The sequence below is a fragment of the Rubrivirga marina genome (assembly GCF_002283365.1).
GTDB classification, from domain to species: Bacteria; Bacteroidota; Rhodothermia; order Rhodothermales; family Rubricoccaceae; genus Rubrivirga; species Rubrivirga marina.
The window spans coordinates 2,006,615-2,120,621 of record NZ_MQWD01000001.1; the positions used below are offsets into that span (position 1 = coordinate 2,006,615).

The window sequence follows — 114,007 nt, forward strand, 5'->3', positions numbered from 1 at the left end:
GTCGAGGGCATCGAGCAGCACACGACGCAGTCGATCGCGCCCGACGCCTCGGCTCGGCTGACGGTCGTCCGCCTGACGAACACGTCCGACGAGACTCGCCGGCTGGCCGTTGCGGCCAGCGCGCGCGTCGTGCTCGGCGCCCTCGCCAGCGAGTCCGACCGGATGGTGGTGACGGAGCGTGACGGCGACACGGTGTTTGCCCGCAACGCCGTGCGCGGCGAGTTCTCGGAGCGCGTCGCCGTCGCCTGTGCCGTCGCGCCGGAGGGCGCCGAGGTCTCACTCACGGCCGACCGGGCGGCGTTCCTGGGCCGGTACGGCTCGCCCGCCGCGCCGCGTGCGCTCGTCGAGGGCGGCCCGCTGGACGGCGCCCTCGGCGCCGGGCTCGACCCGCTCGTGGCGCACCGCGTGGCTCTCGATCTGGCGCCTGGCGAGACGAAAGCGATCGCGTTCGTCCTTGGTGAGGCCGACACGCGCGCCGCGGCGGAGGCGCTGGCGGCCCGGTTCGCCCGCCTCGGCGCCGTCACCGAGGCGGTCGAAGCCACGACGCAGTTCTGGGCCGAGACGACGGGCGCGCTCCAGATCGAGACGCCCGAGCCCGCGCTCGACCTCATGGCCAATGGCTGGCTCCTGTACCAGAACCTCTCGTGCCGTCTCTGGGGGCGGACGGCGTTTTATCAAAGCGGCGGGGCCTATGGCTACCGCGACCAGCTCCAGGACACGTCCGCGCTCGTCTACGCCCGGCCCGACCTCACGCGCGCGCAGATCCTCCGCAACGCGGCCCACCAGTTCGAGGAGGGGGACGTGCTCCACTGGTGGCACCCGCCGCTCTCGAAGGGCATCCGCACCCGCTTCGCCGACGACCTCCTCTGGCTCCCGCTCCTCGCGTCGTCCTACGCCGCGACGACCGGCGACGACGGCGTGTTCGACGAGGACGTCCGCTTCCTGACGGCGCCGCTCCTCAAGGACGGGCAGGACGAGGTGTTTCTCCAGCCGACCGAGGCGGGCACGGGGAGTGTCTACGAGCACGCCGCGCGGGCCATCGACCGGTCCCTCGCGGTCGGCGCGCACGGGCTGCCGCTGATGGGCGTCGGCGACTGGAACGACGGGATGAACCGCGTGGGGCGCGAGGGGAGAGGGGAGAGCGTCTGGATGGGGTTCTTCCTCGCCGCCACCCTCGACGCGTTCCTCCCGCACGTCGAGGCCCGGGGCGACCAGGAACGCGCCGACCGGTACCGCCGGCACCGCGCGCACCTCCAGGCGGCGCTCAACGACGCCGGCTGGGACGGCGGGTGGTATCGCCGCGCGTTCTACGACAACGGCGCCGTGATGGGCTCGAAAGAGAGCGACGAGTGCCAGATCGACGCGCTCGCGCAGGCCTGGGCCGTCCTCTCCGGCGTGGCCCCGGAGGGTCGGGCGGAGCAGGCGCTCGACGCGATGGAGGAGCGGCTGGTCGACGAGGACGCCGGCATCCTCCGCCTGCTCGACCCGCCGTTCGACACGACCCCGAACGATCCGGGGTACATCAAGGGCTACGTGCCGGGCGTCCGCGAGAACGGCGGGCAGTACACGCACGCCGCGCTGTGGGCCGTCCGGGCGCTCGCCGAGGCCGGCCGCTGCGAGCGCGCCGCGCCGCTCCTCGCGATGCTCTCGCCCGTCCGCCACGGCGACTCGCCGGAGGCCGTCGCGACCTACCAGGCCGAGCCGTACGTCATCGCGGCCGACGTCTACGGCGTGGCGCCCCACGTCGGGCGCGGCGGGTGGACGTGGTACACCGGGTCGGCCGGGTGGATGCTCCGCGTCGCCGTCGAGTCGATCCTCGGGTTCGGGATCGAGCGCGGCGAGGCGATCACCCTGCGCCCGTGTGTCCCCGAGAGCTGGCCCGGCTTCTCGCTCCGCTACCGCCTGCCCGACGGGTCCGGAACGGTCTACACGATCCGGGCCGAGCGCGGCCCCGAGGCGGGGCTGGTCGTCGACGGCGAGCCGGCCCCGTCCGCCTCGGGCCTCTGGCGGGTGCCCCTCGTGCGCGACGGCGCCGAGCACGAGGTCGTCCTGACGCTGGCGTGACGCGGCTCCTTCTCCTCGCGGCGCTGGGACTCGCGTCGTGCGCGGCCCCGCCCGCGTCGGCCCCGCTCGCGACGGTCGACGTGGTCACGCTCAACCTGTGGCACGACCAGGACGACTGGCCCGCCCGCCTCGGCGTCATCGCGGACACCCTCGGCGCGCTCCGGCCGGACGTCATCGTGCTCCAAGAGGTGTTGCAGGACTCGGCCAAGGGGCTGGCGAACCAGGCCGAGACGCTCGGCGCCCGCCTCGGCTATGCCGTCGTGTTCGCGTCGGTGAACGGACCCGACGAGCCGAAGCGCTACGGCAACGCCATCCTCAGCCGGCACCCGGTCCGCGACACGAGCTGGGTCCGGCTCCGCCCGCTCACCGACTACCGCGTCGCCGCCCGCGCCCGCCTCGACGTCGACGGGCGCCCGCTCGACGTGCTCGTGACGCACCTCCACCACACGGTCGAAGGCGATTCGATCCGCGCCGTCCAGGTCGCCGACCTCCTCGCCTTCCTCGACCGGACCGCCGAGGCGCCCTGGGTCGCCGCTGGCGACTTCAACGCGCCGTCCGACGCGCCGTCGCTCGCCCCGCTGGCGGACAGGGCCGCGAGCGCGTTCGACGCGATCCACCCGGGCGCGGAGGTGTCGACGCTGGTCGAGGCGCTCGGGCACACGCCCCGGTGGATCGACCACGTGTTCGCGGGCCCGGGCCTCCGGCCAGTCGACGCGCGGATCGTCCTCGGGGACCCCGTCGGCGGCGTCCAGCCGTCGGACCACCGCGGCGTGTGGGCGCGGCTGCGCTGGGCGCCGGCCGAGTAGCCCCGCCTCGGCTACCTTCGACGCATGGAGGCGGTCTACCTCATCGGCGCGGCCCAGGGCGTGTTTCTCGCGGCGGTTCTGGCGAGCCGGGGCTCGCTGCCCAACCGGCTCCTCGCCGGGCTCGTCCTCGCGTTCTCGGTCGACCTCGCGGTGGCGGTCTACCACGCCTCCGAGGCCGCCCTCCGCCACCCGGCGCTCATCGGGCTCGACCTCCCGATCGCGTTTCTCTATGGGCCGCTCCTCTACCTCTACGTCCGGGCGTTCGCCGACGGCACGGCGCGGCTCCGCCCGTCCGACGCGTGGCACCTCGCCCCGTTCGTCGTCGCCGCCCTGTTCTTCGTGCCGCTCTTCCTGCGGACCGGCCCGGAGAAGCTGGCGATCCTGGCGGATCCGAGCCGGGCGCTCCAGACGCAGGCCCTGGTCGTCATCAACCCGTTGAAGATGCTCCACGGCGCGGTGTACCTCGCGCTCTCCGTGGCGGTCTTGCGCCGGGCGGTGCGGCAGTCCGGGGAGGCGCCGGCCGAGCACGTCCGGCTGCGGTGGCTCCAGATCCTCATGGCCGGTGTCGTGGCGATGCTCGGCCTCTCGGTGGTGCTCTACGTGCTCGGCGGGCGCGACTCGGTCGTGGGCATGGACCCGGACGCGCCGTTCGACGACCTCACGCTGCTGGCCGTGACCGTGTTCGTCTACGCCATCGGCTACTTCGGGCTGCGGCAGCCGGAGATCACGACGGCCGCGGCGCTCGCCCCCGACGAGGAGCCGTCCGCCGAGCCCTACGCCCGCTCCGGCATGACGGCCGGCGAGGCCGCGGGGTACCGGGACCGCCTCGTCGCGCTGATGGAGACCGAGCACCTGTACCGGCGCGGCGACCTCACGCTCCCGGACCTCGCCGGCGCGCTGGGCGTCACGCCGCACAACCTGACCGAGGTGCTGAGCACCCAGCTCGGGCAGACGTTCTACGAGGTCGTCAACGGGTACCGCGTCCGCGAGGTGCAGGCGCGGCTGGCGGACCCGGCCTACGCCGACTGGACGGTCCTGGCGATCGGGATGGAAGCCGGGTTCAACGCGAAGTCGTCGTTCAACGCGGCGTTCAAGCGGCACGTGGGGATGACACCCTCCGAGTACCGCCGCCGGCACGCCGAGGCCGTCTGAGCCGGCTGTGCGGGTCCAGCCCCGCGGGTCTGGACGCGTAGATGGGTCCCGGCGGACGGGCGTGGTCGAACGGGTGGGCCTCGGCAGGCGAGCCTCGGGACCCACCTCGTCCCCCTGCCTGTGCTCCGCCCCTTCGCCGTTCTCGGCCTCCTCCTCCTGGCCTCTGCAGCCCTCGCTCAGACGCAGACCGTCCGCGGCCTCGTCGTCGACCGCGACACCCGCGTCCCCCTGATCGGCGCGACCGTCGTGGTGGCCGACTCCGACCCGCTCCTCGGCGCCTCGACCGACGCCGACGGCCGGTTCGTACTGCGCGCCGTCCCGCTCGGGCGGCAGACGCTCCACGTCCGCTCGCTCGGCTACGAGCCGAGGGCGATTCCGAACGTCCTCGTTCGGGCAGGCCAGGAGACCGTCCTCGAGGTCGCGCTCGCCGAGGCGGTCGTCGAGGCCGGCGAGGTGGTCGTGACCGCCGCGGCCCGCGACGGCCGGCCGACCGACGAGATGTCGGCCGTCAGCGCCCGGTCGTTCTCGGTCGAGGAGGCCCGCCGCTACGCCGGCGCCGCCGACGACCCGGCCCGCCTCGCGACCGCGTTCGCCGGGGTCGCCACGTCCGGCAGCGGCGTCCAGGACAACGCCATCGCGATCCGCGGGAACGCGCCGAAGGGCGTCGGCTGGCGGCTCGAGGGCGTCCCGATCCCGACGCCGAGCCACTTCGCCGGGCTGAGCGTCGCCGGCGGCGGCGGGCTCACGCTCTTCAGCGGCCGGCTCCTCGCCGACTCCGACGTGTTCACGGGCGCCTTCCCCGCGGCCTACGGCGACGCCCTCGCGGGCGTGTTCGACATGCGGTTCCGGACGGGCAACCCGGCCACGCGCGAGCACACGGCCCAGGTCGGCGTGATTGGCGTCGAGGTCGCCTCCGAGGGGCCGATCCGAACGGGCGGCGCGGCCACCTACCTCGCCAACTACCGCTACTCGACGCTCGGCCTGCTCCTCCCGCTCCTCCCGACGGAGGGCGGCATCACGTACCAGGACCTCGCCTTCAAGCTGGCGGTCCCGACGCGCCGCGCCGGCCGGTTCGAGGTGTGGGGACTGGGCGGGCTCGACGCCCAGGACGACGTCGAGACACGTGACTCGACGGCCTGGGAGTACGAGCTCTGGGACCGCTCGCGCGTCGGCCTCGACCTCGGGGTCGGCGCGGTCGGGGCCTCGCACCACCTCGTCCTCGGCCCCCGGACGACCCTCCGGACGAGCGTGGCCGCCACGGGCCGCCGCACCGCCTACCGCCAGCAGCGGCTCGACGACGACCTCGCGCTCCAGCCCGAGCTCCGGATCGAGGCGGTCGACGCGCGGGCCATCGTCGGCTCCGTCCTCACGCACAAGACGAGCGCGCGCCACCTCAACCGAACGGGCCTCACGGCACAGGCCCTGTTCTACGACCTCGACGTCCGGACGGCGATCCGTCACCGGCCGCCGCTCGTGCCGGTCACGGTGGGGGAAGGTCGGAGCCTGCTCGTCGAGGCGTTCACGCAGTCGCGCGTGACGCCCGCGCCCGGGCTCGACGTCACGCTCGGGGTCCACGCCCAGCACCTCGCGCTGACGGGGGCGACAGCCATCGAACCGCGGGCGGGCCTCTCGTGGGAGGTCGCGCGGGGGCAGGCGCTGAGCCTCGGCTACGGTCTCCACAGCCAGGCCGAAGACCTCCGGTTCACCCTCGCGGAGACGCCCGACGGCAGCCAGCCCAACCGCGACCTCGGGTTCGCCCGTGCGCACCACGTCGTGGCCGGTTACCGGCGGGCGCTCGGCGGGGCAGCGCGCGTCCAGGTCGAGGCCTACGCCCAGCGCCTGTTCGACGTGCCGGTCGTGCCCGGCACCAGCACCTCGCTCCTCAACCTCCGCCAGGACTGGACGTTCGCCGAGCCGCTGACGAACGACGGCGCGGGCTCGAACGTGGGCGTCGAGGTGACGCTGGAGCGCCCCCTCCGCGCCGGCACCTACGGCCTCCTGACGGCCTCGCTGTTCCGCTCGCGCTACCGAGGCGGCGACGGCGTCTGGCGGCCGACCCGCTACGACCAGGGCTACGCCGTCAACGCGCTCGTCGGGAGGGAAGTCCAGATCGGGGACGACCTGCTGGGTCTGAACCTCCGGCTGGCGGCGCTCGGCGGCGAGCGCCGGAGCCCGGTCGACGAGGCCGCGTCGGCCGTGCGCGAGGAGGTCGTGTACGACGAGGCGCGGGCGTTCTCGGAGCGGATGCCGGCGATCTGGCTCGTCGACCTCACGGCGACGTACCGGTTCAACGGGCGGCGGGTGTCGCAGGTCGTCGCGCTCCAGCTCAAGAACGCGCTCGCCGCCCGGGACACGGCGCACGACTACAACCTCCGGCTGGACCGCGTCGAGGAGATCCGCGAGGGGTACCCGCTCCCGCTTCTGAGCTACACGCTGGAGTTCTAGGCGTCGGCCCCCTCCGCCTCGGTGCCGAGGCGGGCAGGGTCAGGCCGTGCGGAGCTGCTCGCGCCAGCGCCACTCGAGGGCGCCCATCCCGCCCACGAACAGCCCCTCGCCGACGAGGTGTGCCAGCCCGAACGGCGACGCCACGCCGGCCAGGGCGACGGCGAATCCCCAACACGCGACGCCCCACGCGAGGTTGGCGAGCGCCAGCAGGACGACGAGCCCCGCCGGCCGCCGGTGGCGCCGGGCGAGCGAGAACGAGAATGCGCCGTAGAGGAGGTTGACGACGGCGAGGCCGACGATGAACGACTGGGGCAGCGCGTACAGCGCGCTCAGCCAGCCCGAGAGCGCCAGCATCGCCGCGCCCGCGAGGCCGGCCGCGGTGCAGTCGATCCAGAGCAGGCGGGCGGGCCAGCGCACGGCCTAGCCCGCGATGTCGGCCTCGTCCCAGGTGCCGTCGGGCGCCCGGTAGACCATGATGGTGTGGCCCCAGAACAGGTCGCCGTCGTCGAACGAGAACGAGGCGCCGCCGTCGGGCTCGATCACGACCGACTGGAGCCGCATCTTGGCGCGGAAGCTCTCGGCCGTCTCGTCTGCGTCGTCGTCGCCGAGCCAGTTGCCATTCTTGTCGTCGAGGAGGTCGGCGACGGCGCGGGCCTCGGCCTCCTCGCGGAGCCGGTCGAGGGCCGCGACGACCCGGTCGGCGGCGTCGAGGTTCGGGCCGTCGTCGTCGCAGGAGACGTAGAGCGTGGCCGGGGGCTCGGCGACCCCGAGGCGACCGGCGTACCAGTGGCGGTAGTCGTCGTACTCGAGCCGCCCGAGGCGGGGGTGGTCGATGGGGGCGTACGTCATCCGTCGTCGGACTCGGCGGCCTCCTGGAGCGAGGCGGCGGTCTGCGTGGCCGTGGCCGTGACGGCCTCGGTAGTGGGGATGCGCGGGGCGTCGTCGAGCGCGCCGCCGTTCGAGTCGATGACCTCGCGGTAGAAGGCGGCGCTGTGCTTGGGCGTCCGCTCCAGCGTCTCGAAGTCGACGTGGACGAGGCCGAACCGCTTCGTCGTGCCCTGGCTCCACTCGACGTTGTCGAACAGCGACCACGCGAAGTAGCCGCGGACGTCGGCTCCGGCCTCGATCGCGTCGCGGACGGCGAGGAGGTGGTCGTGGAGGTACGCGATCCGCATCGGGTCGGGCACCTCGCCGCCGATCGTCTGCGGCGGGTCGGGGAACGCCGCGCCGTTCTCCGTGACGTACATCGCCGGGTCGCCGTACTCGTCCTTCACCCAGACGAGGAGGTCGCGGAAGGCGGGGGCGTAGACCTCCCAGCCCATGTCGGTGTACAGGTGCCGCAGCTGGCGGACGCGCCGCGCGCGCTCGGGCGGGTCGCTGGGGTCGTCCACGCACACGGCGCGCGTGTAGTAGTTGATGCCGAAAAAGTCCGTGTCGGTCTGGATCTCGTCCAGGTCGTCGAGCGGGAGGTCGGGCCACGACGCGCCGAAGACCTCGGGCAGCGCCTCGGGGTAGCGCCCGTGAACGACCGGGTCCAGAAAGATCCGGTTCATGTAGGCGTCGGCGCGGGCCGTCGCCGCGACGTCCTCGGGCCGGTCCGTCGCGGCCACCTTCGGCTCGAGGTTGACCGCGAGGCCGACCGACTCGGCGCCCTCGGCGCGGAGCGCGGCCGTCGCGCGGGCGTGCGACAGCAGGAGGTGGTGCGCGGCCCACGCGCCCTCTTCGTGGACCCGGTGCCCCGGTGCGAGCCCGCCGCGGACGTACCCGCCGTCCATCACCACCCACGGCTCGTTGAGTGTGATCCAGTGCCGGACGCGGTCGCCGAGGCGGTCGTAGACGACGCGGGCGTAGTCGGCCAGCCAGTCGGCCACGTCGCGATTGAGCCAGCCGCCGCGGCGGTCGAGCGCCGCCGGGAGGTCCCAGTGGTAGAGCGTGAGCATGGGCTCGATGCCCGCCTCGGCGAGCGCGTCGACAAGGCGGTCGTAGAAGTCGAGGCCGGGGCCGTTGACGGCGCCGGTGCCCTCCGGCAACACGCGGCCCCAGTTCACGCTGAAGCGGTAGGCCTGGAGCCCGAGCGCCTCCATGAGCGCCACGTCCTCCGGCATCCGGCGGTAGTGGTCGCAGGCGACGTCGCCGGTCTCGCCGCCGACGGTGAGGCCGGGCGTCCGCGCGAAGCGTTGCCAGATGCTGGGGCCGGCGCCGTCGGCGAGGGGCGAGCCCTCGATCTGGAAGGCGGACGTGGCGGCGCCCCAGAGGAAGCGGTCGGGGAAGGGCATGGGGAGGGGCAGGGGAGGGGCGTGCAGGGTACGGAGGCCCGGGCGGCGGAGGCGTGGGCCACGGGCGGAATCCGTGGGCACGGCTCCGGCGGGACGGCCGTTCTCGGGGGCGCCGGTCCCTATCTTGCCCGCCCACCGATCGGGCCGACGTCCCCCCGTGCCCTCTCCCGACACCCCCGCCGATCCCGCTCCGAACGCGGACGCGCCCGACGCGACGCCGGAGCCCGCGCCCGACGCGGACGCCCCCCGTACGCCCGAGGCCGGCCCCGAGGCGGACGGACCCGACGCGTCGGCGGACGACGTCGACGCGCGCGAGACGGTCGCTGAGGCGAACGAGCACGAGGCGGAAGCGGGCGCGTTCGAGGAGGAGCCGTCGCTCCGGGCCCACCTCGCCGAGACGTGGCACTCGACGCCGCCGCTCGTCCGCTGGGGCGCCGTCGCGCTGGCCGTGCTCGTGGTGGGCTGGCTCATCGTGCCGCGCGTGATCGAGGCGACGGAGGGGCCGACGGAGGAAGAGCGCCAGGAGCAGGCCGCGCGCGACCGCGCCATGTGGGCCGCCATGCTTCGCCAGTCCCCCACGGAGGTCGGCGCGGACCCGGTCGCGGGCTCGCTCGGCCCCGGCGACGCCGAGCGGACCGACGACCGCTACGCCGACTACTACGTCCACCAGGCCGACAGCGTCGGCTTCTCGGTCCTCGTGACCTCCGACGCGTTCGCGCCCGACGTGGCGGTCCGCCTCCCCGACGGCACGACCGTGGCCGCCTCGAGCCTCCTCCAGACCGACTCGCGCGCCGAGATCGACGGGCTCCAGGGGCCCGGCCGGTTCGAGATCGTCGTGACGTCGCGGCGTGCCCGCGCGACCGGCGCCTACGAGCTGGCCGTCCTCCCCCAGCACGCCGCCGACTCGGTCTACGTCGACGGCGAGGCCCGGCTCGACACGCTCGGCGGCGGCCCGCGGCGGGCCGGCCGGTTCGAGCGGATCTACGGCGTCTCGACCGACACCGACCTCCCGATCCTCGTCCGCGTCGTGTCGTCCGCGTTCCGGCCGCGGATCGAGCTCCTCGGGCCCAACGGCCGCGTCCGCGACGACTCGTGGTCCCTGGAGCAGATCGCGCGGGGCGACAGCCTCTACGGCGTCGTCGCGCGGTACCTGCCGGGGTGGGAGGCGCCGTACCGGCTGCTCGTGAGCTCGGAGGGCGCGGGCGCGAGCGGTCCGTTCGCCCTTGAAGCCATCAGCGTGCCCATCCGGGACCTCGCCGTCGGCGAGGCCGGCCAGCGGAGCGTGCTCGGCGACGAGAGCTGGCTCCGCGACGGCCGGTACCTCGACACGTACCGCGTCCGCGTTCCGAAGGGTCAGCGGACCACGATCCGCCTGGAGTCGGAGGCGTTCGCACCCGCCTTCCGCGTGTGGCGCGTCCAACGACAGTCCCGCACGGACGTCACGGAGGCCATGAACGAGGCCGGGGCCGAGGCCGTCGAGTACGAGGCGGAGCTCGACGAAGGCGAGTACTACATCGAGGTCACGTCCGGCGGCGAGGATCCCGACGAGGTCCCCGAGGCGCCCGTGGGCGGCGAGTACGGGCTGACGGCCCTCGTAGAGCGTCTGGAACCCCTGGAAGAGGAGCCGTCGACGGGCGAGCCCCCGTCGGGGTCGCGCGTGTTCGCGACGGAGGTCCGGCGGACGGGCGAGAGCGGCGGCGACACCTTCGAGGTCGGCGTGACGAACGTGGCGATCTCGTACCCCGGCACGCGGACGCGCGTCCAGCTCAGCGTGACCGTCCGGTCCATCGACTACACGGGCAACTGGGCGCCGTGGGAGAGCTTCGCCCGCCAGTCCTACCTCGTCGACGACCGCGGCCGGCGCTACACCGTCGCGGTGGGCGAGAGCCAGAGCCCGTCCGGGCCGCGGGCCGAGCCGGGCACGGCCCGCCGCGGGACCGTCGTGTTCTACTACCCCGAGGCCGTCGGCGGGCTCGAGCGCGTCGTGCTCGTGGCGAGCATCGGCGAGCGGACGCTCACGCTGCCGATTCCGATGGAGTAGGGCGTCGGGCCCGGGGATCGGGGAGCGGGCGGAGCGGGTTGGGACGAGTGCGCCCGCCTCGGCGCCGAGGCGGACGGGGCCATCGGCGGGCGTCTCCCTCCACCGTTTCCACTCCTCCACCATGACCGTTCTCGTCACCGGCGCCTCCCGCGGCATCGGCGCGGCCACGGCCGAGGCGTTCGCCGCCGCCGGCCACCGCGTCGCCCTCGTCGCCCGCTCCGCCGAGGCGCTCGACGCCGTCGCCGAACGATGCCGCCAGTGGGAAGGCGACGCCGAGCCGTTCGTCTGCGACGTGACCGACGCCGACGCGGTCGGGGAGATGGCCGAGGCCGTCGTCGCGTGGGCCGGCGTGCCGGACGTGGTCGTCAACAACGCCGGGCTGTTCGAGCCGGGCGGGCTGCTGGAGACGTCGCCGGAGGCGTTTCGCCGCCAGCTCGAGGTCAACGTCGTCAGCGCGTTCCTCGTGACGCGGGCGCTGGTGGGCGGGATGCTCGACCGTGGGTCGGGCCGGATCCTGATGATGGGGTCCGTCGCGTCGGTGCGGGGCTACCCGGGCGGCACGGCCTACGGCGCCGCCAAGCACGCGCTCCTGGGCTTGGCGCGGTCGCTCCGCGAGGAGATCAAGGGCACCGGCGTCTCGGTCACGACGCTCCTCCCCGGTGCGACGCGGACCGCCTCGTGGGACGGCACGGACCTGCCCGACGACCGGTTCATCCCGCCCGAGGACGTCGCCCGCGTGGCCGTCGAGGTGGCGAGCCTGTCGGGTCGGACCGTCATCGAGGAAGTCCTCCTCCGGCCCGACGCCGGGGACATCTAGCGCGCCTCCGGCGTTGGCCGCGCCCACCCCCCGACGACCCATGCCCGACGTCCGACACGAACCCCGCCAGAACCGCTTCGCCGCCTCCGTCGACGGCGGCACCGCCGAGCTCGAGTATCAGCGGGCCGAGGATGTGTTGATCTTCGTCCACACGTTCGTTCCGGAGGCGTCGCGGGGCCAGAACGTCGGAGAGGCGCTCGTCGAGGCGGCCCTCGACCACGTCCGCGAGAACGACCTCCGGATGGTGCCGCAGTGCCCGTTCGTGAAGCACTACGTCGAGGAGCACCCCGACACGCGGGACCTCGTCGCCCGGTGACAACCCGGCTCGCCGCGTCTTCTGTCGCCTGAGGCCCGGGAGCGCTGGAACCGGAGGGGCGGTCGGGGCGAATCTCGGACCCCGCCCGCGCTCCGATGCCCTCGCCCGACACCGCCCTCGTTCTGATCGACGTCATCAACCCGTTTACGTTTGACGGCGCCGAGGACCTCCTCGCCCACGCCGGCCCGGCCGTCGACGCCATCGCGGACCTCGCCCGGCGGGCCCGCGAGGCGGGCGTGCCGGTGGTCTACGTCAACGACCACTTCGGCAACTGGAAGGAGTCCTTCGACGACCTCGTCGAGCGGTGCGCCACCGACGACGTCCCGGGTCGCGAGATCGCCCAGCGGCTCCGGCCCGTCGACGGCGACTACCACGTGCTCAAGCCGAAGCACTCGGGGTTCTTCCAGACCCCGCTCGAGTCGCTCCTCGCCGAGCTCGGCGCGCGGCGGCTCGTGCTGGCCGGGTTCGCGACCGACATCTGCGTACTGGCGACGGCGATGGAGGCGTCGATGCGCGACTTCGACCTCGTCGTGCCGCAGGACGCCGGCGCGGCCGAAACGGCCGCGGCCCACGAGGCCGCGCTCGTCCACGCCCGACGCGTGCTCCACGCCGAGACCCCGCCGGCCTCGGCCGTCGACTTCGGCGTGCCGGCGGAGGTGGCCTGATCGCCTTTCCTATCCCGTCGGAGCCTCGAACTGGCGGAGGTGCCAGGCGACGACGAGCCCGAACGCGGCGCCCGCGAGGGCCAGCGCGACGGCCGTCGGGGCGAACCGCGTGAGGTTGGCGAGGTGGATGGTCGTCGCGACGCCGGCCGCGGCCACGCCGGCCCCGGCCCAGAGCCCGGCCTGGAGCGCGTACTCGCGGGCGCCGTACCCACCGCGGGCGGCTCGACGCGTGGGCAGGATCGCCCTGAGCCGGTCGTAGTCCCAGACGAGCAGCCAGAGGCACGCGAGTGCCATCAGGATCGTGAGCGCGCCGGTCCCCTCGAAGCCGATCGCGTTCGTGATGATCGCGATGTTGAGGATGATCGGGAAGTAGATCACGGCGCCGAGCGTGGCCGTCCTCGGCCAGAGCAGCAGGAGCGCCGCAGCGACCTGCGCCAGCCCAACGGCCCAGTAGAACTCGCCGGCCTGGAAGAACGCGTCGAAGAAGTAGCCGACGGGGTGGCTCGGCGGGAGCGCGGTGAAGGGCTCGCCGCTCAGCTTCTTCAGCCCGGGCGGAATGAACCCGACGGCGAGGAGGACGCGGGTGAAGGCGGTGAACCGCTGGAGGAGCCGGGAGCGGACGAGGCGGGCGTGGAGCCGGTCGAGAGGGGACATGGCGAGAGAGGAAGACCGCGCGGCTACGGCCTCCCTCGTCGCCGGTTACGGGCGGACCGCCCTACGAGCAGCCGACGGGGCCACGCCGCCGGTCGCGCCGGTCCTCGCGCCGGTCGCGGACGTCTTCGCGCCGATCCCGGCGGTCCTCGCGGCGGTCCCAGACGTCCTCGACGCGGTCGAGCGGGCCGGTGTAGCGGCGGGCGTCCCGGACATCTTCCCGGCGGTCCCGGACGTCCTCGCGTCGGTCGCGCCGGTCCTCGGCGCGGTCGCGCACGTCCTCGCGGCAGTCGGCGACGACGGCGCGGGCGGCGGGGCGGACGGCCTGGGCGCTGGCGGGGAGGGCGGCGAGGAAGGGGAGGAGGAGGAGGAGTCGCATGGGAGAGGCGGGCTGGTGATGACGCCAAGAACCGGCCCCGTCCGCCTCGGGCGCATCACGGACCGCCGCCGACGCTGTGGGCGTTCGGTCACGGTTCTGTGTCGGCCGCCCCTCGCATGTCTGATCTCCCCGACCTCGGCGTCCCCCTCCGCTCCCGGTTCGCCGAGGGCACGGGCGTCCGGCTCCACGTCGTCGAGGCGGGCCCGGCGGACGGGCCGCTGGTGCTCCTGCTCCACGGCTTCCCGGAGTTCTGGTTCGGCTGGCGGCACCAGCTCCCGGCGCTGGCGGCGGCCGGCTACCGCGTCTGGGCGCCCGACCAGCGCGGCTACAACCGCTCCGACGCGCCGCCCGAGACGGCCGCGTACACGCTCGACCGGCTGGCCGACGACGGGCTCGCGCTCCTCGACGCGGCCGGCGCCGATCGGGCTCGGGTGGTCGGTCACGACTGGGGCGCCGTCGTGGCGTGGTGGCTGGCGTTGCGAGATCCGGAGCGCGTCGATCGGTTGGCGATCCTCAACGTGCCGCATCCGGTCGCCTTCCGGCAGTTCCTCAGGCGGCCGTCGGTCCAGTGGCTGAGGAGCTGGTACATGGCCTTTTTTCAGATCCCCGCGCTTCCCGAGATCGCGCTCCGTCGGCTCGGAGCGCGGGCGCTCCGGGTGACGAGCGCCCCGGGCACCTTCTCGGACGCCGACCTCGCCCGCTACCGCGAGGCGTGGTCTCGGCCCGGCGCCGCGCGCGGGATGCTCGCGTGGTACCGCGCCGCCGCTCGCTACGGCCTCGGCGACCGGGGCCTCGACCCGACGGTCCGCCCGCCGACGCTCATTTTGTGGGGCGACGCCGACGCCGCGCTCGACGCCCGCCTCGCCGAGCGGTCCGCCGCCCTCTGCGCCGACGTTCGCCTGCGGATGGTGCCCGGCGTGTCGCATTGGGTCCAGCACGAGGCGCCGGCGGTCGTCAATGCCGAGCTGCTGGCGTTCCTCGGCGCGCCTCGAGAGAAGGCGACGGCCGCCCGGCCCTAGGTCCGCCCGCCTCGGCGTCGAGGCGGGCAACGCTGGAGTCAGTCGAGCACGCGGACCGAGAGGTGCGACGGGTGCTCCGGCGACACGAACACGCGGTGCGTGGCGACCTGAAAGTCGTCCTCCGTCGCCTCAGCGATGGGCATGAACCGCTGCGGGTTCCTGTCGACCATCGGGAACCACGTGCTCTGGACCTGGACCATCATCCGGTGGCCGCGCTGGAAGGTGTGGGCCACGTCCTCCATGTCGAACGTGACTTCGGTCACCTCGCCCGGCTCGAAGGGCTCCGGGTCCGAGAAGCTGTTCCGAAACTTGCCGCGCATGACCTCGCCGCGGACGAGTTGTTGGAAGCCGCCCATCGGGACCTCGCAGTCGCCGTCGGGGAGCCGGCACTCGGCGTCGCCCGGGTAGACGTCGATGAGCTTGACGACGAAGTCGGCGTCGGTGCCGGTCGTCGAGACGAAGAGCGTGGCGAAGAGGTCGCCGGCGAGCGTCACGTCCTCCTCCAGCACGGGCGACTCGAACACGAGCACGTCGGGCCGGGTCGAGGCGAAGCGCTGGTCCTGCACCACGTACCGGTCGTCGCGGGTGACGACGATCTTCGGCGTGTGCGGCACGGGCTTGAACGGGTCCGAGACGTACTCCGCGAAGAGCCCCTGCTGCGTCGGTGCGTCGAAGCCGAGCCCGCCACCGGGCTGGAGGTAGAGGCTCGCCGCGCGGGCCTCGCGCGGCGGCCACGCGTCGAAAAAGCGCCACCGGTTCGCGCCGGTTACGAAGATGGACGCCTCCGGAAGATCCGGCTCGCCGTCCCCCTTCAGGTACGCCTCGAAGAACGGGGCCTCGACGTTCTCGCGGTACCACACGGACGTCCGCTGGCCGAACCACAGGTCGCCGTAGCGGTCGCCGTCGCTGCGGGCCCAGCCGCCGTGCCACCATGGGCCCATGGCGAGGTACGTCGGCGTGTCGTTGGCTGCGCCGGCCTGTCGGCGGTTCTGCTCGACGGCGTCGAACGTCTTGAGCGGGCCGTAGAGGTCCTGCGCGTCGAACCAGCCGCCCGTGACGAGCACCGCGGGTCGTACGTCGCGGAGGTGGGGGAGTGGCGTCCGCGCTTGCCAGTAGGCGTCGTACGTGTCGTGCGTGAGGATCTCCTGCCAGAGGTCGTTCTGTCCGTCGAAGAACCGGTCGTTGACGGTGGAGAGCGGGCCGAGGTCGAGGTACCAGTCGTAGCCGTCGGGCGTGCCGTAGTCACGGAAGCTGGGGGCCCGCTCGGTGGTCGGCTCCGGGCGAGGGGCGCCGTACGACGAGACGAAGCTGAACGTGGCCTGGAGCTGGAACGCCCCGTTGTGGCGGCGGTCGTCGCCGAGGTACCAGTCGGTCACGGGCGCCTGCGGCGAGACGGCCACGACGGCCGGGTGCGCGTCGATCAGTGCGTGCGTCGCGTAGAACCCGGGCGCCGAGATCCCCCAGACGCCGACGCGGCCGTTGGTCGGGACATGTTCGAGGAGCCACTCGACCGTGTCGTAGGTGTCCGTGCTCTCGTCGATCTGCCCGGCCGTCTTGGCCGGGATGTGCGGGCGGACGGCCACGAAGTCGCCCTCCGACATCATCTTGCCGCGGACGTCCTGGTACACGAACACGTACCCGTCGCGCATCAGACTCTCCGACGGACCGAGCGAGCTCCGGACCTCGTCGTCGCCGTACGGCCCGACGCCATAGGGCGTCCGCTGGAACAGGATCGGGTACGTGCCGGGTGCCTTCGGGACGTAGATCGAGGTGAACAGGCGGACGCCGTCGCGCATCGGCACCATCCGCTCCATCTTCGTGTAGTGCTGGCGGACCCAGTCGGCCTGGGCGTCGGCGGCGGGCATGAGGGCGAGGGCGAGGACGAAGAGGGCGAGGCGTCGGACCGGGAGCATCTGGCGCGGGGTGGGGCGCCGGAAAGGTAGCGGAGGGTCGAGAGCGGGCCGGGGACGAGGTGGTACCCTTCGGCCTCCCACCCCGCCCGCCCGTGCGCCTCCTCGCCGCCGCCGTGATCCTCGCCTCCACCGCCTCGGCCCAGCCCCTCGACCTCCGCGAGGACCCCGGTCTCAGCGACGCCCTCGTCGGCCTCACCGAGGCCGCCGGCCTCGGTGGGTCGTTCGACGTGGGCGAGGACGGGACGCAGGTCACGTCGCTCGTCGTCGTCGACCTCGCGGGGCCGGAGCCGGTCTGGGGCGGCGTCGCGCCCGACGCGTTCCTCTACCCGGCCAGCGTCTACAAGATGTACGTCGCCGCCGAGGTGCTGCGGCAAGTGCTGGAGGGCCGCTACGACCTCGACGACCCGCGCGTGGTGACGCCCCACAACGCTGTCGACACGGCGCGCGAGGTGCTCTCGGACCCGCGCCCGCTCCTCGCCGCCGGCGACACCGTGACGGTCGGGTACCTCCTCGACCTGATGGTCACGCGGAGCGACAACAGCGCGGCCAACGAGCTGATCGACCTCGCCACGCGCCCGGCCGTCGACTCGCTGATGCACCGCTACGGGTGGGAGGGCAGCGAGGTCACCCGGAAGTTCCTGCCCCGGAGCGTCGAGGACGAGGGCTACGCCGACGTCCCGAGCACGATGACGTCGGGCCGGCACGCGGCCGAGTTTCTCGCGCTGGCCGCGACGGACCGGCTCGTCCACCCCTGGGTGAGCCGCCGCCTCGTGGCGTTGCTGACGAACCAGCTCGACAAGACGAAGCTGGCGGCGGGCCTGCCACGGGAGGCCGTCTACGCCCACAAGACCGGCTGGTGGAGCTTTTGGACGCACGACGTCGGCGTCGTCCGCGACGGCGAGGTCCACTACGCGATCGCCCTCCTCACGCCGGTCCTCGAGGCCGAGGCGCGGCCGCGGATGGCCGAGGTCGGCGCGGCCGTCCACGCGCTGATGCGGGCGCGGGGCGCGCGCTGACCCCGTCCGCCTCGGCGTCGAGGCGGAGGGGCCCGGGGCCGGCACCGCGCGCCGGTAGCTTCCCGTCATGCCCGACGACCTCTTCGCCGCCGCCGCCGAACGCCGCCGCCAGCGGTCCGCCCCGCTCGCCGACCGGATGCGGCCGCGCACGCTCGACGAGTACGTCGGGCAGCCCCACGTCCTCGCGCCGGGCAAGCTCCTCCGCCGCGCCGTCGAGGCCGACCGCGTGACGAGCCTCATCCTGTTCGGCCCGCCCGGGACCGGCAAGACGACGCTCGCCCGGATCATCGCCAACACGACGCGGAAGCACTTCGCCAGCCTCAACGCCGTGCTGGCCGGCGTCAGGGACATCCGCGAGCAGATCGCGGCGGCGCAGGAGCGGCTCCGGCTCCACGGCCAGGGCACCATCCTGTTCGTGGACGAGGTCCACCGGTTCAACAAGAGCCAGCAGGACGCGCTGCTGCCGCACGTCGAGAACGGGACGGTCACGTTCGTCGGCGCGACGACCGAGAACCCGTACTTCGAGGTCAACAAGGCGCTCGTCTCGCGGAGCCGGGTCTTTGAGCTCCACACACTCACCGAGGCCGACCTCCGCGCTGTCGTCGTCCAGGCGCTCGCCGACGCCGAGCGCGGCTACGGCGACCTCTCCGTCACGGTGGACGAGGACGCGCTCAGCCACCTCGTGAGCACGGCCAACGGCGACGCCCGCTCGCTCCTCAACGCGCTCGAGCTGGCCGTCGAGACGACCGAGGCGGACGAGGCCGGCCAGATCCGCGTGACGCTGGAGGTCGCGGAGGACTCGATCCAGCAGCGGGCCGTCCTCTACGACAAGGACGGCGACGCCCACTACGACACGGTCTCGGCCTTCATCAAGTCGATGCGCGGCTCCGACCCCGACGCGGCGCTCTACTGGATGGCCCGGATGATCTACGCCGGCGAGGACCCCCGCTTCGTCCTCCGGCGGATGCTGATCTTCGCCTGCGAGGACGTGGGGCTGGCGGATCCGAACGCCGTCCGTGAGGCGGTCGCCTGCATGCAGGCGTTCGAGTTTGTCGGGATGCCGGAGGGGCGCTTCATGCTCGGCCAGCTCTGCGTCTACCTCGCCACGGCGCCCAAGAGCAACTCGAACTTCGCCTTCTTCAGCGCACTCGAGCACGTGGCGAAGGAGCAGACGCTCAACGTGCCGAACCCGCTCAAGGACGCGTCCCGCGACAAGAAGGGCCTCGGCCACGGGGAGGGCTACAAGTACCCCCACGCCTACCGCGACCACTACGTCCCGGAGCAGTACCTCCCGGGCGGGATGCAGGGGACGTACTTCTACGAGCCGTCCGACCAGGGGTACGAGGCCCGGTTGCAGGGGCGGCTGGAGCAGCTCCGCCAGCGGGACGCGGAGGAGAGCCTCGAAAAGCGGGTCCAGCGCTACGCGGAGGACGCCGAGTAGCCCCGCCTCGGCGCCGAGGCGGGCGGCCTCAGGCCATCGCGAAGGCGTCGGACCCGACGGGCGCCTTCGCGTGGGGCAGGGCGAACCAGAACCGCGTGCCCTCGCCGGGCCGGCTCTCCACGCCGCACGTGCCGCCGAGCCGCTCGGCGATCCGCCGCACGATCGACAGGCCGAGGCCGTGCCCCTCGACCTCCGTCGTGCCGACGCGGGAGAAGGCGGCGAACAGGCCGGCCTGCGCCTCTGGCGAGAGCCCCGGGCCGTCGTCGTGGACCCAGAACCGGGCGTGGCCGGACGCCGGGACGTCGGCGCCGAGCGTGACCGTCGGCCCGCCGTACTTGGCGGCGTTCGAGAGGTAGTTGACCCAGACCTCCTCGACCCACGGCGCGTGGCCCACCGCGACGGGCCACCGCTCGGGGCGCGCGGCCGGCTCGACGACCTCGGTCCCGGCTTGGCGGAGGCGGGCGAGCGCCTCGTCCACGATGGCGCCCATCGCCATCGGCTGCAGGTTGACGGCCGCCCGGCGGACGCCGGCGAGCAGGAGCAGCTCGTGAACGACCGTCCCCATCTTCTGCGCCGCGCGGACGACGCTGTCGGCGAGCTCGTGGTGCTCGCCGGTCGTGAGCTCCGGCCCCTCGTCGCGGAGGACTTCGGCCCATCCGATCACGCCCTGGACGGAGTTCTTGAGGTCGTGGGCGACCGTGTGGGCGAACGCGTCCAGCTCGTCGTTGCGGGCCTGGAGCTCGACGTTCGCGTCGTAGAGGTCGGCGTTGGCGCGGTGGAGGGCCGCGCGCTCCTCCCGCTGGCGCGTCACGTCGTGGAGCAGGACGAGGCGGCCGGTGGTGCGCCCGGAGCGGTCGGTCAGCGGGGAGACGCGGAGGTCGTAGTGCCGGGCGCCGAGGTGGACCGGCTCCGTGAGGGAGGCGTCGATGGCTCGGGCGAGGTCGGGCGCCGTCTCCTCGAGCGGACGGCCGAGCTCGGCGGCGCCGTCGCCGAGCGCGCGAAGCAGAGCCGGGTTGAGGTCGGCCACGCGGCCCTGGGCATCGAGCACGAGCATCCCCTCGCGGAGGTCGTCGACGAGGGCGGCGCGGGCGATGGGCTGGAGGTCGAGGAACTGGTACCGGATGAGCCCGAGGGCGAACGCGCCGGACGAGACCGACATCACGATGGGCGTGAAGTCCTTGGTCACCGGGCCGATCCCGAGCAGGTACAACACGTTGACCCCCAGCGGGACGAGGGCCCCGATGACGATCCACCGTGAGAGGTCGCGCGAACGTGCGTCGGCCCTAGCGTAGACCCACAGGAGGACGCCGAGCGAGACGGTCACCGCGGTCCACATGAGCCCGGTCTGCACCCACGCCAGCGGGCCGAGCGTGTACGTGACGCCCAGGAGCGGGCCGTCGGGCACGACCTCCCACGCCGACCAGACGAGCCGGTGCGCGTCGTTCGTCAGGGCGAGGCCGCCGTACGCGAGGCACCACGCGCCGAGCGCCCCGACCGCCACGCGCGCGGCCCGGGTCAGCCGGTCGGTGTAGCCGAGGACGAACGCGAGCCACGCCACGCCGAGGAGCGGCGACCACACGAACGTGGCCTGGGCCAGCCGGACCGTCGTGTCTGGAGAGGCCGCGAGGACGCTGAGGGCGTCGCAGGTCAGCCAGCCCGCCTCGGCGACGGAGAAGGCGACCAGCGCCCACCCGCCCGGCGCGTCCCGCCTCCGCCACGCGATGAGGCCGACCACCAGCATGAGGAGGGCGGCCAGCGGGGCGAGGGCGACGAAGAGGAGAGACTCCACTGAGCGTTAGGGGACGCGCTGTGGGTCATCGGTCGCAGCGGGTCCGCGCTTAATCGCCCGTGCCCCCGCGCCGGGTACGATGGACGGCGCGTGAGGAGGCATTCGGGTTTTCTCCTAGTGAGGACACCCGACGCCGGTCGGGTCCGCGCCCGCCGGCGGCGCTGGTCGCGGTCGGTGCGAGCGCGAAGGCCGTCGGCGCGGTCCGCTCGCCCGCGCTCGCGCGGCGGACCAGGCGCCGCACAGCGCGGACCCGCCGCGGCGGCACGAGCCGCGAGGCCCTGAGGGCGAGAGTCGCGAGCAGGGGGCGAGGCCAGGAGGACGGCCGAGACCGAGATCACGTCTTCCGCCGCGCTGGCGACCACGTTCGCGAGCGGGTCCGCCTCGGTGCCGAGGCGGGCTAGCTGGAGTAGCGCGCGTGGACGCGCTCGATGCTCTGGGTGTCGCCGATGAAGGTGATCCGGTCGCCGGCCTCCAGCACGGTCCCGCCGCTGGGGACGGTGCTGTGGCCGTCCCGGTGGATGAGCGCGACCAGCACGCCCGTCGGCAGGCGGAGGTCCTTGAGCGCCCGCCCGATGAGGGGGGCGGTGGCGTCGGTCGGGCGGAGGTGGAGGGCGAGGAAGCGGTCGTTGCGGAGGAGGACCTCCTTGAGGTCCTGCTCGTTCTCGGCCGCGAGCCACTGGTCCATGAAGTCCGCCTCGTCGATCCGGCTGGCGATGTTGGCGAGCGTGCGGAGGTGGCGGCCGGGCGGCTCCTCGGGGCTGAGGAGGAAGAACACCGCGTGGACGCGGGCGTCGGCGTCCGGCCGCTCGTCGCCGGTCGTGTCGACGGGGATGCTCAGGCCGGGGCGGCACCGGACCATGACGAGGCGCGGGTCGGCGAGCCCTGGGAGCCGCTGGTGGGGGAGGGCGGCGCCCTGGGACACCGGCGTGGAGCCGTAGCGGGCGCCCTCCAAGAATCCCTCCGACAGGTCGTCGACGGACAGGGGCACGTCGGCGGCGAGGAGCCCCGAGGCCTCGCGGACGACGTCCTCGTAGTCGCGCCGCTCGTCCAGGTCCAGCACCTCCGCGTGCGTGACGAGGTGCTCGAACGGCGTCTCGTCGCGGAGCCCCTTCTCTTTCAGGATCGTCCGGAGCTCGCTGTCGAGCGGCTCGTAGCGCCGCTGCCCGAGCCGGGCGAACAGGTGGTAGATGGCCCCCTCGCGCTCGACCTCCACGTTGCGGCGGACGTAGTAGACGTACCACACGACGCAGAGGACGGACACGCCCCCGGTGAACCCGATCGCGACCGCGCCCATCTGGACGATCAGCAGGACGGACGTGAGGATGCCCACGATCTGCATCCACGGGTAGAGCGGCGTCCGGAACCCCGGGACGTAGGACGGGATGTGGCTCTCGCGCATGACGATGACCGCGAGGTTGATCAGCCCGAACACGAGGAGGTTGAACGCGCTCGCCAGCTTCGCCACGCCCTCGACGTCGAGCAGCAGGATGCAGAGGACCATCGCGCCGCCCGTCACCAGGATGGCCGGCGCGGGCGTGTGGAACCGGCCGATCGCCCCGAGGCGGCGGGTGATGAGGCGGTCGCGCGCCATCGCCAGCGGGTAGCGGGAGGCGGAGAGGATGCCGGCGTTGCCCGTCGAGGCGAAGGCGGCCAGCGCCGCGATCGTGATGAGGAGGACGCCTGTCGACTCCGGCAGCCCGCCCGGCGTGGGGATCCAGTCCAGGATGTCGCGGGCGGCGGTGGCGACCGGCGTCAGGTCCTCCATCAGAGCGACCGGGTCGAGCACGGCCACCAGGATGTAGACGCCCACCGTGTAGACGAGGACGGCCGTCCCCAGCGAGAGCATCATGCCCAGAGGGATGTTGCGGTCCGGGTTCTCTACCTCCTCGGCCACGCTGGCCACCTTCGTGAGCCCGGCGTAGGCGGCGAAGACGAGGCCGATGGTGGCGAACAGACTGCCCACCCCGAAGGGCATGAACGGCGTGAACTTCGCCTCAGCCACGGCCCCCACGTCGCTGGAGACGATCTCCACGACCCCCTGCAGCACGAACACCGTGAGCACGAGCACGAGCGTCGTGACGAGGAACCGCTGGAGGCCGCTCGTCTCCTTCGCCCCGAAGATGTTGAGCACGGTGAAGGCCACCGTCATGCCGACGGCGACCGGCTTGATGGGCAGGTCCATGAACAGGACGAGGTAGGCCCCCACGCCGATCAGCGCGAACGCGCTCTTGAACACGAGCGACAACCACGTGCCCAGCCCGCCGACCGTGCCGACGAGCGGGCCGAGCGCCCGGTCGATGAAGTAGTACGTGCCGCCTGCGCGCGGCATGGCCGTGGCCAGCTCCGCCTGGCTGAACATGGCCGGGAGCACCAAGAGCCCGGAAACGAAGTAGGCCAACACCACCGACGGCCCGGCATAGGCCATGGCGAGGCCCGGGAGCAGGAAGAACTCGGCGCTGAACATGGCCCCCGTGCAGATCGCGTACACATCGAACAGCTTGAGCTCTTTCTTGAGGCGGGGGGCGTCGTCGGTCACGGGCAGTAGGCAGCGGCGGGCGTCTGGGTTCTCCAGACGATACCTCCGGGTTCCGACTCGCGCCGCCTCGGCCCATCGGCTTCGCTCAGGGGAGCCGCCGAGGCGGGCGGGGCTGGGGCGCCCACGTGGAGTCTCGATGTCGGAGAACGGCGACCCCGTTGTCCCCTGACGGAACCGCGAGATCGGGGTAACGTGCCCCTCTTTTCCCTTCTCGGCCGCCCGGCCCCACCACGCCCGCCGCCATGCGACGCTTCGCTACGCTCCTCCTCGTTCTCGCCCTCACACCCCTCGGCTTGGCGCAGGTGCTCCCCGAGGCGGAGCCGGCCCGGCCCGCGATCCGCAGCGAGCGGGCCCAGGCCCGGACGGCGGCCGACACGCTCCGCCTCACAAATGTCCCCGACGGCGCGCAGATCACGATCTACGACTTCACGAACGGCAACGGGCGGATCACGGGCCTCAACAACTTCTACGACCAGATCGGTACGGCGTACACGCTCCCGGACGGGGAGGAGTACGAGCTGGTCGGGCTGGAGGCCCTCTTCTTCGACGTCTCGAACCCTGGCGACTCCATCGACCTCCAGGTCTACAGCGGGACGGTCGACTCCGGCCCACAGGGCGATCCGCTCTACGTCCAGACGTTTGACACTGCCGATCTGGTGGGTCCGGAGACGGGCCCGGACGGGACGACGGTCTTCACGACCTTCCTCGAGTTCGACGAGCCGCTCCCGCTGACAGAGGACACGTTCTTCGCTGTATTCGACCTCTCCCAGACGCAGGACACCGTGTCCGTCGTCTCGACTGTCCAATTGAGCGCGCCGGCGCCGGAGACTGTTGTGTTCTTTAACGGGGCCTGGGAACGGCTGACGGACCTGTTCCAAGACCCGTTCAACATCTACCTCCTGGCGGACGCCGTCGTGGTGCGCCCGGGGCCGGTCGGGCCGATCCCGATCGCGGATGCGCGGGCGCAAGGCAGTGGCGCGACCGTGACCTTCGAGGGCACCGTCACGCGGTCCGAGGGCGCCTTCACCTACCTCCAGGACGAGACGGGCGGCCTCACGATCCGACAGACCTCCGGCGACTTCTTCGACGCCGTGGCCGACAACACGGTCCGGCCGGGCGCGACGCTCCGGGTGACCGGCACGCTCTCCGAGTTCAACGGGCTCCTCCAGATCAACAACGCCGACCTCGAGTCGTTCGAGCCCATCGCCTACCCGCCGGTGCCCGAGCCGCAGGAGGTCACGCTCCAGGAACTGGCGACGAACGGGGAGGCCTACGAGGGCGAACTCGTCCTCGTCACCGACGTGACCTTCGCCGACCCGCCGACCCAGTTCGAGGCGGCCACGACGTACCAGGTCTCCGACCCGACTGACGACTCGAACGCCGTGACCGTCCGCGTCCCGAACGCCGAGGACACGGAGATCGAGGGGACCGACTTCCTCGGCGACCCATCGCGCGTGACCGGCGTCGTCGGGCAGTTCTCGTCGACCGACCCGGACGCGGGCTACCAGATCCTCCTCGTCAGCATCCGCGAGGTACTTCGGAACGACGTCGCGGTCGGGGAGGACCCGGAAGGTCGGCTGGCGTTGGGTGCGCTCGTCCCGAACCCGTCGGCCTCGGCGGCCGAGGCGACCGTGTCGCTGGCCGAGGCCGGCCGGGCCACGCTCGTGGTCTACGACGTGCTCGGCCGCGAGGTCGCCCGCGTGCTCGACCGGGCGCTCCCCGCCGGCGACCACGCCGTCCGCGTCGACGTGTCGGGCCTCCCGGCCGGGGCGTACGTCGCGCGCCTGAGCGCGGCCGGGACGACCGTCGCGCGGCCGTTCACCGTCGTCCGCTAACCCATCGCCCCCGCCGGTCGTCTTCCGAGGCGGGCGGGGGCACGTCAAAAAACGGCCTCCGGCGCGGTGCCGGAGGCCGCTCGGCCGTCCCACGTGTCGCCGGCGGTGGCCGCCGCCGGCGGTGATTCAGCGCGTGATCGTCAGGCGGGCCGTCGTGACGGTCTCGCCGAGGGCGACGCGCGCGAGGTAGACGCCCGGCGCGAGCGCGCCGCCGTCGAGTCGGAAGCTGTGGGCGCCCGCTGACAGCGGGCCGTCATGGAGCCGCGCGACCTCGCGGCCCACGGCGTCCCACACGGTCACGGTCGCTACGTCGGCGCGCGGGCTCGACAGGAGGACGCGCGCGGCGCCGCTCGACGGGTTCGGGGCGACGGCGAGCACCAGCGCCTCGGGGCCGCCCTCGACGGACGTCCCGTCGGTGACCGTGACGGTCACGGAGCCCGTCGCCTCGGCTGTCCCGTCGGAGACCGTGAACGTGAACGAGTCCTCTCCGACGTAGCCGTCGTCGGCCGTGTAGAGGACGACGGGGGCGAGGCGCCGGCCCGAGCCGTCGTCGCCCACCTCGGCGTCGCCGTGGGCCGGGTCGGAGACGGCCGTGATCGTGAGGTCGTCGCCGTCGGCGTCGGTCACGTTGGCGAGCACGTCGATCGTCGTCGTCATGCCCGCGACGGCGTCGGCCTCGACGGTCCCGCTGACCTGGGGCGCGCTGTTGGACGTCCCATCGCCCCGCGTGAAGTACGAGGCGTAGTACACACGTCCTCCGGTCGGGACCTGGAAGTTGTTGGCCGCCGCGCCGTTGCCTGAGGCCGTCGCCCAGGCGTAGGTCGTGGTCGTTGTTCCGAACCCGGCGACTGTGACCGTCACCTGGTACTCAATCATGAGCGTCGGGAACGACCCGGCCGGCGTGATGAGCGTCCCGTAGCCGACGACCTCGCTCCGGTAGTCGGTGACGATGGTGAAGCCCTGGAACGTCTGCGTGGTCTGGTCCTCGGTGACGGTCCCGAAGGTGAGCGGGAACGTGAGCTGCTGGAGCCCGTCGGGCTCATAGGTGATGACGATCTCGGGGTCGCCGCTCTGAGCCGGGACGTAGATCCCCTGTGTCACGAACTGGTCGCCGGTGACGTCGGCGTAGACGTAGCCGGCGGTGTCCTCGCCCTCGACGGCCGTCGTGTCGTTGAGCGCGGCCCAGGTGGCGGCCGGGAAGTTCGAGGCGCCCGGGAGCCCCGTGACGTCGCCACCCGAGTAGAACGTCTGACTGACGACGTCCTCGTTCGGGTACGCGATGGTCGTGAAGTCCCACGTCTGGTTCGCGCCGCGGAGCGCGATGAGCGCGTCGATCTCCGCGCGGTCGTCGGCAGGGACGTCGTCGTTGGTGTCGGTCCCGAACGACCGCGTCGTGACCGTCTCGCCGGACGCGGTGATCCCGTAGAGGTCGTCGAAGGTGAAGGTGAGCTGGGCGTGGGCGGGCGCGGCCAGCAGGACGGCCGCGAGCGCGGCCAGGGCGAAGCAACGGGTCATGAGCGGAGGCGGAGGGGGGACGGGAGTCTAGCCGACCCGCCTCCCCTCCGCCTCCCCGAATGAGGGGAGGGGCCCCTCAGCGGACCGCGATCCCCTCGTCCGACACCATCACCGAGGCGCGCGCCTCCACGGTGGCCGGCTCCGGCACCTGCTCATAGTGAGCCACGACCCGCGGCTGGAATTCGTCTTCTGCCTCGTCTGAATACGACACGTAGAGGATTTCGAGAGCGATTGGGCCGAGCTCGGAGGAGAGAGCGTCGTAGGTCGCCGCTTGAGGCGAGATGGGACCTCTAACTTGGTGGTTGAGCTCGAATCGCTTCCAGAGACGACTGTACTCACGTGCCGTCGTGGTCGCGCCTGATGTCAGTTGAACGGGCCCGTTGCCGACGTAGCGGGCTTCGACAGCGTCCGTGTCGAAGAACACGTCGCTGGGGGTTAGCCCAGTCCCATAGGCGAGCTCCGGCTCGAACACCGTCCCACCCCATCGGTAGAGACCGTCCTCTCGGTTCGTAAACCATATTCCCTCTCCGAACACGCAGTGAGTGAACGAGATGGGCGTCGATTTGATCTGAAACCAAGTCTCCCCGTCGATGAGCGTATCCCGCGACACAGTTAGGGTGGCGATGTGCTCTGGGAGACCTCCCGGGCCGACGAACGTCGTATCGGAGGGCATTCCAGCGTCATCGTACCGGACGGTGTACGTCCGGGCGAGCGTCCACTCCGTCCCGACCGCCAGCGTGAGGACAGGCGCCTCGGAGGGCGGGTCGACAGGTTCGGACGTGTCGCAGCCGGCGACGGCGAGGACGAGGGCGAGCGTGCAGAGGCGGAGGGACCGCATAGAGAGGCGGGTGGGTGAGAAGGGGTAGCCTCTGTCGGTCGCGTCGCGGGTCGGGTGGCGGATGAGGGCAGAGATACGAGGACAAACGGTGGGTGGACAAGTCACGGAATCGTGACCCGGGGTCTGCCCGGTGCCGAAAGCGCGGAGCCGCCGCCGTTCGCGCGGGGTACCATGCGGCATGCAGATCGAATCGGCCCGCCTTGACGAGTTCGCCGCCGCCGTCCGCCCACGGATCGCCGGCGCCCTCCGCCTCGACGCGCTCTCCAAGGCCCTCTACGCCACCGACGCGTCGCTCTACCGCGAGCCCCCGCTGGGCGTCCTCATCCCGAAGCACGCGGACGACATCCAGGCGGCCCTCGAAGAGGCCGGACGCTACGGTGTCCCGATCGTCGCGCGCGGGTCCGGGTCGAGCCTCGCCGGCTCGGCCGTATCCGGCGGCCTCGTGGTCGACACCACGAATCACCTCCGCGACATCGTCCACGTCGACGCCGAGGCGCGGACGGCGACGGTCCAGCCGGGCGTCGTCCTCGACGACCTGAACCGCGCGCTCCGGCCGCACGGGCTCACGTTCGGGCCCGACCCGGCGTCCTCGAACCGGGCCACGCTCGGCGGGATGCTCGGCACGAACGCGACCGGGACGCACTCCATCCAGTACGGCGCCGTCGTCGACTGGACCGAGTCGGCGCGCGTCCTCCTTCACGACGGGACGCCGGCCACGTTCGGGGCGCTCGACGCCGCCGCGTGGATTGGCAAGACGACGGCCGGCGGGACTGAGGGCGAGGTGTACCGCCGCGTCGAGGCGCTGTTGAAGGTCCACGAGCACGCCATCCGGACCGACACGCCGCGCTGGTGGCGCCGCGCCGGCGGCTACCGTCTGGAGCGGATGCTGGAGGCCCCGGAGGTCGACCGCGGGCCGGGGCGCCCGTGGGACGGCACCCGCAACCTCGCCCACCTCCTGGCCGGCTCCGAGGGCACGCTCGGCGTGGCGACCGAGATCACGCTCGGGCTCGTCGAGCGGCCGGCGCACGCGGCGCTCGGCGTGGTCCACTTCGACACGCGGATGGGCGCCCTCGAGGCCGTCGAGGGCATCCTCGAAACGGGGCCGACGGCCGTCGAGATGTTCGACCGGATCGCCCTCGAGCGGGCGTACGACGTGACCGAGTACGCGCCGAAGCTCCACTTCGTCCAGCGCGGGCCGCACGGCGAGATCCCGGCGGCGCTCCTGATCGTCGAGTACAGCGGGGCGTCGCTGGCCGAGTGCGAGGACGGCCTCGCCCGCCTCGGGCGGCACCTGGGGGCGGGCGCCGTCATCACCGAGCTGGTGGAGGAGGCCCGGATGGCCGACGTGTACGCCGTCCGGAAAGTGGGCCTCGGGCTGGCGATGAGCGCGCGGCTTCCGGTCCAGGCCGCGGCGATCATCGAGGACGCGGCCGTCCCGGTCGAGCACCTCCCGGCTTACATCCGCGAGCTCGAAGAAGCGATGGCCCAGGACGACGTCGAGGCGGTCGTCTACGCGCACGCGAGCGCCGGCTGCCTCCACGTCCGCCCGTTCTTCGACCTGCGCCAGCGAGCCGAGGTCGAGAAGATGGACCGCGTGGCGCGGGCGTCGGCGCGGCTCGCCAAGAAGTACGGCGGCGTCATCGCGTCGGAGCACGGCGACGGCCGGGCGCGCGGGGCGCTCGCCGAGGCCTTCTACACGCCGGCGCTCTACGCGGCGTACCAGGCGACGAAGCGGGCGTTCGACCCCACCGGCCGCCTGAACCCCGGCAAGATCGTGGAGGTGCCGCCGCTCACGGAGGCGCTCCGGATGGGGCCCGACTACCACCCGCGTTCGGTCGCGACGGCGCTCTCGTTCCCCGACACGGCCGGCCGCGACGTCGGGTTCGCCGAGGCCGTCGAGGCGTGCAACGGGCAGGGCGTCTGCCGCAAGACCGACGTCGGCACGATGTGCCCGCCGTTCATGGCGACGCGCGAGGAGAAGGACTCGACGCGTGGCCGGGCGAACGCGCTCCGCGAGGCGCTCTCGGGCGGCCTCCCGTCGCTCACGAGCCCCGAGGTGGGGGAGGCCCTCGACCTCTGCGTCTCGTGCAAGGCCTGCAAGGCCGAGTGCCCGGCGTCGGTCGACATGGCGGCGCTCAAGACGGCGTGGCTGGAGCAGAAGTACAAGGAGGAGACGCCGTCGGTGCGGGCGCGCCTCTTCGCCCACATCCCGGTCGTGTCGAGGCGGATCGCCGGCCCCCTCGCGCTCGTGGCCAACCGCGTCAACCGGAGCGGGCTGGTGCGCGGCCGGCTCGCGGCGCTCGGCATCGCGACCGAGCGTGGCCTCCCCCCGTTCGCCACAAACCCGTTCAAGGATTCGGAGGCCGCCCGCCTCGGCGCCGAGGCGGCCCCTCCCGGCGGGCCGCGCGTGGCGCTCTACGTCGACACGTTCGGGCGCTTTCAGGAGCCGTCGATCCCGCGCGCGGCGCTGCGGGTGCTGGCGGCGGCTGGAGCGCGCGTCGAGGTCCCGCCGTACCGCTGCTGCGGGCGGACGTACCTCTCGAAGGGGTTCGTCCCGCACGCCGAGCGGCTCGCGCGCCAACTCGTCGAGGCGTACGCGCCGCTGGCCCGCGACGGTGTCGCGATCGTCGGGCTGGAGCCGTCGTGCATCCTGACGCTCCGCGACGAGGTCCCGCGGCTCGTGCAGACCGAGGACGCCCGCGCCGTCGCCGCGGCGGCCGTGACGTTCGAGGAGTGGTGCGAGGCCCACGCCGACCGCCTGGACGCGATCGACTGGCAGGACGCCCCGGCCGACGCGCTGGTCCACGGCCACTGCCACCAGAAGGCGCTGTCGACGATGTCGGCCAGCCACGCGTGCCTCGGGGCCTCCGGTTTCAGCGTGAAGGAGTCCGGCGCGGGCTGCTGCGGCGTGGCCGGCTCGTTCGGCTACGAGGCCGAGCACTACGGCGTGTCGCTGGCGATCGCCGAGGACCGGCTGGCGCCGGCCGTCCGCGCGGCGCCCGGGGCCGTCGTGGTCGCGGCCGGGACGAGCTGCCGCGAGCAGATCGAGCACACGACGGGCCGGCGGGCGCTCCACCCGGCCGAGGCCCTGGCCGCCCGGCTCCGCTAGCTCCCTCCGCCTCGGCGCCGAGGCGGGCCGGGTTGCCGGCCGTCCGGGCGGGCACGACCTTGGGCGCCGCCCCTACTTCCCCCGTCGCTCTGCGCCTCTCGATCCTCCTTCTCCTGGCCCTCGCCGCTCCTGCGTGGGCGCAGCGCGTCGCCTTCTTCCCCTCCGACGAGAGCCCGCAGGCAGCGTACGCCGAGGGCCGGCTGGTTGAGGCGCTCGCCGAGCAAGGGTACGAGGTCCTCGCCGACCGGACCGATTACGATCACCTCGTCAGTCTCGTGATCCACTCGGAGCGGCTGGGCGCGGAGGCGTTCCAGATCGTGCCCGAGGGGCGGATGATCTCCGTCGTCGGCGGCGACGCGCGGGGGATGATCTACGGGGCCCTCGCGCTGGCGGAGGCGATCGGCAACGGGACGCCGCTGGCGGAGGTCGAGGCCGTCGAGGAGAGCCCGGCGCTGGAGTTCCGCGGGATCAAGTTCAACCTGCCGTGGGAGACGTACCGGCCGTCGTCGGCGCTCACGCAGCACACGGAGACGGCGCGTGACCCGGCCTACTGGGAGGCGTTCCTCGACATGATGGTCGAGAACCGGTTCAACGTCGTGAGCCTGTGGAACCTCCACCCGTACACGTTCATGGTGCGGCCGACGAACTTTCCGGAGGCCAGCCCGTGGTCCGAGGCGGAGCAGGCCGAGTGGGAGGCGTTGTACCGCGAGATCTTCCGCCTCGCGAAGGAGCGGGCGCTCGACACCTACATCGTCCACTGGAGCATCTTCGTGAGCGAGGCCTTCGCCGAGGCCCATGACGTGGCGGAGACCAACTTTTACCCGCACTACTACGTGCCGGGCGACACGACGGAGATCGTCCGCCGCTACCTCCGCGAGAGCGTCCGGCAGGTGCTGGAGGCGTACCCCGACCTCGACGGCGTCGGCATCTCGCACGGCGAGGGGATGGCCGGGATGACGCCGCTCGAGCGCCAGCGGTGGATGGATGACGTCCTCATCGCGGGGATGCTCGAGGCCGACCGGCCGGTCAAGCTTATCCACCGCGTCCCGTTTTCGTCGGGCACGTCGTCCGACCCCGGCGTGAGCGGGGACGTCGAGGAGGTCACGCGCGCGGCGATGGAGCGACTGGAGGACCGGTTCGACGGGCCGATCTGGGTCGAGATGAAGTTCAACTGGTCCCACGCCCACTCGACCCCCGAGCTGGTGAAGGTCCACGGAGGCGAGCTCGGCGACACCTACTTCGACCCGCTCCCGACCAACTACCGGATCGTCTGGCAGATGCGGAACGAGGACTTTTTCGCCCTCCGCTGGGGCGTGCCGTCGTTCATCCGCGAGCACGTCGCGCGCAACGGCGAGGCGGCGTACGTCGGCGGCTACTTCGTGGGCTCGGAGACCTACATCCCCGCGCTCGACTACTTCACGGCGCTCGACGAGCCGGTCGACTGGCGGTGGGCGTTCGAGCGGCAGTGGCTGTTCTACAAGCTGTGGGGGCGGCTCCTCTACGACCCCGCGACGCCCGACGCCGTGTTCCAGGCCGAGTTCGACCGGCGCTACGGCGAGGCGGGTGCCAACCTCCTCAATGCGCTCTCGCTCGCCTCGTCGACGCAGCTCCGCCTCGCGTCGCTGTACGACGCCATGTGGGACTTCACGCTCTACAGCGAGGGGTTCCTCGCCCTTCAGGGCGACTCGACGCGCTACATCTCCGTCGACCGCCTGATCGAGCAGCCGACGATGGACCCCGACTACGTGTCGGTCGGGGAGTTCGTCGCCACGATGCAGAGCGGCGGCTCGTTCGGCGCCGACCGTGTGACGCCGCCGATCCTGGCGGACATGCTGGAGCGGGACGGCCGGGAGGCCCTCCGCCTCGTGGACGGCGTCGATACGAGCGGCGACGCGTCGCTCCGGTACGAGGTGGCGGACGTCCAGACGTGGGCGCACCTCGGGCTCCACCTCGCCGAGAAGCTCCGCGGCGCCGTCGCGCTCCAGACCTACCGCCTCGACGGCGCCGAGGCCGACCACGCGGCGGCGATCGACCACCTCGAACGGGCGCTGTCGCACTGGGACGAGGTCGTCGCCATCACGCGGCCCCTGTACCGCGACATGCCGCTGACGCACTACAACCACGGCGGCTTCGAGGCCAACCCCGACAACCTGTTCCACTGGGCGCTCGTCCGCGACGAGGTCGCACGGGACGTCGAGATCGCGCGGCGGAGCCGGCCAGACTGAGCGGCTCCCCCCGCCTCGGCGCCGCGGCCGGCTACCTCAGAACGAGCACGGCCGTCTGCGAGCCGGCTACGCCGCGGATCGTATCGGCATGGTCGCGGAGCAACCCCTCAATCTCCACCGCCGAGCAGTTGCCGCGCTGGATCCAGACGACGTGGGGTGGCGGCCCGTGGAGAACCGCGAGATCGTTAAAGTCAGAGTCCTTCGTGACGATGACCAAGTCTCGGCCCTCTTCATACGTCCATACGTCCGCATCCGGGGAGTCCGCCAGCCCGGCGCTTGCGGTGCTCTCTGCTCCTGGGAAGACGTCGCTCAGGCGAGCAACGAGGAGGCGAGAGAGGTTGTGGTCGAAGGGGAGCAACCGATGCTAAGTATGTGCAATGGGTTAGAAGGTGATTCATCCCCGGACAACAGTCAACTGGAAGGTGTTCCAGGACTGTCGCATTGAGCAGCGTAGAGAGGGGTTGCGACGCGTTTAGTGGTGTTGCCTTGTTCGTTTCTTCTCAGGCAGCCACTGAGCGCCTCTCTCGATCTGCTGCGAACTGGAGCGCAGCCAACAGGTCCTCTCGCTCCAAGTCTGGGAAGTCCTCCAGCACTTCCTCCTGTGACATCCCCGAGCCGAGGTACTCCAGTACGTCGTAGACCGTGACGCGGAGACCGCGGAGGCACGGCTTCCCGCCGCGCTTCCCGGGCTCGATGGTGATGCGGTCGCGGTAGTCGGTCAGGCCGGAACGTACGCCATCCGGCCCGGTCGGCTCCCCACTGCCCCTGTCGGCCTCGGCGCCGAGGCCGACCTAGTGGTACCCCTCGTCCTCTGGGTGCTTGGGGCGGACGAGCGCGAGGATCGCCCCGTGGGGGACGATGAGGTAGCTCTGCCCGTCGTACTCGACCTCCACGGCCTCCTTCCGCAGGAACAGCGCGAGGTCGCCCACGCGGGCCTGGAGCGGGAGGTACCGGACCGGCGAGTCCTCGCCCGTCCATGCCTCCGAGGCCGAGTAGTCCGGGTTCGGGACGGCGTGGCCGGGCCCGACGCGGACGACGCGGCCCGTCTGGACCGTCTCCTTCGACGTCACGCCGGCCGGGAGGTACAGCCCGCCCGACGACCGGTCAGCGTCGTCGCTCGGCCGGACGAGCACGCGGTCGCCGACGACGTGTACGGCGTCGAGGGAAGGCATCAGGTCCATCGGGCGGCGGCGGGCATCCTTTCGTGGGGGGCAACGTATGATAGCCCTCCACCCGACCCACCCTGGCCCTCTCCCCATGCGAAGCACCGGCGCCATCGTCCTCCTCGTCCTCGTCCTGCTCGTCGGCTTCGCCGGCTGCGCGGGGTGCGGCACCTTCAACAGCCTCCGGACCCAAGATGAGCAGGTGACCGGCGCCTGGTCCGAGGTCGAGAACCAGTACCAGCGGCGGGCCGACCTCGTCCAGCAGGTCGTCTCGACGGTCCAGGGCCAGGCCGACTTCGAGAGCGAGACGCTCCAGAACGTGATCGAGGCGCGGAGCCGCGCCACGAGCATCCAGATCTCGGCCGACGACCTCGACGATCCGGAGGCCCTCGCCCAGTACCAGGCCGCACAGTCTGCCCTCGGCTCGTCGCTGGGCCGCCTGCTCGCCGTCTCCGAGTCGTACCCGACGCTCCAGGCCAACGAGGGCTTCCTCCGGCTTCAGGACCAGATTGAGGGCAACGAGAACCGGATCGCCACGGCCCGCCGCGACTACAACCAGGCCGCGACCGACCTCAACGCCCGGATCCGGACGTTCCCGGCCAACATCGTCGCCGGGTTCGCCGGCGTCGACCGTCGCGAACAGTTCGAGGCCGCGGCCGGCACCGAGCAGGCCCCGGAGATCACGTTCGACTGATCGGCTCGCCGTCCCGCTGACTCCCCCGGCCTCGGTCCCGAGGCGCCCGTGCCCGTCCTCTCCCGCTTCGTCGTCGTCCTCGCCCTCCTGGCGACCGCTGCCAGCGCGGCGGCCCAGGGGGGGCAGCCCTACGAATCGCGCTACGACATTCCCGCGCGGCCGAGCCCGCCGCGGCTCGTCAACGACTTCACAGGGACGCTCGGGCCCGGCGAGGCGTCGGCGCTCGAGCGGAAGCTCGTCGCCTTCTCCGACTCGACGGGCTCGCAGGTCGCCGTCGTGCTCGTGCCCACGACCGACGGCGTGGCGCCGGTCGACTACGCCACGGAGATCCTCCGCGAGTGGGGCGTCGGACGGGCCGACGTCAACGACGGCGTCGTGTTGCTGGTGGCGAAGAACGACCGCGAGGTGTTCATCGCGACGGGCTACGGCGCCGAGGGCGCGCTGACGGACGCCACGGCCGGGACGATCATCCGGTCCATCGTCCTCCCACGGTTCCGCGAGGGCGCGTTCTACGCCGGCATCGACGGGGCGACGGACGCCATCATGGCGGCGCTCACGGGCCAGTTCGAGCCGCCCTCGGCCAGAGGCCCCGGCGGAGGCGGCGACGGCGCGATCGGGTCGGTGCTGTGTTGTCTCTTCGTCCTGTTCGTGATCCTCGTCGTCCTGTCGTCGCGGCACAAGAGCCCGCCGAGCTCAGGCGGCGGCCGGCGGCGTCGGCGGAGCGGGCCGGGCGTCATCGTGATCCCCGGCGGCTGGGGCGGCGGTGGCGGCTTCGGCGGCGGCGGTTTCGGCGGTGGAGGTGGCTTCGGCGGGGGCGGCTTTGGCGGCTTCGGCGGTGGCTTCGGTGGCGGCGGCGGCGCGGGCGGGAGCTGGTAGAGGGATCGCTTCGCTCCCGGGAATGGGGAGCGAGGGAATGGGAACGGGCGGAGGGGGCCGGGCCGGCTGGCGGGGCCTCGACGTCAGCGGCAGCCTTCGCCGCTTCGCTCGCCGGCTATCTTCCGTCCATGGACCGCATCGCGACCCTCCAGGCGTTTCTCAAGGATGACCCCGACGACCCGTTCACGCGGTTCGCGCTCGCCCAGGAGCACGCCAAACGCGGGGAGACCGACGAGGCCCTGGCCTACTACGAGGGGCTCGTCCGCGACCGTCCCGACTACGTGGGGACGTATTACCACCTCGGCGCGTTGTACCGGGCCCTGGGGCGCGACGACGACGCGCTCGCGACCTACCACGACGGCGTCCGCGCGGCCACCGAGGCCGGCGACGCCCACGCCCGCGCCGAGCTCCAGAGCGCCCTCCTCGAGGCCGACGGCCTCGGCTTCGACGACTAGCGACGACCCCCCGGACCCCGCATGATCCGCCGCCTCGCCCTCCTCGCCGCGCTCCTCCCGCTCGTGGCGCTCGCCCAGCAGGCCACGACCTACGTCGTCCAGCCCGGCGACACGCTCTACCGGATCTCCCGTGCCCACGGGCTCTCGGTCGACGAGCTCCGCGCGCTCAACGACATCGACGGGACCTACATCTCGGTCGGCCAGACGCTCCGGCTGACGGACCGCGTCCCGGTGCCGCGCCAGACGCCGCCGCCGGCGCCGCCGGCCGACGTCGTGCGCGAGCGGATCCCGGACCGCCCGACGCCCGCGGTCCCGGTCACGCCGGCCCGCCCGCCGGTAGCGACGCCCGACGCCCCCGCGCCGCGGGGGCCGGCCACGTCCGGGTCGGCCGTCCACGTCGTCGAGGCGGGCGAGACGCTCTTCCGCATCGCCCTCCGCTACGACACGACGGTCGACGAGCTCCGCCGGCTCAACGGGATCGACGGCGACAAGATCGAGGTCGGGCAGCGACTCGTCGTCGGGCGCGGCGGGGCGGCCCGGCCCGCCTCGGGCGGCGCGCCGGTGGCCCTCGGGCCGGCGCGCGAGTGGTCCATCACCGACACCACGCTCCCGGCCGACCTCGTCCACTTCGTCGAGCCCGGCGAGACGCTCTACTCCATCGCCTACGACCTCGGCCTCGAGGTCGACGCGCTGGCCCGGATCAACGCGCTCTCGACGGCCCCGCTCGAGCCCGGCATGGCCCTCCGCCTGCCCACGCCGGTCAACCCGGCCGTCGCGGCGCGCACCGAGATGCTGCCGGCCGACGAGGAGGGCCTCGCCCTCGTCTACCCCGACGTCATGAGCGGCCGGCCGACCGAAAGCGGCGAGGCCTACGACCCGCTCGGCTTCACGGTCAGCCACCGCGACCTCCCGTTCGGCACGGTCCTCCTGGTGACGAACCCGTCGAGTGGGCGGAGCACGTTCGTCCGCGTTACCGACCGCGGGCCGGTGAGCCGGTCGTACCTCGTGGAGCTCTCGGCGGCAGCGGCGACGGCCCTCCAGCTCGACCCGAACGCGGCCCGGCAGGTCGAGCTGCGGCGCCTGCCGTAGCCCTCGTCACGGGCCGCAACGTAGGCGCGGTCCGGCGCCGTGTGCCGCCCGGCTGAGGGTCGGATGATGCTGCGCGGCGCTCGCGCCCTCGGGAGAGCCTCACACGTTCGGCGGCGGTTCCTCAAGGACTGGGGGGAGGAGAGGGGGACCTTGGCGTCCCACCACTCCTTTCCCCATGCGCACGCTCTTCTTCGCGGCCCTCGCCGCTCTTCTCCTCCCCACCGCCGCCGCCCAGGACGCGCCGCCTGCCGAGGCCACCGGCGAGGCCGCCCCGACCATCGCCGATGTCCTCCAGGCCGACGGCCGCTTCACCATCCTTCTCAGCGCCGTCGAGACGGCCGGGCTGACGGAGACGCTCGCCGAGCCCGGCCCGTACACCGTCTTCGCCCCGACCGATGAGGCGTTCGCCGCGCTCCCCGAGGGCACCCTGGCGGCCCTCACGCCGGAAGACCTCCAGAACGTCCTGCTCCGCCACGTCGTCCTCGGTGAGGTCACGGGTGAGCAGGCCGCCGCGGCCGGGACCGCCCCCTCGGCCTGGAGCGACGAGGCCCTGACGTTCAGCCTGTCGGACGACGGCGAGCTCATGGTCGACGACGCGATGGTCATCGAGGCAGATGTCGCGGCGTCGAACGGTGTCGTCCACGTCCTCGACGCCGTGCTCCTCCCGGTCGCCGATGAGGCCGCCCCGATGGAGGACGACATGGATGGCGACGACGGCATGGATGAGGGCCTGTAAGCCCTCCGGCGCATCCCGGCCGGCGGGGGGCGCGTAGGGGACGGAGCATCTGCCTGTCCCATGCCGACTCCCGCCGACCGCGTCGCCCAACTCACGGCCGAGGTGGACCGCCTCGCCTCGCCGTCGCCCGCTCCCCTCCGTCCGACCGGCTACTTCGACGCCACGCGGACGGCGACGTACGGCTTCCTCGCCGCGCTCCCGCTCTTCGTGCTCTACGAGGTCGGCGTGCTGCTGGCGAACTCCGGCCCGGGCCAGATCCGGGTCGGGGCCGACGTCTGGCTGAAGACGCTCCTGGCCGCGCTCGGCGGCGTCGGCTGGGCGGCCGTCGGCGTCGTGGTGCTGCTGATCGGGGCCGTCGTCGTGTGGCGCGACCGGGAGCGGCGGCCACCGCTCGTCCCGAAGTACTTCGGGCTGCTGATCGCGGAGTCGTTCGGGTACGCCGTCGTGCTGGCGTTCGTGGTCGGCGGGGCCGTGGGGCTGCTCTTCGGCGCGTGGCTCTGGCCGGACCTCGCGCTCGCCCAGATGGCCCGCCTCGGGCTCGGGCTCCAACTGGCCCTCAGCATCGGCGCCGGGCTCTACGAGGAGCTCGTGTTCCGCGTGATCCTGGTCGGCGGGATGTTCTGGGGGCTCCAGAAGGTGGTTCCGGACCGGACGCGGGCGTACGTCATCGCGGCGGTCGTGGGCGCGCTCATCTTCAGCGCCGTCCACCACATCGGCGCCTATGGCGACCCGTTCACGCTGCGGGTGTTCACGTTCCGGTTCCTGTTCGGGCTGGCGCTCAACGGCGTGTTCCTGCTCCGCGGGTTCGCGCTCGCGGCGTGGACGCACGCGCTCTACGACGTGCTCGTGGTGACGGGCGGGCTGTAGCGCCGTCCGCCAGGGGCCCGAGGCGGGACGGACCGTCTCAGGCGTCGACGCGCTCGACGGGCTCGAGGTCGGCCTCTTCCTCTTCGGTGTAGAGGCGCGAGTCGACGATGAACCGGACGCCGAGCGGGATCTCGATCGAGAAGCTCGACCTGCGCCGGGGCTTCACGTCGACCGTGAGCTGCGTGTGCTTCCAGCACCCGAACTGCTTCCGCTCGATGTAGAACGGGACGCCGTAGATCTCGCCGATCTTGACGTCGGAGCGGCCCAGCTTGAGGTCGCCGTCGGCGTAGCACATCGGGCTGGAGCCGTCGCAGCAACCGCCGGATTGGTGGGACATGAGCGGGCCGTGGCTCTCGCGGAGCTGGTCGATGACCTCCTTGGCTTCGTCGGAGACGAGGACACGTTTCGTGGGCATGGGGTCGGTGGGGCGGAAGAGTGGTCGGTCGTAGGTAGGGCGGCCCGCCTCGGGCCGGTAGCGGGCGCATCTGGCCGTCACGAGATCCTTCCCTCCGCCGCTGCGCGGCTCCGCTCCGGATGGCACCGGGGCGGGGCCGAGCGGACGATGACGCTCCCGTGGGACCCCTCGGCCCTCCCGGCCGGGCTCCCCGTCGCGCTCGTCGACCTCGCGACGGGCGCCGAGGTCGACGTCCGGACCCGGACCTCGTACACGTCCGACGTCGCCTCGCGGCGGGGGTGTACCTCGTCCGGGTCGAGGCCGGCGGGCGGGTCGCGACGCGCCAGGCCGCCGTCGTCCGCTAACGGCTCGGTCGCTCCCGCTGGCGGCTCGCGTCGCCAGCGGGAGGGGCCTTAGCCCGAGGCCCCGCCCTCAAACAGAGACGCCCCCGACGGAGTGAACCGTCGGGGGCGTCGTCGTGTGGGTGCTGCCCGACAAGGAATCGAACCTTGAACCTCCAGATCCAGAAACTGGCGCTCTGCCAATTGAGCTATCGGGCAATCGTCCGCCGCAGCGGAGACAGGGGCCCAAAATAGGGAGCCCGGCCTGGGCAGATCAAGCGGTCCGCGTGGCCCGGCCGGTGTGGGCGCCGCTCTTCGCCCCGTCTTCGCCCGCCTCGGAGACCGCGCGGGCCGGAGCGAGCGCGAGCGCGTCGGCGGCCTCGGGCGGCGTCCCGCGCCACGTGGCGACCTGCTCTACGATCCGCTGGCGGACGTGGTCGCGGAGGGCATCCACGTCGTTGGGCGCGAGGCCCTCGGTGGGGACGGGCCGGAGGACGGCGAGGCGGACGTCGGCGCGGGAGAACTGCCAGCCGTGCTTCGGAAGCGCATTCATCGTCCCGTCGATGGCGACGGGGAGGACGGGCACGCCGGCCTCGATCGCGAGGCGGAAGGCGCCGTCGTGGAAGCCCTTGACCCGGCCGTCGCGCGACCGCGTCCCCTCGGGGAAGAACATGACCGACGTGCCGCGCCGGAGCACGCGCGTGGCTCGGGCGAGGACGGTCGAGCGGCTCTGCGGGTCCTTCCGGTCGACCGCGATGTCGCCGGCGAGCTTCATCAACCAGCCCATCACCGGGAGGTCGAACAGCTCCTTCTTGGCGACCCACTTCATCTCCCACGGGAGCAGCGAGATCACCGGGATGTCGGCCTGCGACTGGTGGTTGCTGACCACGACATACGGCGGATGGAGCGCGGCCGTGTCGACCGGCCCGACGTCGACGTGCCAGGCGGGGTTGAGCTTCGTGACCCAACTGCCCATGACGCGGAACGTCCGCCCGGTGTAGACGCGGGCCGGCGTCCGGTCGAACAGCCGGACGACGAGGAGCGTCGGCAGGAGGACGAGGACGAGGAGGGTGATCGTGACCCAGGTGAGGGCCGAGGTGACGGCTTTCATCGGCACGCGCGGTGACCCCAAGGGAACGCGGGAGCGCGACCGGCGATTCTGCGGGGGTGGACGTGGTCAAGGTCTTCACCGAAGAGCCCATCGGGCTGGAGGCGCTCGTGCCGGACGCCGACGCGGACGCGCGTCGCCGGTCGGTGGAGGCGGCACCGTCGCTCGAGGCGTTCCTCGCCGGCCTCGACGCGCCGTACGCGCGGGCCTACCTCGCCGGCACGCACCTCGGCCCGCCCCGCCGCGTCGGCCTGACGGCGCTCGACGACGCCGAGGCCTGGGTCCGGCCGCTCCTGTCGTGGGCCGCCGATCGCGCCTGGTCGGCCATCGAGGCGGATGGGTCGGGCCGCGGCCTCCTTGTCGCGGAGGCTGCCGCCGCGCTTCGCCGCGCCGACGTCCTCGCACTCGCCGTCGGTCCCGCCCCCCTCGACGCGCTCGCCGAGGCGGCCGCGGTCGGGGCCAGCCGCCGCGACCGGCTGCCGGCGCTCCGGGCGGTCCTCGACGCGGGCGCCGCCGCCTTCTTCCCGGAGCCGGCCTTCGACGGGACCGACTGGAGCCTCTTCGCGCCGGCCCCGCTCCGCGACCCGCTCGTCGCCGCCTTCCGCCAGCACCCGGCGGCGTCCGCTCGCCGGCTGGTCGCCCCGTACCGCCGCGCGCGCGGCGAGCACACGTTCTACTTCGAGCAGTGGGCGCTGGACGCCCTGCCGGACTGGGTGGAGGAGGTGTGACGCTCGCTGCGCTCGACGGGAACTAGGCACCGGGGAAAGGGGAACTGGCAGAGCGCCCTCGGCTGCGCCGCGCGCCCCTGGCGCGTACCGTCTGAGGTTCCCTGATTCCCCGTTCCCATGACCCCAACCGAAGCCATGGACCGAGCGCTCGCGCTGGCGACGCGCGGCGCGGGCGCCGTCAGCCCGAACCCGCTCGTCGGCGCCGTGCTGCTGGGGCCGGACGGCGAGACGTGGGGCGAGGGGTGGCACGGGCGCTACGGCGGGCCGCATGCCGAGGTCTGGGCCGTCCGCGACGCCGAGCGGCACGGCCTTGGGGGCCGGCTCCGGGAGGCGACGCTCGTCGTCACGTTGGAGCCGTGCAGCCACCACGGCAAGACGCCGCCCTGCGCCGACCTCGTCCTCGACAAGCACATCCCGCGCGTCGTCGTGGCCCAGGAGGACCCGTTCCCGGAGGTCGCCGGGCGCGGGATCCAGCGGCTCCGCGAGAACGGCGTCGAGGTGACCGTCGGCGTGCGCGGGCACGAGGCGCGGCGGCTCAACGAGGCCTTCCGGACGCACGTCCACACGGGCCGCCCGCTCGTCGCTCTCAAGACGGCGGCGACGCTCGACGGGCGCGTCGCCACGCGGACGGGCGACAGCCACTGGGTCACGGGCCCCGATGCCCGTGCCCTCGTCCACCGCTGGCGGGCGGAGATGGACGCCGTCCTCGTCGGCTCCGGCACCGCCCGTGCCGACGACCCCGCGCTCACCGTCCGCGACGCGCCGCTGAAGAGGGGACAGACGCAGCCGCTCCGCGTCGTCCTCGACCGGGCCGGCGCGCTGCCGCCGGGCCTCGGGCTGTTCACCGACGGCGCCGCGCCGACCCTCGCGGTCGTCGCCGACGGCGCGGCGCCCGCCTACGCCGACGCGCTCGCCGAGGCGGGCGGGGCCGTGCTGCGCGTGCCCACGCACGACCGCCACCTCGACCTCGGCGCGCTCCTCGACCGCCTCGGGGCGGGGGAGGGGATGCCGGAGGGCGTCCGGCCCACCCAGTCCCTGCTCGTCGAGGCCGGGCCCGGCCTGGCGACGGCCCTCCTCGCGCAGGACCTCGTCGACCGCGTCCTGTGGTTCGTCGCGCCGAAGATCGTGGGGGAGGGGACGCCCGCCGTCGCCGACCTCCGGCTCCGTAAGATGGCCGACGCGCTCGCGTTCGTAGAGGCGACGTGGGAGACGGTCGGACATGACGTTCTCTTCCGAGGGGCGCTCCGCGCGGCCGTTTGATCCGACCGGTCGTCCTGCTCCCGTGGGCTCGGAGAGGCCGGGGGTGAAGACAGTGCGGAGCCGCTCGAGGGAGGCATCATTGGATGAAGTCACAGGTTTCAGAAAATAATGAAACCACCCGATTCTCCCATGCGACCCGCCCCCATCCGTTCTGACGTCCTCGTGATCGGCGCCGGTGCCGCCGGCCTCCGCGTAGCCATCGAGCTCGCCGAGGCGGGCCGCGACGTCCTCGTCCTCGGCAAGCGAAAGCACGGCGACGCCCACACGGTCTGGGCCGCCGGCGGCATCAACGCCGCGCTCGGCAGCCTCGACCCGGACGACCGCTGGGACATCCACGCCGCTGACACCCTCAACGAGGGCCACCACGTCAATGACGCTCGGGCCGTCGAACTGCTCGCGCGCCACGCCCCCGAGCGCGTCCGTGAACTCGACCGCTGGGGCGCCGACTTTTCGAGGACCGACGACGGCCAGATCAACCAGCGGTACTTCGGGGCCCAGTCGTTCCGTCGGACCTGTTTTAAGGGGGACGTGACCGGACGGGCCATTTTGGAGGCCCTCGTCGCCCAAGCCAAGCGGCTCGGCATCCCCTACCGGCAGAACACGTTCGTCACCGAGATCCTGACGACGGACGAGGGGCGGGCCGTCGGCGCGGTCGGCTACGACATGGACACCGGCGACCCGCTCGTCTTCCACGCGCGGGCGGTCGTGCTCGCGGCCGGTGGCCACACGTCGGTGTACGTCCGGTCGAGCTCCCGGCCAGACGAGAACACGGGCGACGCTCAGGCGCTGGCCTACGCGGCCGGCGCCGCGCTCCGCGACATGGAGTTCGTTCAGTTCCACCCCACGGGCAAGCTGTGGCCGGAGGACGAGCGGGGGCACCTCGTGACCGAAGCCGTCCAGGGTGAGGGGGGGCGGCTGATCAACGCCGAGGGCGAGCGGTTTATGAGCCGGTACTCGCCGAAGCAGATGGAGCTCGACGCGCGCGACGTCGTGGCCCGCGCCAACTACGCCGAGATCCAGGCCGGTCGGGACACGCCCAACGGGGGCGTCTGGCTCGACATCTCGCACCGCGATCCCGACTACGTCCGGGAACGGCTGCCGCGGATGGTCGCCGAGTTCGCGGCGGTCGGGGTGGACATCACTCGCGAGCCGATGGAGGTGGCCCCGACGGCCCACTACGCGATGGGGGGCGTCGAAGTCCCCGACTTCGAAACCTGCGAAACGGCGGTGCCCGGTCTGTTCGCGGCCGGCGAGAGCGTCGCGGGCGTCCACGGAGCCAACCGTCTCGGCGGCAACTCCCTCGCCGAGACCGTCGTGTTCGGGCAGATCGTGGGGGCCCACCTCGCGGCGGCGCTCCCCGAGGCGGACGACCTCCCGGCCGAGCGCGTCGACGCGGCCCTCTCCCGGCTCCGCGCGCTCTCCGCCCGGTCCGGGACCCACACGCCGGAGCAGATTATCGACCGGCTCCGGGTGGTCATGTGGGACCACGCGGGCATCATCCGCGATGAGGACGGGCTCATCGAGGGCCTCGCCAAGCTCCAGGCCCTCCGCCGCGATGCCGAAGACCTCGACGTCCGGGCGGAGTGGACGAGCGAGCGGTTCGAGCGGGCCGTCACCCTCGGCTTCATGCTCACGACCTGCGAGGCCATCCTCAGGAGCGCCCTCGAGCGGACCGAGTCGCGCGGGGCCCACTACCGTTCCGACTTCCCCGACGAGGTCGAGGGGTGGCGCAGGAACCTTCGCGTGCGGAAGGGGGCCGACGGGCGGATGGTGCTCGACACGGTCCCTGCCTCCGAGCCGACGCCGAACGTGCGTCAGGCGTTGGCCGAGGACCACGAGCTCGACTACCACCACCTCGAGTAGGCGAACGGCCCAGGCACGGACGGGGCGTGAGACGACGGCCGAGGTTGGGCACTCGTCTCGCGCCTTCGGTGTAGGGACTCCTCGCACGCTCCAGATTCCATGTTCACCGGCATCATCGAAGAGGTCGGCACGCTCGCCGACGTCACCCCGCTCCGAGGCGGGCGCCGCCTCCGCATCGCCTGTTCGTTCGCCGACGCGCTCCGCGTTGACGAGAGCGTGGCGGTCGACGGCGTGTGCCTGACCGTCGTGGCGCAGGACGGCGATGCGTTCGAGGCCGTCGCCGTCGAGGAGACGCTGTCCAAGACCGCCCTCGGCGACCGCGAGGCCGGCGATGGCGTCAACCTGGAACGCGCGATGGTGTTGGGCGCGCGGCTCGACGGCCACCTCGTCCAGGGCCACGTCGACGCGACCGGGACCGTCGACTCGGTCGAGGCGCTGGCCGACTCGCACCTCGTCCGGATCCGCTACCCGGACGCCGATGCGGCGTATCTCATCCCGCGCGGGAGCATCTGCGTCGACGGCATCTCGCTGACCGTCGCCCGCCTCGACGAGCCGGAGGGCACGTTCGCCCTCGCGATCATCCCGCACACGTGGGACAAGACGACGGCCGGCCAGTGGCGCAAGGGCGAGCGCGTCAACCTGGAGTTCGACCTCGTCGGCAAGTACGTGCTGCGGGCGCAGGGCGTGGGCGCGACGAATCGTCATCGGTGAATCCCCCAGTGGGGAGACGACTCGGCAGTCTCCATCGGAGCATCCCTTAGACCGGGTATGGGTGACTGTCAGACAGACTCCCAAGGTGGCGGGCAGTCTGTCAGTCGTGCCCGCGCTGGCACGGCGCGTGCAAAGGTTCGGAGCACACCACGCCCCCTGGCACCGTGACTGCCCTCTCCATTCCCGCCCGTCTCGTCTCGACCCCGCACGCCCTCATCGTCCGCCTCGGTGCGGTCTCCGCTGCTCTCCTCGGCGTCGCCCTGTTTTAGACCGAAGAACTGAACGTCGAGCGCCGGAGCCCATCGGCTCGCCCCGCCCTTCACCCCAGAGCCAGCCCTCCTCTCTTCTCAGGGCCCTCTCCGCACGCTCGATTCCCCGCCGCCCCGCCTGGCCCCGTAAGGCCTGCGGGGCGGCGGTTTGTTTGGGAGGCATCTCCACCGAAGCCTAGCCCGGGGCCGGGGCCCGGCGGGCGTAGCTTCTCCGTCCGGAAAACGCCCAGGAGATGCAGCCCATCGCCGACCTCGACGTCCTCGACCTTGACCCCGAGGCGGACGCCCCCGCCCCCGTCTCGTCCGCCCCCGACGCCCGTGGGGCCGACCAGCCCCGCGTCGTCGCGCCGCGCGCCGGCACGAACGGCCGGAGCGTCTTTATCGAGACGTACGGCTGCCAGATGAACGTGGCCGACTCCGAGCTCGTCGCCTCGATCCTCGGCGGCGAGGGCTACGCGCTGGCGGAGCGCGAGGAGGACGCCGACGTCGTCCTCATCAACACGTGCGCGATCCGCGAGAAGGCCGAGGACCGCGTGCGCGGGCGGCTCACGCACATCCGCGCTAGGAAGGAGAAGTCGCAGCCGGGCCTCCAGATCGGCGTGCTCGGGTGCATGGCCGAGCGGCTCCGGTCGAAGCTCTTGGAGCAGGAGCGGCTCGTCGACCTCGTCGTCGGGCCCGACGCGTACCGCGACCTCCCGCGGCTGCTCGCCGAGAGCCGCGACACGGGGCAGGCCGCGGTCAACGTCCAGCTCTCGCGCGAGGAGACGTACGCCGACCTCGCGCCGGTCCGCTACGACACGAACGGCGTGAGCGCGTTCGTCTCGATCATGCGCGGGTGCGACAACATGTGCGCGTTCTGCGTCGTGCCGTTCACGCGCGGTCGCGAGCGGAGCCGGCCGGTCACGAGCATCCTGTCGGAGGTCGGCCAGCTCGTCGACGCCGGGTACAAGGAGGTCACGGTCCTCGGCCAGAACGTCAACTCGTATCGCGTGGAGCAGGACGGCTCGGCCGTCGACTTCGCCGAGTTGCTGTACCGGATCTCGCTCCTGTCGCCGGAGCTCCGGATCCGCTACTCGACGAGCCACCCGAAGGACTGCTCCGACGCGCTCCTCCACGTCCACCGCGAGCGGCCGACGGTCTGCGACTTTATCCACCTGCCCGTCCAGCACGGCAACTCGGACGTGCTCAAGCGGATGCGGCGGACCTACACGCGCGAGCACTACCTCGACCTGGTCGAGCGCGCCCGGTCCATCGTGCCGGGCATCGCGTTCTCGACCGACCTCATCGCGGGTTTCTGCGGCGAGACGGACGCCGAGCACGCCGACACGCTCTCGCTCATGCGCGAGGTCCAGTACGACCACGCGTTCATGTTCGCCTACTCCGAGCGGCCCGACACCTACGCCGCACGGAAGTACTCCGACGACGTACCGGAGGCCGTCAAGAAGGCGAGGCTGACGGAGATCATCACGCTCCAGACCGAGCACTCGCTCGCCAGCAACCGCCGGCGCGTCGGGACCGAGCAGGTCGTGCTCGTGGAGGGGACTTCGAAGCGGAGCGACGACCAGCTCCGCGGGCGGACTGACACGAACCACATGGTCGTGTTCGACCGGCCGGCCGGTCTCAACAAAGGCGATTACGCCGTCGTCCGCGTCGACGACTGCACGAGCGCGACCCTCCTTGGCTCGTTCGTCCGGGCGACGACGCTGGAGGCTGAGTCCGCCCGCCTCGGTCCCGAGGCGGCGTAGGTCGGCGGGCTACTCGTCGCCGGTCGCGGGCAGCGGGCGGCGAGCAAGCAGGTGGTCCTCCACGACGCGCCCCCCGATGAGGTGCTCTTGGATGATCCGCTCCAGCACGTCGGGCGTGCAGGAGTGGTACCACGCGCCCTCGGGGTAGACGACCGCGATCGGTCCCGCGAGGCACACGCGGAGGCAGTTCGCCTTGGTCCGGTACACGCCGCCGGCCTCGCTGAGCCCGAGCTCCCTGAGGCGCCGCTTGAGGAAGGTCCACGACGCCAGGCTGGCCTCTCGGTCGGCGCACTTGGGCTTGGTTGGGTCCGCGCAGAGCAGGATGTGGCGGCGGATCTCCGGGATCCCGAGCGCGGCGACCTGTTTGGCGAGGGCGCGGTCGGTACGGGAGGTATCGGACATGGAGCGAGAACTCAGGCGGCCGACGGGAAGCGAGCCGACGGCGTCTGGGTTCCGCCAACCTCGGGTCCGGCCCCGCCGGCCTCGGCGCCGAGGCCGGCTAGCCCAGCGCGTCGAGCGCGGCGCGGAGCCGGCGGACCTCGTCGGGATCGACGCGGGACGAGCCCGGGGCGGAGGCGCCGCTGTGAACCTCGCGAGCCCCGGTCCGCCGGACCAGCTCCGCCACGTGCCTAGCGCGGACGCCGCCGCCGGGCATTACGGTCAGACCGTCTCCCGCCCGGCGGACGAGCGCCGCCAGCCGGTCGGCATTTGTGCGCGCGGCGCCGGGGCCGCCGCCGGTGAGCACGCGGGCAGCGCCGGCGTCGAGAATCGCATCGAGCGCCTCTCCCAGATCGCGCGCCGCGTCGAACGCGCGGTGGACCGTGACGGGGTGGGGCGCGACGGCCTCCACGAGCGCCCGGAGCGCCGGCCCGTCGATCGTCCCGTCGGCCCGGAGCGCGCCCCACACGACGCCGGCCGCCCCCGCCTCGACGCCGAGGCGGGCGGACTCGCGCATCGCGGCGTGCTCGTCTGCCGAGAACGTCCACCCGTCGGCGTGCGGGCGGACCATGACCATCACCGGGAGGTCGACCGCCTCGGTGACGGCGCGGACCCAGTCGAGCGGCGGCGTCAGCCCGCCGACCTCGGCCGCGCGGCAAAGCTCGATCCGGCCGGCCCCGGCGCGGGCGGCGGCGAGCGCCGAGGCCGGGTCGAAGGCGGCGACTTCGAGGAGCACGGCCTCAGCGTGGGATGCGGAGGACGGTCGGGACCGGAGCGGCCTCGACGTCGAGCGTCCCGTCGTCTGAAAAATGGGCCCAGCCGCTGGCCGAGACGACGTACAGCCACGGCCCGGCGACGGCTGCCAGCGTCGGCTCGTCGAATCGGTCGTCGCCCTCGGCGCTCGCGAGGACGTCGGCCTCAACCACGCGCGCCTCGTCGGGCGAGAGCCGCCAGCGGGCCACGCGGTGCGGCTGGACGCCGTTCTGGACGGCGTAGAGCGTGCCGCCAGCGTAGACCAAGCCGTCGGCGCCGCGGTCCTCGACGCCGGGCACGTGGGGGACGAGCGTGACCCCGCCCGTCCGGACGTCGACCGCCACGAGGCCGTAGCGGTAGTCGACCACGAACAGCCGACTCGGGTCACGGCCGAACGCGAGGCCCTGCGGGGAGTGGAGGACGCCCCGCGGCACGAGCGTCCGCAGGCTGTCGCCATCCAGCACGCGGACGGTCCCCGCCAGCCCGTCGGTCGCGTAGACCGCGCCGTCGGGGCCCACCGTGACGTCGCCGAGCGCGCCGGTGGTCTCGATGCGACCCTGGACGGCGCCCGTGGCGAGGTCGAACCGGACGAGGGCCGTTCGTCCGTGCGCCGTCGTGTCGGCGCCGCGCGCCTGCGGCCAGGCGACCGTCGCCGCCCACAGCGACCGGCGGTCGGGGCTGACGGTCATGCCGAGCACGCTCCACCGGCCCGGCGCCTCGGCGAACGGCGTCACCCGCCCGTCGCCGTCCACGCGCACGATCGTGCCCAGGTGGACGGAGCCGACGGCGAACGACGAGTCGGGCAGGAGCGCGATGCCCTCGGCCGCGAACGCGCGGTCGTCGAGCGTGAACGCCGTCTCGGGCGCCTGCGCGCGGGCTCCGAGCGCGGCGAGGCAGAGGAGGAGGGCGAGGCGTCGCATCCCGACAGGGTACGGCGCCGCTACGGGCGGCGGCAGTTGGGACCGAGTCCCTCCGCCTCGGGCGCGACGCGGGGCCCGTGACAGAATGACGGGCGGCACGGATCGTCGGGCGGCGTCGGAGGGTAAGGGGGAGCCGGGCTCAGGCGTCCTCCGCCCGGGCCGTCTCTAGTTTTCGTCCCCTCCCCGCTCACCTCCCACATGGATCGGCAGGCCCTCCAGGAACGGTTCGGCATCCTCGGCGACAGCCCCGCGCTGCGGCGCGTGCTGGAGCGCGTCCGCCAGGTGGCCCCGCCGGACATCACGGTCCTGCTGGAGGGCGAGAGCGGCGTCGGGAAGGAGCTCATCGCGACGGCCATCCACGGGCTGTCGAAGCGGCGCCACAAGCGGCTCGTCGTCGTGAACTGCGGGGCGATCCCGGAGGGGCTCATCGAGAGCGAGCTGTTCGGGGCCGAGAAGGGCGCCTACACGGGCGCGACGGACCGGCGGACGGGTTATTTCGAGGAGGCCGACGGCGGGACGCTGTTCCTCGACGAGATCGGCGAGATGCCGCTCCAGGCGCAGGTCCGGCTCCTCCGCGTGTTGGAGACCGGCCAGTTCAGCCGCGTCGGCGGGACGGCGACGCTCCAGTCCGACGCCCGCGTGATCGCGGCGACGAACAAGGACCTGGGCGAGGAGGTGGGCGCGGGCCGATTCCGCGAGGACCTCTACTACCGCCTGAGCACGGTCGTGCTGAAGGTCCCGTCGCTGCGGGAGCGGCGCGAGGACATCGTCCCCCTGTTCGAGGCGTTCCTGGCCCGGTTCGCGCGGCAGTACGAGGCCCCGTTCCTCCGGCTGGCGCCCGAGGCCGCCGACCTCCTCCGGCGCTACAACTGGCCCGGCAACGTCCGCGAGCTCCGCAACGTGGCCGAGCAGGCGACCGTGATGGTCCGCCAGAACCCCCTCACGGTCGACGTCGTCCGGCCGCTGCTGCGCGGCGTTTCGGCCAGCGCCGGGCTGACGCTGGCGTCGCGACCGGGAGTAGGCGACGCCGTGAGCGAGCGCGACGTGCTGTACCGCGTGCTCCTCGAGATCCGCGCCGAGCTCCGGGCCGTCCGCGCCGAGGTCGGCCAACTCCGCGGGGGCGACGGGCGCGAGGCCCCGACCGAGGCGCTCGTCCACGTCCCCCAGCCCGATTTTGCCGACCTCTCGCCCTTCGCCGACCTCGGCGAGGTCGAGCAGGAGGTGACGTACGAGCCGCCCGCCGCGGCGTCCTACGACGCAGCCGACACGCATTTCGAGATCGAGGACGTGCCCCGCTCGGCCTCCGTGTCGTCCATGCCCGAGTCGTTGGAAGATGCCCTCGCCGAGGGCCTCCCGTTGCCCACGATGGAGGAGGCCGAGTCCGCCCTCATCGCCGAGGCCCTCCGACGCTTCGACGGCAACCGCCGCCAGTCGGCCGAGGCCCTCGGGATCTCCGAGCGGACGCTCTACCGGAAGCTGAAGGATGAGTAGGGGAGGGATCCGGGACGCGGGATGGGGGATGCGGGCGGTGGTCGTCGCATCCCTCGTTGGCGCATCCCTCATCCCTCTCGCCTCGTGCGGGGTCTACTCGTTCTCCGGCGCGACCATCCCGGCTCAGCTCGAGACGGTCGCCGTGCCGCTCGCCGAGGACCGGTCGCAGGGTGGGCCACCGGGGCTCGACCGGCTCCTCACCGACGCGCTCATCGACCGGTTCGTCGACCGCTCGCGGCTCACGCTCGAGACCGACGAGGGGGAGGCCGACGCCGTCGTCCGCGCGACGATCGAGCGGTACGCCATCGCGCCGGTCGCCGTGACGGACCAGAACGTGGCCGGGCTCAACCGGGTCAGCCTCGGTGTGCGCGTGGTCGTGGAGGACCGGGTCGAGAACGAGGAGCTCCTGTCGCGGACGTTCACGGCCACGGCCGACTTCGCTCCGGCCGAGGGGCTCCAGGGCGAGGCCGACGCGTCGGCGACGGCGCTGGACCAGATCGCGCGCGACGCCTTCACGGCCGCGACCTCGGACTGGTGACGGCCATGCTCGACGTACTGATGGGCCTCGCGGGCGTCCTCTACGGGGCGGCAGGACTCCTCCTCGCGGGCCTCGGCCTCCACGCGCTCCTCCTCGCCGCCCTCCGCACCGCGCGCCCGAGGCGGATGCTCCCGTCCGACGACGCCGCGCCATGGCCGGCCGTCGTCGTCCAGATTCCCGTCTACGACGAGCCGCCGGCGCTCGTGGCCCGCGCGCTCGACGCCGCGCTCGCGGCCGACTACCCCGGCCGCGTGGAAGTCCAACTCCTCGACGACTCGCCGCCCGCGGCCCGCCGCGCGAATGCCGCGCTCTGCGCCGAGCGCCGGCCGGGCGTCCGCCACCTCCCGCGCGACGCGCGCGAGGGCTACAAGGCTGGCGCTCTCGCCCACGGGCTCGCCCTCGCTGACGCCCCGCTCGTCGCCATCTTCGACGTCGACTTCCGCCCGCCGCCCGACGCGCTCCGATGCCTCGTCGCCGCCCTCCGCGCCGACCCCGGCCTCGCCTTCGTCCAGGCCCGCTGGGCCCACCCGGGCGCCGACCGGACGCTCCTCGGGCGCGCGCAGGCGGCGGTCCTCGACCTCCACTTCGCCGTCGAGCAGACGGCGCGCGACCGGGCCGGGCTCGCGCTCCCGTTCAACGGCTCCGGCGGCGTCTGGCGCCGCGCGGCCATCGACGCCGCCGGCGGCTGGCGGGCCGACACGCTCGCCGAGGACGCCGACCTCGCACTCCGAGCGCAGGCCGCCGGCTGGCGCGCCCGGTTGGCTGAAGACATCGCCGTCCCGGCCGACCTCCCGGCGACGGTTGGGTCGTGGCGGCGGCAGCAGGCGCGGTGGGCCAAGGGCCTCGCCGAGGTCGCCCTCCTTCGCCTCGGGACGCTCTGGCGCTCGGGCCTCCCGGTCCGCAGCAAGCTGTCGCTCACCGGGCACCTCGCGCTGTCGCTGAGCCTGCCGGCGCTGCTCGTCGTCATGCTGCTCCACCCGGTGATGGCGGCGCTGGGGTGGATAGGCGCCGGGGCCGCCGTGGCGACCGTGCTCGGGCCCGTCGCGCTGGCGGGGCTCGTCGGCGCGCACGTCGTGGCGTTGCGGGCGGTCCACCCGTCGTCGTGGCGGAGGCGGCTGAGTCGGGTCCCGACGGCGCTCGTGGCGCCCGTCGTGCTCGTGGTGCCGGCGGCGCGGGCGGTCGTGGAGGCGGTGTTCGGTCGGAAGACGCCGTTCGCGCGAACGCCGAAGGGCGGGGCACGAGAGGACGAAGCGGGACGCGCGGAGATCGCGCTGGCGCTCTACTCGGTCGTCGGGCTCGTCGGTCTCGTGATGCTCGGTGCGTGGGGCGGCGTCGTGTTCCAGTCGCTCCTCGCGATCGGGACGACCGGCGCCGCCTGGTCCGTCCGGCGCATGCCCGAGGTGGAGGAGGTCGTCGCCACGGTGCCCACCGTCCGAGCCGCGGCGTAGCGCTCGGGGGCGTCCCGACTTCACGAGGCGACCCGAACCGGACTCGCCGATCGGCGTGAACGGCGTAACACATCTGTAACGACGTGCCCGCCCTCGCGACTCCCGCCTCGGCCGCCCTGGAGGTCCTCGACGCCCACCGCGTCCGCGTCGCCGGGTTGCCGGGCGTTCGCTACCGGCTCCGTCGGCTCCACCCCTACACCGGCCACGACGACCTCGACGAGGCGTTCGCCACCTTCGAGGCCATCGTCGTCCCGCCAGTGGACGGCCGCAGCGGAGCACCTGCGGTGACGCTCCTGAACGGCATCACGAAGGGGATGGACCGGAGCGTGCCGGCGGCCACGGCGCTCGCCCGTGCCGGCTTCGGCGCCGTCCTCGTGGACACCCCGCTCGGCGGCGTCCGCCGACCGACTTCCGGGCACCCCGGCGCCGACCTCGCCGCGCTCGTCCGCCGCGGCGTGGCGCTCGACGTGCCCTTCGCCCGGACGATGTTCGACGGCGTCGCGGCCGACCTCCCGGCCGTCCTCGCTTTCGCTGAGGCGGAGCACGGGCTCGGGGCCGAACGGCGCGCCCTCTTCGGCGTCAGCTTCGGATGTCTGCTGTCGAGCCTCGCGTTCGCCCGCGACGGCGTCGGCGACCGGCTGTTCGGGGCGATCGGGCACCCCGACCTCGGGGCGATGGCGCGCGGGCTCGTGGATGGCTTCGCGCGGTTCTCGGGCCTCCCGCCCGCGCTCGTCGCCACGGGCCTCCGCCTCGGCGGCGTCGCGGACGCGGCGGCCCGGCGCTACGGCGGCGAGCCAGCCGTCGGGATGCTCCAGTTCGCGCGGCTGCTCCACACGGTCGGCCGCGGCGGTCGCGCCCTCGACGGCCTCGATCCGATCCGGTTCGCTTCGACGGTCTCCGCCGACCGGCCCGTCCACATTCTCGCGGGCGCCGAGGACCCCGTGGCCCCGACCGCCGACGTCCGCCGGGCCTCCGAGGCGTTCGCGGCGTCGAGCGTCGAGGTGCTACCTGGCCTCGGGCACGGCTGGTACCCCGGCGCCGCGCCGCCCGGCGCGGTCTCGTTCGAGCGGGCCTGCGGCGCGTGGCTCGTCCGCCACCTCGCCGATTGGCTCGACTAAGGCGCCGCCTCGGTCCGCGGCGCCGCCCGCCGGCCGACGACGAACGGCTCGGGGTCGGTGGCGCCGCCGCGGCCGTAGACGCCGAAGTGGAGGTGCGGCGGCGTGGTCGCTGCGTTCCCCGTGTTGCCGACTTCCCCGAGCGTGTCGCCCACGGACACGCGGGCGCCGGCCTCGACGAGCTGGCGGTCGAGGTGGGCGTAGTAGAGCGAGACCGGCGCGTCGTCGGCGCGCACCCAGACGACGCGCCCGCCGATGGGCGTCTCCCGGACCCGGTCCACGCGGCCGGCCGCGGCCGCCACGACCGGCGTCCCGCGGTCGGCGAAGATGTCGATGCCCTCGTGGCTCCGCGCGCCGCCGTCGCGGTCTTCGCCCCAGCGGCTTCGGATCGCGCCCTCGTCGGCGCCCGCGACGGGGAACGCCAGCGACGGGTCGGTGCGGATCGTCACGCCGACGGCGCCCTCCGCCAGCAGTTCGGGCCGGACGACGAGCACGACGGCCTCGTCCCGCTCCGCCGTCCGCTCGACGCGGAGCGTGTCGAACGCGACCTCCCACCCCTCGATCCGCGCCCGCGCCGAGTCGGCCTCGAACAGGTCGACGAACACGCGGGCCGAGTCGTCGAGGTCGGGGGCGATCTCGGCGACGAGGACCTCGCCACGCCGGAGCTCGATCCGCCAGCCACGGGCGGACGGGTCGGCGGCCTCGATCGTGACGGCGGGCGATGAGGGGAGGTCGAGGTCGGCCGGCTCGTCGAGAGCCGCCGTGCCCGCCTCGGTCCAGGCGCGGCCGAGGCGGGTGGAGTCGAGCCCGGCATCGGCGAGGGCGTCGGCGTACCGCTCCGACGGAGCGCGGGGCGGGGCGAGCGGGGAGAGGTCGGGGCCGCACCCGGCGAGGAGCGCGGCGGCGAGCAGGAGGCGGCGCATCGCCGTCGGACCGGCGCCTCGGGGCCGCGTTCCGACCGGCGAAAGGCTTGGGGAATCCCCTCTCTTGTGCGACCCCGGCCGCTCGCCTAGCTTGGAATATCCGTTATGCAAATCAGCGAATGGCCGACACGCCGCTCCGTCTCTCCGTCGCCCAGCTCGAAAGCCGTCTCGATGGGTTCGTCACCGAGTACCTCAAGGACAAGAGCCCCGAGACGCGCGGGACGTATCGCCGCACGCTCAACGAGTTCGAGCGGTACCACGCCACGCGCGCGGCTCGCCCGTCGAGCCGGTTCAAGTTCGTCGAGACCGACGTCGAGGCCTACAAGGCCTACCTCATGGAGGAGCGCGAGCTGAGCCAGGTCTCGGTGAGCACCTACCTCACGGCGCTCCGGCGGCTCTGCGACTACCTCGTGGCGCGGGGCGAGCTGGACGACAACCCGGCCCGGGGCGTCAAGGGGAACCGGCGGCCGCAGTCGCACACCCGCGGCGTGCTCACCGAGGACGAGGTGGAGTCGCTGTTCGAGGCGGTCCCCAAGACGACCGAGATCGGCCGGCGCGATAGGGCGCTCATCGCGCTGATGGTCTACGGCGGGCTGTCCGAGGTCGAGCTCGTCCGCGCCGACGTCGGCGACGTGGACCGGACGCTCATGGGGACGTTCCTCCACGTCCAGGGCAAGGGCCGCCAGTCGAAGGACGAGGCCGTCCCGCTCGACCCCGAAGCCGTCGACCCGCTCGAGATCTACCTCATGGAGCGCGAGGGCGCCGCGCCGACGGCGCCGCTCTTCGTCAGCCACGGGCACCGGAGCGCCGGGACGCGGCTCAACACGCGGTCGGTGCGGGGGCGTGTCAACACGCACCTCCGGGCGGCGAAGGTCAAGCGGCGCGGGATCAGCCCGCACAGCCTTACGCACACGGCCGCGCTCATCTGGCTGAACTCGGGCGTGCCGGTCGAGGAGGTCCGCCGGAGGATGCGCCACGGGACGCTCGAGACGACGATGATCTCGTTCAAGAAGCAGGGACTCCTGAAGGCGAGGGGCGACGACGAGTAGGTCCGACTCCGCCCGCCTCGGCGCCGAGGCGGGCCGAGCCGGCGACTGGCGCCGGGTCCGGGCCGGACAGACCTTCCGGTGCACCGCACCGCGCCCCATGCCCGTCACGCTCCCAGACGACGCCCGTGAGCACGCCGTCGCCGCCCTCCGACACTACGCCGGCGACGAGCTCGGCCTCGACATGGGCGACCTCGCGGCGGGCTTCCTCCTCGACTTCGTGCTCGAGGAGATCGGCCCGTCGATCCACAACCAGGCGCTCCGGGCCGCGCAGCGCCACCTCACCGCTCGGGTCGTGGACCTCGACATCGAGCTCGGCGAGCCCGAGTTCCCGACGACGACTCGTTAGAGGCGCCGGCTAGACATTGGACGGCCGCGTGATCAGCACGGCCTCGACGGGGGCGCCCGCCTCGGCGCTCTCGCTGCCGGGGTACGGCTCGAGACCGGTCACGACGACCTGGATCTTGCCCCACTCGATCATCTGCGACTCGTCGTCGCGCATCGGGCCGTGGGGGACCGTGAGCACGAACGGCTCGCCGTCGACCTCGACGCGGATCTGCGCCCGGCCCGCCCAGACGCACTCCACGCCCTCTGGGCACCGGCTGTCCTCCACGACCTCCACGAACGTCACCGTGTGGTCGTCCTCGCGATGCGTCGCGCCGAGCTCGAGCCGGAACGGCTCGCCCGCGTCGATCGAAGCCACACGACCGCCCTGGGGGGGCTCGGAGGGCGCGTCGTCGGAGGGCGCCTGTGCCGTCGCGCAGCCGGCGGCAGTCAGGGGCAGGACGGCGACGGCGAGAAGGGCAGCGCGGAGACGAGCGCGCGACGGGAGGGGCATCGGGACGGGGGAGAGGGGGCGCAGAGAACGCCCCACTCCTCCCGAACGTGCCCGGTCAGCCCACCGGGAACGAGACGACCGTGACGACCGGCCCGGCCGTCAGCCGCGTGGCGAAGACGATGGAGTCGCCCGCTCGGACCCCGGCCTCGGGGACCCGCTCGGGGTCGACGACGGCGAGCTCGACGGGCTCGCCGGCGATCGTCAGCCCGACGAGGGCGCGCCCCTCCCAGACGCAGTCGACGTCACTGGGGCAGCGGCTGTCTTCGACGACCTCGTCGAAGGAGAGCGCGAGGCCGTCGAGCGAGCCCGAGGCGCCGAGCGCGAGGGCGACCTCGCCCGACTGGGCGTCGGCCGGGTAGAGGGCCGAGTCGGCGGAATCGCAGGCGGCGAGGCCGAGGGCTGCGACGAGGAGGAGGGCGGGAAGCGAGAAGATCCGCGAGGTCGACATGGTGGGTTCAGGGACGCGGGAATGACGGGAGGGTAAGATCGGAAAAACCGGGGATGTACCGCCCGTTTACGCATAGGTGGTTTGTTTTCACCTTCGACCGACCCGACGGATCCCCCGAGCGGGACGGCCGGCACCGCGCAGAGGTTAGAGCCGAGTCCGGACGCCGAACTGGTGGAGCCCGCCGAAGTCTCCCCAGTTGGAGAAGGCGTAGTCGACGGAGACGCGCCGGAGCTCGATGCCGGCGCCGACGCTCACGCCTGCGAGGTCGAGCCGCCCGCCCGAGCGGAGGTCGGCCCCGCGCCGCCCGTTGTACCCGGCGCGGACCGCGAACGACGACCCGAGTTGGAGCTCGCCGCCGAGGGCGAGGTGGTCGAGCGTCCGGACCGCCAGCGACGAGTCGGCCGACTGTCCTTCGAAGCGCTGGAGGTCCATGCCGGCGACCGACAGCGTGAGCGGGACGTAGCGGAGCCGCTTCGAGGCCGTGATCCGGACGTCGAGCGGCAGCCGGTCGCGGTCGGTGCCGAGGTCGGCGATCCGCGCGCCGACGTGGTGGACGCTCGCGCCGAGCACCCAGCCCTCCTCCGGCACGTGGTAGCTCACCCCGAGGTCGGCCACGAGGGCGGCCGACTGGTCGTCGTCGATCGAGGCGACGAGGCCATGGGCGGCCAGTCCGACGCGGAACTGCGGCAGCACCTCCCGGGAGGTCGCCAGCGTCACGGCTGCCTCGCCCGCCCCGAACGTGCCGGTGGGTTCGCCCTCGGCGCTCGTCCGCCGCTCGAACTCGCCGTACGAGAGGTAGCGGACGCCGCCGGCGAGGCTGAACCCGCCGAACCACGGCATGTCGCGGGCATAGACGGCCGTCCCCGCGTTGATGTCGGCGAGGAGGTTCGTGTACCCGAGGGCCACGGTCCCGTCGGCCTCGGACGAGAGGAAGGCCGGGTTGGCGAAGGCCACGGTCGGGTCGGCGTCGAGCCGGGCCGCGGGGCCTGCCAGCGCGGCCTGCCGCGCGGACACGTCGAGGCGGACGAGGTCGTACGCCGTCTGGGTGCGGGCCTGCCCGAGGGCGGGCACGGCAGCGAGGAGGCCGGCCACGAGGCCGGCGGCGAGGAGACGGGGGGCGCGCATGGCGGGGAGAGCCCGGGGGGCGTCGTGCGGGCGAATCTGGACCGTCTCGAAGGGGCGCTCGGCGTCTCGGGGGTGCGGCCCGAAGGTACGCCGGCCCCGGGCCGACCGTAGGTCACGCCGCACCGCCCTCCCGTGCGAATCGCGGGCGAAGGGGGACGAGGGCGCCCGCCTCGGGCGTTTCTTCACCCGTGACCCGGCCGGCGTCGGTGGGGCTCGAGGTCGACCTGGCCAAGAACGCGCGGATACGGCGTTCGGGGCGAAACGGGGCCGCCGTGCGGCCCGTCTCTCACGGGTTCGGCCAGGGCCGGCACGTACCTTGCCCGAGGCCCTGCGCCCCTTTTTGCTCGATACCTCCCCCTATGCTCAAGGCTCTCCAGAAGATCTTCGGCGGCGACTCGAACGAGCGCGAACTCAAGAAGCTCTGGCCCCTCGTCGACGAGATCAACGACCACGCCGAGCGGCTCCAGCACGTCACCGACGACGAGCTCAAGGCCCGGACCGAGGCGTTCCGCCAGAGGATCCGCGAGGCCGCCGCGCCCATCGAGGCCGAGCAGGCCGACGTCCGCGCCCGGCTCCTCGCCGCCGGTGGGGACGACGCCGACGCCGACCCCACGACCGGAGACACCCTCACGGTCCGCGAGCGGCAGGACCTCTACGCCCGCCTCGACGACCTCGAGGGCGACTGGATCGACGCCGTCGAGGACGTGCTCGACGACGTCCTCCCCGAGGCGTTCGGCGTCATCAAGGAGACGTGCCGGCGGCACCTGGGCAAAAGCTGGGAGGCCGGCGGGTCCGAGGTCGAGTGGCAGATGGTCCCGTTCGACGTCCAGCTGCTCGGCGGCGTCGTGCTCCACCGCGGGCAGGTGGCCGAGATGAAGACGGGCGAGGGCAAAACGCTGACGTCCGTCGCCCCGATCTACCTCAACGCGCTCGTCGGCCGCGGCGTCCACGTCGTGACCGTCAACCCGTACCTCGCCCAGCGCGACGCGGAGTGGATGGCGCCGATCTTCGAGTTCCACGGGCTCACCGTCGACTGCATCGACAAGCACCCGTCGCACAGCCCGGGCCGCCGCGGGGCCTACCGCGCCGACATCACCTACGGCACGAACAACGAGTTCGGGTTCGACTACCTCCGCGACAACTCGTTCGTCGTCGACGCCGAGCAGCTCGTCCAGCGGAAGCACCACTACGCCATCGTCGACGAGGTCGACTCGGTGCTGATCGACGAGGCGCGCACGCCGCTGATCATCTCGGGCCCCGTGCCCCAGGCGAGCATCGACGAGTTCAAGGAGTTCAACCCGGCCGTCGAGAAGCTCGTCCGCGACCAGCAGCGGATCGTGGCCGGCTACGTCTCCGACGCCGAGCGGAAGCTAAAGGAGGCCGACGCGGCCGAGGAGGCCGGCGACAAGAAGACCGCCCGGACTCTCCGTGACGAGGCCGGACTGGCGCTGCTCCGCGCCCAGCGCGGCTTCCCGCGCAACAAGAAGCTCATCAAGCTGAAGGGCGAGACGGGCGTCGAGATGCTCATCCGGAGCGTCGAGGCGGTCTACCTCGCCGAGAGCGCCAAGCGGATGCCGGAGGTCGACGAGCCGATGTACTTCGCGCTCGACGAGGCCCAGCACCAGATCGAGATGACCGACAAGGGCCGCGAGGCCATCGGGCGCTCGGCCGGGACGGACGCCGAGTTCTTCGTCATCCCCGACGTGGGCTCCGAGATCGCCACGATCGAGCGGACCTACGAGGAGAAGAAGGCGGCCCTCATCGAGTCGCTTCAGGCCGACACGAGCCTCGACGCCGAGAAGCGCGAGAACAAGCTCCAGAACGACCTCCGCGAGCTCCGCAACGCGGCCGAGGAGTCGAAGCGCGAGCTCTACACGAGCTACGCCGAGAAGAGCGAGCGCATCCACGCCGTCAACCAGCTCCTCCGCGGGTACACGCTCTACGAGAAGGACAAGGAGTACATCGTCCAGGACGACAAGGTGATGATCGTCGACGAGCACACCGGCCGCGTCCTCCCGGGCCGGCGGTACTCCGACGGGCTCCACCAGGCCATCGAGGCCAAGGAGAAGGTGAAGGTCCAGGCGGCGACGCAGACCTACGCCACGATCACGATCCAGAACTACTTCCGGATGTACGCCAAGCTGGCGGGCATGACGGGCACGGCCGAGACGGAGGCCGAGGAGTTTGGCAAGATCTACTCGCTCCCCGTCGTGGTCGTCCCGACGAACCGGCCGATCGCGCGCGACGACGACGACGACCTCATCTACAAGACGAAGCGGGCCAAGTACAAGGCGCTCCTCGACCGGATCGAGGAGATCCACGAGACGGGCCAGCCGATCCTGGTCGGCACCGCCTCGGTCGAGACGTCGGAGCAGATGAGCCGGCTCCTCCAGCGGGCCGGGATCCCGCACAACGTGCTCAACGCGAAGGCGAGCCGCGCGCAGGCCGAGGCCCAGATCGTCGCCGAGGCGGGCCAGGTCGGCGCGGTGACCATCGCCACGAACATGGCCGGACGCGGCACGGACATCAAGCTGGGCGAGGGCGTCAAGGAACTCGGCGGGCTCGCCATCCTGGGCACGGAGCGCCACGACAGCCGCCGGATCGACCTCCAGCTCCGCGGCCGCGCCGGCCGCCAGGGCGACCCCGGCTTCAGCCAGTTCTACGTGTCCCTCGAGGACGACCTGATGCGGCTGTTCGGCCACGACCGGACGGCCAAGATCATGGACCGCCTCGGGATGGAGGAGGACGAGGTCCTCACCCACAAGTGGCTCACGAAGGGCGTCGAGCGGAGCCAGACGAAGGTCGAGCAGAACCACTTCGCCTCGCGGAAGCGCCAGCTCGAGTACGACGACGTGCTCAACGCCCAGCGCGAGGTGATCTACGACCGCCGGATGCATGCCCTCGAGGGCGACCGGCTCCGCGGCGACATCCTCGACATGCTCCGCGAGCTCGTCGAGCGGGTCGTCAGCGAGCACTTCGGCAACGGTGACATCGAGGAGATCCGCGAGTCGATGATCCGCCACCTCGCCTTCGATCCCGAGCTGGACCCGGCCAAGGCCCACTCGCTCGGCGAGGACGGCGTCGTGGAGTACCTCCTCGACGAGGCTACGGCCCACTACCGCCGCAAGCGGACGGCCCTCGCCGGCCCGTTCTACACGTCGGCGAAGCAGATGATGGAGAACGCGGAGGAGGACAAGCGGCCCAAGAAGCTGTTCGTCGACTTCACCGATGGCCGGAAGGTCCTCCGCGCGACGGTCACCCCGGACGCCGTCCTCGAGTCGAAGGGCCAGGAGATCAACGACGCGCTCGAGCGCGCGGCCGTCCTCTCGGTCATCGACGAGAAGTGGACCGAGCACCTCCGCGACCTCGACGAGGTCAAGCAGGGCGTCGGGCTCCGGGCCTACGGCCAGAAGGACCCGCTCATCGAGTACAAGATGGAGGCGTTCCGCCTCTTCAAGGAGCTCGTGCAGACGGTCGACGAGGAGGTCGTCGGGCTCGTGTTCAAGGCCGGCCCGCTCGTCCAGGGCGACAGCCAGCGCCAGGCGGCCCGCCGCGTGACGCAGGTCACGAAGCCGCGCCTCGACGCCAACCGCGCCACGGCGACGCAGGAGAAGGCCACACCGGACTACGCCACCCAGATGGGCGGCGACGGGGCCCCGTCCTCCGCCGACCGCGACCCGACGGCGAAGGCGACGCCGGTGACCGTCGACAAGTCGGTGGGCCGGAACGACCCGTGCCCGTGCGGCTCGGGCAAGAAGTTCAAGCACTGCCACGGGCGCGGCTAGCGCAACGGGCAGCGACGACTCCGGGGGGACCGGGCGGTGACGCTCGGTCCCCTTTCGTTTGTCCCCGCCCGCCTCGGCGTCGAGGCGGGGGAAGCTGGCTAGCGGACGACGGTGAGGGCGCGCGACACGGCCTCGCCGCCGGCCTCGACGCGGACGACGTAGACGCCGGATCGGAGCCGCGACGCGTCGATGGGGAGCGCGCGCGTGCCGGCCGCCAGCGGGCCGTCGTGGAGGCGCGCGACCTCGCGGCCGAGCGCGTCGTAGAGCACGGCGCGGACGGGGCCGGCGCCGGGCACCGCGACGGTGACGACCGTGCGGTAGCCGGCCGGGTTCGGCGCGACGGCGACCGCCAGCGCCGTCGGAAGCTCCTCGACGGGGTCGGGCTCGGACGACACCGCGAACGCGTCCGCCGGGACGACCCGCTCGCCGCGGCGGTGCCGGAACCGGAGCGGCGCGTCGAAGAGTACCGACCCAAACCCGGACACCGTCGCCTCCTCCTCGTTCGCCCCGCCGGGGTTGACGACCATCTTCCCGCCGACCGCGACCATCGTGCCCACCCCGAGCGCGTCGAGCTCCGTGGCGCCGGGCTCCGAGTCGGACTCAACGAGGAACGACCCGCCCGGCGGCACGATGCGGACGGTCGCCGAGCCAGCGAGGCTTGGGTCCGACTGGGAGACGGCGCGGATCCGGACGGCGTCGCCGTCGGCCGCGCCGACGGTCGCCGTGAGCGTGTGCTCCGCGCTCGTACCGATCGAGAACGACGTCGCGCTCGTGATCCAGCCCTGCTCGTCGGTCACGGTCACGTCCACCACGTCGTCGCCGACGAACGGGCTCTCGAAGGCGAGCGTGACCTCGACATCCTCGCCGTCGCCGGCCTCGACGACGTAGGCCGACGGCGTGACGACGACCCCGCCCGCCTCGGTGAGCCAGTCGCCGTAGTCGACCGGGCCGAAGACCGAGTCGCCAGCGCCCGGCCCATCGCCGCTCGGCCCGCTCGGGTCGCCCCACCAGTTGTCGGGGGCGAGGACCCGTGCGCCGCCCTCGCGGCCCCCACCGCTCCCCTCAGCGAGCACCCCGATGACGTTCCCGGCGATGTTGTTGAACCGGAGGAGCATCTCGCCGATCGCGTCGATCCGGACGGCCGCGCCCTCGGCCCCGATGAACGTGTTGCGGACGGCCTCGACGCTCCCGCCGGTCTGCTGGACCGCGTCGCCCGCGCCCCCGTCGCCCTGCCCCTCGAACGTGTTGCCGTCGAGGAGCGCCGTCGACAGGTGAGCGACGAGCCCCTGGGTGTGCCCGAGGATCCGGCTCGTCAGGAGCTGCAGGCTGTCGAGGGCGGTCACGCGGACGGCGGGGCCCGCGCTCGCCCGCGCCGGCAGGCCACCCGGCCCCCGCTCGCCGAGCAGGCTCCGGGCGATCCGCGCGAAGCGCCCGCCGTTGAAGAGGAGGCCGCCTCCCACACCGTCAAGTCGGCCGGCCCCGAGGACCGTCAGGCTGTCGAGGCGGACGTCGTCGGTGTCCATGAACCACCCGCCGTCCGACCCCGGCCCGAGGAGCGCCTGCATCTGGGCCGCCATCGATGATCCGACCGGCGCCTTCCCGACGCCGACCCCGGATGCCGTGATCTGACGCGAGCCCTGGAACGCCATCCCGCGCCCGCCGACGCCGTGGATCAGGAACGAGCCCAGCGGTCCGCCCGAAAGCTGGCCCAGCGAGATCAGGACGCTGTTGGCGACGTGGACGCCGTCGGCCTCGGGCGCCGCGACGTCCTCGGGGGAGGCGAGGAGCTTGTCGAACAGGGACCCGATCCGGGCCGACGGGATCTGGATGCCCTCGGACTGGAGGATCTCGATGCCGTGCCGACCGTTCGGCCCCGCGCTGAGCGCGCGGAGGAGGGCGCCTCGCACCCGGAGCATGCAGAACCCGCTGAGCGCGTTCGGCACACGGAGCGTTTCTCCGACGGTCCCGCCCACCGGCCCGCCGAGGATGCCGCTCAGCAGCCGCGTGCCCGACAGGATGTTGATGACGGACCCGTCGGCGCGACGGAGGCCCTCGGGCGCGGCGAGATCGCGGAAGAGGAATCCGTATCCGCCGTTGCCACCCGAGACGAGTTGCTGGAGCGGCGAGTCACCTCCGAGGATCGCGTCGCGGACGCCGTCGGCCAGGACGAGGCCGCTGCCGAGGTTGCCGAGGCCGGCCTGCCCGGTCGGCGTCGTGCCGAGGTGGACGCCGAGCGCGCGGAAGTTCTGGGTGAACGGGCCGGCCGCAAAGATGCCGGCCTGCGGCTGGCCGCCATCGCCACCGTTGTTGGCGAAGACCGTCGCCAGGCCCTCCAGCCCGACCGTCACGTTCGGCGAGTTGAACACGCGGAGCCCGCCGGCCCGGTTGCGGAGGAGCGCCGCGAGGGGCCCACCGATCGCGTCGATGTTCTGAGTGATCCCCGCCAGGACGTTCCTCACCTGAACGTCCTCCGACGCCTCGACGTCCATGAACCACCCGCCCGAGCCGACGCCCTGCACGGGCCCGTCCGCCTCGGAGCCCGAGCCGACCGCCACGCCGAGGCTCTCGACCACGCGGACGAGGCTCTGCCCGATCGACCCGATGTGGGCGGCCGCGGTCGGCTGCGGGCGGCGGAGGCCGAGCAGCCCGCCCAGGATCCGGACATCCTGCGAGGCCAGGACCTCGAACGCGTGCCGGGCCGCGTCGCTGATGATCGGCTTCCGGAACGTAACGCCGCGCGCGCCGAGAAGGCACACGCCGTTCTGTCCATTCGGGAGCGCCTTCGGCGTCCCGAGCGCGTCGAAGAGCCCCGCCGTTAGGCCCGCCACGTTGATGTTGAGGATCCGGGCCTCGGCGGCCGCCCGTCCTTCGCGCCGGGCCCGGATCCGCGTCGCGTTGGCCGGGTCGCGGACATAGAGCCCGTTGAGGAGGTTCGAGACGGAGATCACGCCGAGGTTGATGGCCGAGCGCCGCCGCGTCGACTCCTCGTCACCGATCCGGAGCCCGCTCCCGCCCGAGACGTGGATCCCGTCGCCACCGTTGCCGAGCCCCTCGGCGCCCGTGGCGTCGGTCCCGATGAGGAGCCCCTCGAGCACGCCGTTCACCCCGCCCGCGACGTGGATGCCGTGCCCGCCGAACCCGGTGATCGCGAGGCCACGAACGGTCACGCTGTTCCCCTCGACCCGGAGCCCGTCGGCCCCGCCCGCGCCCGAGCCGTCGATGCGGACCGACGGGAGGCCGGCGGTGCCCGGCTGGGTCTCGCCGTCGAGCGTGACGCCGTCGGTGAGCGGCGGCAACGCCGACTCGATGGCGATCGTCGGGACCTCGAGGTCGAACGCGATGAGGGCGCCGCCGGCCGCCGTCGCCGTCTGGAGCGCGGCGCGGAGCGTGCACTGCGACCCGGCCTCGCCGGGGTCGACGTCGCAGAATCCGTCGTCGTCGAGGTCGTCGTCGGGCTCGTCGCCCTCGTCGTTGACGACGAGCTCGGCGCCCGTGACCTCGACGGCGCACTCGGGCTGGTCCTCCTCGCCACACACCGACTCGGACGCCACGACGTTGCTGTAGTACCTCGGCCAGACGGCCTCGACCGGGGCCTCGATCACGAACCGCCCCGCCTTGCGCGCGACGAGCGTGTACGGAAGCGAGCCCGTCGATGGCCCACCGACCACGGCCAGCGGCTCCGGCTCCTCGGCGATCTCGACGGCCCCCTCGACCTCCACGCCCGCCGTGTCGCGGACGACGAGCGGGCCCGCGGCGCGGACGATCTCGGCGTCCACCCGCCACTTGTTGCTGACCTCGACCGTGGCCTCGAACTCCTCGCCGGCCGCGACCTCCTCGGGAAGCGAGATCGTCGTGGTCAGGGCAGGGTCGAGGGCCGCCGAGACCGAGAGGTAGTACGTCGGACCGTACGACGCGGCCGCGGCGCGGGTCTGCGCGATGCTCTCTTGCCACTCCTCTTCCGTGGACCCCGGGAACCGCCGCGTGATGTAGAGCAAGCGTGGCGAGATCAGCGTCCCTGGAGGGGCGTTGATGACCTCGGGGAAGCTGTCGTCCGGGGCGCGGGAGGTGACGCCGCCCCCGCTCCACCCAGACGCGCGTCGTGGACCCGATGAGAAGTTGGCGACCACGGAGTAGTAGGGCGTTCCCTCGATGTGCGTCCACTGCGCGTAGACGGCAACGAAAAAGGCCTCATCGCCGAGGTTGGTGCCGAACGCCTCTTGAGACCGGACGGTGAAGTCGACCGCGACGCTGTCCCGCATGTCGGGGTAGCCCCCGCCGAGGCGGGCGGGCGGGGCCGCGGGCGCATCCGTGCCGACGACGCAGACCGTGGCCCCGTCGATGTCAGAGGCGCAGGACTGGGCCGCGACGTCGGCGGCGAGGAGGGTGAGGGCGAGGGGCGCAGCGAGGAGCAGACGGGGCATGGCACGGCGTGGCTGGGCTCCCACAAGCGGAATCCGGCCCCGAACCGGCTCACCCCGCCCACCTCGGGCGCGCCCGAGGCGGGCGGCCCCGTCAGCGGACGACGGTGAGCGGCCGCGTCGTGACCTCCCCCCCGGCCGCCACGCGGACGATGTACGGTCCGGCGGGGAGGGGCGACGTGTCGAGCGCGAGCGCGTGCTCCCCGCCCGCCAGCGGGCCGGCGTCGAGCACGCCCACGCGCCGGCCGAGGACGTCGAACAGCTCGACCGTCACGTGGGCCTCCGCCGGCAGGCCCACGACGACGGCCGCGCGGGCCCGCGCCGGGTTGGGGGCGACCGCAGAGACCCGGAGCGCCGTCGGGCGGTCGGGCCCGTCCTCCGCGTCCACCCCGCCCGCGTCGGTCCGGAGCTCGACCGGGACGGGGGCCTCGACCGCGTAGTCCCCGTGACGCAGCGTGAGCTGGAGCGTGGCGGTCGCGAGCGTGTCGGATACGAGGTCGGCCGCGAGGCGGAGCGTGATCGTCGCCGGCACCGTGCCCGAGGTGGCCGACGTCGTGATCCAGTCGGCCGTCTCGGAGAGCGTCCACGTCCACCCGTCCGTGCCGACGTCGGGGAGGGCGAGCTCGACCGTGACCGATCCCTCCAGCGTGCCCGCCCGGACGACGGCCGGCTCGGGCGTGGGGACGGCCGGGACGCCCCCCGTCCCGGTCAGGACCGCGGACGGCGCGACGCTCCGCTCGAAGGCCCCGTCGCCGTCGGCGTCGAGCGACAGGGGCGTGGCCGCGGGCGTCCCGCCGGCCAACGTCGAGAGCCGGAGCCGGCCGCCGACGTCGAGCGACTGGTCCGCGTAGAGGACGCTCCGCCGCTGCGCGTCGTCGGCGTCGATCTGGAGCCGGTAGACGCGGGCCTGGACGCCTTCGACGGGCGCCTCGACCGTCAACGTGTAGGCGCCGGTCGTCGGCACCGACACCGTCGCGGACCGCTCGCCGGGCCAGTAGCCGATCCCGCCGAGCCCATGCTCGACGACGCGGTAGGCCTCGCGGGAGCGCGGCCCGGTGCGCGCCCCGGTCGCGTCCGTCACCTCCACGGTGACCGGGCCGGAGGCGACGACGTAGAGGGCCTCGGCGCCGGGCGGCGGATCCCCGCCGGCGGCGCGCGTTGCCGGCTCGGGGATCACGAGGTAGCCGGACCGGAGGATCGCCTGGATCCGCCCCAGCGCGGACTCGCCCCGCGTGTCTGTGCAGGCGTCGGCGAGGATGCCGGTGTGCGTGCACGGGTAGTACTCGAACGGCTCGATCCAGTCCGAGTCCTCGCCCGAGAAGTCGACCCGGCCGACGCTGGCGTGGTGGCCGAGCGTGGCGCTGACGAGGGGGACCGTCGCGTCGCCGGTCCCGAGGACGGGCTGGAGGTAGGTCCGCCACGTCCGGTGCCGGTCCGTGTCGCCGACCTCGGCGCGGGGCGTCAGGCGCTCGGGGAGGACGAGCTCCGGGACGATCGTCGAGACCCGCCACCCCGTCGTCGTGGACCCGGCGAGGAGGCCGACCTGCCGGAACACCTGCGGCGGCCCGTCCCAGCCGCGCCAGTCGTCGATGAGGTCGTGGACCTCGGTCTGCTGCTGGTCGATGAGCCGGCCGTTGCGCCCGAGGCCGAACGCCCGGCCGGCCGCGTCGCGCTTCGGGGCCGCGAGGAAGTCGCGCGTGGCGCCCCATGAGCGGACGGGCCGGCCGTCGAGGTCCTGGAAGAGGTAGCCGTGCCGGTGCGACGGGCTCGCGGGGGCGGCGGCGTCCCAGAAGGCCCGGCTCGGCATGAGCCCGTAGATCGCCGGGATGTTGCGGGCCATCGTGATCATCCGGCCCCACTCGACCTCGAACGAGAGCGCCTCCTCGACGTCGAACACGTAGCCGACCGAGTGGGCCGCGGCGGCCTGGCTCGCCCCGAGGTAGGGCGTGGCGACGGTGAGGTACCGGTGGACGTGGTCGCGCGCGTGCTCGGGCTCGCCGCGCACGTAGTCGTTGGCCACGACGCCGCCCATCGAGTGGGCCACGAGGTCGACCTCGCACGACACGGCGACGTCGTCGGCCCCGCCCGTGAGCTCGTCGACGAGCTCGCGAAGGCGGGCGGCCACGCCGATCGTGTGGAGACGCCAGTCGTAGTCGAAGCGCCAGAGGTCGTTGGTGGCCCGGTCGTCGTTGCCGACGTCGCCGGGGTAGCCGGCGGCGGTGATGGCCGCGAGCGCGTCGTAGTAGGGCAGCCCGTAGCCGAACGCGCCGTCCTCGACGATGCCGTCGGCGACGACGGGCTCGAGGCTCTGCCCGAACGGGTCCATCGCCATCCGCGCGAGCCGGTCGTTGAGGGCGGCGTCGGTGGGGAACCCGCCGAGGGGGATCCAGAGGTTGGCGTCGGAGCCGGCGCCGGCCGTGGCCTCGAGCCAGGACCCGCCGATCCCCGGCAGGAAGATCACGGGCCGTTTGAGCTGGGCCAACTCGGACGTGCTGCCGCCCGCGTCCGTCGCGCTGGCGGTCACGTAGTCGCCCACGGCGAGCGTCTCGTCGAGGGCGACGGCGAACGCCCCGGTCCCGTCCGCCTCGGCGGTGCCGACGGGCAGGACCGAGGCGGGCCAGTAGCGGCCCCGGTCGTGCCCGGTCCCGAGGAGCGACCGCTCCGTTCGGAACACGACCACGCGGGCGCCGGGCCGCGTCAGGCCGGTCACCGTGCCGGACGTGATGGAGAGGAGGCGGGGCGCGGGCATCCCGCCGTTCGGCCCGTCGCCGCCGGCCCACGGCGTGCACGACGGGCCGCCCGCGGCCAGGTCGATGGGCACCTGCGTGACGCCGACCGCGACCGGGTCGAGCGCGATCTCGTTGCGGAGGACCGAGACGCCGTCGGTCAGGTCGCCGCGGACGGCCACGGTGCCGTAGAGCCGGTTCTGGTCGTCCGCCTCGGTCCCACCGATCGTCACATCGTGCGCCCCGTTCTCGGCGAGCACAGCGCCCGCTCCGTTGGGCCGGAAGGCAGGCCCAGAGCGCAGCGGGTAGCCGATCGCCATCCGCTCGACGGTCACGCCGTCGGCCCCGTCGACGCGAACGCCCCACCCGTCGAAGCCGGTCACCGACAGCCCGCGGAGCGTCACGTCATCAGCCCGGACATCGAGGCCGTCGGCGTCGGCTGTGGCGTCGCCACCGATCTCGACCGCGACCTCGTCATTCGCGCCGGGCTGCGTGAGCCCGTCGAGGGTCAGCGCGTCGGTGATGGCCGGCAGCGCGCTCTCGGGCGCGATGAGGAAGGGCGCCGTGCCGTCGAGGTCGAACCTGATGGTGTTCGCGCCCGCCTTCTCGTTCGCCAACTCGATGGCCGCCCGTAGCGTGCATTGGTCGCCGCTCTCCTCCGCGTCGTCGACGGCGTCGCAGCGGCCGTCGGCGGTGCCGAGGTTCGGCAGGTCGCGGGTGTCGTTGACGACGATGTCCTGGGGGGGCACGAGCGCCACGCGCCAGGCCCGGCGGGCCGCCCCATTCCCGGCGAAGCCTACGAGGTAGTTCCCGTTCGCCGAGAGGCCGCCGAAACGCCCCAGCGTCCAGCCCGAGAGGTCCACGCCCTGGGCGAGGAGGTACGGCCGGAGGGCGCGCATCCCGCCCGCCGCCGTCCAGAGGAAGATGGTCTCGTCTCCCTCCAGGCTCACGGACTCGCCAACGATGAGGGACCCGTCGGCCGAGACCGCCAGCGCGATGCTCTCGACGTCGCCCGGGAGCACGCCGAGCCCTCGCATCTGGCCGCCCTCCCACCGGACGGCCTCGCCGTAGAGGGCCGAGGAACTGCTGCTCTTTCCGACGACAACCCGTCCGTCGGCCGAAACAGCTTGTGCGTAGCTGAAGGACTCACTTCCACTACCGAGCACGCCGAGCCCTTGCATCTGGCCGCCCTCCCACCGGAAGGCCTGTCGACACGGGTTCACGGCGCAACCCGCCAGCGCGGTCGTCAGGCTGAACCCCACGACGACGGCCCCGTCGGCTGAGACGCCGGTCGCTGTGCTCTGGGGGCCCGAGCCAACCGAGCTCCCGTCGAGGTAGCCGAGCCCGGTCATGACGCCGCCCTCCCACCGGAAGGCCTGTTCGGTTTCGACCTGCCCAGAACCCATGCTCCCCGGCCGCTCCACTTCGGAAAAGCCCACGACGACGGAGCCGTCCGCCGACACCGCCTCCGCGTGGCTGCCCAACTGGAGGTCGTCGTTGACTTCCAGGACCCCGAGGAACTCGGCGTCCCCGTCCTCACCCCACCGCACGGCGAAGTTGCCGGGGCCGTCGTACCCGTAGCTGTACCCGACGAGGACCGTGCCGTCCGCGCTTACGGCCGACGCACGATCCCAGACGTTCGAGAAGCTGGGGAGGACGCCGATCCCCTCACCCTCAGTCCAGCGAATGGCTTCTGTGACTTGGTCGCCCGAGCCCGATCGGTCGCCGGAGACCACCCGGCCGTCGTCAGAGACGCCAGTCGGTCTAAAGCTGCCGAGGTCCCGGATCGACGCCTGGCCCACGGCGGCCGGGGCGAGGAGCGCGAGGGCGAGGAGCGTGAGCGCGGCGGGGGGAAGGGGGCGCGGCATGGCGTGGCGTGGCTGGTCCTCCACAAGCGGAATCCGACCGCGAACCGGCTCACGCCGTCCGCCTCGGTCGCCTCCCCGAGGCGGACGGAACGGGACGGCGGGCGTCCGGGTCTAGGCCCGCCCCCCGGCGTCGCCCATTGTTCAACGGCAATCCGGGTGACGGGCGGGGGAGTCGGGCGTAGCCTGTGGGCGTCCGCCGTCCCCACCGACCCCCGCCTGGCCGCCGTGCTGCGCAGCCTCTCCGTCCGCGATTACGCCCTCATCGAGGAGCTCGAGGTCGAGTTCGACAGCGGGCTCAACATCATCACGGGCGAGACCGGCGCCGGCAAGTCGATCCTCCTCGGCGCGCTCAAGCTGCTCCTGGGCGACCGCGCGTCGACCGAGGCCCTCCGCACGGGGGCGAAAAAGGCCGTCGTCGAGGGCGTGTTCGACAGCGCCGACGAGGGGCGGCTCCCGCAGATCCTCCAGGAGCACGAGATCGACCCGTCGGAGGGCGGGATGCTCATCATCCGGCGCGAGATCTCGGCGCGCGGCTCGCGGGCGTTCATCAACGACACGCCGGCCACGCTCGAGGTCCTCCGCGAGGTGGCCGCCAACACGATCGACCTCCACGGCCAGCACGAGCACCAGTCGCTCCTGCGGACCGAGACGCACGTCGAGCTGCTCGACAACTTCGGCGGCCTCGGCGGGCTCGTCGAGACCTACCGGAAGGCGTACCGCAAGACCGCGGCGCTGGTCGGCGAGCGGACCGACCTCGTCCGCCGCGAGAAGGAGCTCCAGAAGCAGAAGGAGCTCTACGCGTTCCAGATCGAGGAAATCGACGCCGCCCGGCTCAAGCCGGACGAGGCCGACGTGCTCGAGGCCGAGCGCCGGATCCTCGAGAACGCCGAGCAGCTCTACGAGGCCACGGCCGAGCTCTACGCCCAGATCTCGGAGTCCGACGACGCGCTCTACGACCGGATCGTCCTCGTCCGGAACCAGCTCCAGGACCTCGCCCGGATCGACTCGTCGTTCGAGGCCACGCTGACCGACATCCGCTCGGCCGAGATCGCGCTCAAGGAGGCCACGCAGTTTCTCCAGGGCTACAACGCCGAGATCGAGTTCAACCCGGAGCGGCTCGACGAAATCCGCGAGCGGATGTCGGAGATCGACTACCTCGAGCGGAAGTACGGCGGGACCGTCGAGGCCGTCCTCGCCTACCGCGCGGAGATCGGGACGACGTACGACCTCGCCAAGGACTTCGAGGGGGCCATCGCGCGGCTCGACGGGCAGATCGAGGAGGCGCAGGAGACGCTGAGCCAGGCGGCGTACCGGCTCTCGCAGAAGCGGCACGAGGTGGCGCAGCGGATCGAGGCGGCCGTCGGCGTCGAGCTGGCGACGCTCGGGATGCCGCACGCGCGGTTCCTCGTCCAGTTCGGCTTCCAGGACGACCCCGCCGGCTGGGTCCACCTCCCGGAGGGCGCCCGCCAGCGGCGCGTGACGGCGTTCCCCATGGGGGCCGACCTCGTCGAGTTCCACCTCTCGGCCAACCTCGGTGAGGACCCGAAGCCGCTCGTGAAGGTGGCCTCGGGCGGCGAGGTCTCGCGCATCATGCTCGCGCTCAAGGCGATCCTCGCCAAGTCCGAGCGACTCCCGATCTTGGTGTTCGACGAGATCGACACGGGAATCTCGGGGCCCATCGCCCGGCGCGCGGGCGAGTCGATGCACCGGCTGGCGCAGTTCCACCAGATCATCGCCATCACGCACCTCCCGCAGATCGCGTCGCTCGGCGACGTGCACTTCGAGGTCGACAAGGTCATCGAGGACGGCCGGACGCGGACGCGGATCCGCCGGCTCGACGAGGCCGAGCGGGCCGAGGCCGTGGCGACGCTCCTGGCGGGCACCGACGTGTCGGAGGCCGCGCTCCGGAGCGCCCGCGAGCTCATCGAGGGCGGGCGCGAGGAGCGGTAGGGGAGCCCGACGGGGAGCCGGTCACCGGACGCGATCAGCCCGGGTAGCCGCCCGTGACGAAGTGCTTCAGCCCTTCCACTTCGCCCCGGGCCTCCTCGAGGCGGGCCCGGACGAGGTCGCCGATGGACACGACGCCCAGCAGCTCGCCGTCGCGGAGGACCGGCAGGTGGCGGATCTTCCGCTCGGTCATGGTCGCCAGGCAGCCGTCGACGCTGTCCTCGGGCGAGACCGTGATCAGGTCGGCCGTCATGACGTCGCGGACGGCCGTCTCGCGCGAGGTCCGGCCTTCGAGGGCGATCCGCCGGAGGTAGTCGCGCTCGGTAAAGATGCCCCGGAGCGCGTCGCCCTCGGTGACGAGGATGGAGCCGACGTTGTGCTCGACCATGCGGCCGATGGCCTCGAAGACCGTGGCGTCGGGCCCGATGGAGACGATGGGGCTTCCGGTGCGGAGGAGAGAGGCGAGGGTCATGGCAGGGAGGGGAGTGGAGTCCCCAACATAGGGATCGGCTCAAGACCTTCCCGATCAGAAGGTTGGGAGCTGGTGGTTCGCCAGGACACGGCGGGCGCGGCGGCTCCGTTCTATTCTACGTCTCGCCCTTCCCTGGTCCCCGCCGCGTCGATGCTGTTCCTCCGCTCCGCCCCGCTCTCCCTCGTCCTCCTGCTTGCGGCCTCTGCCTCGGCCCAGAGCGCGCCCGAGGCGGCCGGCCTCGGCACGGTGACGGGCCTGGTGACCGACGCCGAGACGGGCGAGCCCGTGGTGGGCGCCGGCGTCGCGATCCCGGAGCTCGGCCTCGGCGCCGTGTCGCAGCGTGACGGGTCGTACGTCATCGAGGACGTGCCGGTGGGGACGCACGCCGTCCGCGCGGCGGCGTACACCTACCACTTCGAGACGGTCGAGGCCGAGGTCGGCGAGGAGGACGTGGCGCTCGACTTCGCGCTCCACCCGGGCAGCGCCGCCGGCTGCGCGAGCCACGATCACTAGCGCTCCCGCTGCCGAGGCGCGACGATCCTGAGGGGTACACCGACCGGCCTTGCGGACGGCCCGGCGCTGACGTTTGGTTCCGCCGCCCATCCGGTGCCGCTCTATGCGTCGTCTCATTTGCCTGCTCGTGCTCCTGGCCGCGCCCGCCGCTGCCCAGACGCCGGCCGAGGCGGGACGGGTCGTCGGCGTCGTGGTCGACGCCGCGAAGGGTGAGCCGCTGCCCGGAGCGACCGTCCGATTGGCCGGGACCTCCCTCGGTGCCTCGACCACCCTCGACGGCCAGTTCGTGATCGAGGCCGTCCCGGCAGGGGAGTACCAGGTCGAGGCGTTGTACGCCGGGGCCGAGCCGTGGCGCGGGACAGTGCGCGTCGGTGCGGGAGAGACCGTTGGGGTCTGGCCCACGCTCGAGTACGCCGTGCTGTGCGACTGCGTGATCGTGGTCGAGCCGCCGGAGTCGATCAGCCGAGGGGTGTACCAGGCCCGCGTGGTCGAGTACCTCGGCGTCGAGACGTCGTGCTGCACGTGGTGGACCGTGCGGAACGCCGTGCCGGTCGCACACTGGGAAACGCGGTAGCACCGGCGTTCTGGGCCGATCTTCGGCCCATGGACTTTTTTACTCTCCACGCCCTCGCCCGCGAGTGGGACGCCCGGCTGGCGGGCGCCGCCGTCACGGAGGCGTGGACGCAGAGCCCGCGCGAACTGAGCCTCGGCCTGTCGGCCGACGGCGCCGCGACGACCCTTCGGGTCATCTGCGACCCGGCGCTCACCCTCGTCTTCCGCACCGACGGCGCGGCCCGCCAGCGCCGCAACACGGCCGACGTGCTCGACGGCCTCGGCGGCCGTGGGGTCGAGCGCGTCCGCACGGCCGAGCGCGACCGGCACCTCTTCCTCGATCTCGACGACGGGAGCCGCCTCCAAGTCGTCCTGTTCGGTTCGAGGCCGAACGTGCTCTGGGTGGACGCCGCGGACACCGTCCGTGCCGCGTTTCTCGACGAAGACGATCACGTGGGAGAGTCCGCGCCCGAGCCGAGGCCGGCGCCCGCGGTCGAGTCGGCCGGGGCGTTCTCGGAGCGCTGGCGGGCCAACCGGAGGACCGTCGAGCAGGCCGTCGCCGGGGCCGTCCCCCTGTTCACGCGCGATCTCGCCGTCGAGGCCGTCCGCCGCGCGGGCCTCGACCCCGAAGCCCCACCCGAAGGTGCCGACCTCGGCGCGCTGTTCGAGGGAGTCGAGGCCTATCGCGACGCGCTCGCCGCGCCGGAGCCGGTCGTCTACTGGCGCGGCCCCGTCGCCGAGGCGTTCTCGCTCGTCCCGCGCACCGACGTGCCGGAGACTTGGCGGGAGGAGCGGTTCGAGACGGTCGACGCGGCCCTCGGCGTATGGGCGAAGCGGTCGCTCGCCCAGCGGGCCTACAGCGCCGAGTACGGGCCACTCGAGAAGGCGCTCGCCGTCGCGGCCGGTCGCCGCCAGCGCTCGGCCGAGGCCATGCTCGACGAGCTGTCGCAGCCGTCGCGCGCCGGCCGCTACGAGACGTGGGGCCACCTCCTGATGGCGTCGGCGGCCGGGGAGGGGCCCGGGCGCGAGTCCGTTCGCCTCGACGACATCGTCGGAGGGACGGGCGAGGTCGAGATCCCGCTCGACCCGGCGCGGTCGTCCGTCGAGAACGCCGAGCGGTACTACGACAAGGCGCGGCGGACGCGGAAGGCGCGCGAGGCCGCCGAGCGCCGCTGGGCCGAGGTCGACGCCGAGGCGGAGCGGGCCGCCGACCTGCTGGCGCGCGTCCGCGCGACGGAATCGCTCGCCGACCTCCGCGCGCTCCGCGACGCTGAGGGGGCTGCCATCGACGCGCTCGTCGGCCAGCGCGCCGACGACGGGCCGGCCGAGCCGTTCCGCCGGTTCGCGCTGCCCGGCGGCTACGAGGCGCTCGTCGGGAAGCACGCGCGGGGCAACGCCCATCTCACGACGCGCGTGGCCAGCCCGCACGACCTCTGGCTCCACGCGCGCGGCGTCGCCGGCAGTCACGTCGTGGTCAAGCGGCCCGGCCGGTCGACCACGGTGCCCCCGGAGGCCGTCGCCGCGGCGGCCCGGCTGGCGGCGTGGTTCTCGACGGCGCGGACCCAGACCGTCGTGCCCGTGACCGTGACGGAGCGGAAGTACGTCCGCCCGATCAAGGGCGGCCCGCCCGGGCTCGTCCGCGTCGACCGCGAGGACGTGCTCGACGTGGAGCCGACCGCGCCCTAGCCCCGGCCGCCTCGGTCTCTCCACGGGTCGACCGAGGCGGGCTAGTCGAGCGAGACGAACGCGAGCCCGTGGTTCGGGTTCATCGGCACCACGAGCTGGTTCGCGCCGGCGTCGTAGCACATCGACGCGGCCGTCGGGATGCCCCGCGCGATGAGCTCGGCGGGCTCCCCGGGGCGGATCCGGGAGACCCCGCCGTGGGCGATGCTGCTCACGTACGTCGTCCCGTCCGGGAGGATCACGAGCCCGTCGCCGCCCGCCTGTACGGCGTGCTGCGTCGTGACGAGCTCGCCAGACCGGGAGAACGTCAGCACCGCGTCGTCGCCGTAGTTGGCGACGACCAGGCGGCCCTGGGGGTCGAAGGCGATCCCGTTAGGCTGGACGAGCGGGGCGCCCTCGATGAGGACCGACGCCGCCCCGTCTGTGCCGATCCGCCAGACCCGGAACGTCGAGGCGTCAGGGTCCGGGCTGAGGTCGCCGGTCTGGGTGACGAAGACGGTCCCGTCGTCCGCCACCGCGACGTCGTTGAGCCAGGGGGCGCCGTCGACGCGGACCTCGCGGACGGGCGCGCCGGTCCGCGCGTCGAACTGGCGGATCACGCCCACGCTCGGGTCGTCGGGCCCGGTCCCCCCGTCGCGGTCGGCGATGGTGAGCACGCCGCCGGCGATCTCGCTCCCCAGCGGCTCGTTGAGCACGAGCGGCGGGGCGAGGCCCGCGCGCTGGTCCGGCCCCTGGACCCCGATCCACCGGACCGTGTGGACCGACCCGTCGGAGCGGAGGAGCGAGACCCAGGCGTCGTTCGTCTGGACCGACTGCGGGGCGCCGCGGTTGGGGACGACGATCAGGCCGCGCTCGGCGTCGTAGGCGCAGCTTTCGGCGCCGTAGATGGCCCCGAAGACGGTGACGTTCGAGGACGTCGCCTCGAAGGCCCCGTCCGCGTCGCGGACGCCCAGCGAGTCGCCGACGGCGTACGGCTGGGAGCCCTGCGCGAGCGCCGGGGCGGCGAGCGCGAGCGCGAGAAGTAGGGGAGCGGGTCGAGTCATCATGGGGGGGCGGGGTTAGGCCGCCTCGGTGTCGAGGCGGGGAGGGCTACCGGTCGATCATCCGCTGAGAGTCTTCCGAATAGCGCGCGCCCGCGGCTTTGATCTGGGACGCGCCCGCCTCGATCCGGCGGAGGTCGTCGGCGGTCAGCGCGAGGTCGGCCGCGGCCACGTTCTCGTCGAGGCGGTGCGTCTTGGTCGTGCCCGGGATCGGGACGATCCACGGCCTCTGCGCCAGCAGCCACGCGAGGGCGACCTGAGCCGGCGTCGCGACCTTTTCGGCCGCGATCCGCTGGAGGAGGGCGACGAAGGCCCGGTTGGCCTCCCGGTTCTCCTTGTTGAACCGGGGGACCGACGCCCGGAAGTCGTCCTCGGCGAACTCGGTGTCGGGGTCGATGGCGCCGGTCAGGAACCCCCTGCCGAGCGGGCTGAACGGGACGAACCCGATGCCGAGCTCCTCGAGCACCGGCACGATCTCGATCTCAGGCTCGCGCCACCACAGCGAGTACTCGCTTTGAAGCGCCGTCACCGGCTGGACCGCGTGCGCCCGGCGGATCGTGTCGACGCCGGCCTCGGAGAGCCCGAAGTGGAGCACCTTGCCCGCCTCGATCAGCTCCTTCACGGTTCCGGCGACGTCCTCGATGGGCACGTCCGGGTCGACACGGTGTTGGTACAGGAGGTCGATCCGGTCGGTCCGAAGCCGCCGGAGCATCCCCTCGACGGCCGTCCGGATGTGCCCGGGGCGGCTGTTCAGGCCGCCCCGGTTCTCGCCGGTCTCGGGGTCGACGTCGAACCCGAACTTCGTCGCGATGACCACGTCGTTGCGGACGGGCGCGAGCGCCTCGCCGACCACCCGCTCGTTGACGAATGGACCGTAGACCTCGGCCGTGTCGAAGAAGGTGACGCCGCGGTCGACGGCGTGGCGGATAACGCGGACGGCCTCGGCCGTCTCGGTCCGCTGGCCGTACCCGATGCTGAGGCCCATGCAGCCGTAGCCGAGGGTGGAGACGGCGAGGCCTTGTCCGAGGGTGCGGGTCTCCATGTCAGGCAGGGGGGCGTGGGGGAGAAGAGGGGCCCGTGACGGGACCGAGGCGGGCGGGGGCTGCTACCGCAGGAGCCGGGTGAACGAGAGCGAGGCCAGCGTCCAATCACTGCCCTCGCGGACATACACCTCCGTCACCTCGAACGGGTTCGTCACCTCGTTCCCGCCGACGACGGCGTCGAGCCGGATCGTGTTGAGCACGATGGCCGTCGTGCCGACGAACCGGACCGACGCCGCCTGGATCTCGGCGTGCTTGTAGTGGATCCCGCCGCTCCATTTCCAGAAGGAGGTCCGGCTCCAGGAGGCCCGGCGGCTCCTGCTAGAGGGTAACCTCGACGCGGCGACGGTGGGGTACCGCGTGGGTCCAACGACCCGTCGCACTTCAGCCGGGACTCCAAGCGTCACTTAGGCGAGCCGCCGATCCAAGACGTCGCGCGGCTCCGCGAGCCCGCCGGCGCCGAGCCCGCCGACAGAGGGCGACCGGTCCCGCCTCGGCGCCGAGGCGGACCGACCCGGCACAAACCACGGCGGGGCCGAGCGACACGCGCCCGGCCCCGCCGATGAGCCTTCCAGGGCCCGAAGGGCCTTAGCGGATGACCGTCATCTGGCGCGTGGCGACGAAGTCGCCGGCCTCGAGGCGGTAGACGTAGGTCCCGCTCGCGAGGCGGCTCACGTCGACGGTGGCCTGGTGGAAGCCGGCGGCATACTGCCCATCGGCGACCTCAGCGACGGCGCGGCCCATCACGTCGTAGACGACGAGGCGGACGCGCGCGGCCTCCGGCAGCGCGAACGAGATCTCAGCGGAGCCGCCGCTGGCCGGGTTCGGAGCGCTCTGGTCAAGCGCGAACTCGGACGGGAGGTCGCCGGCTTCGAGACCGGCCGTGACGCCGAACTCGGTGAGCGACGCCGTCGTGCCCGGGTACTGCTCCAGGATCCGGCTGGTGAAGCCGTCGGCGAGGTCGAGCAGGTACTGCTCCTCCTCGTCCGTGAGCCGGCGGACGCCGATGGTCCGGACGCTCGCCGAGAACGCCTCGACGCGGTTGAGCGCGATGGCGGGCCGCGGGCGGGCCGCGTCGAGCCGCGCCTGCGCGATCGTGATCTTGGCGATGAGCTGGGTCGCCTGCCCGTTCGTGATCGCGCCGGACGCCTTGAGGGCATTGACGGCGTCGATGATCATGGACGACGTGCTGCACGACGTCGGGAGGTCGAACGCCTCCGTCCCGTCGAGCCGGTCGTAGTAGGCGCCCTGGTCGGCGCTGGCGCCGAGGCCGCGGCGGGAGAACGCATCCCAGATGAGGCACTGGTTCGCGCCGCCCGTGATGGCCACGTCGGCCGTGAGGATGGCGTCGCGGCCGTCGACGAAGCCCGGCCGGCACGGCTGGATCTTCAGCCCCTCGGTCACGAGGGCGAGGGCGAGGTTGTTGCCGCCGGTGCCGGTGTAGACGTCGGGGTCCCAGCCGTGGCGGTCGACGAGGGCGCGGGTCATGTCCCAGGCCATCGAGGCCCACACGAAGCCGACGCCGTGCGGCGCCGAGGCCGTCTTGATGTAGTCGTACGTGGCCGGGTTCGTGCCGAAGCTCGTGCTGTAGCGGTAGGGGCGGATGCCCTGGCCCGTCGTCGGCTCGAAGTTGAGGTACGTCCCGATCCCGCGGCCGTCGGTGTTCGTGTCGGTGAGGAGGAGCGCGTAGTAGTCGCTCCAGCCCTCGCCCATCTGCTCGCTCGTGAACGGCACGCCCCCGACGGTGTAGTTCGTGGCGAGGCAGCTCGTCGTGGCGGGCCCGCCCGTGAGGCGGTTCGAGATGCCGTGGCCGTACTCGTGGACGATGACGCCGTTGTCGAAGTCGCTGTCGCGGTTGAGCACGCTCTGGCCGAGGTTCCGGACGGTCGCCGCGGTCGGGAGGGCGGCCACGAGGGCGGCCCCGGTCACGTTGGAGATCATGCCGGCCGGGATCACGACCGTCGCGTCGGCGCCGCCGAGCGTGCCGGGGTTGCCCGGGGCGTTGTTGATGACGATCGCGCCGAGCGCGCCGGCGTCCTGGGCGTTCTTGACCTTGATGGTGAAGGCGCAGGACCCGCGGTAGACGAGGGCAAACTTGCCCGCGACCTCGGCCGCGTTGACGAGCGGGCCGCACCCCTCGTTCGGGAGCGCCGTCCCGTCGTTGACGAGCGCGACGTCGAGCGTGACGCCGGTCGTCGGGAACGGGACGCCGAAGGCGGCGGCGCTCATGACGTCGGTCGTCGTGCCGAACGAGATCTCGTTGACGAGCGCGGTGCCCCAGACGTACATCTGCATGCGGGGCGCGGAGCCGTCGACAGGGGTCGAGAAGTTGGCGTTGTTCGTGCCGGAGTAGTCCTGGGTCTGGGCGTTGACGGCGTCGTTGCCGGCGCCGAAGCCGGTCGTGTTCGTCGCCTGGAAGTTGCCGGAGGGCTCGTCGAAGCCGTAGAACCAGGCCACGTCGTGGACGATGTTGTTCCAGTAGAACAGGTTGGTCACGGCCGCCGGGCGGTAGGCGTCGGGCGACTGGACGCCCGGGTCGAAGGCGAAGTCGAAGAGGAGGCTCGGGCCGCCCTCGGCCTCGGTCCCCGGCTCGATCCCGTCGGGGGCGAGGAGGTCGAGTCCGGCGTGGACGTTGTTGCCGCGCGTGATGGTGAAGGACGTCGAGCCGTTGTTGTGCCAGCCGAGCGGGGAGGCCGTCGCGTTGACGCCGGTCGCGAGCGTGCGGAGGTCGGTGTAGGGGTCGCCGCCGTGGCTCGGGCTCTCGACGGCGCCGGCGTAGACGCGGTACTGCGCGCTGGCGCCGGAGACGCCGGCCTGGGCGCCGATCGTGGCCGTGCCCGTGAGCCGGGCGAGGTCGACGAGCGTCGAGCTCGAGGCGGGCGACACGGGCGCGACGACGGCCCAGCCCTCAGGGAGGTGGTCGTCGGCGGCCCAGTGGTCCTCGTCGGTCAGGCTGCCCGTGCCGAGGATGGCGCCGGAGCCGGCGTCGACGGCGACCTGCCAGAGGCGCTGATCTTCGGGCGTCGAGAGGTCGACGAGCCACGCGAGCGTCGTTGGGCCGCCGATGGCGGGCACGTACCGGAGCCGCGCGAGGATGTCGTCGGAGGCGAGGTCGCTGCGGAAGACGACGCCCTCGCCGAGGCCGCGGAAGTCGCGGGCGACCTCGAGCGTCGGCGAGAAGCCGAGCGAGGACGCGGCCGTGCGGACGGCGGCGTCGGCGGACAGCACGCGGGCGCCCTGGGCGGTGCGGCCGACGTTGGCGACGGCCCGGCTGTTGGCCGAGAGCACGCGGCCGGCCCGGTCGACGGCGACGTTGACGATCCCGTCGTGGACGGGGACGCCGCCGAGCGTCTGCTGGAAGTAGACGTGCGTGACGCCGGAGACGCGGCTCACGGACTGGTGAGCGACGGCGAGGCCGTCCAGGTCGCCGGCGGCGAGGCCGAGCCGGCCCGCGTTCTGGCGGACGTAGAGGCCTGCCGCGTCGACGGCGGACTGGGCGACTGCGGCGGAGGCGGTCAGGAGGACGAGGGCGCCGAGGGCGGCGAGAGAACCCAAACGGGTCATGAGGCAACGGGGAAGAGGGTAGGCGCCTCCCCACCCCACGCCTGGACCGTGGTTCTGGTCACCAGACAGGGGCGGAAGAGGCTGCGCACGAAAGCGCGGGGCGGCGAGCGCCGTGGACCTCCCTGGGGGACCTCGCCACGCCACAACGCGCGGTGGGTCCGGGCCCCAGTCGGGGGGCGCTATGTACGCCATTTTTTCTCATGTGCAAGGACGCCCGGCACGGGGGAGGGCACAAATTTTTTCCACGCCGGGATGACAGCGCTTCCACACCGGACGGCGGCGGACCGAGACCACCTCTCTGGGTTACGAGGAGACTGGCCGTCCCCGCCTCGGGGACGCTGAGGTGGGACGCCGGCGGTCAGAAGCGCCCGTAGCTTCTCGGGCCCCTCTGCCCAGCCCCTCTTCCCATGACGTGGTGGCAAGCCGCCCTCCTCGGCCTCATCCAAGGCCTCGCCGAGTTCCTCCCGATCTCGTCCTCCGGCCACCTCGTCCTCGGCGAGTACGTGCTGGGGCTCGACACCGGGGCGGCCAACGACGTCACGTTCGAGGTGTTCGTCCACTTCGGGACGGCCCTCTCCATCCTCGTGGTCTACCGGCACCGGATCTGGCGCATCCTCCGCGACGCGGCCGGCGCGCTCGCGACGCCGAGCGCGTGGGCCGAGGCCGTCCGCCCCGGTCGGATCGAGCGGGCGCGCGGCGACGAGATCGATTACGAGCCGCAGCCCTCGGGCGGACCGATCCCGTCGCTCCGCGTGGCGCTCTACGTCCTCATCACGATGGTCCCGACGTTCATCGGCTACCTCCTGTTCGAGGAGGCGCTCGAGGCCCTCTTCGGCGACCCGCGGTTCGTGTGCGGCGCGCTCCTCGTGACCGGCGTGCTCCTCCTCCTGACGCGCCTCCGCCCGGACCCCGACGGCGTCCTCTCCCCGGGCAAGGCCCTCCTCGTCGGCATCGCCCAGACGTGCGCGCTCATCCCCGGCATCAGCCGCTCGGGCTCGACCATCTGCACGGCCATCTACCTCAACGTCGACCGGAAGGAGGCGGCGGACTTCTCGTTCCTGATGCTGCTGCCGGTCGTGCTCGGGGCCACGCTCCTCAAGACGCTCGACATGATCGAGGTCGGGATGACGGTCGAGGCGGTGCCGCTGGCGGTCGGGACGCTCGTGGCGTTCGCGTCGGGCATCTTCGCGATCCGGGCGGTCCAGGTGCTCGTGCAGCGCCAGTCGCTCCAGTACTTCGCGTACTACTGCTTCGCCATCGGCATCGCGGGGCTGATCCTCATCTGACCCGGCGGCTGGCGGGTGGCCCGGGGCGGGCAGGATTCCTCAGTCGCTCGACCCCGGAACGAACGGAGGTCGACTGCGCCGGGTGGGCAGGCGACTCCGTCGCTCGCGGTACGCGACGCGCGGAGTCACCGGGCCGCCCGGCCTCCTACCACCAGCCAGATATACCATGTTCGTGCAGAGCCACCAGACGCCGGCGTCCGAGCCGGAGGGCCGCGGCGTTGACCTCTGGATGCGGCGCCAGGTGTCTGAGAAGCTGCTCGGGCGGGGCGGAATCATCGGGCGTCGCTACATCGGAGGGACGGACGCGGATCGAGAGCGCTACGCGAGGTGGGTCGAGCGGTGGGACGCCCCCGACCTCGCGCGGCGCACGGAGATCGCGCGCGCGCTGCAGGGCGGCCCGTCCGACCTCGTCGACCGGAGCAAGGGGTTCGCGACGTTCGAGCCGGGGCGGTTCGCCCACACAACGGAGGTCGTCGAGGCGGCTCGTGCGTTCCTGCGCGACGCGGACCCCGTCCGGGCCAAGGTGGCGCCCGCGAAGCCCCAACTCTATACGCGGCTCCTGCCGCGAGAGGAGGTCACATTGGACTCGCCGTTCCTCCGCTTCGCGCTCCAGCCGGCGGTGCTGGAGGCGATCGCGGCCTACATGGGCGCCGTCCCCATCCTCCACGATGTCGACCTCTGGTACTCCGTGAGTCCCAACACCGACTCGTTCACGAACAGCCAGCTCTACCACTGCGATTGGGAGGGGCTAACGCAAGTCCGCCTGCTCGTCTACGTCAACGAGGTGAAGCCCACCGACGGTCCGTTCGTCGTCGTCGAAGCCGAGCGGTCGAAGGAGGTCCGAGAGCGGGTGGGGTACACGTTCTTCCGGGACGGCGCCGACCAGTACGGTCGTGTGCCGGATGAGGAGGTCTACGCGGTCGTCGACGAGGGGCAGACGCACCAACTCGACGGTCCGGAGGGGACGGTCGTCGTCGTGGACACCGCGCGGTGTCTCCATTACGGCAGCCGGGTCGAGCGCGACGCGTCGAGGACGTTGTTCGCTTGCCAGTTCCTCGCGCCCACGTCGTTCGTGCGCCCCCTTCGCCCGGACCTCCGCGCGACCTACCGCTCCCTGGCCACGCCCGCCCTCCCCGAGTTGGAGGCGCTCGTGCTCGGTGCGTAGCCCGGTGCGATCCCGGCGTCCGACGGCTAGTCGCCCACGAGCACGTCGTAGATGGCCCGGCTGACCTCGGCGCCGAGGCGGGCGGACTCGGCGTGGTCTTCGAGCCCCTCGGTCAGGATCACGAGGACGTACGGTGCGGCGCCCTCGGGGTAGACGATGGCCGCGTCGTGGTGGATCTCCGTGATCTCGCCCGTCTTGTGCGCCACGCGGACGCCGGCGGGGAGGTCGGCCGGGATCATCTCGTTGAACGCCTGGTCGTCGAGCACGTCGACCATGGCGGCGTCGGCCTCGGGCGAGACGGCGCGGCCGTCGCGGAGCGCCTCCATGAGGGTCGCGAGGGCCCCGGCCGTGGTCCGGTTGTTGAGGCCCGCCTCAAACGCCTTGAGGTCCTCGACGCCCCGCAGCACGCGCATCCCGGGGGCGCCCAGTCGGACGGCCGTCGCCTGGACCGAGTCGGCCGTGAGCCGGTCGATGAGGAGGTTCGTGGCCAGGTTCGACGAGGTCGTGATGGCGCGCTCGACGAGGTCGCGGAACGGGACGTCCTGCCCGAGGCGCGAGTAGAGCGCGTCGTCGGAGTCGTCGGTGATGGCGAACTCGGAGCCGTCGACGATCGAGCGGAACCGGTTCTCGACGCGGACCGGATCGTCCCAGGCTCGGAGGCCGGTCTCGACCTGGCGGAACGCCTCGATCATGACGGGCACCTTCATCGTCGAGGCCGCGTGAAACGGGCGGTCGGCGTTGCGGCCGTAGGCGACGGTGTCGCCGGGCGCGGCGCGGCGGACGACCACGGCGACCGTCGCCGCGGGGTGGCGGGCGAGGACGCCCTCGACGGCCTCGGCGAGCGGGGCGAACTCGGACACGGACGGGGGGGCGGCGCTCCGGCAGCCGGCGAGGACCGCCAGCGCCGCGAACGCCCAGAGACGGACGGTGGGCATCGACGTACGATACGGCCGAGTCCGGACTTCGGGGCGCTAGATCCGGCCGGAGACCTGGGTCTCGAGCCAGCGCGGGAGCGGGTCGCGCTGCGGGTAGATCTGCGCGCGGGCGGAGTAGTCCTCGACGTCGGTCGGTTGCACGAGGATCTGGCTGAAGTCGGCCCGGCCCGAGGCGCTCGAGATCGTCATGACGACGCCCTCTTGTTCGTTGCGGATCGACTCGACGCGGATGCCGGTCTGGTTGAACGAGTCGTCGAGGGCGGCGACCACGTCCGCCGGCTCGCCGTGGAAGTAGGTCCACTCGAACGGGTCGGGCAGGCCGTAGGCCTCGTCGATGGAGGCGCCGGAGCAGGCGCTGAGGGTCAGGGCGAGGGCGACGGCGGCGAGGGTACGCATGGCAGGGGTGAGCGTTGGGGGTGTCAACGGACCGTGCCGCGCCTCGGTGCCCCGGGGTGTCGAGGGAAGAGGGATTTGCCCAGGCACACCGCCGAGGCCGGGCACGTCGACGTGAACTCGCTCGCTCGGCGGACCGCGGCGGGCACGTCGGCGCGGTCGAGCGGCACCCAGCCTCGGCCCTCGAAGAACAGGGCAGCCGTAGTCGTGAGGAGCACGAGCCGGCGGAGCCCGGCGTCACGCGCTCGCGCTTCGGCCGCCTCGGTCAGCCGGCCGCCGAGGCCGGCCCCCCTGGCCTCGGGCGCCACGGCGAGCGAGCGGAACAGTCCGGCCTCTCCGTACGGTTCGACCGCCACGCACCCTACGACGGCGCCTCCACCGCTCGCCACGAGGAAGCGGTCGATGTGGTCCTCTTGCAGGTCAGCGGTTGGGAGGGAGGCCGCGTCGAGGAGAGCGCGGATCGCTGGCCAGTCGTCTGGGGCGGCGGGGGAGAGGGTCTGGGTCATGGGCCGAACTCGGCGTCGAGCCACGCCGCGATCTCGTCGCGGACGGACCGGAAGGCGGCCCGCCGCTCGTCGTCGGAGCCCTCGACGGCGGACGGGTCGCGGAACGCGCGGTGGACATTTCGGTCACGGGCCGGGACGTACGGACAGGCCTCGCGGGCGTTGTCGCAGACGGTCACGACGACGTCGAACGCTCGGCCGCCCAGGTCGTCGATCGTCTTGGAGGTCTGGCCGCTCGGGTCGATGCCGGCCTCGCGTAGCGCCTCGGCCGCGAGCGGGTGGACGCCCCGCGCGACGGTCCCGGCGCTGAACGCCTCGTAGCGGTCGCCGTGGCGGTCCCGGAGGAGGCCCTCGGCGAGCTGGGACCGCGCCGAGTTGTGGGTGCAGACGAAAAGGACGGACGTCCGGACGGGGTCAGCAGCAGTCATCGGCGCAGCAGGAGTCGAGGCCGTCGAAGAAGGCGCCGAGGTGGGCGGAGACGGCCGTGAGGGCGTCGGCGTCGAGGCAGTAGCAGGAGCGGGGGCCGTCGGCGGTGCCCTGGATCAGGCCGGCCTCGCGGAGCACCTTGAGGTGCTGCGAGACCGTCGACTGGGCGAGCCCGACGACCTCGACAACCTCGCCGCACACGCACTCGCCCCGCGCGCCGAGCGTGCGGAGGATGGCGAGCCGGGCGGGGTGCGCGAGGGCCTTGGCCCAGGTCGCGAGGTCGGCGTCGGACGTGGTGTCGGTCATGCAGGTCGGGCACGCAGGTCGGGCACGGCGGCGAGCAGGGCCCGCCGCCGCGCGGAGGCTAGCAGCACCCGCCGCCGCAATCGCAGTCGGGGTCGGAGCAGGTGCAGTGGGAGAGGGTCGTGGGGAGCATGGGGTAGGGGGTGGGTGGAACAGCATTATCGTCGATCGACGATAAACGATAGGGCACAGACTGATCGATGTCAAGCCCCGGCCGAAAGGGCGACGCGAGGTCGCCCCGTCGGGGTGGGGCGCCCCGGTGGCAGGGAGGGGGGCCCTTGGCGGACCGTGGTGACATGGCGCGTAGCCCAAACTGCCGCCCCCGAGCACCACGACGTGGACGCCAGGCCCCGGTGCGACCTGCAAGCCAGCAGGAGGCGTGGGGTACGCGTTCGTCTCGTCAGGCCGCCGCCCGCTCTTGGTCGGCGTACTGCAATTCGTACAAACGTCGGTACAGCCCATCCTGCGCCAGGAGCGCCTGGTGGTCGCCCCGCTCGCGGACCTCGCCCTTGTGGAGCACGAGGATCTGGTCGGCGTGCTGGACCGTCGAGAGCCGGTGGGCGACGACGAGCGCCGTTCGCCCCTCCATGAGCACGTCGACCGCTTGCTGGACCATCTCCTCGGTCTCGGTGTCGACCGACGACGTGGCCTCGTCGAGGACGAGGACGGCGGGGTCGTAGAGGAGCGCGCGGACGAACGAGAGGAGCTGGCGCTGGCCGAGCGAGAGCGACGCGCCCCGCTCGCCGACCTCGGCGTCGTAGCCCTCCGGCAGCCGGTCGACGAACCGGTCGGCCCCGACGAGGCGGCCCGCCTCGGTGATCCGCTCGCGGGAGACGTCGGGGTCGCCGAGCGTGACGTTCTCAGCGATCGAGCCCGAGAACAGGAAGACGTCCTGGAGCACGAGCCCGACCTGCCGCCGGAGCTCCGCGAGCGGGAGGTCCTTCACGTCGACGCCGTCGATGGTGATGCGCCCCCGCTGCGGCTCGTAGAACCGGAGGAGGAGCGAGAGGATCGTCGTCTTGCCCGAGCCGGTCGCGCCGACGAGCGCCAGCGTCTGTCCCGGCTCACACACGAACGAGACGTCGCGGAGGACCCAGTTCCACTCGGGCTCCGTGGCGTCCGTCGCTTCCTCCGCAGGCAGGCGCTCGTAGGCGAACCAGACGTCCTCGAAGGCGATGCGCCCGGCGGCGCGGCCGTCGGGGAGGCGCGTCGGCGCCTCCGGCTCGGGGAGCGACTGGTCGTCGTCGAGGAGGTCGAACACGCGCTCCGAGGCGGCGAAGGCGGCCTGAATCGAGTTGAGCTGGTCGCTCAGGTTGCGGACCGGCTCGAAGAACATCCGGACGTACTGCACGAACGCGATGAGCGTCCCGACCGTGAGCGCCTCGCGCATGGCCTCCGTCCCGCCGAACCAGATCACGAGCGCCAGCGCCGCCGACGCGATGATGTCGACGACGGGGTAGAAGAGGGCGTAGTAGTAGACCGTCTGGACGTGGGCGTCGCGGTGGGCCTCGTTGACGGCCTCGAACCGGCGCTGCTCCTCGGCCTCGCGCCCGAAGATCTGGACCACGCTCATGCCCGTCACGTGCTCCTGGAGGAACGCGTTGAGCCGGCCGACCTGCTTCCGGGTCTCGCGGTAGGCCTCCCGCATCTTCCGCCGGAACACCTCCGTCGCGAGGACCATCGGCGGGAGGGCCAGGAGCGCGACGATGCCGAGCTCGAGGTCGAGCGACAGCATGAAGTAGCCGATGAACACGACCCGGGCGAGGTCGCCGAGCATGGTCACGGCGCCGGCCGACAGGAGGTCGGCGAGGGCCTCGATGTCGCTCGTGGCCCGCGTGATGAGCGTGCCGATGGGCGTTTTGTCGAAGAACGCCAGCCGCTGGCGCTCGATGAACCGGAAGACGCGCGTGCGGAGGTCATAGAGCGCGTGCTGCCCGACCCACTGGGTGAGGTACCCGAGCGCGAAGTACGCGATGCCCTCGGCTACGAGGACGCCCGCGATGAGGCCGACGATCCGCATGAGCCCGGGCACGTCGCCGGGCAGGATGAAGTCGTCGACGGCCTGCTGGACGAGGCGGGGGCGGAGCGGGCCGAGGAACGCGACGGTGAACGTCAGCGCGAGGGCCGCGGCGACGTGCCAGCGGTAAGGCCAGAGGAGGGCGCCGAGGCGTCGGGCGAGGCCCTTCGGCGGGCGCCAGGTCTGGGGGGAGGAATCGGCCACGAGGCAAGCTACCCCGCCGCCGTCGCCTACGGTTCCGCGCGGCTCGGCCCCCGGCCGGCGATCCGCCTCCCTCGTGCCGGGCGGTCAACCTTCCGGCATGGACGTGATCGACCTCGCCGTGCTGGCGGAGCGCGCGCTCGACCCGCTCGGCCGGTTCGACGTGCAGGAGGTGCTGGCCGCCCGCCTCGGCCGCCGCGCCTTCCGGATGCTCACCGATACCCCAGCGTCGACGGGACGTTACCGGGTCGTCACTGGACATGGCTCCGCCCGCCTCGGCGCCGAGGCGGGCGGAGCCGGCGCGCTGCCGCTACCGGCGGACCTCGTAGCGCTGGAGCTCCTCGGCGGCCTGCGTGTTCGGAAACACCTCCCGCGCCTCGGCGACGAGCGGTGCCGGGTCGGCGTAGCGGGCGGAGAAGTGCGTGAGGAGCAGCTTCTTGGCGCCGGCGTCGCGGGCGACCTCGGCGGCCTGCCGGGCCGTCGAGTGGCCGACGTCGGCGGCCCGCGCGCCGTGCTCCTCGGTGAACGTGGCCTCGTGGAGCACGAGGTCGACGCCCTCGGCCAGGAGCCGGCCGTTCTCGCAGGGCGTCGTGTCGAGGACGTAGGCGAACGCGCCGCCCGGCCGCGGCGGCCCGACCAGCCCGTCCGGCTCGACCACCGTTCCGTCGGCGAGCGTGACGGCCTCGCGCCGCTTGAGCGCCTCGAACTGCCATCCCTCCGTGATGCCCGCCGCCCGCGCCGCCTCGCCGTCGACCGAGCCCGGCCGCGTTTTTTCCTGGTACCGGAAGCCGGCGCAGAACACGCGGTGCTCGATGGGCCGCGCCTCAATCGTCACGGCGTCGTCCTCGAACACGACCTCGTGCTCGAAGTCCTCGGACAGCTCGCGGTAGGTCACGTCGAACGGGAGCCAGTCGTTCTTGAGCCCCGGCATGGCGCTCATGACGTCCCGGAGCCCGGTCGGGCCGACGATCGTGAGCGGGTCGGTCCGCTCGAGAAGCGCGAGCGTCGTCACGAGGCCGGGGAGGCCGTAGAGGTGGTCGCCGTGGAGGTGCGTGATGCAGATGGCGTCGAGCGGCCCCCGCGCGAGCCCGCCGCGGACGAGCTGGAGCTGGGTCCCCTCGCCGCAGTCGAACAGGACGTTCCGGCCCTCGCGGCGGACGAGCGCGCCGGCGAGGTGCCGCGTGCGGGTAGGGATGGCGGAGCCGACCCCGAGGGGGATCACGTCGAACACGATGGACAAAGCAGTGGGGAGGGGCGGCCGTCAACCCACGTCGCCCGCCGGTGTTCGGGGGCTGGTCGTGGGTTGACGGCGGTATGGAGGCGTCCTGCTCCCGTCTCAGGCAGTCGGTCGAACCACCGAGGCGGGCAGGGGTGGCCTGCCTCGGTAAAAGCGTCCTCCCGTGGTCCCCGGCCCGTCGCCGGTGGTCAGCGCGTCCCGCGCGTTCAGTACAATGACGTGTTGAACGCCGGCCGGTGCGTCTTGGAGACGGCGTGGTCCTCACCGAGCGTCTGGAAGAGAGCGACCGCCAGCTTTCGGGCGCCGTCGTCGTCGTAGTAACGGTCGGCGCGGATGGCGTCGATGAGGCGGGCGAGCGTGGCGTCGAGGTCGCCGGACTGGAGCCCGCGGAGGGCGTCGGCGACGGGCTCGCGGGCGGGGCCGTCAGGGAGCGCGGCCGGGTCGCGGTCGAGGGCGTCGAGGACCGTGCGGACCGCCTCGCCCTCGGGCGTGTGGAGATCGCCGACGAGGTCGCGTGCGCGGGAGCCGTCGTCGAACACGAGGAGGCGGGCGAGGCGGGTACGGGCCGCCGTGGCCCAGCCGGCCGCCTCCGCCTCGGGGTCGGCGAGAGCCGCCTCGAACTCCGCGCGGGCCGTGTCCCGGTCGCCGGCCTCCCACGCGGCCTCGGCGGCTTTCGCGTGCTTGCGAGCGGGGGACGGGAGGTGCTCGTCGAGCCACTGGCGGAGGACGTGCTCGGGGAGCGCCCCCGTGAACTCGGCCGCCACGGCGCCGTCGACGAACAGCTTGACGGCCGGAATGCCGCGGATGCCGAACTGCTGCATCAGCCCCGGTGCCTCGTCCGTGTTGACCTTTGCGAGCGTCCACCGGCCGCCGGCCTCGGCGGCGAGCGTCTCCAAGATCGGCCCGAGCACGCGACAGGGGCCGCACCACGGCGCCCAGAAGTCCACGAGGACGGGCCGCTCACGGCTGGCCTCGACGACGTCGGTCTGGAAATCGAGCGGGGGGCTCGCGGGCGCGTTCATGGTGTCGAGAAAGGGGGAATAGGGGAGCTCGGCCGGCACACGGCCACCTCGGCGCGGTAGGCTGGCGTGTCACGGACGCTCCCATTCCCGGTTCCCATGCGCCTCCCGCTCCTCCTCGCCCTCGCGGGCCTCACGATTCTCGCCGGCTGCCAGACCGCCAACACGCGGCTGGCGGAGGACACGGAAGCGGCCGTCGCGGCCGCCCAGGCCGACCAGCCCATCACCGGCGCGCCGACCCCCGCCGACGACGGCCCCGACTACGTCGCCTCCGCCGACAGCCTCCGGTTCCCGGGCGAGGTCCACCTCCGCAACGTCCGCCAGCTCACGTTCGGCGGCAACAACGCCGAGGCCTACTGGAGCCCCGACGGCGCCGCGCTCATCTTCCAGAGCGACTGGGACGCGATCAACCCCCAGGGCTGCGACCAGCAGTTCGTGATGTCCGTCGCCGAGGGCGCCGGGCGCGACGGCGACGGCGCCGAGCTCGTCTCCACGGGCCGCGGCCGGACGACCTGCGGCTACTTCCTCTCGGACGACCGGATCGTCTACGCCTCGACGCACCCCGGCGGCGACGCCTGCCCCGTCACGGCCGCGTCGCAGACCGGCCGCTACGTCTGGGACATCTTCCCCAGCTACGACATCTACGTCGCCGACGCCGACGGCCGGAACCTGGAGGTCCTGATCGGCGGCGAGGGCTACGACGCGGAGGCGACCGTCAGCCCCGACGGCCGGTACGTGATCTTCACCTCGACGCGCTCCGGCGACCTCGAGCTCTGGCGCTACGACACGGGGACGGGCGACCTCCTCCAGCTCACCGACACGCTGGGCTACGACGGCGGGGCCTTCTTCTCGCCCGACGGCTCGAAGATCGTCTGGCGCGCCTCCCGCCCGACCGGCGCCGACGCCGAGTCCTACCGCGCGCTCCTCGCGCAGGACGCCGTCCAGCCCGGCGCGCTCAACCTGTTCGTCGCCGATGCCGACGGCTCGAACGCCCGCCAGGTGACCGACCTCCCGGGCGCCAACTGGGCCCCGTTCTTCCACCCGTCGGGCGAGCGGATCCTCTTCGCCTCGAACCACCACACGCTCGCCGAGGGCGGCCGCGAGTTCGACCTGTTCCTCGTCGGCCTCGACGGAGGCGCCCCTGAGCGCGTCACGTTCTCCGGCACGTTCGACGCCTTCCCGATGTTCTCGCCCGACGGCACGCGCCTCGTGTTCGCCTCGAACCGCCGCGGCGACCGCGCCGACAGCCGCGACACGAACGTCTTCGTCGCCGACTGGGTCGAGAACCCGACCGAGGCCGACCGCCTGTTCGGCACGGAGTAGCCCGCCTCGGTACCGAGGCGGAAGGGGCGGGAGGTATCCTCGGGGGCTCGCCCAGACCCGTGACGCCCGCCGCCGCCTACCTCCACGTCCTCGCCGCCTTCGCCGACTTCGACGGGCGCGCGTCGCGGGCCGAGCTGTGGGGCTTCGTGCTCGTCCACACGCTCGTGATGGGCGTACTGGTGGTCGCCTCGGCCGTCGTCGGGCGGTGGAGCGGCATGGGGTGGATCGCCGGGAGCGCCGTGGTCGCGCTCTACCTCGCCGTCTCGTTCTTTCCGGCCCTCTCGGCCGTCGCCCGGCGGCTCCACGACACCGGGCGGAGCAGTCTGCTCGTCGCTCTCGGCCTCGTGCCCATCGTCGGGTTGCTTCTGCTCTACTGGCTCGTGCTCCCAGGCGAGCCGGGGCCGAATCGGTACGGTCAGCCGCCTGAATGACGGGAGGGCGCCGAGCAGAAGTCGTCTCTGCTCGGCGCCCATCGGATCCATGGTTCGGCGCTAGATGCCGAACCCGTCGTCCATGCCGCCGCCCTGCTGGGGCTGCTGCGGCTGCTGCGGGCGGTTCTGGTTCGAGCCGAACGTGTACGTCAGCGTGAACGAGGCCTGGCGGATGGCCGGGTCGAACGACGTGTCGCGGAAGACGCGGCCGTCGTTGGTCTCGAACTCGAACTTGGCCAGCCCGAACGGGTCGTTGACGCGGGCCGCGAGCTGGATGCTCTCCGTGATCCGCTGGTTCAGCCCGATCGTCGAGAACGCGAACGCCTTCCGCTCGCCGTCGACCGACGGCTGGGCGCCGTTGTAGAACACGAAGCCCTGGAGGTTCGTCCCGTCGCGGACCTCCCACTGGAGGCTGGCGCGCGCGTTGTGCGACAGGGCCGAGACTTCGTCCGTGCCCGGCGTCGCGTCGGCGAGGACGGCCTGGTAGACGCTGCCCGACACGAACCCGCGGAGCGGGCCGAACTGCCCGAAGAACGTGAGGTCGGCGCCGTAGTTCGTCTCCGTGTCGAGGTTGGCGATCGTGAATAGGCCGACGCCCGTCTCCGGGTCGGTCGAGACGCGCCGCGTGATGGAGTCGGTCGTCCGGCGGTAGAACGGCGTGAGCGTCGCGAAGAACTTGTACTGGAGCGTGAGCTCGTACGAGTCGGTGTATTCAGGCCGGAGGCCGGGGTTGCCGGTGCGGACGAACGTCGTGTCGGAGAGGTCCGGGAACGGGTTGAGGAAGAACGTCTGCGGCCGCTGGATCCGGCGCGAGTACGAGCCCTTGACGAGCGTGCCCGGCTCGAGGGCGTAGGTCAGGAAAGCGCTCGGGAAGAGGCTCGTGTAGCTCAGCGACGTCTCGGCGTCGGGGTCGATGAACGGGTTGGCCTCCTCGGGGAGCTCCGTGAGCAGGTCGAAGTTGCGCTGGGCGTACTCGGCGCGGAGGCCGACCTGGGCCTGGAACGGCCCGAGCGGGCGGGCGCCCTGGACGTAGGCCGCGACGATCTGGCGGTCGTAGTCGAACGCGTTGGTCTGGTTCGGGTCGATCTCGAGGTCGTCGCGGGTGTCGCCCGAGAGGAACTCGCTGTCGCTGGCGACCCACTCGGCCGAGGCCTTCGTGCCGAGCTCGAGCTTGAGCGGCCCGACCGGCCGCGTGTAGTCGACCTGGAACGAGGCCTCGTCGTTGATCTGGTCCGTCGTCTGCGACTGGACGCCCGTGAGGACGTCGTCGGTGGCCAAGTCGAGGAACAGCCCGAGGCCGCCGTTCTCGAAGTGCGTGTAGCGGGTCTCGATGGCCAGCTCGTGGTCGCTCTGGGCGCCGCCGCCGCCGCGCGAGCCGCCGAAGCCGCCCATCCGCATCCGGCCGCCGCCCGCGTCGCCGCCCGCGCCACCACCGCTGTCCATGGCGTTCTCGAACCGGCGCCGGAAGACGAGCGCGGCGTCGCCGTTGAGCCCGTCGGAGTCGTTGTCGATGTCGCGGAACGTCTCGACCGGGGAGCCCCCGCCGATCGTCCGCTCGAACGTCGTCAGGCCATTCGTCGTGCCGTCGCGGAAGCCGAACGAGCCCTCGGCCGTGAGCGTCGTGCTCTCGCCGAGGTCGTAGGTCGCCGAGCCGTTGAGGAAGTGCGAGCTCTCGTCGTTGCCGCTGTCGCCGAGCTGGTACACGGCGAAGGCCCCGTCGAGCTCGCGCGTCTCGGTCGTGAACGTCGTCTGGCGCTCACCGTAGCGGTAGCCGTACTGGAGGTTCGTGTCCCAGGCCCCCGACTGGTAGGAGAGGTTCGCGCCGAGCTGGCCCGAGAGCTCGGTCCCGCCGCCGAACGTGAGGCCGCCGGAGAGGCCGCGGTCGGTCCCCTCCACGAGCACGATGTTGATGATCCCGCCCATCCCGTCGGGCTCGTACTTCGCCGACGGGTTCGGGATGACCTCGACGCGCTCGACCTTCTCGGCCGGGATCTGGCGGAGGAGCGCCGCGAGGAAGGCCCCCCGCACCGGGACGGGCCGCCCGTCGATCTGGATCACGACGTTCTGGTTGCCCCGCAGCGAGATGTTGCCGTCCGTGTCGACCTCGAGCGAGGGGAGCGTCTGGAGCGTCTCGATGGCGCTCCCGCCCGCCGTCACGGCCTGCTCCTGGACGTTGTAGACCGTCCGGTCGGCCTGCTGCTCGACGAACTCGCGCCGCGCCGTGACCTCGGCCTCGCCGAGCACCTCGGCGCCCTCACTCAGCCGGACCTCTCCGAGAGCCGTCGGCGCCCCGGCCGCGACCTCGAAGGCTTCGAGCGGGCGCATGTCGTAGCCGATGAAGCTGACGCGGGCGACGTACCGGCCCGGCCGGACGGGGTCGATCGACACGGCCCCGTCGACATCCGCGGCACCGCCGGTGGCAAACGACGTGTCGGGCAGCGCGTAGAGGGCGAGCGTGGCCTGCGGGAGCGGGGCGCCCGTGGCGTCGTCGACGATGGTGGCCGTGACGGCGCCTTGGGGGCGAGCGCCGGGCTGAGCGAACGCGGGCGCGGCGATCAGCAAGGCCAGCAGGAGGGGGGGGTACCGGAGGGACATGGGGGACGCGGGGGAGTCTGGCCTCCAACGGGAGCACCGTTAGAGAGTTGTGTCGATCGAGGTTGGTTGCACTTCGCTGTCGCGAACGGCACGGCGGGTGAGGCGAGGTGCAGAGCGCTCGGCGGATCGCCCTACGGGGGCGGTGGCCGACGGTTGCGTGGAGGTCGCGCCGCGAAGGAACGGCCAGTTGCAGGACCGCGCACAAGAGAGAGGTGGAAAGAAACGAGGGATATGGAAAGGTGGGGCGTGGGGAAGAGGAGCGCCATGACCCATTCGTGGCGGACCGGCTGAGGGTTCGCCGAGGGCCGCTGGAGGCGTGGGTGCCGGCCGGCGCGCGGCCATAGCTTGGCATCTCCCTCCGGATCCCCCCGTCCGATGCCCGTCCGCCTGCTGATCGTGTTCGCCTTGGTCGGGCTCGCCGGGTGCGTGCCGTACACCGTCGGGTCGACCCCGGCGACCGTCGCCCCGCGCGAAATCGAGCCGAGCGCGATGCTCCAGATCGCCTCCGGGCGCCGCGACCTCGACCGCGACGACGAGCCGGGCGGCGCGGCTCTGATGCTCGGCAACGAGGCCCGCCTCGGGCTCGACGAGCGGTCCGACGTCGGCGTCCGCCTGATCGGCCTCGGCAGCCTCACGGCGACCTACAAGCGACGGCTCACGGGCCCGATCCGAGGGGACGCCGGGACATCGCTGATCGTGGGGGCGGGCGTGATCGGCGCGAGCCACCTCCACCTCGAGGCCACCGTCGTCGCGTCGCCCGGCCCCATCGATGGCGCCCCGCGCGTGGTGCCGTACGGCGCGCTCCGGCTCCAGGACCTCACGCCGTTCTCCGGCGACGCGCTCGACACGACGCCGGCGCTCGGCCTCGTCGTGGGCGGCCGGTTCGGGTGGCCGGACCTCGCCGTCAGCCCCGAGATCGGCGTGTTCTACAGTCCCTCGCCGCTGGCTGGCGACGACGACGTCATTGTGGTCCCGTCGGTGACGGTCCGGGGCGACCGACTCCGAAAGGCGCTCGGCCTCTGACGTCGTCCGCCTCGGGCACTTTCCGGCCGGGCTCGGCGTCGACGCTGCGCCCTTTCCTCCCCCCGACATGGACGTCCCCGCCGCGCTCCAACCGTACGTCCGCACCGCGTGGCTGCCCGAGACCGCCGAGGAGGACGGCCCGCGTACGGCCTCGAAGCTCGGTGGCACGGCCTGGATCCCCGCCGACGAGACGTGGCCGGCGTGCCCGAACTGCGGCCGGTCGCTCCAACTCCTCCTCCAACTAAACCCCGACGACCTGCCCGAGGCGGTCCGGGGCGAGGTCGGCGAGGGGCTCGTCCAGCTCTTCTACTGCACGTCGCAGGACCCGCTCTGCGAGGTCGACTGCGAGGCGTTCTTCCCGTTTTCGGCCTCCGTCGTCGCTCGCCGCGTGGTCCCCGACGGGGAGGGGAGCGAGGCCGTCCCGGACCTCGCCGACCCGTTCCCGCCGCGTCGCGTGGTCGGCTGGCGGCCCGTCGACGACCTCCCGGTGCCGGAGGACGCGCCGGAGCTGAGCCTGCCGGACGAGGTCTGGGACGAGGTGTATCGGCACGGCCTCGTCGAGCGCGACAAGCTCGCGGGGTGGCCCACCTGGATCCAGGGGCCGGAGCGCCCGGCGTGCCCGCGCTGCGGGACGGAGATGCGGGTCGTCTTCCAGATCGTGTCCGACGACACGCTGCCCATCCTCTTCGGTGACATGGGGACGGGCCACCTCACGCGGTGCCCCGAGCACGCGGACGTGCTCACCTTCGGCTGGGCCTGCACGTGAGCCGGCCCCACTCCGGCGCTGCTGACTCGTAAGGACTCCCCACGCCGTCGGCGCCGGGGGCTCCTAGCTTGCGGCCTCCCCCTGAGACCCATGACGACGCTCGACACGCTCCGCCCGCTCCTCGACCGCCGGATCCTCGTCCTCGACGGGGCCATGGGCACCATGATCCAGCGCGCCGGGATCACCGAGGCCGACATCCGGGGGGACCGGTTCGCCGACTGGCCCGGGTCCCTGGCCGGCGCCAACGACCTCCTCTGCCTCACGCAGCCCGACGTCATCGCCGGCATCCACCGCCAGTACTTCGCCGCCGGCGCCGACGTCGCCTCGACGAACACGTTCAACGCCCAGGCCATCTCGCTGGCGGACTACGACCTCTCGGACCTCGCCTACGAGCTCAACGTCGCCGCCGCCCGCCTCGCCCGCGACGCCGCCGAGGCGGCCTCGACCGACGACCGGCCGCGGTTCGTCGCCGGCTCGATCGGGCCGATGAACCGGACGCTCTCGCTCTCGCCCGACGTCGAGGACCCCGGCTTCCGGGCCGTCACCTTCGACGAGGTGAAGGACGCCTACGCGACCCAGATCCGCGGGCTCGTCGACGGCGGGGCCGACGTGCTCCTGGTCGAGACCATCTTCGACACGCTCAACGCGAAGGCGGCCGTCGTCGCCCTCCGCGAGCACCGCCGCGCGACCGGGAGCCTTCCGCCGGTCATGATCTCGGGCACCATCGTCGACCAGTCGGGGCGGACGCTCGTGGGGCAGACCGTCGAGGCGTTCCACACGTCGCTGGCCCACGCGCCGGAGCTCCTGTCGTTCGGGCTCAACTGCGCGCTGGGGAGCGCCCAGATGCGGCCGTTCCTGGAGGAGCTGGCCGCCGCGACGCCGGCCTACGTCAGCCTCTACCCGAACGCCGGGCTGCCGAACGAGCTCGGCGGCTACGACGAGGGGCCGGCCTTCATGGCCGAGCAGGCCCGCGCCTATGCCGAGGAGGGCCTCCTCAACCTCGTCGGCGGGTGCTGCGGGACGACGCCCGACCACATCGCCGCCATCGCCGAGGCCGTCCGGGACCTCCCGCCTCGGGTGGCCTCCGAGCCGACCCGGACGTTCCGGGCGGCCGGGCTCGAGACGCTCACGATCCGCCCCGAGACCAACTTCGTCAACGTCGGCGAGCGGACGAACGTGACGGGCTCCCGCCGCTTCGCCCGGCTCATCAAGGAGGACGACTACGACGAGGCCCTGAGCGTCGCGGCGCAGCAGGTCGAGGCTGGCGCGCAGATGGTCGACGTGAACATGGACGAGGGGATGCTCGACAGCGCCGCGGCCATGCAGCGGTTCCTGCTCCTCGCGATGGCCGAGCCCGACATCGCCCGCGTCCCGGTCGTCGTCGACTCGTCGAAGTGGGACGTCATCGAGGCCGGGCTGAAGTGCGTGCCCGGCAAGCCGGTCGTCAACTCGATCTCGATGAAGGAGGGCGAGGACGCCTTCCGCCAGCAGGCCGAGCGGGCGCGCGACTACGGCGCCGCCGTCATCGTGATGGCCTTCGACGAGGACGGCCAGGCCGACACGCTGGAGCGCCGGATCGAGGTGTGCCAGCGGGCCTACCGGATTCTGACCGAGGAGGTCGGCGTGCCGCCCGAGGACGTCGTCTTCGACCCGAACATCTTCGCCGTCGCGACGGGCCTTGAGGAGCACCGCCGCTACGCGATCGACTTTCTCGAGGCGACGCGGTGGATCAAGGAGCACCTGCCCCACGCGCGCGTCTCGGGCGGCGTCTCGAACCTCTCGTTCTCGTTCCGCGGCAACGAGCCCGTCCGCGAGGCGATGCATTCGGCGTTCCTCTACCACGCGGTCCAGGCCGGGATGGACATGGGGATCGTCAACGCCGGCCAGCTGGCGGTCTACGACGACCTCGACCCCGAGCTGAAGGAGGCCGTCGAGGACGTCCTCTTCGACCGCCGCGACGACGCGACCGAGCGCCTCGTCGACCTCGCCGAGTCCTACCGCCAACCGGACGCCGCCGCGGAGGCCAAGACGGCCGCGTGGCGCGACGCGCCGGTCGAGGAGCGCCTGAGCCACGCGCTCGTCAAGGGCATCACGGACCACATCGAGGCCGACACGGAGGAGGCCCGCCAGCAGTTCGACCGCCCGCTCGACGTGATCGAGGGGCCGCTGATGGCCGGCATGAACCGCGTCGGCGACCTGTTCGGGTCGGGCAAGATGTTCCTCCCGCAGGTCGTCAAGAGCGCCCGCGTGATGAAGCGGGCCGTGGCGTACCTCACGCCCTACATCGAGGCCGAGCAGGTCGAGGCGAAGGCCCGGACGAAGGTGCTCATGGCGACCGTCAAGGGCGACGTCCACGACATCGGCAAGAACATCGTCGGCGTCGTCCTCGGGTGCAACGGGTACGACGTGATCGACCTCGGGGTGATGGTCCCGTCGCAGACGATCCTCGACGCCGCGCGCGAGCACGCCGTCGACGCGATCGGGCTGAGCGGGCTCATCACGCCGTCGCTCGACGAGATGGTCCACGTGGCGAAGGAGATGGAGCGGGCTGGGCTCAAGCTCCCGCTCCTCATCGGCGGGGCCACGACGTCGAAGCTCCACACAGCCGTGAAGGTGGCGCCGCACTATTCGGGCCCGGCCGTCCACGTGCTCGACGCGTCGAAGTCGGTCCCGGCCGTGTCGTCGCTCGTGGGGGAGGGCCGCGACGCCTACGCGAAGGGCGTGGCCGACGAGTACGCCGACGTTCGCGAGCGCTACGCCGCCCGCCAGCGGACGCAGACGATTCTTTCGATCGGGGAGGCGCGCGCCAACGCTCAGCGGGTCGAGTTCACCGACCTCCCCGTGCCGCACGACCTCGGCGTCCACCCGGTCGAGGCGAGCGTCGGCGAGCTCCGCTCGTGGATCGACTGGGGGCCGTTCTTCATCGCCTGGGAGATGCGGGGCTCGTACCCGCAGATCTTCGACGACCCCGACAAGGGCGAGACGGCCCGCAAGCTCTACGACGACGCGCAGGCGCTGCTCGACGAGATCGAGCGCGACGGGCGCCTCACGCCCAAGGCCGTCTTCGGCCTGTTCCCGGCCCGCGCCGACGGCGACGACCTCCGCCTCGACACCGAGGCGGGCGAGGTCGCGCTCCACACGCTCCGCCAGCAAACGCAGAAGACGCCCGGCAAGCCCAACCGCGCGCTGTCCGATTTCGTCGCGCCCGAGGGCGACCACCTCGGCGCGTTCGTCGTGACGATCCACGGCGCCGAGGCGCTGGCGGCCGAGGCCCGCGCCGCGCACGACGACTACCGCGCCATCCTGGCCCAGTCGCTCGCCGACCGGCTGGCGGAGGCCCTCGCCGAGTGGTTGCATGCTCACGTTCGTCGCGAGGCCTGGGGCTACGCGCCCGACGAGGACCTGTCGGACAAGGAGATCCTCCGCGAGCGCTACCGCGGCATCCGACCGGCACCGGGCTACCCGGCCCAGCCTGACCACACCGAGAAGGTCACGATCTTCGACCTCCTGGACGCCGATCACCACACGGGCGCCGGCCTCACCGAGCACCTCGCCATGACGCCGCCCGCGACCGTCTGCGGCATCTACTTCGCGCACCCCGACGCGTCCTACTTCAACGTCGGCCCGCTGGGGCGCGACCAGGTCGAAGACTACGCGGCACGGAAGGGGATGTCGGTCGAAGCGATCGAGCGGTGGCTCTCACCGGTCCTCGCCTACGAACCGACGGAGGACTCCGGCCGTACCCTGCCGGCCCAAGCCGCTTGAGATCATGGCGTTCGCCTACCTCGTACTCCTCGTACTGACCACCTGGTTTGTCGTCGGCTTCGCCGTGATTGTGCGCCGTAGGGCGTGGCGGGTCGCCGCGACCTCGGTGCTTCTGGGTCTCCTCACCGCCGTCGGGTGGATTCCGTGGCTCCGGGGGCGGGTTGGGGCGCGGCTCGAACGGCTCGCCGAGCGCCCATGACCCCGATTGACCTCGCCGCCAAGCTCTCGCAGTTCGACGCGACGTGGACGCCCCACGTCGTCGCCGATCTCAACGGCCAGCAGGTCAAGCTGGCGAAGCTCGAGGGCGCCTTCGTGTGGCACGACCACGCCGACGAGGACGAGCTGTTCTGGGTCGTCTCGGGGCGCCTCCGGATCGAGTTCCGCGACGCGCCCGACGCCGTGCTCGGGCCGGGCCAGATCGTGGTCGTCCCGCGTGGCGTCGAGCACCGGCCGGTGGCGGAGCCGACCGCCGAGGTGGTCCTGTTCGAACCCGCGACGACGAAGCACACCGGCGACGTCGACAGCGAGCGGACGGTCCGCGACCTCCCCAGGCTCTAGGGAATCGCCTTGGGTGGGTCTGCGACCTTCCCGTGCCTAAGGTCGCCCAGGGACCGACCGATACCGGAGGGGATCCGACCCTGAGATGCGCCTCCTCGTCCTCGCCGTTCTCCTGCCCGCGCTCGGCGCGGCGTCATTCTGGGCCCTCACGCAGGGTCCGTTGGCACCGTCGTCGCTCGAGGGGGTCTCGGTAGACTCGCTCCGCGCCGCCGCCGCTACCCTCGCGCCGACTGGCAACGGCCCCGGGTCGTCGTCTGGCGGGCCGCCCGAGCCCGAGCGGCCGCCCATCCAGGTCAACCGCACGCACGAGACGTACGCCGTCACTGGCGAGACGGTCGACGACGTCCTCCGGTCGCTCCTGGACCGAGGCCCCCGCGAAGGGGACGACATCTTCTTCGGACTGACGGAGACCGCGCTCGACGTCCGCTACGATCCGCGTGAGATTTCGGGCGGTTGCATCATCGAAGACACCGAGGTCGACCTCGTGCTCGTCGTCACGCTCCCGGAGTGGATGCCAGCGCCGGGCACCGATCCCGCATTGCTCCGCGATTGGGGCCGGTTCCGGCGGGCCCTCGCGGCGCACGAGGAGCGGCACCAGACGATCGCCCTCGACGGGGCCGAGGCCGCGTACCGCGCGGTCGCCGGGCTCTACCGGGACTCGTGCGAGGAGGCCGTCGCCGAGGCGCGCGGCCGGCTGGAGCGGCTGGGCGTCGAGGCCAGCGCGGCCCACCGGCGCTACGACGCCGACACGAACCACGGGCGGAAAGAGGGCGCCGCGTGGCCGGTCCCGTAGTCGGGGTTATTCGAACCGGGAGAAGTCGGGTGCGCGCTTCTCGAAGAACGCCGTGAACGCCTCCTGCGCCTCGGGCGAGCCGAGGCGCTCGACGAACAGGGCCCCTTCGCGTGCGAATGCCTCGCCGATGGCGTCGGCCGCGTCGTGACGCAGGAGCGCCTTCGTGTGGCGGACCGCGGCCGGCGGCTTCGCGGCGAGCGCGGCGGCCCGCTCGAGGGCGTGCGCCACCGGGTCGTCCACGACAGCGTTGACCAAGCCCAACTCGGCGGCCGTCTCGACCGGGACGGCGTCGCCGAAGAGGAGGAACTCGGCCGCGCGTGCCGGTCCCGCGAGGCGCGGGAAGAGCAGGCTCGACGCGGCCTCCGGCACGAGCCCGAGGTCGACGAACGGCATCTTGAGGACGGCGTCCGGCGCGGCGTAGGCGAGGTCGCAGTGGAGCAGGATCGTCGTCCCGATCCCGATCGCCGGCCCGGCGACGGCGGCGACGAGCGGCTTCGGGAACGTGGCCGCGGCCTGGAGGAACCGGAAGACCGGGCTGTCGGGGCCGGTCGGCGGGTCCATCATGAAGTCGCCGAGGTCGTTGCCGGCCGTGAACACCCCGCCGCGCCCGCTGAGGACGACCACGCGGACGGCGCCGTCGTCGGCGGCCTCGGACAGGAGGTCGGCGAGGCGGCCGTACATGGCGCGCGTGAGGGCGTTCTTCTTCTCGGGCCGGTCCAGCACGAGGTGGAGCACGCGTCCGTCGAGCGTGGCGTCGACGTGGTCCTGGGTCGAGTCGGTCATCGGGAGGGGAGAGGGGCGCTCCGGAAGCTACGGGCGGCCCCGGGCCTTCCCGGAGGTTCACCGAGGGGGGGCGGAGCCTCCCGGCAGGCCCCGCGTATCTTGGCGGCCCCTCGTCCGACTCGCCCATGTCCGTCGCCCTCGCCGCCCCGTCCGCCGCCTCCGTCGACCGCCTCCGCGCCGACGACGCCCCGCTCGCGCTCCAAGCCGCGCTCGTCGTGGGCACGGCCCTCCTGACCGGCCTGCTCGCCCAGTTCGAACTCCGCGTCTACCTCTGGGAGGTCCCTCTCACGCTCCAGTCCATCGCCGTCTACGGCGCCGGGCTCTTCCTCGGCTGGCGGACCGGCGCGCTGGCGATGCTGCTGTACCTCGCGCTCGGGCTTGTCCTCCCGATGTACGCAGGCGGCGGCTCGGGCCTCGACCACCTGCTGGGCGCATCCGTCGGCTACCTCGTCGGGTTCCCGCTCGTGGCGGTCGTGGCCGGGCTCGTGACCGAGCGGAGCCGCGGGGCCGGGCGGAGCGTCCTCGGGCTCCTCGCCGGATCCGTGGTCCTGTTCACGTGCGGCGTCGCCGGGCTCTACGTCGTGGCCGACTACAGCTGGGCCGAGGCCGCCGTCAACGGGTGGCTCAAGTTCGTCCCGTGGGACCTGACCAAGATCGCGCTCGTGACGTCCCTCTACGCCGCCGCGCGCCGCGCCACCGCCTGAGCGACTCGCCCCATTCTTCGTCCGACGCCCGCCCCAACCGGCGGGCGTCGTGCGTTCGGGGCGGACCGTTCCCCGATGAGGGCTCCGTTACCTGATCCGCCAGCCGGGCGGCCCTCCTTGTGCTCACGCATCCCCCCGACCCCATGCCCTCTCTCCGCGCTCCTCTCTCTGCGACCGTCGCCGCGCTGGCCGTCCTTGGCCTCGGCGCCTGCGACTCTTCCTACGACGACTACTACGAGGAGGACACCTCGCTCCAGGTCTTCGTCGCCGACTTCTCGTTCGACCCCGACGAGTACGACCCGCCGCGCGCCGACGAGGACCTCAAAACGGCGTCGTTCGACTCCCGCGACGCGACGGTCACGCGCGGCAGCCTCGACGACGCGCTGGAACTTGCCGGCGACGGGGCGCTCGTGATGCTCTACATCGACCTCGAGCTGGTCTCCGCGTTCGACGGCGCCGAGGGCAACACGACGTGGTCGGCCCTGCCGCTGTCGCGCTCGTTCGAGGAGCTCGTGCTGGCCACCGATGGGGAGGGCGGAACGTTCGAGATCCCGGTCGTCGGCTACACGGCGTCCTACGAGTACTCGTTCGACAACGACGACCTGTACTTCGACGTCGTCTCGTCGGCCCCGTACACCGACTTCTCGGACGACCCGCGCGTGCTGTTCGACTTCATCGTCCCGCAGCGCGTGGACGGCTCCGGCGACATCGACCTCCGGCTGGTCGTGATCCCAGACGAGCTGTACTACACGAACGCCCGCGCCGGCGCCCGCATCGACCTCCGCGACTACGAGGCCGTCAAGGCCGCCTACAACCTCCCGGACTGATCGGGAGCTCCCGCCTCGGCGTCGAGGCGGGGAGGGCCAGACACGCAGAAGGGGCAAGAGGTGCTGATCCTCTTGCCCCTTCCCATATGCCCCGTGCCACGCGCGAAGCGCGCTAGACCTCGTTCTGCGCCGTCCAGAGCGTGGCGCGCTGGACGAACTCGTTGGTCGTCTCGATGCCCAGCTTCTGCTTGATGTGGACGCGGTGCGTCTCGACCGTCTTGGGCGAGAGCATCATGGCCTCGGCCACCTGCGACGTCGTGAGGCCCTGGCCGAAGTAGCGGAACACCTCGAGCTCCCGGTCGGTGAGGTCGCCCACGGACGACTCGGCGCCGGCGCCGGCCGAGAGGTAGCTCCCCACGACCCGGTCGCGGACGGCGTCGGAGAGGTGGAGCCGGCCGTCGAGGACGGTCCGGATGGCCTCGAGCAGGATCCCCGAGGCCTCCTGCTTGGCGACGTACCCCATGGCCCCGGCCCGGACGGCCCGCTCGGCGTAGACCCGCTCGGGGTACGCCGAGACGACGAGGATCTTGACCTCCGGGTACATCGAGCGGATCTGCTTGGTCAGCTCGATCCCGTCGGACCCGTCGATGGCGATGTCGGCCAGGACGAGGTCGGGCTTGGCCGCCGAGAGGAGGTCGATGGCGTCGGGCCCCGACGACGCCTCGCCGACGACCTCGAGGTCCGGCGCGGAGCGGATGAGCGAGCGGATGCCCTCGCGGGTGATGGGGTGATCCTCGACGAGGAAGACGCGGTGGGTCATGGACGGGCGGTCCTGGGCCGAGTCGCGGCCCTGCTGGTGGCTACAGGAACGGGTGAGCGCCCGTGCGCGCTCAGGGAAAACACGACGGAGCCGTATCGGGGGTTTCCGTAGGGCGCGGCGCGGCGTCTCATTTTCACTCTCGAATGAAACCTGCATCGGGCACGGGCGGAACGACGCGGCCCGTTCGGGGTGCGACAGTCTGCTCTCCTTCGAACCCATGCGCTTCCGCTACGCCGAGTGGGACGACGCGCGCCACGGGACGGCGCGATCGACGTTCGACACGCTCTTCGACCTGTTCCAGCAGCTCCTCTTCCACACCGGCGGCGACGCCGACGAGGCGCTCCAGTGGCTCACGGCCATCGACAAGGAGTACGGGATCACCGACGAGGACATGGGCCTCGGCGACTTTATCGACGAGCTCAAGGACCGCGGCTACATCGACCGCGATGACCAGACGGGCGTCGTGAGCATCACGGCCAAGGCCGAGCGCGGCCTCCGCGAGCGGTCGCTCGAGGAGATCTTCAAGGACCTCCGGAAGGCCGGCCGCGGCGACCACAAGACGCCGTTCTCGGGGATGGGGAGCGAGCGCCAGCCCGAGACCCGGCCCTACACCTTCGGCGACGACGTCCACGACCTCGACGTCACGGGCACGCTCTCGAACGCCTTCCGCCGCGGCGGCATCGACGAGTTCGGGCTGACACAGGACGACTTCCAGGTGTTCGAGACCGACCACCACACGTCGGTGGCGACCGTCCTGATGATCGACCTCAGCCACTCGATGGTGCTCTACGGCGAGGACCGGATCACGCCGGCGCGCAAGACGGCCCTCGCCCTCGCCGAGCTCATCACGACGCGCTACCCTAAGGACACGCTCGACATCGTGGCGTTCGGGAACGAGGCGTGGGAGGTCGAGATGAAGGACCTCCCGTACCTCCAGGTCGGCCCGTACCACACGAACACGCGGGCCGGGCTCGAGCGGGCGCGCGACATCCTCCGGCGCCGGAAGAACCGCAACAAGCAGATCTTCATGGTGACCGACGGGAAACCGTCGTGCCACTTCGTGAACGGCCGGCTCTACCGGAACGCGTACGGGCTCGACCGCCAGATCGTCAACAAGGTGCTCGACGAGGCGGCCATCTGCCGGCGCGAGGGGATCACGATCACGACGTTCATGATCGCCCGCGACCCGTACCTCCAGGACTTCGTCCGCCAGCTGACGGAGGTGAACCACGGCCGCGCCTACTACGCCGGGCTCGACGAGTTGGGCGGGTTCCTGTTCGAGGACTACGTCCGCAACCGCCGCAAGCGGATGCGGTAGCCACCGCGACCCCGCCCACCTCGGTGCCGAGGCGGGCGACCTCACGCGGTCGTCACCCTGCGGGAGCGGGGCGCGGGGCAACTTGGCCGCGTCCTCCGCCCGACCCCGTGATCCGACTCTTCCTGGCCGACATCGACGGCTGTCTCTCCGAGCCGTACGTCCCGTTCGACCTCGACGGGTTCCGCCAACTCCGCGGCTGGGCGACGCGGGCGGAAACGGACGACCGGTACCCCCGCCTCGGCATCTGTTCCGGGCGGAGCTACGCCTACGTCGAGGCCACGTCGCAGGCGCTCGGGCTTCGGGCGCCGGCCCTGTTCGAGAGCGGCGGCGGCCGGTTCGACCTGCCCGACGCGCGCATCACCTGGAACCCCGCGCTGACGCCCGACACCGAGGCCGCGCTCGGGGCCTGCCGCGCGTTCCTCGTCGAGCACGTCGTCCCGCGCTCCGCGACCGTCTCGTTCGACTACGGGAAGCGGTCGCAGGCCGGCATCGTGAGCCCGGTCGTCGGCGAGTGCGAGACGTTTCTGGACGAGGTCGAGGCGTTCGTCGCCGAGCAGACGGTCGCGCTCCACGCCTACCACACGCCGTACTCCATCGACGTCGTGCCGGCGGGGCTGACCAAGGTCCAGGCCCTCCGCTGGCTCGCCGAGGCGGACGGACTGGGGCTCGGCGAACTCGCGTTCATCGGCGACACGAACGGTGACGCGCCGGCCATCGAGGCGGCCGGCCTCGGGTTCGCGCCGTCGAATGGCGTCGACGCGGCGCGAGGGGCGGCCGACGTGGTGACCGAGGGCGCCGTGCTCGACGGCGTGATCGAGGCGTACCGGGCGTGCCTCGCTCGCAACGGCGCCGAGGAATAACCTGGCACGGCGGCCCGTTCGCGTGACGCGGCGGTGGCCGACGTTTGTGAGCGATCCGCGTTGGGACGCCCGTGCCCGTTGCCGATACATTCGATCCGTCCCCCCCGCCCCCGCGATGCGCCAACTCGCCGTCCTGGTCCTCCTCGTCGCCCCCGCGCTCGCCAGCGCCCAGGCGAGCCGTGAGGTCTCGGCCGTGGGGGCGCCCGCGCCCGTCGTCTACGACGTCGACGCCGCGCCGGCCTACTACGTAACCGAGCGCGGCGTGGCGCTCCGCGAGGCGCCGCACGAGAACGCCCGGACGCTCGCGACGCTCCGGACCCGCGACGGCGTCCGCGTCCTCGCCGAGGACGGCGCCCCGGCGGACGGGTTCGCCCACGGTTGGCGGCTCGTGCAGTGGGGCGAGACGCGCGGCTACGTCCGCGCCGGGACGCTCTCGAACGTCTGGATCCGCGTCGACAAGAGCGAGCGGATGACGTACGTCTACCGCGGCGCCGAGCTGCTCCGCGAGTTCCCGGCCGACGTGTCGGTGAGCCCCGAGGACAAGGTCCGGCGATCGGGGCAGGAGGAACTCGAGCACTACCGGATCCCCGAGGGCACGTTCTTCGTGACGCGCCTCAACCCCAACTCGAGCTACTACCGGGCCTTCGTCCTGAGCTACCCCGGCCCCGCTCACGCGCTGCGCGGGGTCCGGGACGGCATCATCACGCAGGCGCAGTACGAGGCCATCGCACGGGCCGACCGGGAGGGCCTGGAGCCACCGATGAACACGGCGCTCGGCGGGCTCATCGAGATCCACGGCCACGGCTCCGGACGCCAGCGGGCGTGGACCCGCGGGTGCGTCGCGCTCCGCAACGTCCACATGGACGAGCTGTGGGCCTACGTCGAGGTCGGCACGCCCGTCGTCATCGAGCCGTAGGACGGGCACGGACAGGGGGCGGGGAGGCCGCGCCGAAGCCGGCGCGAAGTCGCAACACCGGGTTATGGGCCGACGTACCCGCCCGACACGTTCCGTCCGTCCCATGACCGCCCTCCGCTCGGCCGTCCCCACCCTGCTCCTCGCGCTGCTCGCGGTTGCCGCCGGCGGGCCACGCGCCCAGTCCGCCGAGGCCCTCACGCTCGACGCGCCGCTCGGCGACGGGCCGGTCTACCACGTCACGATCGACGGGATGATCGACAACGCGCTCGCGGCCTACGTCGACCGCGCGCTCAGCGACGCCGCCGCCGACTCCGCGGCCGTCGTCGTCTTCCGCATCGACACGTTCGGCGGCCTCCTCGACGCGGCCGACGAGATCCGCAAGGCCATCCTGTCGTCGCCGGTCCCGACGGTCGCCGTGATCGACCGGAACGCGGCCTCGGCAGGCGCCCTCATCGCCTACGCCAACGACAAGATCGTCTTCGTGCCCGGTGCGTCGATGGGCGCCGCGACGGCCGTGAACCAGACCGGCGAGTACGCCCCCGAAAAGATCCAGAGCTACACGCGCGGCCTGATGCGCGCGACGGCCGAGGCGACCGGCCGCGACCCGCAGATCGCCGAGGCCATGGTCGACGAGACCATCGCCGTGCCGGGCGTCAGCGAGGAGGGCGAACTCCTGACCGTTTCGTCGGATGAGGCCCTCCGCCTCGGCATCGCCGACGCCGTCCTCCCGTCCGTCGACGCCGTCGTCGACGCGCTGGGGGCGGAGAGCAACCGACAGGAGGACCACGCGGCGACGCGGGCCGAGCGGGTCCTCCGGTTCCTCGGATCACCGGTCATGGCCTCGCTCCTGCTCATGATGATGATGGGCGGGCTGTACTTCGAGATCCAGACGCCGGGCGTCGGGTTCGCGGGCGCCGTCGCGCTCGTCGGGGCCGCGCTGTTCTTCGCCCCGCACTACCTGCTCGGGCTCGTCGAGAGCTGGGAGATCGCGCTCTTCGCCGTCGGGGTCGGGCTGCTCTTGGTCGAGGTGTTTGTGACGCCGGGGTTCGGCGTGTTCGGGGTCGGCGGGCTCGTGCTCACGCTCGGCGCGCTCCTCATCGCGCTCGTCCCCAACGTCGGGTTCGACTTCCCGACGAACGGCGAGATCGCGCGGGCGACGACGACGCTGGCCGGTGCCCTCGTGCTCCTGGTCCTCTTCGCGATCTCGCTGGGCCGAATGCTCCCACGGTCCGAGCGGTTCAACCGGCTCGTCCTCGCGCCCGACCTGTCGGCCGCGTCCGGCTACACGTCGTCCGACACGCTGGCCGACCTCGTGGGCCTGTCGGGCACGGCGGTCACGAGCCTCCGCCCGTCGGGCACGGCCGAGATCGACGGGCGGCGCGTCGACGTCGTGTCGGAGGGCCCGTTCGTGTCGTCCGGGGCGCGGGTCGAGGTCGTCCGCTCACGCGGCGCCGTCGTCGTCGTCCGTGAGGTTTCTTAGGGGCTTCGGCCCACCGTTCGAATGGAGATCCTGATCCCGATCCTGCTCATCCTCGTCGGCCTCGCGCTCGTGGTCGTCGAGGTGACGGTCGTGCCCGGGCTCAACGTGGTCGGGGTGATCGGCGTGCTGGGGGCGGCGGTCGGGGTGGTCGTGGCGTTCGCCGAGTTCGGCCCGGCCGGCGGGCTCGGCACGCTCGCGGCGACGATCCTCGCGGCCGGCGGCATCGCCTACGTCCTATGGGAGAGCGGGGCCTGGGACCGGTTCGTCCTGTTCGACAGCCTGAGGCGCGACGCCGGCGCGGACGCCGAGGAGACCGAGTCGCGCGCCCGCCTGCTCGGCAAGACGGGCACGGCTCTCACCCCGCTCCGCCCCGGCGGCGTCGCGGACGTCGAGGGCGCCCGCGTCGAGGTCGAGACCGAGGGTGCCTTCGTCGCTGCCGGGAGCCGCGTCCGCGTCGTTGCGCTCGACCGCCGACGGATCCTCGTCCGGCTCGACGAGGTCGCGTAGGTCCCTCGACCTCGATGCCGAGGCGGGGAGCCTGGGGTGAGGCCCGCCCGTAGCTTCGGAGTCCCACCGATCCGATCTCGATGCGTCCGCTGCTCTGCCTCCTCGCCCTCGCCACGCTCGCCGCCTGTTCCGAGCCCGGCCCGCCGGCCACGCCGCCTGAGGGGTGGGTCGAGGCGAGCCCGGCGCGCTGGTACGTGCCGGGGACCGACACGACGGCCGCCTTCCGCGACCTCACCACGCTCGAGGCCATGGGCGTCGCCCGCGACGAGTCCGAGTTCGTCCGCTGGGTCCAGGAGAAGATGACGGACATCTACCGGACCGACCCCGAGACGGTCGATTCGGTCTTCGCCGCCGAGTTCCTCGACGACGTCCAGGCCGGCGTCCCTGAGGGCGACGACTACGGCGCGGCGGCCGACGCGCTCGTCAACCAGATCAAAACCGACTTTTTCCAGCGCTACAACGCGTCGCGCTACCAGCCGCAGGCCGAGGGCCTCGTCGTGCCGGACAGCCTGTCGGACGCGTCGGGCCGCGTCGCCGTCCAGGTGTACGTCGACGAGGCCAACGAGCCCGTCGCGATCAAGCTGGTCGAGGGGACGGGCACGGCGCTCGACCAGATCTTTATGCGCCGCGTCCTCGGCAGCACGTTCACCGACGCGTGGGTCCGCCCGGAGGCCGGCCGCGTCGGCGGCGTCGAGATTCCGAACTGGGTCCACGTCGAGAGCGACTTCGGGGGGTAGGGCCCGCTGCGCTCGCGGGAACGAGAAACGTGCAGAGGGTGCCTGGTTCCGGCACGGCGTTCGGCCCCGCTCGCCTCGGCGCCGAGGTGGGCGGGGCGGGTGTTCGTCTCGGCCATCCTGAGCGGAGCGAAGGATTTCGCGTCGGCCGACTTCACGCACTGTGCGAGCCTCGCGCGCGAGGCCATCGAGACCCTTCGCTTCACCGCAGAGCGGTTCCGCTCAGGATGACACGTACGAAGAGGTGCGGCCCGATCTCGACCCGCCGGTCGATGGGTGCCGCCTTCAGTCCTCAGTCCCCATGACTCTCGACGTGCTCCCCGGCCGGCTCGCCGTGTCCCGACTGACCCCGTCGGCCTCGGTGGCCTCGTGGATGGGGGAGGGCGCGCTGTCGAGCGTGACGCGGACCGACGCCGAGCTGTCGGTCGTCTGCGACGAGGCCGCCGTGCCGGCGGGCGTGACGGTCGAGGGCGGGTGGCGGGCGCTCCGCGTCCGCGGGCCGCTGGCGTTCGAGCTGACCGGGATCTTGGCCGACCTCGCCCACACGCTCGCCGAGGCCGGCGTCTCGATCTTCGCCGTCTCGACGTTCGACACGGACGTCGTGCTCGTCAAGGCCGACCGGCTGGACGACGCGGCCGACGCGCTTCGGGCCGCTGGCCACGAGGTCGTCAGCGGCGGCTGACCACCTCGGGCACGCCGTCGAGCCAGCCGGCGTCGATCACGCCCCAGAGGCCGACGGCGATGGCCTCGGCCGCGTCGTGGCGGAGGCTCCCTTTCGGGCGCGGCGCTCCGCTCCACTCGATGACGGCCCGCGCGAGGCCGTCGGCGGCGTCTTTGGCGTCGGTGCCCGAGCGCTGCTCGCGGGGGAGGAGGAGCGCCCGCCGCCACACGCCTGCGTCGATCACGCGGACCCGCCGGCCGGCGCGCTCGCCGGCCTTTTTCCAGATGTCGGCGATGTCGCCGCCGCCCTCGAGGACGAGCCGCTGCGCGTCGGCGTGGTCGCCCAGGACGGAGCCGGCGGCGCGGCGGAGGCGGGCCCGCGTCCCGAGGTTCTGCGAGCGGTACGAGACGAGCCGCCCGTCGCGCCTGTAGAGCGCGAGGCCGGTGCGGAGCCCGAGGTCGACGGCGAGGAGCAGGGGAGGGGCGAGGGCAGAAAGGAGAGGAAGGGGCGTCCGCGGAAACGTTCCGCCGGCCCCGCTCGCCTCGGCGTCGAGGCGGGCCGACTCTTTGGGCTCAGCCCAGGAGCACGCCGGCGATGGTGGCCGTCATGAGGTTGGCGAGCGTGCCGGCCAGGACGGCCCGGAGCCCGAGCGAGGCGATCTCGCCCGTCCGTTCCGGCGCGAGCGGACCGATCCCGCCGATCTGAATCCCGATCGACGACAGGTTGGCGAAGCCGCACAGCGCGAACGTCGCCATCACGATCGTCTTCGGGTCGAGCCCGCCCGCCCCGATGGCGTCGGCGAGCTGGCTGTAGGCAACGAACTCGTTGGCGATCACCTTCGTCCCGAGGAACCCGCCGAACGTCGTGATGTCGGCCGTGGGAACGCCGATGAGCCAGGCGACCGGCGCCAGCGCGACGCCGAGGATGCTCTCCAGCGTCATCGTGTAGCCGAACAGGCCGGCGGCCCAGTCGATGATGCCGTTGAGCATGGCGATGAGCGCGAGGAACGCGATGAGCATCGCGCCGATGTTGAGCGCCAGTTGGAGCCCGTCGGCGGCGCCGGTGGCCGCGGCGTCGATGATGTTCTTCGGCCCCTCGTCCACGATGTCCTCGACGGTCGCCTCGTGGGCCACGTCGCTGGCGGTGGCGGGTTGCGTGGCCTCGCCGGCGTCCGTCTCCATGGGGACCGCGGCGTCCGTGACCGGCTCGCGCTCGGGGACGAGGATCTTGGCGAGGACGAGCGCGGCCGGCGCGGCCATCACGCTCGCCCCGAGGAGTTGCTCGGCGAACAGTTGTTGGCCGGCCTCGACGGCGATCCCGGCCACGCTCGCGTAGCGCTCGCCGAGGAACGCGACGTACGAGGCGAGCACGCCGCCCGCGATGGTCGCCATCCCGCCCGTCATGACGGCCATGAGCTCCGAGCGCGTCAGCCGCTTGATGTACGGCTTGATGACGAGCGGGGCCTCGGTCTGCCCCACGAAGATGTTCGCGCTGACCGACAGCGACTCCGGCCCGCTCGTCCCGAGCGCCCGCCGGACGACATACGCCACGCCCCGGACGATCCACTGCATCACGCCGAGGTAGTACAGGATCGACATCAGCGCCGCGAACACGATGACGGTCGGGAGGACGTAGGCGAAGAAGAAGAAGCCCAGCGAGCCCTCCGCGCCCGGCGACAGCGCGAGCGTCCCGAACACGAACGTCGCGCCGGCCTCGACCGCCGACAGGAACCGGACGAACAGCCCCGCGATCCACGCGAACGCCGCCTTTGGCCAGCCGAACGGGGCGAACGTCTCGGCGAGCACCTCGCCCTTCAGGAAGAGGACCGCGAACACGAGCTGGAGCAGCACGCCCGCCCCGACGGTCCGCCAGCTGATCCG

Annotated in this window: 97 protein-coding genes and 1 tRNA gene (2 of these 98 cut by a window edge); 55 read left to right on the forward strand and 43 right to left on the reverse strand. The window is 72.7% G+C overall.

Annotation, left to right across the window (positions count from 1 at the left end):
- The 4 genes from BSZ37_RS08220 to BSZ37_RS08235 all read left to right on the forward strand — a co-directional run.
- A protein-coding gene (locus BSZ37_RS08220) for a GH36-type glycosyl hydrolase domain-containing protein (protein WP_095510089.1) crosses the window boundary here: on the forward strand, positions 1–2,064 show its 3' portion. It extends 1,770 nt beyond the left edge of the window; 2,064 of the gene's 3,834 nt are visible here — the last part of the coding sequence; its start codon lies beyond the left edge, outside the window; it ends in the stop codon at positions 2,062–2,064.
- Positions 2,061–2,870, forward strand: a complete 810-nt coding sequence (locus tag BSZ37_RS08225; RefSeq protein ID WP_179299530.1) for an endonuclease/exonuclease/phosphatase family protein — start codon at positions 2,061–2,063, stop codon at positions 2,868–2,870. Before BSZ37_RS08220 ends, BSZ37_RS08225 begins: the two co-directional genes overlap by 4 nt.
- A gap of 24 nt (positions 2,871–2,894) precedes the next feature.
- Positions 2,895–4,022, forward strand: a complete 1,128-nt coding sequence (locus tag BSZ37_RS08230; RefSeq protein ID WP_095510091.1) for a helix-turn-helix transcriptional regulator — start codon at positions 2,895–2,897, stop codon at positions 4,020–4,022.
- A gap of 120 nt (positions 4,023–4,142) precedes the next feature.
- On the forward strand, positions 4,143–6,467 hold the full coding sequence (locus tag BSZ37_RS08235) for a carboxypeptidase-like regulatory domain-containing protein (RefSeq protein WP_095510092.1): 2,325 nt from the start codon (positions 4,143–4,145) through the stop codon (positions 6,465–6,467).
- Positions 6,468–6,506: 39 nt separating this feature from the next.
- On the opposite strand, the gene BSZ37_RS08240 is transcribed toward BSZ37_RS08235, so the two are convergent.
- Genes BSZ37_RS08240 through BSZ37_RS08250 form a run of 3 tightly spaced genes read right to left on the reverse strand, consistent with a single transcriptional unit; the run spans position 6,507 to position 8,743 of the window.
- Entirely contained in the window at positions 6,507–6,884 is a 378-nt protein-coding gene (locus BSZ37_RS08240) for a hypothetical protein (protein WP_095510093.1), read from the reverse strand.
- A 3-nt stretch (positions 6,885–6,887) separates the two neighbouring features.
- Positions 6,888–7,316, reverse strand: coding sequence for a DUF2262 domain-containing protein (locus BSZ37_RS08245; RefSeq protein WP_095510094.1), 429 nt, complete (start codon positions 7,314–7,316; stop codon positions 6,888–6,890).
- Complete coding sequence (locus BSZ37_RS08250; RefSeq protein WP_095510095.1) at positions 7,313–8,743, reverse strand: GH1 family beta-glucosidase; 1,431 nt, start codon at positions 8,741–8,743, stop codon at positions 7,313–7,315. Before BSZ37_RS08250 ends, BSZ37_RS08245 begins: the two co-directional genes overlap by 4 nt.
- Before the next feature lie 157 nt (positions 8,744–8,900).
- Here BSZ37_RS08250 and BSZ37_RS08255 point away from each other — a divergent pair, with 157 nt between their 5' ends.
- From BSZ37_RS08255 to BSZ37_RS08270, 4 genes are all read left to right on the forward strand, one after another.
- A complete protein-coding gene (locus BSZ37_RS08255; RefSeq protein WP_095510096.1) occupies positions 8,901–10,784 on the forward strand; it encodes a hypothetical protein in 1,884 nt (627 codons plus the stop codon).
- 121 nt (positions 10,785–10,905) lie between these two features.
- A complete protein-coding gene (locus BSZ37_RS08260) occupies positions 10,906–11,601 on the forward strand; it encodes an SDR family NAD(P)-dependent oxidoreductase (RefSeq protein ID WP_095510097.1) in 696 nt (231 codons plus the stop codon).
- A gap of 40 nt (positions 11,602–11,641) precedes the next feature.
- A complete protein-coding gene (locus BSZ37_RS08265) occupies positions 11,642–11,917 on the forward strand; it encodes a GNAT family N-acetyltransferase (protein ID WP_095510098.1) in 276 nt (91 codons plus the stop codon).
- 95 nt (positions 11,918–12,012) lie between these two features.
- Positions 12,013–12,582 (forward strand): cysteine hydrolase family protein, encoded by a 570-nt coding sequence (locus tag BSZ37_RS08270; protein ID WP_095510099.1) that lies wholly within the window; start codon positions 12,013–12,015, stop codon positions 12,580–12,582.
- Positions 12,583–12,591: 9 nt separating this feature from the next.
- Here BSZ37_RS08270 and BSZ37_RS08275 read toward each other — a convergent pair whose 3' ends face one another.
- Together BSZ37_RS08275 and BSZ37_RS08280 are read right to left on the reverse strand one after the other, a co-directional pair.
- Positions 12,592–13,236: a hypothetical protein gene (locus BSZ37_RS08275; RefSeq protein WP_095510100.1), complete on the reverse strand. Its 645-nt coding sequence runs from the start codon at positions 13,234–13,236 to the stop codon at positions 12,592–12,594.
- Between the two features lie 61 nt (positions 13,237–13,297).
- Positions 13,298–13,612 (reverse strand): hypothetical protein, encoded by a 315-nt coding sequence (locus BSZ37_RS08280; protein ID WP_095510101.1) that lies wholly within the window; start codon positions 13,610–13,612, stop codon positions 13,298–13,300.
- A 116-nt stretch (positions 13,613–13,728) separates the two neighbouring features.
- Here BSZ37_RS08280 and BSZ37_RS08285 point away from each other — a divergent pair, with 116 nt between their 5' ends.
- On the forward strand, positions 13,729–14,631 hold the full coding sequence (locus BSZ37_RS08285) for an alpha/beta fold hydrolase (protein ID WP_095510102.1): 903 nt from the start codon (positions 13,729–13,731) through the stop codon (positions 14,629–14,631).
- Positions 14,632–14,669: 38 nt separating this feature from the next.
- Here BSZ37_RS08285 and BSZ37_RS08290 read toward each other — a convergent pair whose 3' ends face one another.
- Positions 14,670–16,544 carry a CocE/NonD family hydrolase gene (locus BSZ37_RS08290; protein ID WP_095510103.1) on the reverse strand — a complete coding sequence of 625 codons (1,875 nt, stop codon included), beginning with the start codon at positions 16,542–16,544 and terminating at the stop codon, positions 14,670–14,672.
- A 92-nt stretch (positions 16,545–16,636) separates the two neighbouring features.
- On the opposite strand from BSZ37_RS08290, the gene BSZ37_RS08295 reads away from it, so the two are divergent.
- Together BSZ37_RS08295 and BSZ37_RS08300 are read left to right on the forward strand one after the other, a co-directional pair.
- Positions 16,637–17,560 carry a serine hydrolase gene (locus BSZ37_RS08295; RefSeq protein ID WP_095510104.1) on the forward strand — a complete coding sequence of 308 codons (924 nt, stop codon included), beginning with the start codon at positions 16,637–16,639 and terminating at the stop codon, positions 17,558–17,560.
- A 67-nt stretch (positions 17,561–17,627) separates the two neighbouring features.
- Positions 17,628–19,001 carry an AAA family ATPase gene (locus BSZ37_RS08300; protein ID WP_095510105.1) on the forward strand — a complete coding sequence of 458 codons (1,374 nt, stop codon included), beginning with the start codon at positions 17,628–17,630 and terminating at the stop codon, positions 18,999–19,001.
- A gap of 28 nt (positions 19,002–19,029) precedes the next feature.
- Here BSZ37_RS08300 and BSZ37_RS08305 read toward each other — a convergent pair whose 3' ends face one another.
- Both BSZ37_RS08305 and BSZ37_RS08310 read right to left on the reverse strand, forming a co-directional pair.
- Positions 19,030–20,790, reverse strand: coding sequence for a sensor histidine kinase (locus tag BSZ37_RS08305; RefSeq protein ID WP_095510106.1), 1,761 nt, complete (start codon positions 20,788–20,790; stop codon positions 19,030–19,032).
- A gap of 397 nt (positions 20,791–21,187) precedes the next feature.
- The gene (locus tag BSZ37_RS08310) at positions 21,188–23,326 is read right to left on the reverse strand and encodes an amino acid permease (protein WP_218830443.1); all 2,139 of its coding nucleotides are present in this window, start codon (positions 23,324–23,326) and stop codon (positions 21,188–21,190) included.
- Positions 23,327–23,568: 242 nt separating this feature from the next.
- On the opposite strand from BSZ37_RS08310, the gene BSZ37_RS08315 reads away from it, so the two are divergent.
- Positions 23,569–25,161 carry a T9SS type A sorting domain-containing protein gene (locus BSZ37_RS08315; RefSeq protein WP_095510107.1) on the forward strand — a complete coding sequence of 531 codons (1,593 nt, stop codon included), beginning with the start codon at positions 23,569–23,571 and terminating at the stop codon, positions 25,159–25,161.
- A gap of 126 nt (positions 25,162–25,287) precedes the next feature.
- On the opposite strand, the gene BSZ37_RS08320 is transcribed toward BSZ37_RS08315, so the two are convergent.
- Entirely contained in the window at positions 25,288–26,676 is a 1,389-nt protein-coding gene (locus tag BSZ37_RS08320) for an Ig-like domain-containing protein (protein ID WP_095510108.1), read from the reverse strand.
- Positions 26,677–26,752: 76 nt separating this feature from the next.
- Positions 26,753–27,514: a hypothetical protein gene (locus tag BSZ37_RS08325; RefSeq protein WP_095510109.1), complete on the reverse strand. Its 762-nt coding sequence runs from the start codon at positions 27,512–27,514 to the stop codon at positions 26,753–26,755.
- Positions 27,515–27,692: 178 nt separating this feature from the next.
- Here BSZ37_RS08325 and BSZ37_RS08330 point away from each other — a divergent pair, with 178 nt between their 5' ends.
- Together BSZ37_RS08330 and BSZ37_RS08335 are read left to right on the forward strand one after the other, a co-directional pair.
- Positions 27,693–30,623 carry an FAD-binding and (Fe-S)-binding domain-containing protein gene (locus BSZ37_RS08330; protein ID WP_095510110.1) on the forward strand — a complete coding sequence of 977 codons (2,931 nt, stop codon included), beginning with the start codon at positions 27,693–27,695 and terminating at the stop codon, positions 30,621–30,623.
- Positions 30,624–30,682: 59 nt separating this feature from the next.
- Entirely contained in the window at positions 30,683–32,848 is a 2,166-nt protein-coding gene (locus BSZ37_RS08335; protein ID WP_095512340.1) for a hypothetical protein, read from the forward strand.
- A 31-nt stretch (positions 32,849–32,879) separates the two neighbouring features.
- Here the strand turns inward: BSZ37_RS08335 and BSZ37_RS08340 are convergent, their stop codons facing one another.
- From BSZ37_RS08340 to BSZ37_RS08350, 3 genes are all read right to left on the reverse strand, one after another.
- Complete coding sequence (locus BSZ37_RS08340) at positions 32,880–33,206, reverse strand: DUF5615 family PIN-like protein (protein ID WP_095510111.1); 327 nt, start codon at positions 33,204–33,206, stop codon at positions 32,880–32,882.
- Positions 33,207–33,348: 142 nt separating this feature from the next.
- Positions 33,349–33,570, reverse strand: a complete 222-nt coding sequence (locus BSZ37_RS22630) for a DUF433 domain-containing protein (protein ID WP_095510112.1) — start codon at positions 33,568–33,570, stop codon at positions 33,349–33,351.
- Positions 33,571–33,639: 69 nt separating this feature from the next.
- On the reverse strand, positions 33,640–34,020 hold the full coding sequence (locus tag BSZ37_RS08350; RefSeq protein ID WP_218830444.1) for a co-chaperone GroES: 381 nt from the start codon (positions 34,018–34,020) through the stop codon (positions 33,640–33,642).
- A gap of 85 nt (positions 34,021–34,105) precedes the next feature.
- Here BSZ37_RS08350 and BSZ37_RS08355 point away from each other — a divergent pair, with 85 nt between their 5' ends.
- From BSZ37_RS08355 to BSZ37_RS08380, 6 genes are all read left to right on the forward strand, one after another.
- A complete protein-coding gene (locus BSZ37_RS08355) occupies positions 34,106–34,705 on the forward strand; it encodes a LemA family protein (RefSeq protein WP_095510114.1) in 600 nt (199 codons plus the stop codon).
- 48 nt (positions 34,706–34,753) lie between these two features.
- On the forward strand, positions 34,754–35,581 hold the full coding sequence (locus BSZ37_RS22635) for a TPM domain-containing protein (protein WP_179299531.1): 828 nt from the start codon (positions 34,754–34,756) through the stop codon (positions 35,579–35,581).
- Between the two features lie 128 nt (positions 35,582–35,709).
- Positions 35,710–36,036, forward strand: coding sequence for a tetratricopeptide repeat protein (locus BSZ37_RS08365; RefSeq protein ID WP_095510115.1), 327 nt, complete (start codon positions 35,710–35,712; stop codon positions 36,034–36,036).
- A 21-nt stretch (positions 36,037–36,057) separates the two neighbouring features.
- The gene (locus BSZ37_RS08370; RefSeq protein ID WP_095510116.1) at positions 36,058–37,125 is read left to right on the forward strand and encodes a LysM peptidoglycan-binding domain-containing protein; all 1,068 of its coding nucleotides are present in this window, start codon (positions 36,058–36,060) and stop codon (positions 37,123–37,125) included.
- Between the two features lie 175 nt (positions 37,126–37,300).
- Positions 37,301–37,861: a fasciclin domain-containing protein gene (locus BSZ37_RS08375; protein ID WP_095510117.1), complete on the forward strand. Its 561-nt coding sequence runs from the start codon at positions 37,301–37,303 to the stop codon at positions 37,859–37,861.
- A 60-nt stretch (positions 37,862–37,921) separates the two neighbouring features.
- A complete protein-coding gene (locus BSZ37_RS08380) occupies positions 37,922–38,728 on the forward strand; it encodes a CPBP family glutamic-type intramembrane protease (protein WP_095510118.1) in 807 nt (268 codons plus the stop codon).
- A 37-nt stretch (positions 38,729–38,765) separates the two neighbouring features.
- Here BSZ37_RS08380 and BSZ37_RS08385 read toward each other — a convergent pair whose 3' ends face one another.
- The 3 genes from BSZ37_RS08385 to BSZ37_RS08400 all read right to left on the reverse strand — a co-directional run bounded on the left by BSZ37_RS08385 (position 38,766) and on the right by BSZ37_RS08400 (position 40,574).
- Entirely contained in the window at positions 38,766–39,143 is a 378-nt protein-coding gene (locus BSZ37_RS08385; RefSeq protein ID WP_095510119.1) for a DUF779 domain-containing protein, read from the reverse strand.
- 466 nt (positions 39,144–39,609) lie between these two features.
- Positions 39,610–39,682, reverse strand: a tRNA-Gln gene (locus BSZ37_RS08395).
- A 55-nt stretch (positions 39,683–39,737) separates the two neighbouring features.
- Positions 39,738–40,574 carry a lysophospholipid acyltransferase family protein gene (locus BSZ37_RS08400; RefSeq protein ID WP_095510121.1) on the reverse strand — a complete coding sequence of 279 codons (837 nt, stop codon included), beginning with the start codon at positions 40,572–40,574 and terminating at the stop codon, positions 39,738–39,740.
- 62 nt (positions 40,575–40,636) lie between these two features.
- On the opposite strand from BSZ37_RS08400, the gene BSZ37_RS08405 reads away from it, so the two are divergent.
- The 5 genes from BSZ37_RS08405 to miaB all read left to right on the forward strand — a co-directional run bounded on the left by BSZ37_RS08405 (position 40,637) and on the right by miaB (position 47,147).
- On the forward strand, positions 40,637–41,299 hold the full coding sequence (locus tag BSZ37_RS08405) for a hypothetical protein (RefSeq protein WP_143537600.1): 663 nt from the start codon (positions 40,637–40,639) through the stop codon (positions 41,297–41,299).
- A 117-nt stretch (positions 41,300–41,416) separates the two neighbouring features.
- The gene (gene ribD, locus BSZ37_RS08410) at positions 41,417–42,559 is read left to right on the forward strand and encodes a bifunctional diaminohydroxyphosphoribosylaminopyrimidine deaminase/5-amino-6-(5-phosphoribosylamino)uracil reductase RibD (RefSeq protein WP_218830445.1); all 1,143 of its coding nucleotides are present in this window, start codon (positions 41,417–41,419) and stop codon (positions 42,557–42,559) included.
- A gap of 129 nt (positions 42,560–42,688) precedes the next feature.
- A complete protein-coding gene (locus BSZ37_RS08415; protein WP_218830446.1) occupies positions 42,689–44,422 on the forward strand; it encodes an L-aspartate oxidase in 1,734 nt (577 codons plus the stop codon).
- A gap of 99 nt (positions 44,423–44,521) precedes the next feature.
- Entirely contained in the window at positions 44,522–45,133 is a 612-nt protein-coding gene (locus BSZ37_RS08420) for a riboflavin synthase (protein ID WP_095510125.1), read from the forward strand.
- Between the two features lie 502 nt (positions 45,134–45,635).
- The gene (gene miaB, locus BSZ37_RS08425) at positions 45,636–47,147 is read left to right on the forward strand and encodes a tRNA (N6-isopentenyl adenosine(37)-C2)-methylthiotransferase MiaB (protein ID WP_095510126.1); all 1,512 of its coding nucleotides are present in this window, start codon (positions 45,636–45,638) and stop codon (positions 47,145–47,147) included.
- A 9-nt stretch (positions 47,148–47,156) separates the two neighbouring features.
- On the opposite strand, the gene BSZ37_RS08430 is transcribed toward miaB, so the two are convergent.
- The 3 genes from BSZ37_RS08430 to BSZ37_RS21970 form a co-directional block, all read right to left on the reverse strand.
- Positions 47,157–47,549: a (2Fe-2S) ferredoxin domain-containing protein gene (locus tag BSZ37_RS08430; RefSeq protein WP_095510127.1), complete on the reverse strand. Its 393-nt coding sequence runs from the start codon at positions 47,547–47,549 to the stop codon at positions 47,157–47,159.
- Positions 47,550–47,646: 97 nt separating this feature from the next.
- On the reverse strand, positions 47,647–48,321 hold the full coding sequence (locus BSZ37_RS08435) for a copper homeostasis protein CutC (RefSeq protein ID WP_179299532.1): 675 nt from the start codon (positions 48,319–48,321) through the stop codon (positions 47,647–47,649).
- Positions 48,322–48,325: 4 nt separating this feature from the next.
- The gene (locus BSZ37_RS21970) at positions 48,326–49,258 is read right to left on the reverse strand and encodes an SMP-30/gluconolactonase/LRE family protein (protein ID WP_179299533.1); all 933 of its coding nucleotides are present in this window, start codon (positions 49,256–49,258) and stop codon (positions 48,326–48,328) included.
- A 198-nt stretch (positions 49,259–49,456) separates the two neighbouring features.
- Between BSZ37_RS21970 and BSZ37_RS08440 the strand changes: the two genes are divergently transcribed.
- From BSZ37_RS08440 to BSZ37_RS08455, 4 genes are all read left to right on the forward strand, one after another.
- On the forward strand, positions 49,457–50,749 hold the full coding sequence (locus BSZ37_RS08440) for a sigma-54 interaction domain-containing protein (protein WP_095510128.1): 1,293 nt from the start codon (positions 49,457–49,459) through the stop codon (positions 50,747–50,749).
- A 37-nt stretch (positions 50,750–50,786) separates the two neighbouring features.
- Entirely contained in the window at positions 50,787–51,287 is a 501-nt protein-coding gene (gene lptE, locus BSZ37_RS08445; RefSeq protein WP_179299534.1) for an LPS assembly lipoprotein LptE, read from the forward strand.
- Positions 51,288–51,292: 5 nt separating this feature from the next.
- On the forward strand, positions 51,293–52,735 hold the full coding sequence (locus BSZ37_RS08450) for a glycosyltransferase family 2 protein (protein WP_143537601.1): 1,443 nt from the start codon (positions 51,293–51,295) through the stop codon (positions 52,733–52,735).
- Between the two features lie 83 nt (positions 52,736–52,818).
- Positions 52,819–53,853 (forward strand): alpha/beta hydrolase family protein, encoded by a 1,035-nt coding sequence (locus BSZ37_RS08455; RefSeq protein WP_095510131.1) that lies wholly within the window; start codon positions 52,819–52,821, stop codon positions 53,851–53,853.
- Here BSZ37_RS08455 and BSZ37_RS08460 read toward each other — a convergent pair.
- Positions 53,850–54,773, reverse strand: coding sequence for a M23 family metallopeptidase (locus BSZ37_RS08460; RefSeq protein ID WP_095510132.1), 924 nt, complete (start codon positions 54,771–54,773; stop codon positions 53,850–53,852). The genes BSZ37_RS08455 and BSZ37_RS08460 overlap by 4 nt on opposite strands.
- Positions 54,774–54,892: 119 nt before the next feature.
- Here BSZ37_RS08460 and BSZ37_RS08465 point away from each other — a divergent pair, with 119 nt between their 5' ends.
- Positions 54,893–55,822, forward strand: coding sequence for a tyrosine-type recombinase/integrase (locus tag BSZ37_RS08465; protein WP_095510133.1), 930 nt, complete (start codon positions 54,893–54,895; stop codon positions 55,820–55,822).
- A 97-nt stretch (positions 55,823–55,919) separates the two neighbouring features.
- Positions 55,920–56,168 carry a DUF2164 domain-containing protein gene (locus BSZ37_RS08470; protein ID WP_095510134.1) on the forward strand — a complete coding sequence of 83 codons (249 nt, stop codon included), beginning with the start codon at positions 55,920–55,922 and terminating at the stop codon, positions 56,166–56,168.
- 9 nt (positions 56,169–56,177) lie between these two features.
- Here the strand turns inward: BSZ37_RS08470 and BSZ37_RS08475 are convergent, their stop codons facing one another.
- The 3 genes from BSZ37_RS08475 to porQ all read right to left on the reverse strand — a co-directional run bounded on the left by BSZ37_RS08475 (position 56,178) and on the right by porQ (position 58,230).
- On the reverse strand, positions 56,178–56,657 hold the full coding sequence (locus tag BSZ37_RS08475) for a hypothetical protein (RefSeq protein WP_095510135.1): 480 nt from the start codon (positions 56,655–56,657) through the stop codon (positions 56,178–56,180).
- Positions 56,658–56,712: 55 nt separating this feature from the next.
- Positions 56,713–57,105, reverse strand: coding sequence for a hypothetical protein (locus BSZ37_RS08480; RefSeq protein WP_095510136.1), 393 nt, complete (start codon positions 57,103–57,105; stop codon positions 56,713–56,715).
- Between the two features lie 144 nt (positions 57,106–57,249).
- Positions 57,250–58,230, reverse strand: coding sequence for a type IX secretion system protein PorQ (gene porQ, locus BSZ37_RS08485; RefSeq protein ID WP_095510137.1), 981 nt, complete (start codon positions 58,228–58,230; stop codon positions 57,250–57,252).
- A 359-nt stretch (positions 58,231–58,589) separates the two neighbouring features.
- On the opposite strand from porQ, the gene secA reads away from it, so the two are divergent.
- Positions 58,590–62,015, forward strand: coding sequence for a preprotein translocase subunit SecA (gene secA, locus BSZ37_RS08490; RefSeq protein ID WP_095510138.1), 3,426 nt, complete (start codon positions 58,590–58,592; stop codon positions 62,013–62,015).
- A gap of 98 nt (positions 62,016–62,113) precedes the next feature.
- Here the strand turns inward: secA and BSZ37_RS08495 are convergent, their stop codons facing one another.
- Together BSZ37_RS08495 and BSZ37_RS08500 are read right to left on the reverse strand one after the other, a co-directional pair.
- Positions 62,114–66,436: a T9SS type A sorting domain-containing protein gene (locus BSZ37_RS08495; protein WP_095510139.1), complete on the reverse strand. Its 4,323-nt coding sequence runs from the start codon at positions 66,434–66,436 to the stop codon at positions 62,114–62,116.
- 91 nt (positions 66,437–66,527) lie between these two features.
- On the reverse strand, positions 66,528–71,027 hold the full coding sequence (locus tag BSZ37_RS08500) for a lipase/acyltransferase domain-containing protein (protein ID WP_095510140.1): 4,500 nt from the start codon (positions 71,025–71,027) through the stop codon (positions 66,528–66,530).
- Between the two features lie 225 nt (positions 71,028–71,252).
- On the opposite strand from BSZ37_RS08500, the gene recN reads away from it, so the two are divergent.
- Entirely contained in the window at positions 71,253–72,977 is a 1,725-nt protein-coding gene (recN, locus tag BSZ37_RS08505; RefSeq protein ID WP_095510141.1) for a DNA repair protein RecN, read from the forward strand.
- A 34-nt stretch (positions 72,978–73,011) separates the two neighbouring features.
- On the opposite strand, the gene BSZ37_RS08510 is transcribed toward recN, so the two are convergent.
- A complete protein-coding gene (locus tag BSZ37_RS08510) occupies positions 73,012–73,446 on the reverse strand; it encodes a CBS domain-containing protein (RefSeq protein WP_095510142.1) in 435 nt (144 codons plus the stop codon).
- A gap of 150 nt (positions 73,447–73,596) precedes the next feature.
- Here BSZ37_RS08510 and BSZ37_RS08515 point away from each other — a divergent pair, with 150 nt between their 5' ends.
- From BSZ37_RS08515 to BSZ37_RS08525, 3 genes are all read left to right on the forward strand, one after another.
- Complete coding sequence (locus BSZ37_RS08515) at positions 73,597–73,959, forward strand: carboxypeptidase regulatory-like domain-containing protein (protein WP_095510143.1); 363 nt, start codon at positions 73,597–73,599, stop codon at positions 73,957–73,959.
- A gap of 103 nt (positions 73,960–74,062) precedes the next feature.
- Positions 74,063–74,533: a carboxypeptidase-like regulatory domain-containing protein gene (locus tag BSZ37_RS08520; protein WP_095510144.1), complete on the forward strand. Its 471-nt coding sequence runs from the start codon at positions 74,063–74,065 to the stop codon at positions 74,531–74,533.
- Between the two features lie 29 nt (positions 74,534–74,562).
- The gene (locus tag BSZ37_RS08525) at positions 74,563–76,197 is read left to right on the forward strand and encodes an NFACT RNA binding domain-containing protein (RefSeq protein ID WP_095510145.1); all 1,635 of its coding nucleotides are present in this window, start codon (positions 74,563–74,565) and stop codon (positions 76,195–76,197) included.
- A 41-nt stretch (positions 76,198–76,238) separates the two neighbouring features.
- On the opposite strand, the gene BSZ37_RS08530 is transcribed toward BSZ37_RS08525, so the two are convergent.
- From BSZ37_RS08530 to BSZ37_RS08545, 4 genes are all read right to left on the reverse strand, one after another.
- Entirely contained in the window at positions 76,239–77,237 is a 999-nt protein-coding gene (locus tag BSZ37_RS08530) for an SMP-30/gluconolactonase/LRE family protein (RefSeq protein ID WP_218830447.1), read from the reverse strand.
- Positions 77,238–77,283: 46 nt separating this feature from the next.
- Positions 77,284–78,276: an aldo/keto reductase gene (locus BSZ37_RS08535; protein WP_095510147.1), complete on the reverse strand. Its 993-nt coding sequence runs from the start codon at positions 78,274–78,276 to the stop codon at positions 77,284–77,286.
- Positions 78,277–78,339: 63 nt separating this feature from the next.
- Positions 78,340–78,657: a nuclear transport factor 2 family protein gene (locus BSZ37_RS08540; protein ID WP_179299535.1), complete on the reverse strand. Its 318-nt coding sequence runs from the start codon at positions 78,655–78,657 to the stop codon at positions 78,340–78,342.
- Between the two features lie 205 nt (positions 78,658–78,862).
- On the reverse strand, positions 78,863–81,829 hold the full coding sequence (locus BSZ37_RS08545; RefSeq protein ID WP_179299536.1) for a M36 family metallopeptidase: 2,967 nt from the start codon (positions 81,827–81,829) through the stop codon (positions 78,863–78,865).
- 416 nt (positions 81,830–82,245) lie between these two features.
- On the opposite strand from BSZ37_RS08545, the gene BSZ37_RS08550 reads away from it, so the two are divergent.
- Positions 82,246–83,124, forward strand: a complete 879-nt coding sequence (locus tag BSZ37_RS08550; RefSeq protein ID WP_095510149.1) for an undecaprenyl-diphosphate phosphatase — start codon at positions 82,246–82,248, stop codon at positions 83,122–83,124.
- Between the two features lie 166 nt (positions 83,125–83,290).
- On the forward strand, positions 83,291–84,289 hold the full coding sequence (locus BSZ37_RS08555) for a hypothetical protein (protein WP_095510150.1): 999 nt from the start codon (positions 83,291–83,293) through the stop codon (positions 84,287–84,289).
- A gap of 26 nt (positions 84,290–84,315) precedes the next feature.
- Here the strand turns inward: BSZ37_RS08555 and BSZ37_RS08560 are convergent, their stop codons facing one another.
- The 8 genes from BSZ37_RS08560 to BSZ37_RS22795 form a co-directional block, all read right to left on the reverse strand.
- Positions 84,316–85,224: a serine hydrolase gene (locus BSZ37_RS08560; protein WP_095510151.1), complete on the reverse strand. Its 909-nt coding sequence runs from the start codon at positions 85,222–85,224 to the stop codon at positions 84,316–84,318.
- A 36-nt stretch (positions 85,225–85,260) separates the two neighbouring features.
- On the reverse strand, positions 85,261–85,620 hold the full coding sequence (locus BSZ37_RS08565) for a hypothetical protein (protein ID WP_095510152.1): 360 nt from the start codon (positions 85,618–85,620) through the stop codon (positions 85,261–85,263).
- A gap of 23 nt (positions 85,621–85,643) precedes the next feature.
- Entirely contained in the window at positions 85,644–86,123 is a 480-nt protein-coding gene (arsN2, locus tag BSZ37_RS08570) for an arsenic resistance N-acetyltransferase ArsN2 (protein WP_095510153.1), read from the reverse strand.
- On the reverse strand, positions 86,120–86,548 hold the full coding sequence (locus BSZ37_RS08575) for an arsenate reductase ArsC (protein ID WP_095510154.1): 429 nt from the start codon (positions 86,546–86,548) through the stop codon (positions 86,120–86,122). Before BSZ37_RS08575 ends, arsN2 begins: the two co-directional genes overlap by 4 nt.
- Positions 86,535–86,852 (reverse strand): ArsR/SmtB family transcription factor, encoded by a 318-nt coding sequence (locus BSZ37_RS08580; RefSeq protein ID WP_095510155.1) that lies wholly within the window; start codon positions 86,850–86,852, stop codon positions 86,535–86,537. The genes BSZ37_RS08575 and BSZ37_RS08580 overlap by 14 nt, the downstream gene beginning before the upstream one ends.
- Positions 86,853–87,249: 397 nt before the next feature.
- Positions 87,250–89,070: an ABC transporter ATP-binding protein gene (locus BSZ37_RS08585; protein ID WP_095510156.1), complete on the reverse strand. Its 1,821-nt coding sequence runs from the start codon at positions 89,068–89,070 to the stop codon at positions 87,250–87,252.
- Between the two features lie 307 nt (positions 89,071–89,377).
- Entirely contained in the window at positions 89,378–90,298 is a 921-nt protein-coding gene (locus BSZ37_RS08590; protein WP_245838659.1) for a ribonuclease Z, read from the reverse strand.
- A gap of 212 nt (positions 90,299–90,510) precedes the next feature.
- Positions 90,511–91,326, reverse strand: coding sequence for a thioredoxin family protein (locus BSZ37_RS22795; protein WP_095510157.1), 816 nt, complete (start codon positions 91,324–91,326; stop codon positions 90,511–90,513).
- 96 nt (positions 91,327–91,422) lie between these two features.
- Here BSZ37_RS22795 and BSZ37_RS08600 point away from each other — a divergent pair, with 96 nt between their 5' ends.
- On the forward strand, positions 91,423–92,646 hold the full coding sequence (locus tag BSZ37_RS08600; RefSeq protein WP_095510158.1) for a TolB family protein: 1,224 nt from the start codon (positions 91,423–91,425) through the stop codon (positions 92,644–92,646).
- Between the two features lie 59 nt (positions 92,647–92,705).
- Positions 92,706–93,077, forward strand: coding sequence for a DUF805 domain-containing protein (locus tag BSZ37_RS08605; protein ID WP_179299537.1), 372 nt, complete (start codon positions 92,706–92,708; stop codon positions 93,075–93,077).
- 60 nt (positions 93,078–93,137) lie between these two features.
- On the opposite strand, the gene BSZ37_RS08610 is transcribed toward BSZ37_RS08605, so the two are convergent.
- On the reverse strand, positions 93,138–95,672 hold the full coding sequence (locus BSZ37_RS08610; RefSeq protein ID WP_095510160.1) for an outer membrane beta-barrel family protein: 2,535 nt from the start codon (positions 95,670–95,672) through the stop codon (positions 93,138–93,140).
- Between the two features lie 375 nt (positions 95,673–96,047).
- Between BSZ37_RS08610 and BSZ37_RS08615 the strand changes: the two genes are divergently transcribed.
- From BSZ37_RS08615 to BSZ37_RS08640, 6 genes are all read left to right on the forward strand, one after another.
- A complete protein-coding gene (locus BSZ37_RS08615) occupies positions 96,048–96,695 on the forward strand; it encodes a hypothetical protein (protein ID WP_095510161.1) in 648 nt (215 codons plus the stop codon).
- Positions 96,696–96,762: 67 nt separating this feature from the next.
- Positions 96,763–97,461, forward strand: coding sequence for a DUF1963 domain-containing protein (locus BSZ37_RS08620; RefSeq protein ID WP_095510162.1), 699 nt, complete (start codon positions 96,763–96,765; stop codon positions 97,459–97,461).
- 90 nt (positions 97,462–97,551) lie between these two features.
- The gene (gene metH / locus BSZ37_RS08625; RefSeq protein WP_095510163.1) at positions 97,552–101,226 is read left to right on the forward strand and encodes a methionine synthase; all 3,675 of its coding nucleotides are present in this window, start codon (positions 97,552–97,554) and stop codon (positions 101,224–101,226) included.
- A gap of 4 nt (positions 101,227–101,230) precedes the next feature.
- Positions 101,231–101,425 (forward strand): hypothetical protein, encoded by a 195-nt coding sequence (locus tag BSZ37_RS08630; RefSeq protein WP_095510164.1) that lies wholly within the window; start codon positions 101,231–101,233, stop codon positions 101,423–101,425.
- Complete coding sequence (locus BSZ37_RS08635) at positions 101,422–101,784, forward strand: cupin domain-containing protein (RefSeq protein ID WP_095510165.1); 363 nt, start codon at positions 101,422–101,424, stop codon at positions 101,782–101,784. The genes BSZ37_RS08630 and BSZ37_RS08635 overlap by 4 nt, the downstream gene beginning before the upstream one ends.
- 85 nt (positions 101,785–101,869) lie before the next feature.
- A complete protein-coding gene (locus tag BSZ37_RS08640) occupies positions 101,870–102,577 on the forward strand; it encodes a DUF922 domain-containing protein (RefSeq protein WP_095510166.1) in 708 nt (235 codons plus the stop codon).
- Positions 102,578–102,583: 6 nt separating this feature from the next.
- Here the strand turns inward: BSZ37_RS08640 and BSZ37_RS08645 are convergent, their stop codons facing one another.
- Complete coding sequence (locus BSZ37_RS08645) at positions 102,584–103,360, reverse strand: enoyl-CoA hydratase (protein ID WP_095510167.1); 777 nt, start codon at positions 103,358–103,360, stop codon at positions 102,584–102,586.
- Between the two features lie 125 nt (positions 103,361–103,485).
- Between BSZ37_RS08645 and BSZ37_RS08650 the strand changes: the two genes are divergently transcribed.
- Together BSZ37_RS08650 and BSZ37_RS08655 are read left to right on the forward strand one after the other, a co-directional pair.
- Entirely contained in the window at positions 103,486–104,064 is a 579-nt protein-coding gene (locus BSZ37_RS08650) for a biotin transporter BioY (protein WP_095510168.1), read from the forward strand.
- A 143-nt stretch (positions 104,065–104,207) separates the two neighbouring features.
- Positions 104,208–104,891, forward strand: coding sequence for a hypothetical protein (locus tag BSZ37_RS08655; RefSeq protein ID WP_095510169.1), 684 nt, complete (start codon positions 104,208–104,210; stop codon positions 104,889–104,891).
- 112 nt (positions 104,892–105,003) lie between these two features.
- Here the strand turns inward: BSZ37_RS08655 and BSZ37_RS08660 are convergent, their stop codons facing one another.
- A complete protein-coding gene (locus BSZ37_RS08660; protein WP_179299538.1) occupies positions 105,004–105,651 on the reverse strand; it encodes a response regulator transcription factor in 648 nt (215 codons plus the stop codon).
- Between the two features lie 217 nt (positions 105,652–105,868).
- Here BSZ37_RS08660 and BSZ37_RS08665 point away from each other — a divergent pair, with 217 nt between their 5' ends.
- The 7 genes from BSZ37_RS08665 to BSZ37_RS08695 all read left to right on the forward strand — a co-directional run bounded on the left by BSZ37_RS08665 (position 105,869) and on the right by BSZ37_RS08695 (position 112,148).
- On the forward strand, positions 105,869–106,969 hold the full coding sequence (locus tag BSZ37_RS08665) for a vWA domain-containing protein (protein ID WP_095510171.1): 1,101 nt from the start codon (positions 105,869–105,871) through the stop codon (positions 106,967–106,969).
- Between the two features lie 107 nt (positions 106,970–107,076).
- A complete protein-coding gene (locus BSZ37_RS08670) occupies positions 107,077–107,829 on the forward strand; it encodes an HAD family hydrolase (RefSeq protein ID WP_095510172.1) in 753 nt (250 codons plus the stop codon).
- Positions 107,830–107,944: 115 nt separating this feature from the next.
- Positions 107,945–108,745 carry a L,D-transpeptidase family protein gene (locus tag BSZ37_RS08675; protein WP_095510173.1) on the forward strand — a complete coding sequence of 267 codons (801 nt, stop codon included), beginning with the start codon at positions 107,945–107,947 and terminating at the stop codon, positions 108,743–108,745.
- Positions 108,746–108,848: 103 nt separating this feature from the next.
- Positions 108,849–110,225 (forward strand): NfeD family protein, encoded by a 1,377-nt coding sequence (locus tag BSZ37_RS08680; protein WP_095510174.1) that lies wholly within the window; start codon positions 108,849–108,851, stop codon positions 110,223–110,225.
- A gap of 21 nt (positions 110,226–110,246) precedes the next feature.
- Positions 110,247–110,732 (forward strand): NfeD family protein, encoded by a 486-nt coding sequence (locus BSZ37_RS08685; RefSeq protein ID WP_218830449.1) that lies wholly within the window; start codon positions 110,247–110,249, stop codon positions 110,730–110,732.
- 80 nt (positions 110,733–110,812) lie between these two features.
- Positions 110,813–111,469 (forward strand): hypothetical protein, encoded by a 657-nt coding sequence (locus BSZ37_RS08690; RefSeq protein ID WP_095510175.1) that lies wholly within the window; start codon positions 110,813–110,815, stop codon positions 111,467–111,469.
- Positions 111,470–111,767: 298 nt separating this feature from the next.
- The gene (locus BSZ37_RS08695) at positions 111,768–112,148 is read left to right on the forward strand and encodes an ACT domain-containing protein (RefSeq protein ID WP_095510176.1); all 381 of its coding nucleotides are present in this window, start codon (positions 111,768–111,770) and stop codon (positions 112,146–112,148) included.
- Here BSZ37_RS08695 and BSZ37_RS22375 read toward each other — a convergent pair.
- Complete coding sequence (locus tag BSZ37_RS22375; RefSeq protein WP_218830450.1) at positions 112,135–112,371, reverse strand: hypothetical protein; 237 nt, start codon at positions 112,369–112,371, stop codon at positions 112,135–112,137. The two genes, BSZ37_RS08695 and BSZ37_RS22375, sit on opposite strands and share 14 nt — an antisense overlap.
- 328 nt (positions 112,372–112,699) lie before the next feature.
- Positions 112,700–114,007, reverse strand: the 3' portion of a protein-coding gene (locus BSZ37_RS08705) for a NupC/NupG family nucleoside CNT transporter (RefSeq protein WP_095510178.1). It continues 84 nt past the right edge of the window; 1,308 of the gene's 1,392 nt are visible here — the last part of the coding sequence; its start codon lies off the right edge, out of view; the stop codon is at positions 112,700–112,702.

Excerpts from the sequence above, each read along its gene's own strand:
- BSZ37_RS08400 (WP_095510121.1), bottom strand. The coding sequence starts at position 40,574 with ATGAAAGCCGTCACCTCGGCCCTCACCTGGGTCACGATCACCCTCCTC.
- BSZ37_RS08470 (WP_095510134.1), top strand. The coding sequence starts at position 55,920 with ATGCCCGTCACGCTCCCAGACGACGCCCGTGAGCACGCCGTCGCCGCC.
- BSZ37_RS08420 (WP_095510125.1), top strand. The coding sequence starts at position 44,522 with ATGTTCACCGGCATCATCGAAGAGGTCGGCACGCTCGCCGACGTCACC.
- BSZ37_RS08440 (WP_095510128.1), top strand. The coding sequence starts at position 49,457 with ATGGATCGGCAGGCCCTCCAGGAACGGTTCGGCATCCTCGGCGACAGC.
- BSZ37_RS08685 (WP_218830449.1), top strand. The coding sequence starts at position 110,247 with ATGGAGATCCTGATCCCGATCCTGCTCATCCTCGTCGGCCTCGCGCTC.
- BSZ37_RS08525 (WP_095510145.1), top strand. The coding sequence starts at position 74,563 with ATGGACTTTTTTACTCTCCACGCCCTCGCCCGCGAGTGGGACGCCCGG.
- BSZ37_RS08600 (WP_095510158.1), top strand. The coding sequence starts at position 91,423 with ATGCGCCTCCCGCTCCTCCTCGCCCTCGCGGGCCTCACGATTCTCGCC.
- BSZ37_RS08535 (WP_095510147.1), bottom strand. The coding sequence starts at position 78,276 with ATGGAGACCCGCACCCTCGGACAAGGCCTCGCCGTCTCCACCCTCGGC.
- BSZ37_RS22795 (WP_095510157.1), bottom strand. The coding sequence starts at position 91,326 with ATGAACGCGCCCGCGAGCCCCCCGCTCGATTTCCAGACCGACGTCGTC.
- metH (WP_095510163.1), top strand. The coding sequence starts at position 97,552 with ATGACGACGCTCGACACGCTCCGCCCGCTCCTCGACCGCCGGATCCTC.
- BSZ37_RS08555 (WP_095510150.1), top strand. The coding sequence starts at position 83,291 with ATGTTCGTGCAGAGCCACCAGACGCCGGCGTCCGAGCCGGAGGGCCGC.
- BSZ37_RS08500 (WP_095510140.1), bottom strand. The coding sequence starts at position 71,027 with ATGCCGCGCCCCCTTCCCCCCGCCGCGCTCACGCTCCTCGCCCTCGCG.
- BSZ37_RS08245 (WP_095510094.1), bottom strand. The coding sequence starts at position 7,316 with ATGACGTACGCCCCCATCGACCACCCCCGCCTCGGGCGGCTCGAGTAC.
- BSZ37_RS08365 (WP_095510115.1), top strand. The coding sequence starts at position 35,710 with ATGGACCGCATCGCGACCCTCCAGGCGTTTCTCAAGGATGACCCCGAC.
- BSZ37_RS08690 (WP_095510175.1), top strand. The coding sequence starts at position 110,813 with ATGCGTCCGCTGCTCTGCCTCCTCGCCCTCGCCACGCTCGCCGCCTGT.
- BSZ37_RS08430 (WP_095510127.1), bottom strand. The coding sequence starts at position 47,549 with ATGTCCGATACCTCCCGTACCGACCGCGCCCTCGCCAAACAGGTCGCC.
- BSZ37_RS08675 (WP_095510173.1), top strand. The coding sequence starts at position 107,945 with ATGCGCCAACTCGCCGTCCTGGTCCTCCTCGTCGCCCCCGCGCTCGCC.
- BSZ37_RS08660 (WP_179299538.1), bottom strand. The coding sequence starts at position 105,651 with ATGACCCACCGCGTCTTCCTCGTCGAGGATCACCCCATCACCCGCGAG.
- BSZ37_RS08355 (WP_095510114.1), top strand. The coding sequence starts at position 34,106 with ATGCGAAGCACCGGCGCCATCGTCCTCCTCGTCCTCGTCCTGCTCGTC.
- BSZ37_RS08290 (WP_095510103.1), bottom strand. The coding sequence starts at position 16,544 with ATGCTCCCGGTCCGACGCCTCGCCCTCTTCGTCCTCGCCCTCGCCCTC.
- BSZ37_RS08565 (WP_095510152.1), bottom strand. The coding sequence starts at position 85,620 with ATGCGTACCCTCGCCGCCGTCGCCCTCGCCCTGACCCTCAGCGCCTGC.
- BSZ37_RS08450 (WP_143537601.1), top strand. The coding sequence starts at position 51,293 with ATGCTCGACGTACTGATGGGCCTCGCGGGCGTCCTCTACGGGGCGGCA.
- BSZ37_RS08520 (WP_095510144.1), top strand. The coding sequence starts at position 74,063 with ATGCGTCGTCTCATTTGCCTGCTCGTGCTCCTGGCCGCGCCCGCCGCT.
- BSZ37_RS08560 (WP_095510151.1), bottom strand. The coding sequence starts at position 85,224 with ATGCCCACCGTCCGTCTCTGGGCGTTCGCGGCGCTGGCGGTCCTCGCC.
- BSZ37_RS08460 (WP_095510132.1), bottom strand. The coding sequence starts at position 54,773 with ATGCGCCGCCTCCTGCTCGCCGCCGCGCTCCTCGCCGGGTGCGGCCCC.
- miaB (WP_095510126.1), top strand. The coding sequence starts at position 45,636 with ATGCAGCCCATCGCCGACCTCGACGTCCTCGACCTTGACCCCGAGGCG.
- BSZ37_RS08515 (WP_095510143.1), top strand. The coding sequence starts at position 73,597 with ATGCTGTTCCTCCGCTCCGCCCCGCTCTCCCTCGTCCTCCTGCTTGCG.
- BSZ37_RS08380 (WP_095510118.1), top strand. The coding sequence starts at position 37,922 with ATGCCGACTCCCGCCGACCGCGTCGCCCAACTCACGGCCGAGGTGGAC.
- BSZ37_RS08645 (WP_095510167.1), bottom strand. The coding sequence starts at position 103,360 with ATGACCGACTCGACCCAGGACCACGTCGACGCCACGCTCGACGGACGC.
- BSZ37_RS08510 (WP_095510142.1), bottom strand. The coding sequence starts at position 73,446 with ATGACCCTCGCCTCTCTCCTCCGCACCGGAAGCCCCATCGTCTCCATC.
- BSZ37_RS08465 (WP_095510133.1), top strand. The coding sequence starts at position 54,893 with ATGGCCGACACGCCGCTCCGTCTCTCCGTCGCCCAGCTCGAAAGCCGT.
- BSZ37_RS08325 (WP_095510109.1), bottom strand. The coding sequence starts at position 27,514 with ATGCGGTCCCTCCGCCTCTGCACGCTCGCCCTCGTCCTCGCCGTCGCC.
- BSZ37_RS08300 (WP_095510105.1), top strand. The coding sequence starts at position 17,628 with ATGCCCGACGACCTCTTCGCCGCCGCCGCCGAACGCCGCCGCCAGCGG.
- BSZ37_RS08370 (WP_095510116.1), top strand. The coding sequence starts at position 36,058 with ATGATCCGCCGCCTCGCCCTCCTCGCCGCGCTCCTCCCGCTCGTGGCG.
- BSZ37_RS08550 (WP_095510149.1), top strand. The coding sequence starts at position 82,246 with ATGACGTGGTGGCAAGCCGCCCTCCTCGGCCTCATCCAAGGCCTCGCC.
- BSZ37_RS08480 (WP_095510136.1), bottom strand. The coding sequence starts at position 57,105 with ATGTCGACCTCGCGGATCTTCTCGCTTCCCGCCCTCCTCCTCGTCGCA.
- BSZ37_RS08495 (WP_095510139.1), bottom strand. The coding sequence starts at position 66,436 with ATGCCCCGTCTGCTCCTCGCTGCGCCCCTCGCCCTCACCCTCCTCGCC.
- BSZ37_RS08475 (WP_095510135.1), bottom strand. The coding sequence starts at position 56,657 with ATGCCCCTCCCGTCGCGCGCTCGTCTCCGCGCTGCCCTTCTCGCCGTC.
- BSZ37_RS08620 (WP_095510162.1), top strand. The coding sequence starts at position 96,763 with ATGGACGTCCCCGCCGCGCTCCAACCGTACGTCCGCACCGCGTGGCTG.
- BSZ37_RS08260 (WP_095510097.1), top strand. The coding sequence starts at position 10,906 with ATGACCGTTCTCGTCACCGGCGCCTCCCGCGGCATCGGCGCGGCCACG.
- BSZ37_RS21970 (WP_179299533.1), bottom strand. The coding sequence starts at position 49,258 with ATGCGACGCCTCGCCCTCCTCCTCTGCCTCGCCGCGCTCGGAGCCCGC.
- BSZ37_RS08280 (WP_095510101.1), bottom strand. The coding sequence starts at position 13,612 with ATGCGACTCCTCCTCCTCCTCCCCTTCCTCGCCGCCCTCCCCGCCAGC.
- ribD (WP_218830445.1), top strand. The coding sequence starts at position 41,417 with ATGACCCCAACCGAAGCCATGGACCGAGCGCTCGCGCTGGCGACGCGC.
- BSZ37_RS08580 (WP_095510155.1), bottom strand. The coding sequence starts at position 86,852 with ATGACCGACACCACGTCCGACGCCGACCTCGCGACCTGGGCCAAGGCC.
- BSZ37_RS08640 (WP_095510166.1), top strand. The coding sequence starts at position 101,870 with ATGCGCCTCCTCGTCCTCGCCGTTCTCCTGCCCGCGCTCGGCGCGGCG.
- BSZ37_RS08265 (WP_095510098.1), top strand. The coding sequence starts at position 11,642 with ATGCCCGACGTCCGACACGAACCCCGCCAGAACCGCTTCGCCGCCTCC.
- BSZ37_RS08315 (WP_095510107.1), top strand. The coding sequence starts at position 23,569 with ATGCGACGCTTCGCTACGCTCCTCCTCGTTCTCGCCCTCACACCCCTC.
- BSZ37_RS08330 (WP_095510110.1), top strand. The coding sequence starts at position 27,693 with ATGCAGATCGAATCGGCCCGCCTTGACGAGTTCGCCGCCGCCGTCCGC.
- BSZ37_RS08415 (WP_218830446.1), top strand. The coding sequence starts at position 42,689 with ATGCGACCCGCCCCCATCCGTTCTGACGTCCTCGTGATCGGCGCCGGT.
- BSZ37_RS08615 (WP_095510161.1), top strand. The coding sequence starts at position 96,048 with ATGCCCGTCCGCCTGCTGATCGTGTTCGCCTTGGTCGGGCTCGCCGGG.
- BSZ37_RS08375 (WP_095510117.1), top strand. The coding sequence starts at position 37,301 with ATGCGCACGCTCTTCTTCGCGGCCCTCGCCGCTCTTCTCCTCCCCACC.
- BSZ37_RS08575 (WP_095510154.1), bottom strand. The coding sequence starts at position 86,548 with ATGACTGCTGCTGACCCCGTCCGGACGTCCGTCCTTTTCGTCTGCACC.
- BSZ37_RS08270 (WP_095510099.1), top strand. The coding sequence starts at position 12,013 with ATGCCCTCGCCCGACACCGCCCTCGTTCTGATCGACGTCATCAACCCG.
- BSZ37_RS08275 (WP_095510100.1), bottom strand. The coding sequence starts at position 13,236 with ATGTCCCCTCTCGACCGGCTCCACGCCCGCCTCGTCCGCTCCCGGCTC.
- BSZ37_RS08530 (WP_218830447.1), bottom strand. The coding sequence starts at position 77,237 with ATGACTCGACCCGCTCCCCTACTTCTCGCGCTCGCGCTCGCCGCCCCG.
- BSZ37_RS08230 (WP_095510091.1), top strand. The coding sequence starts at position 2,895 with ATGGAGGCGGTCTACCTCATCGGCGCGGCCCAGGGCGTGTTTCTCGCG.
- BSZ37_RS08665 (WP_095510171.1), top strand. The coding sequence starts at position 105,869 with ATGCGCTTCCGCTACGCCGAGTGGGACGACGCGCGCCACGGGACGGCG.
- BSZ37_RS08285 (WP_095510102.1), top strand. The coding sequence starts at position 13,729 with ATGTCTGATCTCCCCGACCTCGGCGTCCCCCTCCGCTCCCGGTTCGCC.
- porQ (WP_095510137.1), bottom strand. The coding sequence starts at position 58,230 with ATGCGCGCCCCCCGTCTCCTCGCCGCCGGCCTCGTGGCCGGCCTCCTC.
- BSZ37_RS08655 (WP_095510169.1), top strand. The coding sequence starts at position 104,208 with ATGCCCTCTCTCCGCGCTCCTCTCTCTGCGACCGTCGCCGCGCTGGCC.
- arsN2 (WP_095510153.1), bottom strand. The coding sequence starts at position 86,123 with ATGACCCAGACCCTCTCCCCCGCCGCCCCAGACGACTGGCCAGCGATC.
- BSZ37_RS08630 (WP_095510164.1), top strand. The coding sequence starts at position 101,231 with ATGGCGTTCGCCTACCTCGTACTCCTCGTACTGACCACCTGGTTTGTC.
- BSZ37_RS08250 (WP_095510095.1), bottom strand. The coding sequence starts at position 8,743 with ATGCCCTTCCCCGACCGCTTCCTCTGGGGCGCCGCCACGTCCGCCTTC.
- BSZ37_RS08385 (WP_095510119.1), bottom strand. The coding sequence starts at position 39,143 with ATGCCCACGAAACGTGTCCTCGTCTCCGACGAAGCCAAGGAGGTCATC.
- BSZ37_RS08650 (WP_095510168.1), top strand. The coding sequence starts at position 103,486 with ATGTCCGTCGCCCTCGCCGCCCCGTCCGCCGCCTCCGTCGACCGCCTC.
- BSZ37_RS08350 (WP_218830444.1), bottom strand. The coding sequence starts at position 34,020 with ATGCCTTCCCTCGACGCCGTACACGTCGTCGGCGACCGCGTGCTCGTC.
- BSZ37_RS08695 (WP_095510176.1), top strand. The coding sequence starts at position 111,768 with ATGACTCTCGACGTGCTCCCCGGCCGGCTCGCCGTGTCCCGACTGACC.
- BSZ37_RS08320 (WP_095510108.1), bottom strand. The coding sequence starts at position 26,676 with ATGACCCGTTGCTTCGCCCTGGCCGCGCTCGCGGCCGTCCTGCTGGCC.
- BSZ37_RS08610 (WP_095510160.1), bottom strand. The coding sequence starts at position 95,672 with ATGTCCCTCCGGTACCCCCCCCTCCTGCTGGCCTTGCTGATCGCCGCG.
- secA (WP_095510138.1), top strand. The coding sequence starts at position 58,590 with ATGCTCAAGGCTCTCCAGAAGATCTTCGGCGGCGACTCGAACGAGCGC.
- BSZ37_RS08680 (WP_095510174.1), top strand. The coding sequence starts at position 108,849 with ATGACCGCCCTCCGCTCGGCCGTCCCCACCCTGCTCCTCGCGCTGCTC.
- BSZ37_RS08635 (WP_095510165.1), top strand. The coding sequence starts at position 101,422 with ATGACCCCGATTGACCTCGCCGCCAAGCTCTCGCAGTTCGACGCGACG.